Genomic DNA, 93,570 nt, shown 5'->3' with positions numbered 1-93,570 from the left:
ACCTCGACAACTGCGTGGGCTCTCGGAACACCCCGAGCATGCCCACCGATCACGCCGGCGCACCGGGCAACTCCAAGATCCCCGACAGAGTCAAGTTAGGACCACGACAAGTACCGCCGCCTTGTCTGGGCTCTCGGTGTGAAACCGGTGATCGCCAGGCGGGGTACGGAGCACGGCTCCGGACTGGGTGCCAGGCGCTGGGTTGTCGAGCGCGCCTTCGCCCACACACAGAATGCCTCTCCAGCCTCCTGGCCGGCACCCAGCTCCACGGGACCCAGATGCGCCGCGCCGTCTTCCACCACTGCAAGTTCGACTCGGTCAACCTGCGTGCGGCTCAGCTGGCGAACGTCACCTTCGTCGACTGCCTGCTGCGCGACGTCGACTTCGCAGGCGCGACCCTGACCGGCGTCTCATTCCCAGGAACGACGCTCGACGGAGTCGACCTCACCAAAGCCACCCTTACCCGAGTCGACCTGAGCGAGGCGACCGCACTGGGCATCACCTCCGGCGTGGCAGCTCTCAAGGGCGCCACCATCAGCACTCCCCAGCTGCTCGACCTCGCCCCGGCCCTGGCCCAGCACATCGGCCTCACTGTCAAGGACGCCTGACCCCACAGCCTCATGCCCCCGAGCCCGTTGTGCCGCTCATTTCGTTAGCCGTTCTTATGCCGGAGCGGCCCCGCACCAGCAGGGCGGCGCGCGCGACGGCCCGTACGCCTGGAGACGCGGAACCTGACCGCGCGGCACCGAACCCGTCAAGGGACCGCCGACGTGCTGAGCGACATCGCGGTTTCGGTCGTGGCGGGGGAGTGCCTGGCACTCGTCGGCCGTTCCGGCAGCGGCAAGACCACCCTCGGACGCGGCCTGGCCGGACTGCACTCCCTCTGCAGCGGTACGCTCCTGCTCGACGGGGGAGCCGCTGCGACGCAGCCTGCGTGCCCGCGGCCGTGCCGAACTGGCCGTAGTCCAGTACGTGTTGCAGGAGGTTGCCGACCGAAGGGAGACCCTCCGTGAGCACCGAACGGCGAGAGAACCCGAAGCAATCCTGCTGCAGTCAGCCTTCCCCGCCGCCAGCAGCGTCGATGAGGTGCAGCGACGGACCGGGATGACGGTCCGTGGCGCCCGGCTGGAAGCGTGCGAGCGCTCCCGTCGCAATGCGGCTGAGCCGGTGCCGCAGAGCCCTCGCCAGTAGCGGGCAGCCTCACCGGCGACTGCATCACCCGTGTCACGCGAAGTTCCTAGCGGACATGGTGATCTTGGTCGAGAAGCGTCTATCAGCAGCTTTGCCGTTTTGTGCAGCCCATCCCCGACAACGACCGGCCGCCACCATCAGTTTGGAAAGGGCTCTGCGTCTGCTGGTATGCGCGGTGGACCGGCGATCGCGCTGGCCCGTGCACGGCCCGGATCTTCCCTGTGAAGTGAGATATCGGAGGCAAGTGAACTCTGCAATCACCCGATTTCGGTAGCCGTTCGAGACCAGGGCAACGGTGCCTGACCGGTCGTTTGTGCAGGTCAGGCACCGTTCTCAACTTCTTAGAAGAAGCCGAGCTTCTTGGGGGAGTAACTTACTAATAAGTTCTTCGTGTACTGGTGGTACACGACCGGCACCACTCCTGACCTGCAGGAATGAGGGTGATTACTGCCGCCGGTGGGGCGCTGGTCCGTGACTGGCCCGGATCTTGGTCCGAACCCCGGCGGTGTGCGCCGCGATCAGAGCGGAGACCACACCGCCGATGCAGGCCACGCCCACGACGGCCACCAGGAACAGCAGTGCCTCGCTGGTGAGGTTCAGCGTGCCGCGCATGCGGTCGAGGGCGAGCGTGAGCAGTAAGGGGAGCAGCAGGGTGGCGACCGGTCCGGCGATGAGCCGGGAGGTGGGGAGGGTGCGTCTGCGGGAGGGCAGCAGCCGGCCGTGGCCCGCCCGCTCGTGCGTGACCATGTGGACGTCGATGTCCTCCGACAGCGCCACCACGGTCTCGCCGATGCCCCGGCCGGTGATGAATCGTTCCAGCCGACGGCGGCGGCTCGTACCGAGGACCAGTTGGGTGGCGTTCTCGGCCATGGCGAAGTCCACCAAGGCGGTGGGTACCTCGTCGCCGACGACCGAGTGGTAGCTGCCACCGAGATCCTCTACGAGGGCCCGCTGGACGGCCAAGGCCGCGTGCGAGACGCCTGCGGCCAGCCCGTCACTGCGCGTGACGTGCACGGCGAGCAGTTCACCGTCGGCGGAGCGGCCCGCGATGCGTGCCGCGCCCTGCCCGTCTATGCGCCGACGTGGAGGTAGGCAGCCCATAGGGAGGGGGTTGCTGGGTAGCGGTCGCGTGCCGCGCGGATGGTGTGGTGGAGGGCGATCGCGGCTTGATCGGGGTCGAGCGATCCGGGCGGGCCGGTAGTCAGATGGGTGTAGAAGGATTCGGCGATCTCGACGGCCAAGCGGTCGTCAATTGGCCACAGGGTACCGATGACATGGGGGAATCCAGCGAGTTGGAAGGCGCTGGTGAGGTGGACGGCTTCGTCCCGCAGGCCGGAGCTGCCCGGGTTTGCGGTGCTACAGGCGGAGAGATAGGCCAGCCGGGCGTGGTCGAGGTTGACCTGGGCGAGGGTGGAGACGGTGAGCGGCGCCGTGGCGTGGTCGTGCAGGAGCAGGCGGCTGTGGGAGGGGTCGTTGCGGTCGCTGGTGCCGTGGCAGGCGAAGTGAACGATGGCGCAATGGGGTAGGCGTTCTAGGACATTGGCTGCGGTCGGAATATCGGGATTCGCTAAGAGCGAGGCGCCGTTTGCGGCTGCGGCAGGTTCGGTGAGTTGGACTGGGTGGTGGAGGAGCGCGCGGATTCGGCGGGCCTCCTCGGCTGCATGCCTCAGGGGGCTGTGACCGGGGGTAGTCGGCATGGCGACGATCAGGGACTGAGCGGGGCTGTCTGGTGATTGCCGGCGTCCACGGGCGTGCCGAAGCGCACGGATGGTTGGGGTATAGGACGAGATAACCCTGTCCAGGGCTGTGCGGCGGTGCGGGCCATGTGCGGGGTCGGTGTGGAACCCCGCAGCGTGCAGGGGGAGCTGTCCGAGGAGGGCGCCTGGTGCCCACCACACCCGTGGCAAAGGACAATCGTTTTGGGCTGGAGGGATCGCCTCACCCAGAGTGGTCAGGGCGTCCAGGGCCGGCTCGACGGCCGCTTCCCAGAGCCATTCCAGGATCTGGCGCAGGCTCTGTTGTGCGCCGATGCGGTCTCCGTCAGGCGCCGTCGTCTCGGCAAGTGCCTGGTAGAAGGCGCTCACCTGATCTTGGACTGTTTGCCGGGCGAGTCCTGGTAGTGGGCAGGAACTGATGCCGTTGCGGGTGAGTAGGAGCGCATCACTGCGGAAGTTGCTGACGTTGAATGTCACCACGGGGCCGTCAGTAGCTTCGGTTAGAAGATCGGCAGGCGTGGGGGGCAGGCCGAACGTGGTGAAGCCGTTGCAGGTCCGGATGCATTCTAGGAGCTTCTCCAACTCCTCCGCCAGCCGATGGCGCTCGCGGCTCGTCGTCTCGGCCTGTCCGAAGTCGCCCGCTGTGCCCCCGACAGCACCGTCCTGGTCAAGGAGCACGCGGAGCTCGGAGAAACGTCTTGCCAAGTCCGGATGTTGGGCCTGCAGGTCAGTCAAGTCGCTTCGGGTCTGAAGTGCTTGGGACAGGATGACTGCGCGCCCTGCCTCGGACAGGCGCAGCGCCCGGACGGCCCGTTCTTCAGCGCTTCCGCTGGGGTCGGCCAAGGCCAGGGCGGGCGCCTCTGTGGAGAGGCCGGTGCTGTTGATGAGGACGTGCTGCTGGTCCGCCCGACGTAGCCTGCGCGGTGCCGCTTCCGGCATCATCAGCACCGCCCGCTCCAAGAACCTGGCCGCCCGGCCGGGATCCGAGGATGCGGCCCAGAGGCCGGCCGTACGGGCGGCATTGACGCGGCTCCGCGGCGGGGCTGCCTCCAGCGCAATCACCTGTTCTTGTACGGACAGCGCCTCCTCCCGATCGGCCAATGTCCCAGTGCGGTCGAACCGCTCCCACAGGGCGTAGGCAAGGTTGGACAGGCTGCTGGCCCGGCCGCTGGGGTCGTCGTGCTGTCTGGCTTGGACGCCAGCGCGGCCTGCCTCTACTGCGTCATCCAGATCCGCCATATGCCCGGTTCGGTCGAAACGCAGCTTGAGGGCGGCACCGAGGGCGGACAGGCGAATAGCGCGGGCCGGCTCATCGAGGGGGGTGGCTTGGACGACACCCCGGGCCATCTCTACTGCCTCATCGAAATCCTTGCGGTCCCCAGTGTGCTCAAGCCACTCCAGCAGAGTGACAATGAGATTGTGCTGGCAACTCTCGCGATTTAGGTGGCCGGGTGGGGCGGCTTGGACAGCAGCGCGGCCTGCCTCCACTGCGTCATCCAGATCCGTCAACTGCCCGGTCCGCTTGAACCGTGAGTGCAGAGCGTTACCGAGGTAGGACAGGCGAGGGGCGCGGCTGATGTGATCGAGAGGGGTGGCTTGGACGGAGGCCCGGGCCGCCTCCACCCCTTCATCCAGATCCTGGCGGTCCCCAGCACGCTCGAACCGGGCCCGAAGAATATCTCCGAGGCTGTACAGGCGCCTTGCCCGATCTGGGTGGTCGTGCGGAGTCGTTTGGACGGCGACCCGGCTCGCTTCCACTGCCTCGTCCAGATCGGCCAACTGGCCGATCCGCTCGAACCGCGTCCGCAGGGCGTGCCCGAGAGAGTACATGCAGACGGCGCGGCCAGAGTGCTCGAGAGGGATGGCTCGGGTAGTAGCTTGGCGCGCTTCCACAACTTCATTCAGGTTCTCCAGCGTCCCGGTGCGTTCAAACCGTGTCTGAAGGATGTCTCCCAGGTAGGCCAGGTTGAGGAAGCGGTCGGGGTGATCTAAGGGGGTGGCTTCGGCGGCACTGTGGCGGGCCTTCACCGCCTCATCCAGATCTTCGCGGTCCTCGGTGCGCTCAAACCGTGTGCTCAGAGCCCACCCGAGGCTCTTCAGGCGATCGACGCGGTCAGGGTGCTCGAGCGGAGTTGCTCGGACGCTGCCTCGGGCCACTTCCACCGCCTCGTCGAGGTCCTTCATCGACCCGGTTTGCTCGAAGCGTATCCGCAGAGCGATGCCAAGGGCGGTCCGGCAAACGGCGCGGTCGGCGTTCTCGAGGGGTACGGCTTTGAGCGCATTGCGGCGTGCTTCCACCAGCTCGTCCAAGTCCTCAGGCGTGCCGGTGCGTCCGAACCGGGTTTGCAGCACGTCGCCGAGGCGCGACTGGAAGAGGGCGCGATCGGAATGGCCGGGGGGAGTTATCCGGGTGCTGCTGCGAGCCGCCTCCACTGCCTCATCCAAATCCGCCAGCGTCCCCGTACGCTCATACCGCTCCCGCAGAGCCACGCCGAGGTTGTCCATGTACGGGGCGCGGTCGCGATGATCGAGGGGTGTGAATCGGATGGCACCGCGGGCCGCCTCCACCGCCTCGTCTGAATCCGTCAGCATCCCGGTACGTTCGAACCGCGCTTGCAGAGCGAGACCGAAGCCGGACAGGTAAGCGGATACGTCGGGGTCGCTGGGGGTGGCTTGGGTGGCGTCCCGCCATGCCTCCACCGCCTCGTCCAAATCATCCGGCGTCCCGTTGAGCTTGAACCGCGCGTGAAGGACATTTCCGAGGCGGGCCAGGTGGAGTGCGCGGTTGGGGTGATCGAGGGGGGTGGCTTGGGCGCCATCCCGAATTGCTTCTACCGCCTCGTCTAAGTCCTCGCGGACCCCGGTGCGGTCAAACCGCTCCCGCAGAACGTGGCCGAGTTGGGTCAGCCAAAGGACTCGGGCGGGGTGATCGAGGGGGGCGGCTCGGGCGGCATCCCGAATTGCTTCTACCGCCTCGTTCAAATCCTCGCGGACTCCAGTCCGATCAAACCTCTCACTCAGAACGAAATACAAGCTGGAGAGGTAAGTGGCACGGCCGGGGGCATCGGGGAGGTCGGCTTGGGTGACACGGCGGCGTACCTCCACCTCCTCATCCAAGTCCGCCAGCGTCCCCGTGTGCTTGTACTGACTTTCCAGGGCCATAGCTAGGCCGGTCAGGCAGGGAACGTAGTGGGAGTGGTCTTCGGGGATGCTGCCCGTGATGCGCCTCCACAACGCCACGCTAGGTGCTAGGAGAGTGGCGTCCACTGGTGTGCTCGCAGTGCGGTCGAGCCACTCCGTCGCAATGGGTACCGACCGCGCAGCGAGCGGGGCGAGCAGTTCCTGCGGCAGAGGATCCATCCCCGCGACGAAGCACCGCGTGAAGAACTGGAGTGTGGCGTCCCAGTCCTGTTGGGCTTCCTCCGGGGAGCGAGCTTTAGCGCGGTAGTAGTGCAGCCACCCCAAGACGTAAGCGGCTTCGAGACCATCCGCGTGGTCGGAAACGTACTCGGCAAGACGATACGCCTCGTCCAGCGCCGCCGGCTCCAATACTGGGGACCAGTCATCCGTGGCCATCACCAGATCCAGCCTCTTCCATACCACGGCCTGCAGTTCCTCGCGCTGCCCCATGCGCCCTCCCCGTAACTGCCGATCCGTCAACTACCAAATAGTGTCAGGTAGTTGCACGGAAAGGGGGAGTTCGGAGAGCATGAGTGCGCAGACCACGGCCACGGCCACGTGCAGTGACCTAGCCTCCGCGCACGGCCATAGGAAGCAGCGAACGGGGGTGCGGGATGCCTGATCAGTACGACAGCGGCAGAGACATGCAGTCGCGCGAAGACGTCGCCTACGTGTGCGACCAGCTGCACCGCATACGGTCCTCCCTGCAAGCGCACAGCCCCCAAGGCGCGACTCCGCTGGAGCGCTTTCTAGCTGCGCTGCGCGACGCGGAAGATCTCATGGCACCGCTGAACGCACTCCATGAGGCATTGCTGGCTGCAGGCGACGCTGCGGGCATCCACGGTGGCGCACGTGGGTTGAACCCTCTAGGGATCGACCCTGCCACGCCTGAGGAAGTGGTATTGCTGTGCCCGACGAGCCAGTGCTCGCGGTACAGCTGGCCCGACGGCCACGAAGCTCCCCACTGCCGGATCAGCGGTCGACCCCTACGCCGAGAAAGGCTGTAGTGGTGGGCGGCTTCCTCAACGCCCTCGGGCAGAAGCTTGCCGAGCGCTGGCTGACGCTGCTGGTCCTGCCTGGGGCGCTCTTCCTCACCACTGCCGTCACCGCCCGAACCCTCGGGCAGGCCCACGCCCTGGACTACCCACGTCTCATAGGCCAGATCACCCGCTGGGCGAAGACCCCCGCCGTATCCACCTTGGGTGGCCAAGTCGTGCTTCTCGGCGCGGTCCTCGCCGCCGCTGCGGCGGCCGGGCTGGTCGCGCAAGGCTTGGGAACACTGGTGCAGCGCACTGTACTGGCCGCCAGCTGGCGTACCTGGCCGGCCCCACTGCGGCAGTGGGCACGCATCCGCGTCACCCGCCGCCGCGCTCGCTGGACCGCCGCCCAGCACCGCTACCGACAGCAACTGGACGCCGACGCCCGCACCCTGGCCGTCCAGCGCCGTAGGGCCGATCCCGCTCAACGACGCGCCGCGCACCATGCGATGAATCGCATCGCCGCGGAGGAGCCGGACCGGCCCACGTGGAGTGGGGACCGCATCCACGCCGTTGCCGTCCGCCTCGAGCGCGACCATCACTTGGACCTGCCCGTTCTGTGGCCGCACCTGTGGCTCACCCTGCCCGACGCCACCCGCGCCGAGATCACAGCCGCCGAACAAGCCCTCACCCGCGCCACCACCCTCGCCGGCTGGGCCATCCTGTACGCGCCGCTGACCGCATGGTGGTGGCCAGCCGCCCCGCTTGCCGCCGCCCTCGCCCTGACCGCCCGGCACCGCATCCGAAGCGCCACCGACACTTACGCCCAGCTGGCAGAGGCCGCTACCCGTCTCCACACCACCGACCTGGCCGGACAGCTCGGCATCGACCACGCCGACTTCCTCGACGTCAGGCTCGGCGACACGATCACCCAACGGCTCCGCGCCCGCCCTTCTCTCCCGCCCGCCTCAGGCGACAACCCGCGCTGAAGCGAGGAATTTCGTAAACCACTGCTCTGCTTCACCTAATATCTATGGCCCTGCGGGGCAGCCTGGTCACTTTGAGGTCGGCACGGTCTCCTCACGTAGGCGCTCGATCTCGAGGTGTTGGGACGAGATGCGGGAGAACGCAAGCTGCTTGAACTCCTTGAGTTCGGCGAGTTCTGTCTCCCGCTGTTCCAGGGCTTTGAGGCGGCGGTCGAATTCCTCGGCCAGGTGTTGGTAGGGGCCGGGTCGTAGTGTGCTGTCGCGGTTTCCAGTCGTGCCTGGCCACGCTGCGGCGAACAGGCACGCCAGCACTGAACTCGGGCCGGATCACCTTCAGCGCGACGGGCCGCCCGCCAGGTGTGAACGACAGGTACACCTTGCCCATGCCGCCCGCACCCTGGATCGCCGCCAGCCGGTATCCGCCCACAACGGCAGGGTCGTCGTTCCTCAAGGGCTGGAAGGGCCTCAAAGCGGTACACCACTCATATCGGCTCATCCCCTGTTTAGAAGCCATCTCAATTGGCGACTTGGGTAGGCTGTCGGCTGTGGTGGGGATCGTTGAGCGGCTGGTGCCGGATGAGTTGTGGGTGCTGTTCCAGCGGGTGGTGCCGGAGGCGCCTTCGCGGCCGCAGGGTGGTGGCCGGCGTCGGTATGGTGACCGGGAAGTGCTCGCCGCGATCGTGTTCGTTGCCACGTCGGGCTGCACATGGCAGCAGCTGCCGACGGCGTCGTTCGGGCCGTCGGGGGCGACAGCCCACCGGCGCTTCACCGAGTGGACGAAAGCCAGGGTGTGGGCCAAGCTTCACCGCCTGGTCCTCGACGAGCTTGGCGCTCGCGGTGAGCTGGACTGGTCCCGCTGCGCGATCGACTCGGTGAACATGCGGGCTCTGAAAAGGGGGACCTGACGGGTCCGAATCCTGTTGACCGGGGCAAGTTCGGGTCGAAGATCCACTTGATCACGGAGCGGACCGGTCTGCCCCTGTCCGTCGGAATCTCTGGCGCGAAGCTGCACGACAGTCAGGCCCTCGAACCCCTCGTCCGCGGAATACCGCCCATCCGTTCACGCCGCGGACGCCGACGACGCAAGCCCGCCAAGCTCCACGCGGACAAAGGCTACGACTACGCCCACCTGCGACGATGGTTACGCGGACGTGGCATCAAGCACCGCATAGCCCGCAGGGGCATCGAGTCCTCGCAGCGACTGGGCCGCCACCGCTGGACCATCGAACGCACCATGGCCTGGCTCGCCGGCTGCCGCCGCCTCCACCGCCGCTACGAGCGCAAAGCCGAACACTTCCTTGCCTTCACCAGCATCGCCTGCACCCTCATCTGCTACCGAAGACTGACCAAATGAGATGACGTCTTAGCAGACTCGTCCGGTCACGGCTAGCAGGCCATGGCAAATGGCATGCGCACGACGTCACGGCAAGGCTGGCCGACAGTATCGAGGCTGGCCAGAGATCTGGCTCCGCGCGTCGCCCTCGCGCCGTCGCAACTTGCCCGCTTCCGGTCACTACCGGGCTAGGACTGACTCCAGGGCCTTCTTGATTTCGCGAATGGCCTCTCCAACACCGGGGATTGGGATCGCGCTGATCAGACTGTCGAAGAGGTTGTCGATGGTCTCGAGCAGCTTGCCCAGCAGCTTGCGGGCACGCTTCCAGAGAGCTCGGCGTTGTGGATCTGGATCTTCGGGCGGATCCGCAGCGTTGAAGTTCGGATCGTCATCGATGTCGCGCCCCGTGGGCGGACGAGCTTCACGAGCAAGTCGCAATGCACCCTCGGCGCGATCCTCGGACCAGTCAATGACATCAAGCTTCAACTGGAGGCTCGGCCCGCTCAGCCCCACACGGTCCAAGGCAGCCTCTAGTTGCTCAACAGGTTCGCCATCCTCGTAAACGCGCAGAGCGTCGCGCACTTGCTTGAAGGCGTCGCGCTCGCGGAGCTGCCTCAGCGCGGCCCGAAAGCCTCCTCGGAGCGATTCAGGGACGAGCGGGCCATCTTCCATGACGATCTGGCCCATGCGTTCCTCGAGGAGTTTCACGCAATGGACGAGGTTTTGCCGCTCTGCGACCGACACCTGGTCACCTCCGACCGAGCTAGATCAGTGACCCCTTGCCCACGTTATGGGTCGATACAGGTGCCTGCATCCCAGCGCGGGCGATGCGGGTCGAGTGCGCCGGAATCGGCGAGCAGCCAGGCATGGCACTTACCGGGCCCAGCGGTACAGCGCTCGAGGTGACGACAGCCCGCCCCGAGTCACCTCAGGCCGGGCAGTCCAGAGAACGTCACGCACATGTCTTCAACGTTCCATTGCAGGTCAGCGTCGATGCGAACATGTTCAAGTAGCGAAAAGCCGACGAGGCCCAGCACATCAAGAACCCCCAACTCCGCCACGGCCAAAGCGCTGCGCGCCGTGCCGGCCCGCGGCCGGATCGCGGTCACCGGCACCCCGGTGGAGAACAACATCACCGAGCTGTGGGCCATCCTCGACTTCCCTGTCAAGTCAGCGTGTTGAGATTGGGGCCTCGTGACTGACGGCCTCTGGAAGAGGTCACCGCGTCGTTCTGCCCGCCCGGGGAGGGTGAAGTGGTTGTCTTTCCTTTAATGCTCTGCTCGACCCATTAAAGGAAACCACGACGTGTCGCTGAGTGCTCCAGGACTCAGAAGTGCTTGGCTCACTGTGCAACGAATTCAGTCCCGTCAGTCCCTCGCCCAGCAGGTCGGAATGAATGGAGGGTTGTCTGCGTACACCCGAACGTACCCGGCCAGGAAAGGCGAAACGGACTCACCCTGGATTGGCTCCCCCGGTCCTTAGAACCTCCAACAGAACGATCAACGATGCGGTTGGACCGTTCTCGATATCAGGTTGGCCCTTCGGCGGGTGACGCGGCCGAAGCGGAGGGATGTAGGTGATGAGTTGTGGGCAGTGGTCGAGCCACTGCTGCCGAAGGTCGAGCGGCGCTTCGCGCTACCCAAATCGTCGCCATCCGCGCCCAAGTGGCACCAATGCGATGCGGGCCTATGGTGGTTTGTAGAGCATGTGTGATGTGCCGACGATGCATGCAATCCGGCTGACATCTACGGAGCAACTCCTGTCCAAGGAGGTGCCGTGAACGAGCCTGTCTTCCTCGTCCTCTTCATCGATGAGCCAACACCGTCCGAACAGGAGGGCCTCCGCCTCGGACGGTCGGTGCAGGGACCTGGGGACCATCTGCTGTGGACGTCCTATGCCCAACCTGGCGTTGTGGGGCGCTTCCTACTCGAGGAACTTGCCAGTGGACGGGTGCGAAGTGCTGCCTTCCTGCCAGAGATCCCGCCGGCGGATCTTCGTTGGCTTGCCACTGAGTGGTGGGGCCGGCTTGTCGCCGACCTCGACCTCATCGATCTCCTCATCAGTGTGACGGAGAATCAATGGACTCGCGAGTCTATTGACGAAGAGCGGCATATCGCTGTCCTGCGGCCTAAGCGGAAGCACCCGGAGGGTGGGGAGCGCGCGGCGAGGGTCCGCGAATTGGAGGGAACGGCAGCCGCTTACCGGCAGACGCTATTCAGTGCCGAACCTTCTGCGATGCGCGTGAGCCTGGGTGAAGTTAGACAGGACATCCGTGCCTGGTTCGGCAACCTCGCCGACCCTGATATCGGTGGCGCGATCGCCTTGCTCACCCTCTCGGGTGCGCATCACGGCTCCGATGAATTCGTGCTGAGAAACCCTGCCGCCCTGGGCCTGCTCTGTGAGTATCCGGATGATTCACTCGCCGCACACCGACGCGACGGCAGTCTCCAGGTTTCGGCTGTCGGCACCACCTTGCAGGCAGCCCTTCATCATGTGGCCACATTTCGTACCCCAGCCGATGCCTGGGAGAGCGAGTTGGCCGCGCTTCGGGCCACAGACGGCGCCGCAAAGTACATGGCCCTGCTTGAACTGACCGGGCTGCGCGATCCCGAAATCGTGATCGGTGAAGGACTTGTCCTCGAACAGACAGGGCTCACTGGGGCACAGACTCTGGCCGCTAGTCATTCCCGTTCTTTGAGGGTCGACATCGGTGACATCGTTCCAGTAGTCCTGCCAGCGTGGTGCTTGAATGCCTCACTAAGAGCACCGGGGGGTGAACCGGTCAGGCCCACACCGCTGCGCTTCGCGGCAGGTGATTCGCAGCGGAACGTGTGGGACATACAGTCAGAACTTCTTAAACGGAGTTGGATATGAGGGAGCAGCTCTTCATACCACAACGCTTTCAGGATGAGATCCGCCAGCATGTTGTGAAGTGCTCGGAGAGCCGCCTGGCGCAGTTGGTCGACGAAAGCATGGACGAAGACCGCAGGACTCCGCTCGTCATTAAGTACACCTCAGCCCGGTATGCCGGTAGCTATCGCACCGGAAGTGGGGGCCTTTACATCTCCGATACTCCAGGATTCACGTGGGGTGACGCCACATATGTCACCCCCCTGGCCTTCCCGATCTCATCAGCCATCTTCGGCCGAGTTGGCGTGGTGGCTCGGTTCTCTCCGGAGAAATGGCTGGTCTATGACGCCACCCAGCCGCTTCTGGAGGAGTTGTACATGAGGTGGACCGTACTTCAGCCTCGTAGTCGGCAGTTGCTGCTCACCTGCCACTCGCAACTGGCCAACCAGTTCATGCGGAACTTGTTCAGAACAGCCTTTCAGATCGACTGCGTGTTGTTCAAGCCCGACCAGCGCAACCGCTGGTACACGCGCCATGGTGACGTATGGATGGCCGTCTCGGACTGGGATTCAAACCATGAGCTTATACATGTCGGGCCCAGCGGTTCCTTCACGGACGCACGTATCGCGGTACTCGCGGAGGAGGAATTCGAACCAGTCCACTACGATCTGCGCCGCAATGCACTGATCGGCCCTCTGACCCCACTGGCGGCCAACCCTATTGCTGCAGCGAAGGTCCGTAAGGCTTACGCTGGCAACACTCTCGTACATCTGCACGCGTAAGGATTATCGCAAATGAAGGGCATCCTCGGCCTAAGCGCCAACTTCATCGATTGCATGACGAACCCCGTACACGGAAACGAAGTCAACCAGGCATACGCCTCACGATTCATCGAGCTCACTCAACGCGATGAAAGCCTGCCGGGGCAGCTTGCAGCAGTCAACCTCTCAGCGAGCGACACAGACCTACTTTCTATGCAGTCCTGGCTTTGGTATCTGAGGTGGCTGGCCACGCGAACAGCACCACCTCGGGACGAGTTCCTAACCGCCCTCTATGCGGATGCTGATGATTCCTTGGTCCGCCTCATCATTCTTGATTCAGTGATGACTCATCCATCGGTGGTGCGCTCCTACAGCGACTTCCAGGAGCGCCAGTTCATACCGCTGGACGAGCTTCCGCCGAGCTGGCCGCGGAACCTTCTTCTCAGTCTCGTCTCAGAAGCGCCGGCAGCACGAGACGACGTCGACGCCAGCCCGACTGAGCAGCTGCAAAAGACCGTGGAGATAGCATCCTCCCTGCTCCAGATAGCCAGTCCGCCCGCTATGGTGCTACTGCGTGGGCTGCTGAAATATCCGTGGCAAATGCGGGACGATGTCGTTCGGTTCGTCGATGGCGTACTGCAGTCTTCAGGCATGAGAGCTCCAGAAGTGGATCACTTGAGACACAGGCTGGGGCTGATATGAGCGAGTTCCTCGACGACGGGGGTAGTACAGACGGATGCGGCCAGCCGCGTGCGGCTCCCTCGCGCACCACCGCGTAGGAATCTATGTGCCCAGCCGCGCGTTCGAGCCGTGCAAGTCGCGGCCGATCAGGTCGGGGCGGGAGGCCGCCTGCGGGTCAGGGACGGTGGTGCGGTGGCCGCGTCGGCGGTGCCGGCCCGCGACGCCTGCCTCTCGCATGAGTCGGGCGATCCGGCGCCGGCCGCAGGCGTGGCCCTCACGCAGCAGGGCTGCGTGGATCCGCGGGGCGCCGTAGGTGCCGCGTGAACGCGTGTGGACCTCGTTGATCAGCGTGGTCAGTTCCTGATCACGTCGGGCCCGCGGGCGGGTGGCGGCCTGTCGGCGCTGGTAGAAGGCGGACCGGGAGACCTTCATCAGCTCACACGCCCGTTTGACGTTGTGACCTGCCTGCTTCTCCGCCTCGATGAACGGATGAACCGTCACCGGGTCACCCTCGCGAAGAAAGCCGTCTTAGATGCAACCGGTCAGAGCAACAGTGCAGGTTGAGGGCGGTACAAGTGGCAAGACTGGGTCGGCCGGGGATGTCGGATGAGATGAAGGCCGATCTGTGGCGGCGGTGGAGGTCCGGCGAGTCGATCAGCGTCATCTCGAGAGGCATAGGCAAGCCGCCTGGCTCGGTGTTCACCGTCCTCAAGCACCACGGAGGAATCGCTCCCCTGTCCCGCAAGGAGCGCGTCGGAAGTTTGACTCTGGGCGAGCGGGAGGAGATCTCCCGCGGTCTGTGCGCTGGCGACTCCTACCGGGCGATCGCCGCTCTCCTGGGGCGAGCCGTGTCCACGGTCAGCCGTGAGGTCAACAGCAACGGCGGACGCGACGTCTATCGGGCGATCCCCGCGCAGGAGCGTGCACTTGAGCGCCGCCGGCGTCCGAAAGAGTGCCTGCTGGCCCGCAGGCCGGCGCTGAGGCAGACGGTGCTGGCCCTACTGCGGGAGGAGTGGTCACCGGAACAGATAGTCGGGCATCTGCGTCTGCATCATGGTGACGACCCGGAGATGCGGGTCAGCCACGAGACGATCTACCGGTCGGTCTACACCACCCGGTGGAAAGTGGTGCCCCGCGAGCTCTGCAAACGCCTGCGGACCGGCCGTCCGATCCGGAAGAACAAACGACACACGGTGAAGGGTCAGTGGCGCTCACAGATCATCGATGCCCGACGATCGAGGACCGGCCCCTGGCCGCAGAGGACCGCAGCGAGTCCGGGCACCTGGAAGGCGATCTGGTGATCGGCTCGAACAACAGCCAGGTCGCGACACTCGTCGACCGCAAGACCCGGTTTCTCCACATCGTGCAGCTCGCCAGCCGCCACACCGCCGTGGTCGTTCCGGCTCTGGCCCGAAGCCTACGCACGCATGGATTCCCGCCTGCACGGCACGCTGACCTGGGATCGCGGCATGGAACTGGCAGCTCATAAACGCCTCTGCGCCGACACCGGCATCGACGTGTTCTTCGCGGCCCCACGAAGCCCCTGGCAACGAGGCACCAACGAGAACACCAACAAGCTGCTCCGCCAGTACCTGCCCAAGGGGACCAACCTGTCGACCTTCAGCCAGGACGACCTCGACGCGATCGCGACGAAGCTCAACGACCGTCCGCGCAAGTGCCTGGGATTCCGGACACCAGCCGAGAGCGTTGCCTTGACCGGTTGAATCTAAGGTGGCCCGCTTGAGGATCTCGATGTCCTCCCGCAGGCGGCGGTTCTCCCGCCGCAGCTCGGCAAGCTCGGAGCGTTCGTCGCGCTCCAGGTCCTTGGGCTGGTGGCTCTCGTCGGCCTGGGCCAGCCAGAGGCGGACAGCGGTCTCGGTCAGGTCGAAATCCCTGACGACCTCGGGCACCGACCGGTCTCCCCGCAGGCACAGCTCGACGATCTCGGCCTTGAAGTCCGGCGTGAACTGCCGCCGCGGCCGCGGCTTCTTCTTCTGCATGTTCTCCATCATGGACATCCCTCCCAGGGCACAACCCCAGATCTCGGATGTCCGCCAAACCGAAGCAACCTCAGCCCGGACCACCGATGGCGAGCGGGGCGTAGTTTGATGACTAGCTTTGTGCTCGAGATTGAGGACGACGCGGTCCCGGATCCATCTCCGGGCTACGGGCAGCGAAGACTGCCAATGTCTGCTGGTATGCGCGATGGACCGGCGATCGCGCTGGCCCGTGCATGGCCCGGATCATCTCTATGAAGCGGGATATCGCAGGCAATGAACTCTGGAATCACCCGACTTCGGTAGCTGTTCCGAGACCAGTGCATGATGCCTGACCGGTCTTTTTACGCAGGTCAGACACCGTGCTCAACCTTTTAGAAGAAGCCGAGCTTCTTGGGGGAATAGTTTACTAATAAGTTCTTCGTCTGCTGGTAGTGCTCCAGCATCATCTTGTGGGTCTCGCGGCCGATGCCCGACTGTTTGTATCCGCCGAAGGCGGCGTGTGCCGGGTAGGCGTGGTAGCAGTTCGTCCAGACGCGGCCCGCCTGGATCGCGCGGCCCGCGCGGTAGGCGGTGTTGATGTCGCGGGTCCAGACGCCCGCGCCCAGGCCGTACGCCGTGTCGTTCGCGATCCGTACGGCGTCGTCGAAGTCCTGGAAGGACGTCACCGACACCACCGGCCCGAAGATCTCCTCCTGGAAGATCCGCATACGGTTGTCGCCCTCGAAGATGGTCGGCTGGACGTAGAAGCCGCCCGCGAGATCGCCCTCCAGTTCCCGGCGCTCGCCGCCCGTCAGGATCTTCGCGCCCTCCCGCTGGCCGATCTCCACGTACGACAGGACCTTCCTCAGCTGCTCCTCCGACGCCTGCGCCCCGATCATCGTGTCCGTGTCCAGCGGGTGCCCCGGCACGATCAGTTCGGTGCGGGCCACGGCCGCGTCGAGGAAGTCCCCGTACCGGCCCCGCTCGATCAGCGCGCGCGACGGGCTCGTGCACACCTCGCCCTGGTTGAGGGCGAACATGGTGAAGCCCTCCAGGGCCTTGTCGCGCAGGTCGTCGTCCGTCGACCAGATGTCGTCGAAGAAGAGGTTCGGGCTCTTGCCGCCGAGTTCCAGGGTGACCGGCTTCAGGTGCTCGGCCGCGTACTGCATGATCAGCCGGCCGGTGGCGGTCTCCCCGGTGAAGGCGATCTTCGCCACCCGGGGACTGGACGCGAGCGGCTTGCCCGCCTCCTCCCCGAAGCCGTTGACGATGTTGACCACGCCCGGCGGCAGCAGGTCCGCCACCAGGCTCAGCCAGTAGTGCACCGACACCGGGGTCTGCTCGGCCGGCTTCAGCACCACCGTGTTCCCGGCCGCCAGCGCCGGGGCCAGCTTCCACACCGCCATCAGGATCGGGAAGTTCCACGGGATGATCTGCCCGACCACACCCAGCGGTTCGTGGAAGTGGTAGGCGACGGTGTCGTCGTCGAGCTGGCTCAGCGCGCCTTCCTGCGCGCGCAGCGCTCCCGCGAAGTACCGGAACTGGTCGACGGCCAGGGGCAGGTCGGCCGCCAGGGTCTCCCGCACCGGCTTGCCGTTCTCCCAGGTCTCCGCGACCGCGAGGGACTCCAGGTTCTGCTCCATCCGGTCCGCGATGCGCAGCAGGATCGACGACCGCTCGGTGACCGAGGTACGCCCCCACGCGGGCGCCGCCGCGTGGGCCGCGTCCAGCGCCCGCTCCACGTCCTCGGCCGTGCCCCGGGCGACCTCCGTGAAGACCTGGCCGTTGACGGGGGAGGGGTTCTCGAAGTACCGCCCGCGGGCGGGCGGAGCGTACTCGCCGCCGATGAAGTGGTCGTAGCGGGACGCGTACGACATGAGCGCCCCCTCGGTACCGGGCGCAGCGTAGCGGGCCATGGTGTCCTCCCCTTGCCGGGCGCCGGCCGCCGTCGGACAGCGCTCGGGTGGAGGCTAGGAGCGGGCAGGTTGCGGATACGTTGCACGCCGCCGTCCACCGGGGTCCGGGTCCGGGCGCACACCGAACTCCCGGTCCAGGGCCCGTACGCGGGCCAGCGCGGCCGGCCTGCGCTCCGGCGGCAGCGCGGCCGCCAGCGCCCGCCACGCCTCCGGGTCGTCCGCGCCCCACGGGCCGCACACCCAGTCGGTCAGCAGCCCGGCATCCGCCCGCGCGATCACGGCCGCCCGCGCCTGGTCCTCGATCCGGCGCCGCAGCCGGACGATGCCGGGCGCGGTGGAGGCCGGCAGCAGGGGGCCGGGGTAGTGGTGGAGAGCCGCGGACACCGCCCCGGCGGCCAACTGCCGCGTCAGGGCGGTGAAATCCGCGTCCAGCGGACCGGCCGTGCGATACGGGCGCGAAAGCGGCGCCGACGGCCCCAGCAGGGCGCGCAGCCGGGAGATCTCGGCGCGTAACGTCACCGGTGACACCGACTCGTCCTCGTACAGGGCGATCGCCAGCTCCTCGCCCGACAAGCCCTCGGGATGGTGCGCGAGCAGCGCCATGATCTCGCTGTGCCGCCGCCCCAGCCGGAGCGTGCGACCGGCGGTGACCAGCAGTGCCTCGTCCTGGCCGAGGGCGGCGAGCGTGTCCCGGGCGGCCGGCGGATCCGGTTCGAGCAGGGTCAGCTGGGCTTCCGCCGCCCGGGCCACCGCCTGCACGAAGCCGAGGGAGTGCGGGTGGGCCAGGCCGTCGCCCCCGGTGATGTCCACCGCGCCCAGCAGCCTGCCGGTCCGGGGATCCCGTACCGGGGCCGCCGCACAGGTCCACGGGTGCACCCGGCGGCTGAAGTGCTCGGCCCCGAAGACCTGCACGGGCTCGCCCGTCGCGACCGCCGTCCCGGGCGCGTTGGTCCCCATCGCCGACTCCGCCCAGCGCGTACCCGGGACGAAGCCGAGGCCCTCGGCCCTCCGCAGGGTGCCCGCTTCGCCCTCCACCCACAGCAGGCTGCCCCGCGCGTCGCACACCGCCAGCAGATGCGCCCCGTGCGCGGCGAACGCCCCGACGAGATCCCGGAACAGCGGCATCACCCGGGCCAGCGGGTGCTCCTCGCGGTACGAGCGCAGCTCCGCCTCCGCCAGCTCCACCCGGGGCGCGCACTCCGGGCTGAGCCGGGCCCGCGCGCACCGCCGCCAGGACCGTGCGATGACCGCCCGGACCGGCTCCTCGACCCGCCCGTCCCGGGTGAACGCGGCATGGGCCCGCCGTAGTTCGCGCGTGCGCGCGGCCGGATCGGCCCCGCCCGGCAGCGCCACCGAAGGATCGCCCATGTCACCCTCCCGTGGTGCCGCGGTACGGAGTTACGGAGCTGCGGAGCTGCGGAATGACGGAGCAACCGAGCCGCGGAGTGACGGAGCTGCGGAGTCACCGGGCTGCGGAGCGTCCCCATCGTCGTCCCGGTACCGGGTCCCGGCAAGCCGTACGTCGGCCAGGGCGCCGGCGGTATGCGGCCCGCGCGGGCCGAAACCTCATGGGGCGGGATCGGCCTCCAGCGCCGAACCGGGGTCCGGGGCGGACGGCCCCGACGGGATCCACCGGCCCGCCTCTCGGCGGTACGGCCACCAGCGCCCCTCCCGGCCCAGCCGGAGCTGGCGGCCGGTGCCCGCCTCCGTCCAGCGGGCGCGGACCCGGCGGAGCACGGGCGCCTCCCCGTCCGCCCACGCCGCGGCCAGGGCCGCACGGGCACGGGCCAGTGTGCTCCGGTCCGGCGTCCAGTCGTCCTCCAGCGCCGCGAGGCCCGGGGCCGCGCCGAAGCCCCAGGCCCGTACGGCCAGTTCCATGTCGGCCCGGCTGCGTCCGGTAGCCGCCGCCAGGCGGGAGCGGACCCGGAAGTCATGAGCCTCGGCCGTGAGTCGTACGGCGTCTTCGGCGTGCGTGAGCGGGGCCGCCGGGGCGCGATCGGCGTGTCCCGGAGCCAGCGCCTCCGCGAGCCGCCGGTGGGCCTCGGCCGCGGCCGCCCGGGCCAGGAACTCCACCGCGTCCACGTCGAGACGTGGTTCCGGTCCGGCCTCGGTGTCCAGCGTCGGCGGCCGGCCCGGCGCCTGTGGCAGCCCCGGCACCGGGGGCAGGGCAGGAAGGACGGCGCCCGCCGCGAAGACCTCCGCCGCCGGGACCCCCTCGTCGGTGGGCGTCCGCGGAGCATCACCTGCTGCTTCCGCCGTGCTCCTCCGCGCCAGCTCGTCCACCAGCTCGCGCTCGCCCCGGCCCCGCAGGAGCAGCAGCACGAAGGGGTCCTGGTCCAGCAGCCGGGCCACCTGGTAGCAGAGCGCGGCCGTGTGCGGGCAGTGGTCCCACTCGCCGCAGTCGCAGCGCGGATCGAGGTCCCCGATGCCGGGCAGCAGTTCCACCCCGGCCGCGGCCGCGTCCTCGGCGAGCTCCGGCGGCACCTCCCGGTCGAGCAGCGCGGCGATGTGCCCGGCCTCCGCGGCGGCCAGATCCAGCAGGCGGTCCCATTCCGCTTCCGAGAACTCCTGGACCAGCACGTCCGTCCGGTGCGCCGTCCCGTCCGGATCGCGCACCACTGCGGTGAGCCCGCCGGGGCGTACCGACACCGCGCCGACCGCGCCCGAGCGCGCGTACCGGCGCCCCTGCCTGACCTGCGTCCCGTCGAGCGCGCTGTCCTCCAGGGCGCGCAGCCAGGCATGGCCCCACCAGGTGTGGGCGAAGCCGCGGCCACGGGTGGGCGCCACGGCCGGGAAGGTCTTCTCGTACGGGTCCCGGGTGTTCATCGCTCACTCCCCGCGCGCGGTCGGGCGCAGTGCCACGAGTTCGGCCAGTTCGGCATCGGTCAGGTCGGTCAGTTCGGTCAGGGCGCCCTCGCCGCCCGCGAGGACGGCGTCGGCGAGCGCGCGTTTGCGGCCCAGGAGCTGTGCGATGCGGTCCTCGACGGTGCCCTCGGCGATGATTCGGTGGACCTGTACGGGCTGGGTCTGGCCGATGCGGTAGGCGCGGTCGGTGGCCTGTTCCTCGACGGCCGGGTTCCACCAGCGGTCGAAGTGGATGACGTGCCCGGCCCGGGTGAGGTTCAGCCCGGTGCCCGCCGCCTTCAGGGACAGCAGGAACACGGGGACCTCGCCCGCCTGGAAACGGTCGACGAGCTCCTCACGGCGCGGCACCGGCGTCCCGCCGTGCAGGAACTGCGAGGCGATCCCGCGGCCGGCCAGATGTTTCTCCAGGATCCTGGCCATCGCCACGTACTGGGTGAAGACGAGGACCGAGCCGCCCTCGGCCAGGACCGTGTCGAGGAGTTCGTCGAGCAGCTCCAGCTTTCCGGAGCGGGCACCGCCGCCACCACCGCCACCGCCACCGGCCTCCTTGGCGCCGCGTTCCGCCGGGCTGTGCTCCCGCAGGTAGTGGGCCGGGTGGTTGCAGATCTGCTTGAGGGAGGTCAGCAGCTTGACCACCAGACCGCGCCGCTCCATCCCGTCCGCCTCAGAGATCGCGGCGAGGGTCTCGCGTACGACCGCCTCGTAGAGCGAGGTCTGTTCGCGGCTGAGGGCGACGGTGTGGTCGGTCTCGGTCTTGGGCGGCAGCTCGGGCGCGATGCCGGGGTCGGACTTCTTGCGGCGCAGCAGGAACGGCCGCACGAGCGCGGACAGCCGGGCGGCGGCCTGCGGGTCGCGGCCGCTCTCGACGGGGTCGGCGTAGCGGGACCGGAAGGTGCCGAGGCGGCCGAGGATCCCGGGAGTGGTCCAGTCGAGGATGGCCCACAGCTCGGCGAGGTTGTTCTCGACCGGGGTGCCGGTCAGGGCCACGCGGGCCGGGGCCGGGATGGTACGCAGCGCCTTGGCGGTGGAGGAACGCGGGTTCTTGACATGTTGGGCCTCGTCGGCCACGACCATGCCCCAGCCGGCGGTGGCGAGTTCGGGCGCGTGCAGGCGCATGGTGCCGTAGGTGGTGAGGACGAATCCCCCTGCTTCCCCCGTGAGCCCGGTGAGCCCGGTGAGCCCGGTTTGCCCGGTGAGTCCGGCGAGGCTGCGGCCCGGGCCGTGGAAGCGGCGTACGGGGGTGCCGGGCGCGAACTTCTCGATCTCCCGCTGCCAGTTGCCCAGCAGCGAGGCCGGGCACACCACCAGGGTGGGTCCGGCGGTGGCGGGGTTCTCGGGCCGGTTGCGGTGCAAGTGCAGTGCGATGAGGGTGACGGTCTTGCCGAGGCCCATGTCGTCGGCGAGGCAGGCGCCGAGGCCGAGCGAGGTCATCCGGGCGAGCCAGCGCAGGCCGCGCAGCTGGTAGTCCCGCAGGGTGGCCCGCAGCTCCGGCGGCGCGCCGGGGGCGTCGGCCGCGGCGTCGGAGGCCTCCTGCGGGTCGGCGGCGAGGCGCGCGCGCAGCCCTTCCAGCGGACCGGTGGCCTCTACGCCGACCCGCTTGCCGTCGATCTCCGCCGACCCGGTGAGTACGGCGGCCAGCGCGTCCGCGGCCGAGATCTCACGGTCCTGGCGGGCGCGGGCCCGGCGGGCCTCGGCGGGATCGACCAGGACCCACTGGTCGCGCAGCCGGACCAGGGGGCGCTTCGCCTCGGCGAGGCAGTCGAGTTCGGCGCGGGTGAGATCGCCCTGGTCGCCGAGGGCGTGGCGCCAGCTGAAGGAGAGCAGGGCGCCGGGGGAGAGCAGACCGGAGGGGCGGGCGCTCGCGGTGGTGTCGTCGGGTGAGCCGAGGACGGCCCGGGCGTTCAGGTCCCGCCGGAGCCCGCGCGGCCAGTGCACCTGGACCCCGTCGGCGGCCAGGGCGGCGGCGGCTTCGCCGAGCAGCTCCGTGACCTCCTCGTCGGCGAGTTCGACCGCGTCCGGGACGGCCGCGCCCAGCAGCGGGGCGAGCGGGGGCCACAGCCGGGAGGCGCGGCGCAGGGCGCGGAGGGCGTCCATCCGGGCGCCGGGCGGGAAGGCGGCCGCAGCGGCGCCTGATCCGGCCCAGACGTCGGCGGCATCGGCGACGAGGGCGGCGTCGGCCAGGCTGTGCATCTGCAGGACGGCCCGGAAGGCGGGGGCGGTTTCGGGGTGCTGTTCCGCGGCCGGGCCGAGGACTCGGTCGAGTTCGATCCGCAGGGAGATCCGCACTCCGGCGTCATGGCCGGCGGCCACCTCGGCGGCCCATCCGCGCAGCTCGGGGTGGAGCTGCGGCGGGCGGTCGGCGTAGGCGGGGCCACCGGCGGCCGCGGGCGCGGCGGGGGAACGGGGGAGGGTGTCGGCGACGGCGTCGAGGAAGGCCCGCAGCAGCGGCTCCGGCGCGGGCAGCCGGGGCGGCCCGTCGGCGTTCAGCGGCACGCAGTGGGCGGCGGGCGGCATGGCGGCGGCCAGTTCCCGGACCTCGTCGAGGTCGGCGGCCTCCAGCGGCCCGATCCGCCAGGCGTCGTGGCCGGCGGGGCTCAGCCCGGGCAGGAGCTGTCCGCGCGCGGCGAAGCGCAGGGCGAGCAGTGCGGCGGCGCCCCAGAACGCCGTGGCGGAGCCGCCGGTCCCGTCGGTCCGGTCGGCGGTCCCGGCCCGGGCTGCGGCGGTGCCCGCCTCGGCCGCGGCGGACCGGGCACGGGTGAGCAGGGGCAGGGCTTCATCCACGGACAGGACGCGTGTGACCACGGTGGCCCGGCGCAGGTCGGGGGTGATGACCGTGAGCTCCTCCGAGCTGCCGGGACCGGGACGGCCGTCGGCACCGGCACCGGCACCGGCACCGGCACCGGCACCGGCACCAACACCGGCATGGGCGTCGGGCGTCTTGCCGTCGGTCCGCCAGAGGGCGATCCGGCCGCCGCGGGCCGGGTCGGCGGGAAGGAACACGGCGGAGTGGTGGTGGATGAGGCCGGAGATCTCGGAGAGCACGCATTCCTCAAACTTGACTACCGGGTGCGGGGTGGCCGAGGCTACCCCACCGAGGGCGCCCGACGATGTGGGCGTGGCCGTGACCCGGGTCACTTCGAAGACCGTTCGGGTGTCGGGGAACGTGTGGTCTCGACGGCACGTTGAGCGGGTAGTAGTTGGTCGACGGCAGAAGGAGGTGTCCGCAGATGTCCACGAGCGGAAAGATCGCGGTTGCCGGAGTCGTGGCAGCCATCGTGCTGTTCTGGACCGTGGGGTTCTGGGCGGGACTGCTGGTCCTGATCGGCGTGCCGGTCGCCGCCTACCTCCTGCTGGACTCCTCCCAGCGGCGTCGGCTGCGGGGTATGTCCAGGAAGCAGATCGGCCGCTGACCGCGGCCGCCGCGCGCGGTCGCCCGGCGGGGCGGCCGGGCCCCGGCTTCGGTGCGGAGCCCGGCAGGCATGGCCGCGGGGCGGCGCTCGGACACGTACCCCGCCCGGTGGCGGTGACGCCCGAAAGCCGTGGCCAGCCGGGGCAGGCGGGTCAGGCGGCGCCGCTCACGACGGCCAGGCCGAGGTCCGCTTCCAGCAGCATCTGGGACGCGTGGTCCACGAGGTGCCGGAGCACCGGCGAGTAGGTCTCGTCGCCACCCAGTTCGTCCAGGATCCGGTACCCCTCGGCGCGGAATGCGTCGATCTCCGCCCGGTACCGGTCGAGGGCGGCGGGCGTCCGCAGCAGTCCGTCGAGTTCCGCCCTGGCCTGCTGCGAGCGCCCGGCGGCGGCGCACAGGCCCAGGATGCGGTCCCGGGAATCGGGCGAGGCGTCCTCGATGACGGAGGCGAGGAGATAGGTGACCGTGCCGTTGAGCAGGTCCTCGTTGCGGCCGGACAGGATGTCTTCCTGGTCGTTGAATATTTGCCAAAGGATGCCGAAGACGTAGCCGAATTCACGCCACAGCTCCACCTTCTCGGCCGTTGTTCCCGAGAATATCGCGGCCATTGCCGTGATCATTCCGAAGGGCGCGCCGGACTTGCCGCGGTACGTCTCGACCACCGATTTCCGCGAGGCGCCGCAGATGTCCCCGCGCATGTCGTCGATCTGGCCGTCGACACCGATGATCCAGCCGTTCAGGATCTCGGTTATCAGCGCGCTGCGCGCCGACTCCGGAAGATCTTGCGCGAGGAGGATCTGGATGGGGAGCGAGTTCCCCGTGATGACGGATGCGAGCAGCGCTTCGTTCTCGGTGAGCTCGCCGGAGATGGAGGCGCCGTTGGCGTCCGCCAGGTCGTCGAGATAGCAGGCCGAGGTCCACCACAGCAGGTGGACGGCGGACAGCGGAATGGCCGGCCTCGGATTACCGGTCTCTATGGCGTGCGTGAGGAGCGGCAGCACCGAGAGAGGATGTCTCAGTTTGCGCTGCTCCAAGAGCTTGGCCACTGAGTTCCTGGTCGTGCTCGCCACCGGGCCGAGCCGCTCCAGCGCGGTGTCGATCTCCGCGTCGATGTCCTGCGAGACTTCCCGGTGCAGGTCCAGGTAGGACATGGAATTCAAGAATGGCCTCCGTCGTGGAATGGGCCGCAGGTGCGAGGTGCGCACCTTTGAGCCGCTTGACTGGCCGATTCGATCATTCCGGAGGAAGGGGATCCAGAGCGATTTTCGGCCCTCTTGGCCGGTTCTTTTCGATTCAGGAGAGGCCGGGTACCGACTAACCGCCCGGTATGGGTCGTGCATCAGAGCCGCTGCCGTCGCCGCCGCTATTCGCTATCGCTATCGCCGTCGCATCTGTCGCATCTGTCGCATCCGTCACGGCCGTCTCCCGCTCCGGCTCGTGTTCACGACGGGCGGACCGCGATGCGGTCCAGCGCCGTCAGTAGGTCCGGCAGGTCCGGCTGTTCCGAGTCCCCCTCGTGGGGGACCGTGAGCACCTCACCCGGTTCCTCGTCCAGCAGGACGAAGGCCGCCTCGCCGGTACGCGCCACGAGCGACCAGCCGGGCCCGTCCACCCGCAGCGTCCGGGCCCCCTCGCCGGCGAACGAGGACCGCACCCGGCCGGGCGGTGGCGGGGTCTTCGTGTACGCCATGGCCTCCTCCAGCGCCCGGGCGAGCCCGGGGTGCGCGGCGGCGGCCGCCCCGCCGTCCGTGGCCACGCGCTCCCGCCAGTCCGCCCACTCCCGCGCGATCTGGTCCGCGCCCATCCGCCGCTGCACCGGACCCCAGGCGTCCGCCGAGGGCGGGGCGAGCGGGACCCGCCCCGTACCGTCCGCTCCCTGCTCGGGATCGTGCGGCTCCGGGATTCCGGACGCGGCCACCGACAACTCCAGCGGCCAGCCCGCCAGCGAGACCACGATCGTCCGCTCGTCGGGGGACAGGTCGTACTCCATCCCGCAGTCCCAGGAGGCGATGGCCGTCGCGACGAGCGAGACGTCGTCCACGACGACCGTCCAGCGCGCGCCCTCCTCGTCCTGGCCGAGCACCAGCCCGTACCCCTCCCGGTTCGGCGCCACGCCCAGCAGGGAGCAGGCCTCGGGGAAGTCGTCGCCCAGGATGCCGGGGAACTGCGCCGGGGTCAGCAGCACAGCGGTCAGCACGTACAGCGAGCCGCCACCCTCGTCGTCGGACACCTGGCCTCCTGGTAGCTCTCTCGTCGGCGCACCTTAACCAGCGGGTAACCCGCCCGTCGAGAGCTTGCGGGACACGATTTCCAAGGCTGCTACCTGCACGTAGAGTTGGGAACCCGCCACAGAAAGGGACACCTGGTGCAGCGTTACGATCGGCTGAGGGAGATCCTCCGTCTCGATCCCGACAAGGATTTCCTCGCCATCTACCGGCTCACCGCCACCTACGAGTTCCCCTGGGACTTCACCCGCGCCCTGGAACTCGCCCTGTTCCGGACCTACGCCGTCCCGAGCATCGGTGGCCTGCTGGCCGAGACGGCCGAGTTCACCGACCGGACCCAGAAGCGCTACGACGACACCGCGCTGCTCCTGGACGCGGTCGTCGAGCACGGCTTCGAGAGCGACACCGCGCGCACCGCCATCCGCCGTGTCAACCAGATGCACCGCAGCTACGACATCTCGAACGAGGACATGCGGTACGTCCTGAGCACCTTCGTGGTGATTCCTGCGCGGTGGCTGGACGCCTACGGCTGGCGTCCGCTGACCCACCACGAGCGCCGGGCCTGCGCGAACTACTACGCCACCCTCGGCCGCCACCTGGGCATCACGGACATCCCGGGCTCCTACGAGGAGTTCGAAGCCACCCTCGACGCCTACGAGGAGGCCCACTTCGCGTGGGACGAAGGCGCCCGCAAGGTCGCCGACGCCACCCTCGACCTCATGGCCTCCTGGTACCCGGCGCCGGTCGCCCCCGCCGTGCGGCGCGCGAGTCTCGCCCTCCTGGACGAGTCGCTGCTGGGCGCCTTCCGGTACGAGCCCCCGCGCGCCCCGGTCCAGCGCCTCGTCCAGGGCGCCCTGTGGCTGCGCGGCCGCGCGGTACGGCTCCTGCCCCCGCGCCGAGCCCCGCACTACGCCCGCCAGAACCCGGAGATCAAGGGGTACCCGGACGGCTACGACGTGGGTGAGCTCGGCACGTTCCCCGTGCCCGGCTCGGGCGGCTGCCCCGTTCCCCATCCCCGCCGGCCCGCCGGAGCCGAGGCCCAGCCTCCGGCCTGATCCCGGGCACCTCCGCGGACCCCGGGCATGGGGCCGACGTACGGGTGTATTCAGGGGCGGCGTACGGCCAGCACCAGGAATCGGTCGTCGTCATCGGCGTACGAGGTCATGTCCCAGCCCGAACCGGTCAGCAGCGGGCCGAGGTTGTGCTCGGCCCGCATGTCCTCCGGGGTCAGCTCGCGCCCGTGCCGCGCGGCGAGGGCCGCTCGCCCGATCGGGTGGAAGAGTGCGAGCCCGCCACCGGGGCGGACCACGCGGGCGAGCTCGCGCAGGTTCGCCCCCGGGTCGGGCAGGTGCGCGATGAGCCCGGCGGCGAACACCGCATCGAGCACCTCGTCGCACAGCGGCAGCCGGGCCACGTCGGCGAGCAGCAGGGCGCCCTCGGCGTCCCGCCCCGCCCGCCGCGCGGCGGCCAGCATCTGCGGGGTGAGGTCCACGCCGAGCACGGTCCCGGCGGGTCCGACGGCGGCGCGCAGCGCGGTCATGGCCCGCCCGGTGCCGCAGCCCGCATCGAGCACGCGGTCCCCGGGGAGCAGTCCGAACTCGGCCACGGCGGTGGTGAACGCGGGCCCGTCCCCGGGAAACTTGCGGTCCCAGCCGGCCGCGCGCGCCCCGAAGAACTCCTGCACGTGTGTGTGGTCGTCGCTCATGTGCCCATGATCCCCCACCGGCTCCGGCTCGTGTCCCTGCGGACCGTGCGCAAGGTGGTGCGTGGTGTGATCGGAGATGAACGTAGCTCTGTCATATTCCAGCAGTTCCAGCGGCTTTCGAAATGCGCCCCCTGTTCGCGCCCTCACCCGGACTAGCGTCCCGTGGCCATGGGACACCTGGGACATCTGGACCACGCCGCGTATGGGTGGCTGACACCCGCGCTGTCATATGTGATGGCATCGATCGGCGCCGCCCTCGGGCTGCGCTGCACCGTCCGCGCGCTCGCCACGACCGGAGCCTCCCGTCGCAACTGGCTCCTCACCGCGGCCTCCGCCATCGGCACCGGCATCTGGACCATGCACTTCGTCGCGATGCTCGGCTTCGAGGTCACGGGCACCGAGATCCACTACGACGTGCCGCTCACGATCCTCAGCCTGCTCGTCGCCGTGCTGGTCGTCGGCGCCGGAGTCTTCGCCGTCGGCTACGGCAAGGAGCGCGGCCGGTCCCTCGTACTGGGCGGCCTGACCACCGGACTCGGCGTCGCCAGCATGCACTACCTGGGCATGGCGGCCCTGCGTCTGCACGGCGACGTCTCCTACGATCCGCTCACCGTCGGACTCTCCGTCGCCATCGCCGTGATCGCGGCGACCGCCGCCCTGTGGGCCGCGCTCAACATCAAGTCACCGGTGGCGGTCGCCGTCGCCTCGCTCGTCATGGGCGCCGCCGTCAGCAGCATGCACTACACGGGGATGATGGCCGTCGCCGTCAGCGTCAGCCCCTCGGACGCGGTCCTGCCCGGCGCCACGGCCATGCAGTTCATCTTCCCGCTCGCCGTCGGGCTGGGCTCCTACCTGTTCATCACCGCCGCCTTCGTCGCGCTGTCCCCGACGATCGACGAACGCGCCGCCTCCGCTTCGGCCCGGCACCTGGGGGAGCACACCGTGACCGTGCACTGATCGCGCGCACTGGCAGTCCGTGTACCGGGCCGATCCTGCCGCACCGCACCGCACCGCACCGCCGCGCACCGGCCATGGCCGCGGCCGCATCACCCGACCCGCCTCACCGCCTCACCCCCCACCTGCCACACCGCTTCACCCGCCCCACCGCACCCGTAGGCACCGCCCGGAACGAGGAGCCCATGCGAACACCCCGCAGGAAACCGGAAGCAGCGGCGCCGCGGCTGCCCGCGCCCCCGGCACGCGGCCGCCGGGCCCACGCCGGGCCGCCGGCCGAGGAACCGGCGGAGCTCCGGGACCAGCGGCCCCACCCGCCCGCCGCGCGCGCGAGCGGACCCCGGCCGCGGCTGCGGCTGCGCCCCGCCACCGTCCGGGCGAAGATCGTCTCGCTGCTGATGGTCCCGGTCGTCTCGCTCCTCGCCCTCTGGGCCTTCGCCACCGTCAACACCGCCCAGGACATGGCCCGGCTCAGCCGCGTCCACCAGGTCGACACCGAGATACGCACGCCCGTCGCCGCCGCCGTCACCGAGCTCCAGGCCGAACGGCGCGCCGCCGTCCGTCTGCTCGCCGACCCCGCCTCCGACCCGGGCGCCCTCGACCAGCAGGCCCGCCGGACCGACGCCGCCGTGCAGCGGCTGCGGCTCGGTGACCAGCACACCGTCGCCGACTCCGGCGACTACCGCTCCGACATCGTGGTCCGGCTGGAGGTGTTCGTAGCCGCCGCCGAAGACCTGGCCCCGTCGCGCAAGGACATCACCGACCGCCGGGCCACCCCCGAGGCCGCCTACACCATCTACACCCGCGTGGTCGACTCCGCCTTCGCCGTCGGCGGCGCCCTGACCGGCGGGGAGAAGGCCGAACTCGGCCCCGACGCCCGGGTCCTGCTCGAATTCTCCCGCGCCGCGGAACTGCTGTCCCGGGAGGACGCGCTGCTCGCCGCCCCCGGCCCGCGTACCGCCGAAACGCTTCGGCAGCTGACCGGCGCCGTCGAGTCCCGCCGCGCGCTCACCGACTCCGCCGCCCGTGACCTCCCCGCCGAACAGGAGGCCGTCTGGCAGTCCGCCGCCAAGAGCGCCGCCTACGCCGACCTCACCGGCGCCGAGGACCGGGCGCTGGCCGCGGGCACCTCCAAGGAGAGCCGCGGGGTGCCGGCTGGATGGGAGGCCGCCCACAACGCCATCGCCTCCTCGATGCGGGAGGTCGAGGCGGCCGCACACGCCGCGGCCGCCGACCGGGCCGACCCGTTCGCCGAAGGGGCGCTCACCCCGGCCGGGGCCGCCGTGCTGCTGGGCCTGGCCGCCGTCGCCGCCTCCCTCGTCATCTCGGTCCGGATCGGCCGGGCGCTGGTCGTCGAACTCGTCTCGCTGCGCAACACCGCCCTGGAGATCGCCCACCGCAAACTCCCGCAGGCGATGGAACGGCTGCGCGCCGGCCAGGAGATCGACGTCGCTGCCGAGACCCCGCCCGGGCCGCCGGCCGAGGACGAGATCACCCAGGTCGGCGAGGCGCTCCACACCGTCCACCGGGCCGCGCTCAGCGCCGCCGTCGAACGTGCGGAACTCGCCAGCGGGATCTCCGGGGTCTTCGTCAACCTCGCCCGCCGCAGCCAGGTCCTCGTACACAAGCAGCTCACGCTGCTCGACTCGATGGAGCGGCGCGCCGACGACCCGAACGAGCTCGGTGACCTCTTCCGCCTCGACCACCTGACCACCCGGATGCGCCGGCACGCGGAAAGCCTGATCATCCTGTCGGGCGCCACCCCGGGCCGGGCCTGGCGGATGCCGGTCCCCCTCACGAACGTCGTGCGGGCCGCCGTCTCCGAGATCGAGGACTACCCGCGGATCGAGGTCCGGCAGCTCGCGGAAGCCGCCGTGGTCGGGGGCGCCGTGGCCGACCTCACCCATCTGCTCGCCGAACTCATCGAGAACGCGGCCCAGTTCTCCCCGCCGCACACCAAGGTCCGGGTCAGCGGCGAGCCCGTCGGCACCGGCTACGTCTTGGAGGTCGAGGACCGCGGACTCGGTATGGGCCCCGACACCCTCGGCGACGCCAACCGCCGCATCGAGCAGTCCGAATCCCTCGACCTCTTCGACAGCGACCGGCTCGGCCTCTTCGTGGTCAGCCGCCTCTCGGCCCGCCACGGAGTGAAGGTGCACCTGCGCACGTCGCCCTACGGCGGTACCACCGCGGTGGTGCTCCTGCCCAACTCCATGCTCCAGGGCGCGATCACGGCCGGCGCCCCCGCCGGAGCGCCTGCCGTTGCCTCCGCCCACGGCTCGGCCCCGGGCTCAGCCATGGCCCCGGGCTCAGCCATGGCCCCGGAATCCGACCCGGCGCCCCGCACGGCGCCGCCGACTCCTGCGCCGGCCCGAGCACCGTCCCCGTCCTCCGCCCGGTCCTCCGCCGCCGCACCGAAGGCGGGGGCGAGGGCGGACCAGCCACCCGCCATGACCGTCGTACGGGAGGACGCACAGCCCCCGACTCCGGCTCCGGCTCCGGCCCCGACGAACCCCGTAGGCGAGGAGCCGCGCCCGGCCCCGGTGGCTTCGCTCCGGCCGCGCGGCCCCGGCGGCGCGGGCGCCCGTACCCAGACGGCCGCGGTGCCCCCGGCCTCGGTGACGGAACTGCCGCGCCGGGTGCGCCAGGCCAGTCTCGTCCCGCAGCTTCGGGAGGCCCCCGCCCCGAAGCCCCCGGCCGCATCCCGCCTTCCCGAGGAGCCGCCGGGCCGCAGCCCGGAGCAGGCCCGGGACCGGATGGCGGCCTACCGGGCCGGCTGGGCCCGCGGCGCCCAGGAGAACTCCCCTCACGCAGGCAGCGAAGGAGAAGTGTGATGATCGAACACCAAAGGATCGACCTCGACGGCGGCCGCAGGTCCGGCGAACTGGACTGGCTGCTCGACGACCTGGTGCTCCGGGTCCGCGAGGTCCGGCACGCCGTGGTCCTCTCCAACGACGGCCTGGCGGTCGGCGCCTCCAGCGCGCTCAGCCGGGAGGACGCCGAGCACCTGGCCGCGGTGGCCTCCGGCTTCCACAGCCTGGCCAAGGGCGCGGGCCGGCACTTCCACGCCGGGGGCGTGCGCCAGACAATGGTCGAGATGGACGAGGGCTTCCTCTTCGTCGCGGCCGCCGGCGACGGTTCCTGCCTGGCCGTGCTCAGTGCCGCCAGTGCCGACATCGGCCTGATCGCCTACGAGATGGCCCGGCTGGTGAAGCGGGTCGGCGAGCACCTCTACACCCCGCCCCGGTTCGCGGCGCGCCCGCCGGCCGCCGGCTGAGGGCGGCGGTCCGGCACATGAACGGCCAGTGGTACGACGCCGACGCGGGCCCGCTCGTCCGTCCGTACGCCATGACCGGCGGGCGTACGAAGCCGGGACCCCACGGCGTCCGCTTCGACCTGATCGCGCTGGTCGCGGTCGATCCGGCGGGTACGGACGAGGCGGCCGAGTCCCTGCTGGGCCCCGAACACCGGGCACTGCTCGGACTCTGCCGGTCCGAGACCCAGTCGGTGGCCGAACTCGCCGCCGACGCGGACCTGCCCGTGGGGGTGGTGCGGGTGCTCCTCGGGGACCTGCTGGAGGGCGGGCACGTCAAGGTCAGCCGGCCCGTACCGCCCGCACAACTGCCGGACGAGCGGATTCTGCGTGAAGTCATCGAGGGATTGAGAGCGCTTTGATGGGACAGCATGACGACCGATCTGCCGGACCGGCCCCGGGCGCGGATCCCGGTCCCGAGGAGGACCCCGAACTGGCCGCACTCGCACTGAAGATCCTGGTGGCGGGCGGGTTCGGGGTGGGCAAGACCACGCTGGTGGGCGCGGTCAGCGAGATCCGGCCGCTGCGGACGGAGGAACAGCTGAGCGAGGCGGGTGAACTGGTCGACGACACGGGCGGCGTGGACCACAAGACGACCACGACGGTGGCCATGGACTTCGGGCGGATCACCATCCGGTCCGGGCTGTCCCTGTACCTGTTCGGCACACCGGGGCAGGACCGGTTCTGGTTCCTGTGGGACGAGCTGTCGCAGGGCGCGCTGGGCGCGGTGGTACTCGCCGACACGCGGCGGCTGGAGGACTGCTTTCCGGCGGTGGACTACTTCGAGCACCGGCGCATCCCCTTCGTGGTGGCCGTCAACTGTTTCACGGACGCCCGGCGGTTCGGGGCGCACGACGTCTCGCGGGCCCTGGACCTGGAGCAGGGGACGCCGGTGGTGCTGTGTGACGCGCGGGACCGGGACTCGGGGAAGGAAGTGCTGATCAGGCTGGTCGAGTACGCCGGGCGGGTGCACACCGCCCGGCTGCTGGACTCGGTGGAGCCGCAGGCCGATTCCGTGTGAACCGGCCCGGTCGGCGCCATCGGGGGTCAGGGATCGGGGGTCAGGGGCCGGTCATTCGGCGATACCGGCGAGGGCGATCACCTTGTCGATCGGGACCCTGACGAGGAGTTCGGTCGGGACGGCATTGCGGCGTCCGAAGGATTCGGCCTGTGCCTCGCCCATGTATCGGGCGCCGATCCGGGTTGCCCAGGTGAGCAGTTCGTCGGCGCCGTCGCTGTACCCGCTGATCTCGGCACGGCCCTGGAGGACGACGAAGGAGAAGGGCGGCCGGTCGTCGTCCACGCAGAGCGCGACCCGGCCGTCGCGGGCGAGGTTGCGTCCCTTGACGGTGTCCTTTCCGGTGTTGAAAACGAAGGAATCGCCGTCGAGTACGAACCAAATGGGAGCGATGTGCGGACTTCCGTCCTCACGCACGGTGGAGAGCTTTCCGGTGCGCGTCGAGTGCGAGACGAACGCCCGCCATTCCTCTTGAGTCATCTTCTTCGCCATGAGGACATCTTCCTTGCCCGAAAGGGGCTGGTGGGGAAGGCTTGCGGCACAAGTACGCGGGGTGGGGCGCGGCCATGTGGCCGACGTCAACGGGGAGGGGCTGGGAATGGCACTGGACAAGCAACTGGACTGGCTGCTGGACGACCTGACGCGCAGGGTCCAGCAGGTGCGGCACGCGGTGGTGCTGTCCAACGACGGCCTGGTCACGGGGGCGAGCGCGGGGCTGGCGCGGGAGGACGCCGAACACCTGGCGGCTGTCGCGGCGGGTCTGCAGAGTCTTGCCAAGGGGTCCGGCCGCCACTTCCGGGCCGGTGAGGTGCGGCAGACGATGGTCGAGTACGACGAGGGAGCGCTCTTCGTCATGGCGGCGGGCGCGGGCAGCAGCCTGTGCGTGCTGAGCGCCGCAGAGTCCGACATCGGTCAGGTCGCGTACGAGATGACGCTGCTGGTCAACCGGGTGGGCGAGCACCTGGGCGTGGCGGAGCGGCGCATCACCGGCGGCTGAGCCGGGCCGATTCCGGCGCCGCTCGGGAAGTTGTCCACAGGCCTCGCGGGTGTCATTGCGTTGAGTTACGGTCTTCACACAGAGTAATCATTGCTCGTGGGGGAGGACCGTGATGACGCAGATGGGGACCGCACTTCGGGACGATGTGACCGGTGGCGATGTGACCGGTGGTGATGTGGCTGGCGGGGCTGTGGCCGGCGGCGCTGCGGACGTGTTGGTGGGCGGCGTGCAGGCCGCGGGGGAACTGGGGCTGAGCCGAAGCGAGTTCGCCAGGGCCGTCCAGCTGGGGATCGTGCGGGTCGGGCCGCGCACGCTGGCCGGGGCCGCGCGCTACGCACGGGCCGAGCTGGACCGGGTCAGGTCGGTGGCGGGCCCGCCGGACGCGCTGCGCCAGCGGGTCGAGACGGTGGCCGGGGCGCAGGCCGCGGCCGGGGTGGTGGGGGTCGGCCCGAGCCGGTTCACGCGGCTCGCGCGCTGCGGGCACGTGACCCCGGTCGGCTACCGGATCAACCGGTACCGGGCCGTGGTGTGGCTCTATCTGACCGCGGAGCTACGGAGCTTCGCCGTGCGGGAGCCGGGAATGCTGCGCGGGATCGCGCCCCCGGCGGACCGGGAGCTGATGGCGGCCAAGGCGGATCTGCGTCCGCGCAAGTGGCGCGGGCGGCATGTCGGGCTGCTGCTGAGACGAACCGCAGACCCGTGGGAGCGCGCCGCCGTACTGGCTTCCGTACTTCCCGAGGGTGAGCTGCTGGAGGCAGTGCCCGACCCGGCGGAGCGGATCGTCCTGGCCGCCCTCGGTCCGCCCCCGCCGTACGGGCACCCGCAGGTTCCGGCGGCGGCCGCGGTGGCGACGGGGCTGCTGACAGCCGGCCCGCCGGACGAGGTCCACTGGTACCGCACCAGCCTGGACTTCGCCCTGGCAGGGGCGCGGGGTCAGTCGAAGTCGACGGGGGAGAGGGGGCCGACGTAGACCCAGGCCCCGGCCTCGCGGGAGAAGCTGCTGTGCTCGTGCAGCGAGCCGGTGTGCCGGCCCTCGCGGTAGTGGGCGCGGAACTCCACCGAGCCCTCCGTCTCGAACATCCCGCCGCGCTCGGTGGCGAGGATCTCCAGCCGCTCCCAGCGCTGTTCGGGATCCAGGTCGAGGCGGTCCGGACGGGTGGCGGGGTGCCAGGAGCGCAGCAGGTAGGCGGTGTCGCCGACGGCGAAGGCGCTGAACCGGGAGCGCATCAGCCGCTCGGCGGTGGGTGCCGAGCGAGCACCGGAGTGGAAGGGACCGCAGCACTCCGGGTAGGCGGCGGGCAGCCCGCAGGGGCAGGGGACGGCAGGGGTGGGCATGGGTGTGCTCAGTTCTCCGGGGCGGGCTCGGACGGCTTGGCGGGGTACGGACGGAAGAGGCCCTCCTGGACCACGGAGACCAGCAGCCTGCCCTCCACGTCGTAGATGCGGCCCCGGGCCAGGCCCCGGCCACCGTGCGCGATGGGCGACTCCTGGTCGTACAGGAACCACTCGTCCGCCCGGAAGGGCCGGTGGAACCACATGGCGTGGTCCAGCGAGGCCATGTCGAAACCGCGCATGCCCCACAGGGGTTCCACCGGGATGCGCACGGCGTCGAGGAGGGTCATGTCACTTGCGTAGGTGAGGGCGCAGGTGTGGATGAGAGGGTCGTCGCCCAGCGGACCGACCGCGCGCATCCACACCGCGCTGCGGGGATCGGATCCCTTGAGCTCCTCGGGAGTCCAGCGGAGCCGGTTGACGTACCGGATGTCGAAGGGCTGGCGGCGGGCCATCCGCTCCAGCGCCTCCGGCAGCGCCCCCAGGTGCTCGCGGATCTCGTCCGCGACCTTGGGGAGCGTGTCCGGATGAGGGACGTGGTGAGGAGGCAGCTGGTGCTCGATGCCGCCCTCCTCCGGATGATGGAAGGAGGCGGTGAGATTGAAGATGGTCTTGCCCTGCTGGACCGCGGTGACCCGGCGCGTGGTGAAGGACCGCCCGTCGCGCACCCGTTCCACCTGGTACACGATCGGCACCCCGGGGATGCCGGGGCGCAGGAAGTACGCGTGCAGCGAGTGGACCGGACGGTCGCTCTCCACGGTGCGCCCCGCGGCCACCAGCGCCTGGCCGGCGACCTGCCCGCCGAAGACCCGCTGGAGGGACTCCTGCGGGCTGGCGCCGCGGAAGATGTTGACCTCGATCTGCTCCAGATCGAGCAGATCGACCAGTCTCTCGGCGGGGTTCGTCATCAGAGGATCTCCACGGTCGGGTCCGGCGGGTCCGGTGGGGCGGGCGGGTACGGCGGGATACGGCGGACGGTCAGAGCACTCCGAGCTCGCCGACCGAGGTGACCCGGATGACGGCCCGGCCCTCCTCGTCGGAGGCGGCCAGGTCGACCTCGGCGCTGATGCCCCAGCCATGGTCCCCGTTGGGGTCCGCGAAGGTCTGGCGGACGCGCCACAGGCCGTGCGCGGGGTCCTCCTCGATCTGCAGGAGCTTCGGGCCGCGGGCGTCGGGTCCGGTGCCCAGGTCGTCGTACTCGTCCCAGTACCCGTCCAGGGCCTCGCCCCAGGCATCCGCGTCCCAGCCGGACTCGGAGTCCAGCTCGCCCAGCACGTTGACGTGGTCGAGGGCGGCCAGCTCCACCCGGCGGAACATGGCGTTGCGGACCAGAACGCGGAAGGCGCGCGAGTTCGCGGTGACCGGCTTGACCTGGTCGGCCTTCTCCTGGGCCTGCTCCGCCGTCTCCACCTCCGGGTTCGCCAGCTGCTCCCACTCGTCCAGCAGGCTGGAGTCGACCTGGCGGACCAGCTCGCCGAGCCAGGCGATCAGGTCCTGGAGGTCCTCGGACTTGAGGTCGTCGGGGATGGTGTGGTCCAGCGCCTTGAAGGCGCTGGCCAGGTAGCGCAGCACGATGCCCTCGGTGCGGGCCAGCTCGTAGAAGGAGGTGAACTCGGTGAAGGTCATCGCGCGCTCGTACATGTCGCGGATGATCGACTTCGGGGAGACCGGGTGGTCGCGCACCCACGGGTGGCTCTTGGCATACACGTCGTAGGCGTGCGAGAGCAGCTCTTCGAGCGGCTTGGGATAGGTGACGTCCTGGAGCCGCTCCATCCGCTCCTCGTACTCGATCCCGTCGGCCTTCATCTGGCCCACCTGGATGCCGCGTTCCTTGTTCTGCTGGGCGGCGAGGATCTGCCGCGGGTCGTCCAGCGTGGACTCCACGACGGAGACCATGTCCAGCGCGTAGGAGGGGGACTCCGGGTCCAGCAGGTCGAAGGAGGCCAGGGCGAAGGTGGACAGCGGCTGGTTGAGCGCGAAGTCCTGCTGGAGGTCGACGGTGAGCCGGATGGTGCGGCCCTCCGCGTCCGGGGTGTCGAGCTTCTCGACCACACCGCCGTCCAGCAGCGAGCGGTAGATCGCGATGGCCCGGCGGATGTGCCGCAGCTGGGCCTTGCGGGGCTCGTGGTTGTCCTCCAGCAGGTGACGCATCGCCTGGAAGGCGTCGCCCGGCCGGGCGATGACCGACAGCAGCATGATGTTGGTGACCTTGAAGCGCGAGGTCAGCGCCTCCGGGTCGGCGGAGATCAGCTTCTCGAACGTGATGTCCGACCAGGCGACGAAGCCCTCGGGAGCCTTCTTGCGCACCACCTTGCGGCGCTTCTTCGGATCGTCGCCCGCCTTCGCGAGCGCCTTCTCGTTCTCGATGACGTGCTCGGGGGCCTGCGCGACGACATAGCCCGCGGTGTCGAAGCCGGCCCGGCCCGCGCGCCCCGCGATCTGGTGGAACTCCCGGGCGCGCAGGGTGCGGACACGGTTGCCGTCGTACTTGGTGAGCGCGGTGAACAGCACCGTGCGGATCGGGACGTTGACGCCGACGCCGAGGGTGTCCGTTCCGCAGATGACCTTCAGCAGACCGGCCTGCGCGAGCTTCTCCACGAGGCGGCGGTACTTGGGCAGCATGCCGGCGTGGTGCACACCGATGCCGTGCCGGACGTAGCGGGAGAGGTTCTGGCCGAACTTGGTGGTGAAGCGGAAGTTGCCGATGAGATCGGCGATCTTGTCCTTCTCCTCGCGCGTGCACATGTTGATGCTCATGAGCGACTGCGCCCGCTCGACCGCCTGGGCCTGGGTGAAGTGCACGATGTACACGGGAGCCTGCCGGGTCTCCAGCAGCTCGGTGATCGTGTCGGTGATCGGGGTGGTGACGTACTCGTACGAGAGCGGGACGGGCCGGGTCGCGGAACGGACCACCGAGGTGGGCCGGCCGGTGCGCCGGGTCAGGTCCTCCTCGAACCGCTTCATGTCGCCGAGCGTCGCCGACATCAGGATGAACTGTGCCTGCGGCAGCTCCAGCAGCGGGATCTGCCAGGCCCAGCCGCGGTCCGGCTCGGCATAGAAGTGGAACTCGTCCATCACGACCTGGCCGATGTCCGCGTGCTTGCCGTCGCGCAGGGCGATGGAGGCCAGCACCTCGGCGGTGCAGCAGATCACCGGGGCGTCCGCGTTCACGGAGGCGTCGCCGGTGAGCATGCCGACGTTCTCGGTGCCGAAGAGCTTGCACAGGTCGAAGAACTTCTCCGACACCAGCGCCTTGATGGGGGCGGTGTAGAAGGTCACCTTGTCCTGGGCCAGGGCGGTGAAGTGCGCGCCGGCCGCGACCAGGCTCTTGCCGGAGCCGGTCGGGGTGGACAGGATCACGTTCGCCCCGGAGACGACCTCGATCAGCGCCTCCTCCTGAGCCGGGTACAGGGTGATGCCCTGGTCCTCCGCCCACGAGGAGAAAGCCTCGAAGAGGGCATCGGGGTCGGCGTTCGGCGGGAGCTGATCAATGAGGGTCACACCCCCCATCTTGCCTGGCTTCCCCCCGGATCAGGGAACCGGCGGACGGAACGAAGATCGCCGACGGTACGCTGTGCCGTCGATGAGGCCCGAACGAAACAGTCGACCGGGCCCGACCACACACCAGCGGGGCGGGAAACGACCATGATGGGTCCGGCGCACTCACTGTCCGGGGCAGCGGCCTGGCTGGGGGTGGGTGCGGCCACCGCGGCCGCCGGACACCCCATGCCCTGGCCGGTCCTCGTCGTCGGCGCGCTGATCTGCGCCGGGGCGGCCCTCGCCCCCGACCTCGATCACAAGTCGGCGACGATCTCGCGCGCCTTCGGCCCGCTCTCCAAGGGCGTGTGCGAGGTGGTCGACAAGATCTCCTACGCCGTCTACAAGGGCACCCGCTCCAAGAAGGACGCCCGCCGCACCGGCGGCCACCGCACCCTGACGCACACCTGGCTCTGGGCCGTCCTCATCGGCGGCGGGGCCTCCCTGCTCGCCGTCACCGCCGACCGCTGGGGTGTGCTCGCCCTGCTCTTCGTGCACCTGGTGCTGGCGGTTGAAGGCCTGCTGTGGCGGGCCGCCCGGATGTCCAGCGACGTCCTGGTCTGGCTGCTCGGCGCGACCAGCGCGTGGATCCTGGCCGGGGTGCTCGACCAGCCCGGCAACGGCGCGAACTGGCTGTTCACCGGAGCGGGCCAGGAGTACCTCTGGCTCGGCCTGCCGATCGTCCTCGGGGCCCTGGTCCACGACATCGGCGACGCGCTCACCGTTTCCGGCTGCCCGGTGCTGTGGCCGCTGCCGATCGCCGGCAAGCGCTGGTACCCGATCGGTCCGCCGAAGGCGATGCGATTCCGGGCCGGCAGCTGGGTGGAGCTGAAGGTCCTCATGCCGGTCTTCATCCTGCTGGGCGGCTTCGGCGGCGCCTCGGCCCTCGGCTTCATCTGACACACGGCCCGGCCGCCGCCCCTTAGGGGGTGTCTTGTCGATCAGGCCGGATCCTGGAGACAGAGGGACCGGACGACGAAGGGCGGCGGGTGGGACCAGGTCCCACCCGCCGCCCTTCGTCCGGCTCCCGGACACGCGCTCCCCGATCAGCCGTGCCAGGACCGCCACAGGGCCGCGTACGCCCCGTCGGCCGCGACCAGCTCGTCGTGCGAGCCGAGTTCGCTGATCCGGCCGCCCTCGACCACCGCGATCACGTCCGCGTCGTGCGCGGTGTGCAGCCGGTGGGCGATGGCGATGACCGTACGGCCGTCCAGCACCCGGGCCAGCGAGCGCTCCAAGTGCCGTGCCGCGCGCGGGTCCAGCAGCGAGGTCGCCTCGTCCAGCACCAGGGTGTGCGGGTCGGCCAGCACCAGCCGGGCGAGCGCGATCTGCTGCGCCTGCGCCGGGGTCAGCGCCGTGCTGCCGGAACCGACCTCGGTGTCCAGGCCGGCCTCCATGGCCCGCGCCCAGCCGTCGGCGTCCACCGCCGCCAGCGCCGCCCACAACTCGGTGTCACCGGCGCCCGTCCGCGCGAGGAGGAGATTGTCCCGCAGCGTGCCCACGAACACGTGGTGCTCCTGGTTGACCAGGGCCACGTGCTCGCGCACCCGCTCCGCGGGCATCCGCGACAGCCGCGCCCCGCCGAGGGTGACCTCGCCGGTCCGGGGCGCGTAAATGCCCGCGAGCAGCCGTCCCAGGGTGGACTTGCCCGCCCCCGAGGGGCCGACCAGCGCCATCCGGGTGCCCGGCGGCACGGACATCGACACCTGGTGCAGGACGTCCACGCCCTCCCGGTATCCGAAGTGGACCTCCTGGGCCCGCACGTCCCTGCCCTCGGGCGCCACCTTCGCGTCCCCGGCGTCCGGTTCGATCTCCCGTACACCCACCAGGCGGCCGAGCGAGACCTGGGCGACCTGCAACTCGTCGTACCAGCGCAGGATCAGACCGATCGGATCGACCAGCATCTGCGCCAGGAGCGCGCCCGTGGTCAGCTGCCCGACCGACATCCAGCCCCGCATCACACAGAAGCCGCCGATCAGCAGCACCGAGCCGAGGATCGTCACGAAGGTGACATTGATGACGGGGAAGAGGACCGTCCGAAGGAAGAGCGTGTACCGCTCCCACGCGACCCACTGCGAGATCCGCCGCTCCGACAGCGCGATCCGCTCCGGCCCGAGGCGGTGCGCCTCGACCGTGCGGCCCGCGTCCACCGTCTCGGTGAGCACGGCCGAGACCGCCGCGTAGCCGGCCGCCTCCGAGCGGTACGCCGACGGCGCCCGCCGGAAGTACCAGCGGCAGCCGATCACCAGCACCGGCAGCGCCACCAGCGCGGCCAGCGCCAGCGGCGGCGCGGTCACGGCGAGCGCCCCGAACAGCAGCCCCGCCCACACCACACCGATGGCCAGCTGCGGCACGGCCTCGCGCATGGCGTTCGCGAGCCGGTCGATGTCGGTGGTGATCCGCGACAGCAGATCGCCGGTACCGGCCCGCTCCAGCACGCCCGGCGGCAGACCCACCGACCGCACCAGGAAGTCCTCGCGCAGATCGGCCAGCATCTCCTCGCCGAGCATCGCCCCGCGCAGCCGGACCAGCCGGGTGAAGAACGTCTGGACCGCCAGCGCCAGCGCGAACAGCAGCGCCACACGCCCCAGATGCAGCTCGCGCACCCCCGCAGAGAGGTCGTCCACGATCCGGCCCAGCAGGTACGGGCCGGCCATGGAGGCGATCACGGCGGCCGCGTTGACGCCCACCAGCGCCACGAAGGCCCGCCGGTGGCGCCGGAACAGGCCGCGCACATAGCCCCGTACGGTCGCCGACGTGCCCACGGGCAGGGTCGCGGCCGACTCGGGGGCCGCCGGATCGTACTCCGGCGGCGCCACGCCGATCATGCGGATTCCTCGATCTCTGTGAGTGCTTCTTCCAGCTCTGTCAGTTCCAGCCCGCCGAGCCGCTGCTCCTCGTCGGTCTCGCGGGTGACGACCGCCCGGTAGCGCGGCTCGCGCTGGAGCAGCTCGCGGTGGGTACCGACGGCCGCCACCGTGCCGCCGTCGATCAGCACGACCCGGTCCGCGCGGTCCAGCAGCAGTGGCGAGGACGCCAGTACCACGGTGGTCCGCCCGGCGCGCAGGGCCGCGATCCCGTCCGCGATCCGCGCCTCGGTGTGCGAGTCGACCGCGGAGGTCGGTTCGTCGAGCACGAGCACCTCCGGGTCGGTGGCCAGGGACCGCGCCAGGGCGAGCCGCTGGCGCTGGCCGCCCGACAGGGACCGGCCGCGCTCGGTGATCCGGGCGTCCATCGGGTCCTCGACCCCGTCCGGCGCTGACTGCAGCAGTGCGTCCAGGACGTCCGCGCACTGGGCCGCGCCCAGCGCCGCACCGGACTCGACCGCTCCCGAAGCCGGTACGTCGAACAGCTCCCGCAGGGTCCCGGAGAGCAGGACCGGATCCTTGTCCTGTACGAGGACCAGGGTGCGCGCGGTGTCCAGTTCGAGCTCGTCCAGCGCGACTCCGCCGAGGAGCACGGACGGCGCCCCGGCCGCGTCGGCCCCGGAACCGGCCCCCTCGTCGGCCCCCGCACCGGCCCCGGTGTCCGGCGCCGGATCCCCGTCCGTCGGATGACCGCCCAGACGTTCGGCGAGCCGCCCGGCCAGGTCCGGGTCCCCGCACACGACGGCGGTGAACCGCCCCGCGGGGGCCAGCAGCCCGGTCCGCGGGTCGTACAGGTCCCCGCCCGCGGCCGGTGCCTCCACCGGCTCGGTGCGCGGGGGACGCGCGGCGGCGGCGTCCGTCCGGGCCAGTGACAGCACCCGGGCGGCCCGCTGGGCGGAGGGACGCGAGAAGGAGTACGCCATGGCGATCTCCTGGAAGTGCCGCAGCGGGTAGAGCAGGGTCGCCACCGCGCTGAACGCGGCGACGAGCTCACCCACCGCGACGCGCCCGTCCGAGACGAGCGTGGCGCCGTACCAGACCACCGTGATCATCAGCGCGCCCGGGAGCACCACCTGGATCGCGGAGATCAGCGCCCACATCCGGGCGCTGCGCACGGCTGCCTTGCGGACTTCCTGCGAGGCCTCGCGGTAGCGGCCGAGGAACAGCTCCTCACCGCCGATGCCGCGCAGCACGCGCAGGCCCGCGACGGTGTCGGAGGCCAGCTCGGTGGCCTTGCCCGCCTTCTCCCGCTGGATGTCGGCGCGCTTGGTGGCGCGCGGCAGCAGCGGCAGCGAGGCCAGGGCGATCAGCGGCACGCCGATGGCCACGACCACGCCGAGTTCGGGGGAGTAGAACAGCAGCCCGATGCAGACGAGGACGACGGAGAAGACGGCCGCGAGGAAACGCGAGACCGCCTCGACGAACCATCCGATCTTCTCCACGTCGCCCGTGGATACCGAGACCACTTCACCTGCGGCGACCCGCCGGGTGAGGGCGGAGCCCAGCTCGGCCGTCTTGCGCGCCAGGAGCTGCTGCACCCGTGCCGCGGCGGTGATCCAGTTGGTGACGGCCGTGCGGTGGAGCATGGCGTCGCCGACCGAGATGGCGATCCCGATGACCAGGAGGAGCACGCCGACGAGCAGCAGTCCGTTCGGCTCACGGCCGACGACCGCGTCGACGCCGAAGCCGACGGCGTACGGCAGCGCGGCGACACCGGTGAAGTGCAGCATCCCCCAGCACAGGCTCTTGAGCTGTCCGCCGAGCTGACCGCGCCCCAGCCACAGCAGGAACCGGGGGCCGGAACGAGCGTCGGGTACCCCTGGATCCGGATACGGAAGATCGCTGATCTGCATGACGCCCCATGACTGGTCGAGTGGTTCAAACCGTGCAAGGTTCGCCTTCAGGACCGGCGCCGGGCAATCGATTTTACGTGGGACGCGCGCTGCGGCCAGCAGGTTTACGGCTGCGGGCGACGACGTGACGCCTGGTCACGGGGGTCGCACGCCCCGGCGCTCACGGGCGGGTGGCGTGCTCCAGTTCGAGCAGCGCCGAATAGTAGCTCCGCCCCGTCGCCCGGTCCATGCCCACCTCGCACATCCGGTTCGCCGACAGGTGCGCGTCGAAGGCCCGCGCGGTGACCTCCGCCGCCTCGCGCGCCGTCGCCGAGGCCGTCAGTTCCGGGTGCAGCATTCCCCGGTCGCCCGCGAAGGCGCAGCAGCCCGCGTCGTCGGGGACCACCACCTCCTCGGCGCACGCCTCGGCGACCGCCCGCAGTCGGTCCTCGTCGCCCAAGTGCCGCATCGAGCAGGTGGGGTGGAGCACGGCAGAGCCCACCCTGCGCCGGACCTCCAGACGCGGCAGCAGCTCCTCCGCGGCCCACACGATCGAGTCGAGGATCCGCAGCTCCGCGTGGAGGGCCCGGTTCTCCGGCGTCAGGTACGGGACCACCTCGCGCGCGATGCCCAGCGTGCAGGAGGAGGCGTCCACGACCAGCGGCAGCAGCCCGCCGGCCGTCCAGCCCCACGCCGCCTCGACGATCCGGTTGGCCATCACCCGGGTGCCGGCCTCGTAGCCCTTGGAGTGCCAGATCGTCGCGCAGCAGGTGCCGCCGACGTCGCCGGGGATCCAGACGGGCCGCCCGGCCCGCTCCGACACGGCCACCACGGCCTGGGGCAGGGAGGGACCGGGCCGGCCCTCCGGGCCGCCGAAGATCCGGTTGACGCAGGCCGGGTAGTACACGGCCGCGGCGCCCACCCGCCGGGTCGGCGGCAGCTTACGGGCGGCGGCGCCGGGGATCCGCGCCGGCCACTGCGGAACCAGGTCCGGGCGTACGGCCTTGCGCGCGGCCCCGGTGACCGCCCCCAGCAGCCGGTCGCAGGCCCCGGAGGGGATCAGGCCGGCGGCGGCCACCGCCAGCCGGGCGGCGGACTCGGCGGCCCCGAACCGCCGGGCGGCCAGCGCGGCGGCGGCCTCCTCGCGCGGGCCGTGCCGGCGGTGGCGGAAGTCCTTCATCAGCGCCCCGGTGTCGATGCCCACCGGGCAGGCGAGCTTGCAGGTGGAGTCGCCCGCGCAGGTGTCCACCGCGTCGTAGCCGTAGGCGGCGAGCAGGCCGTCCAGCACGGGGGAGCCGGGCTGCTGGCGCATCATCTCGCGCCGCAGCACGATCCGCTGGCGCGGAGTGGTCGTCAGGTCCCCGCTGGGGCAGGTCGGTTCGCAGAATCCGCACTCGATACAGGGGTCGGCCACAGCCTCCACCTGCGGAATGGTCTTCAGGCCGCGCAGATGGGCCCGCGGGTCGCGGTCGAGGAGGATGCGCGGGGCGAGCACCCCCTCCGGGTCGACGAGCCGCTTGGTGCGCCACATCAGGGCGGTGGCCACGGGGCCCCATTCCAGCTCCAGGAAGGGGGCCATGTTGCGGCCCGTGGAGTGCTCGGCCTTCAGGGAACCGTCGAACCGCTCCACGGTGAGCCGGCAGAAGGCCTCCATGAAGGCTCCGTACCGCTCGACGTCGGCGGGGTCGGCGGCGTCGAAGGCGAGCATGAAATGCAGGTTGCCGTGGGCCGCGTGACCGGCGACGGCCGCGTCGAAACCGTGCTCCGCCTGGAGCGCGAGGAGCGCCTGGCAGGCCTCGGCCAGCCGGGACGGCGGCACCGCGAAGTCCTCGGTGATCAAGGTGGTGCCCCGGGCGCGGGCTCCGCCGACGGCGGTGACGAAGGCCCTGCGGGCCTGCCAGTAGCCGCCCACGGTCTTCGGGTCGCTGGTGAAGGCATTCGTGATCGAAGCCGCCGGGGCGACCAGATCGAGGCCGTCGAGGATGCCGGCGGCACGCTGCGCGCAGGCGTCCCGGCCGGCCTTGTCCGGAGCCCGGAACTCCACGAGCAGGGCCGTGGTCTCCCGGGGCAGGTCCGCCCAGTCGGCGGGCACGCCCGCGACGCTGACGCAGGCGCGCAGGGTGTTGCCGTCCATCAGCTCGACGGCGACGGCGCCCGCCTCGTTGAAGAGCGGCACGGCCGCGGCCGCCTCGGGCAGCGAGCGGAAGAACAGCAGGGCGGAGCAGAGTTCGCGCTCCAGCGGGAGGGTGTCGAAGACGACCTCGGAGATGAAGCCGAGGGTGCCCTCCGAGCCGACCATGAGCCCCCGCAGGATCTCGACGGGGGTGGTGCCGTCCAGATAGGCGTCGAGGCGGTAGCCGGTGGTGTTCTTGATCTCGTACTTGGCGCGGATCCGGGCGACCAGCGCGGGATCGGCCTCGATCTCCCGCTTGATCTCCATCAGCCCGTGGCACAGGGCCGGTTCGGCACGTGAGAGCTCCTCGTCGGCCAGCGGGTCGGCGGTGTCCACGACGGTGCCGCCGGGCAGGACGAAGGTGAGGGAGGAGAGCGTCCGGTAGGAGTTGCGGGTGGTGCCCGCCGTCATGCCGGACGCGTTGTTGGCGACGACCCCGCCGAGGGTGCAGGCGACGGCGCTGGCCGGGTCGGGGCCGAGGATCCGGCCGTGCCGGGCGAGGGCCGCGTTGGCCCGGGCCACCGTGGTGCCGGGCCGGATCCGGGCCCGCCGGCCCTCCTCCAGCACCTCGATCCCGGCCCAGTGGCGGCGTACGTCGACCAGGATGTCCTCACCCTGGGCCTGGCCGTTGAGCGAGGTCCCGGCGGCGCGGAAGACGACCTCGCGCTGCCGGCCGTGCGCGTACGAGAGCACCGCCGAGACGTCGTCGATGTCCTCGGCGATCACCACGACCTGGGGCACGAAGCGGTAGGGGGAGGCGTCGGAGGCGTAGCGGACCAGGTCGGAGACCTTCCACAGCACCTTCTCGGGGCCGAGCAGCTCGGTCAGCTCGGTGCGCAGCGGCCCAGGCGTGCCGCCGGCCCGGTGCCCGGGGAGCCGGTCGGGGGCGGGGCCGCTGATGCTGCGGGGGCGCAGGGACCCCGGCTTCGGTTCCAGAAGCGGCATCTGCGACCCCTCGCGTCGTCGAGGCCACGGGTGGCCTAGTCAGCAGGTGCGCTCCGCCGGGGCGTCCGACAGGGCGTTCAGCAGACCGCCGAGCACTTCGCGCTGGTCGGCGGTCAACGGAGCCAGGATCTCCTCCGCCGCGTCGGTTCGCGCGTTGCGCAGGCGGCGCAGCGTGGCGCGGCCGGTGTCGGTGAGCTCGATCCGTATGACGCGGCGGTTCGCGGGGTCGGGCGCGCGCCGTACGCACTCGGCCGCCTCCAGGCCGTCCACGAGGGTGGTCACCGCGCGCGGCACGACTTCCAGGCGGGCGGCGAGATCCGCCATCCGGGGTGCCTGCTCGCCCTCGTAGTGCGAGACGAGGCGCAGCAAACGACTCTGGGCGGGAGTGATCCCGAGCGGCACCATGTGGCGCTTCTGGATCCGGTGCAGCCTGCGCGTCAGGCGCAGGAGCTGTTCGGCGAGGAGGCGATCGGTGTCAGAGGCCGAAGCGGAGGCCGAAGCAGAGGCGGTGTCGGAGGCGGAGCTCATGCGGGAACGATATCAGGATGCCGTTCATTGTGAGTATAGGTAACAATGACCTATGCTCCAATGGCCCCGACTTCGCCGAAGGGGACGCCGCGAAGACCCTGACCCTGACTCCTGACCCCCGAGAGGGTGCCCATGCCGCACGACGAACCGAAGTGGACCCCATCGAACGACCCCATCGACCCCGCCCGTCCCGCCCCGGCGGAGCAGCCGCGTGAGCTGCGACGCATCGTGGGACTGTTCCGGCCCTACCGCGGCCGGCTCGCCGTCGTCGGCCTGCTGGTCGGCGCCTCCTCGCTGGTCGGCGTCGCCTCGCCGTTCATGCTCCGGGAGATACTCGACGTCGCGATCCCGCAGGGCCGCACCGGGCTGCTCAGCCTGCTCGCGCTCGGCATGATCCTCACCGCCGTCGTCACCAGCGTCTTCGGCGTGCTCCAGACCCTGATCTCCACCACCGTCGGCCAGCGCGTCATGCACGACCTGCGCACCGCCGTCTACGCGCAGCTCCAGCGGATGCCGCTGGCCTTCTTCACCCGGACCCGCACCGGAGAGGTGCAGTCCCGCATCGCCAACGACATCGGCGGTATGCAGGCCACCGTCACCTCCACCGCGACCTCGCTCGTCTCGAACCTGACGGCCGTCATCGCCTCCGTGGTCGCCATGCTCGCGCTCGACTGGCGGCTCACCCTCGTCTCGCTCCTCCTGCTCCCCGTCTTCGTGTGGATCAGCCGGCGGGTCGGCCGGGAGCGCAAGAAGATCACCACGAAGCGGCAGAAGCAGATGGCCGCCATGGCCGCGACCGTCACCGAGTCGCTCTCGGTGAGCGGCATCCTGCTCGGCCGCACCATGGGCCGCTCCGAGTCCCTCACCTCGGCCTTCTCGGCAGAGTCCGAGAAGCTCGTCGGCCTGGAGGTGCGCTCCAGCATGGCCGGGCGCTGGCGGATGTCCACCATCGGCATCGTCATGGCCGCGATGCCCGCCCTCATCTACTGGGCGGCCGGCATAGCCCTCCAGACGGGCGCCCCCTCGCTCTCCGTCGGCACCCTCGTCGCCTTCGTCACGCTCCAGCAGGGCCTGTTCCGGCCCGCCGTGAGCCTGCTGTCGACCGGCGTGCAGATGCAGACCTCACTGGCGCTGTTCGCCCGCATCTTCGAGTACCTCGACCTGCCGGTGGACATCACCGAGCGCGTGGACGCCGTGCGGCTGGACCGGGCCAAGGGCGAGGTCACCCTGGAGGACGTGCACTTCACGTACGACACCAAGAACGGTCCGACCCTCTCGGGGATCGACATCACCGTTCCGGCCGGCGGCTCCCTGGCCGTCGTCGGCCCGACCGGCTCCGGCAAGAGCACGCTCAGCTACCTGGTGCCCCGGCTCTACGACGTCACCGGCGGACGGGTCGCCCTCGACGGGGTGGACGTGCGCGACCTCGACTTCGACTCGCTGGCCCGCTCGATCGGCGTGGTCTCCCAGGAGACCTACCTCTTCCACGCCTCGGTCGCCGACAACCTGCGCTTCGCCAAGCCGGACGCCACCGACGAGGAGATCGCCGAGGCGGCCCGCGCGGCTCAGATCCACGACCACATCGCCTCCCTGCCCGACGGGTACGACACCCTGGTCGGCGAGCGCGGCTACCGGTTCTCCGGAGGTGAGAAGCAGCGTCTGGCCATCGCCCGCACCATCCTGCGGGACCCGCCGGTGCTGATCCTCGACGAGGCCACCAGCGCCCTCGACACCCGCACCGAGCACGCCGTCCAGCGGGCCATCGACAACCTCTCCGCGGGCCGCACGACCATTACCATCGCGCACCGCCTCTCCACCGTCCGCGACGCCGACCAGATCGTCGTCCTGGACTCCGGGCGCATCGCCGAGCGCGGCACCCACGAGGAGCTGCTGAAGGCGGACGGCCGGTACGCGGCCCTGGTCCGCCGGGACCGGGACGCCGCGCCGGCGCCCGAACCGCCCGAGGGCGTCCAGCTGGCTCCGGTAAATGTGTGACCGTGCGACCGGCACACGGGTCGGGTGCCGGAAATACTACGAATCGCGGGTTAGCGTTCCCGCATGCGCCATGAGTACCGGCCGCCGCAGCGCCGTTCCCGGCTGACTCGCCGGGGCCGGCTGGCGCTCTTCCTCGGCACACTGTTCGCCCTCGGTGCGGCAGCCCTGATCCCGATACTGCGCGGTGGCGACGTGCCGGAGACGCCACGCCGGCTGCTCATCCCCGAGGGCTGGCGGGCCCCGCAGGTGTACGCCGCGGTCGACCGCGAGCTGAAGCTCCCGCCGGGCTCCACGAAGGCGGCGGTGGCCACCGCCGGGCTGGCTTTGCCCGCGGAGGCCAAGGGCAATCCGGAGGGCTACCTCTTCCCGGCGACGTACCCGGTGACCTCGATGTCCACCCCGGCCACCCTCCTCACGCACATGGTGCGGACGGCGAACCAGAAGCTCGCCACCCAGGCCGTCGCCGACGGCGGCAAGGCCCACGGGATGACCCCGTACCAGACGGCCACCCTGGCCAGCATCATCGAGGCGGAGGCCGAGGGCCGCTCCGACATGGGCAAGGTCGCACGGGTGGTGCACAACCGGCTGGCGAAGTCGATGCCGCTCCAGATGGACTCCACCATCGACTACGCGCTGAACCGCAGAACCGTGGACACCAAACTGGGCGACACCCGGATCGACAGTCCCTTCAACACCTACGCACGCCAGGGACTGCCACCCACGCCGATCGACAGCCCGGGACTGGAGGCGATGGCGGCCGCCGTCGCCCCGACGCCCGGCGACTGGCTGTTCTTCGTCACCGTCAAGCCGGGGGACACACGCTTCTCGGCGACGTACGAGGAACACAGGAAGCACGTCGCGGAGTTCAACCGGATCCGCGCGGGCGCCGGCTCCCGCACAGGTCAGGCCGGTCCCGCCGGGAAATGAAGCGCGCCGCCCCCGGCAGCGGTTCTACGATCGGCGGCCTGCCGAAAGTGTGGACCGAGGGGGCGAACCGTGAAATGGCCATGGAGAGCGACATCGTCTCGCTCCTGATCCACGACGCGGAGCGGGGCACCACGCGCATCCTCGTCCCGGAGGCCACCGAGAGCTGGACCGATCCCGTTCTGGCCGTGCGGGACGGGTCGGGCTGGGTGTACCCGACCCGTGAGGCGCGAGCGGCCGGTGGCACCCCGGACCGGATCATCCCCTTCGAGGAACCGGAGGCCCAGGCCGGCTGAGGGCCGCCGACGGGCTCAGGCCGCGGGGGCCGGGACGAGGACCGGGGCTCCGGCCCGTTCGCGGGTCAGGAGCCGGCGGATCTCGCGGACCGCGGCACCGCCCGCGCGGTTGGCGCCGATGGTCGACGCCGACGGGCCGTAGCCCACCAGGTGGACCCGCTCGTCACGGACGGCCCGGGTCCCCTCGACCCGGATGCCTCCGCCCGGCTCGCGCAGACGCAGCGGGGCGAGGTGGTCGACGGCCGCCCGGAATCCGGTGGCCCACAGGATGACGTCCGCGTCCACGTGGCTTCCGTCGGCCCAGACGGCGCCCGTGGGGGTGATCCGGTCGAAAACGGGCCGCCGGGCCAGCACGCCCGAGGCCAGACCGGCCCGGACGGCGTCGTTCAGCGGGAGCCCCGTCACGCTGACCACGCTCTGCGGCGGCAGTCCCCGGCGCACGCGCTCGTCCACCGAGGCCACCGCGGCCCGGCCCTCGGCCTCGCCGAAGCTCCCGTCGCGGAAGACCGGGGGCCGCCGGGTCACCCAGGTGGTCCCCGCCGCCACCTCGGCGATCTCCAGCAGGTGCTGCACCGCCGAGGTGCCGCCGCCGACGACGATCACCCGCGCCCCCGCGAACTCCTGCGGCCCCGGATAGTTCGCGGTGTGCAGCTGCCGGCCGCGGAAGGTCTCCTGGCCCGGGTAGCGCGGCCAGAACGGCCGGTCCCAGGTGCCGGTGGCGTTGACCAGGGCCCGGGCCGACCAGATGCCGGCCGAGGTCTCCACGCGCAGCCGCCCCGCGTCTCCCTCGCGTACGGCGGACACGTCCACGGGTCGGCGTACGCGCAGGTCGAAGCGGTCCTCGTAGGCGGCGAAGTACTCCCCGATGACCTGCGACGACGGCCGCAGCGGGTCGGCGCCCGTCAGCTCCATGCCGGGCAGGGCGTGCATGCCGTGGACCTTGCCGTAGGTGAGCGAGGGCCAGCGGAACTGCCAGGCGCCCCCGGGGCGGGGCGCATGGTCGAGGACCACGTGGTCGAGCCCCGCCCGCGTCAGGTGGTAGGCGCTGGACAGGCCGGCCTGCCCGGCGCCTATGACCACCACGTCCACGTCGGCCACCACGTCCACGTCGGCCACCACGTCCACGTCGGCCGGCACGTCCACCGGTACGTCCACGCCCCGCATCATGTCGTTCACGGTTCTGCCAACTTGCGGCGGGCGCCGGATCTTCCCGGGCTACGGCGCCAGCAGGCCGCGCGAGGCCAGCTCCGGGGTCACCCCCTCGCCGAACCAGTACGCCTCCTCCAGGTGCGGGTAGCCCGACAGGACGAAGTTCTCGATCCCGAGCGCGTGGTACTCCTCGATCCGGTCCGCCACGTCGCCGTGACTGCCGACCAGGGCCGTACCGGCGCCGCCGCGGACCAGCCCGACCCCCGCCCACAGGTTCGGCGAGATCTCCAGCCCGTCCCGGCGGCCGCTGTGCAGGGCCAGCATCCGCTACTGACCCACCGACTCGCTCGTGCCCAGCAGGGACTGCGCGCGGGCGATGTCCGCGTCCGACAGCTCCCCGAGCAGCCGGTCCGCCGCGCCCCAGGCCTCCTTCGCCGAGTCGCGCGAGATGGTGTGAAGCCGGATGCCGAACCGCACCGTCCGCCCCCGCTCCTCCGCCAGCGAGCGGATCCAGTCGATCTTCTCCTTCACCTGTTGCGGCGGCTCGCCCCAGGTCAGGTACACATCGGCGTGCTCGGCCGCGACCGGCCCGGCCGCCGCCGAGGACCCGCCGAAGAAGATCTCCGGCAGCGGGTCCGGCGGCAGCGCGGTGAGCCCGCCGTCGATCCGGTAGTGCTCGCCCTGGAAGTCGTACGGTTCCCCGCGCCAGGCGCCGCGTACGACCGACAGGAACTCGGCGGTGCGCTCGTATCGGCGGTCGTGGTCCAGGTGGTCGCCGAACCGCCGCTGCTCGGCCGAGTCGCCGCCCGTCACCACATTGAGCAGCAGCCGGCCGCGGGTGATCCGCTGGTAGGTCGCGGCCATCTGGGCGGCGAGCGTCGGCGAGATCACCCCGGGCCGGAAGGCCACCAGGAACTTCAGCCGCTCCGTGTGCTGCGAGAGCGCCACCGTCGTCAGCCAGGCGTCCTCGCACCAGGTGCCCGTCGGGGTCAGCACCGCCTCGAAGCCGAGGCGTTCGGCCGCCTTGGCGATCTGCGCGAGGTACTCGACGTCGGGCTCGCGCACTCCGGGCGCGGCCGTGTCGTGCGCGTAGGCGTGCCGGTCGACCAGGGTGCGGCCGTCGCCGCCGGTGGGCAGGAACCAGTGCAGGCGGACGGTCATCAGGAGTCCTTCCCGTACGTACGCGGGGCGGTGGTGGACGGCGGCAGGTCGCCGTTGAAACGGGGGTCGACGAAGTCCTTGAAGACGACCTTGCCCGGGATCAGCTTCAGCTCGGTGAAGGTGTCGGCGATCTTCTGCTCGGAGACCACGGCCGCGTCGTCGACGGCGACCGGCACCCGGGTGCCGTTGCTGCGCCGGACCGCGTCGAGGGCGACCTCGTACGGCAGCCCCGTCTCCTTCGCCCAGACCTTCGCCCACTCCTCCGGGTGCTTGAACACCCAGTCCTGGGCGCGCTGCAGCCGCTTCAGGTAGTCGCCGATCGCCTTGCTCCTGCCCGCGTCCTCCAGGGCGGCCGGCGCTGCGACCTGGAAGCCGAGCCCGTTGACGAGCCCCTCGCCGGAGGTCAGGACCCGGGCTCCGGTGCGCAGCACCTGGGAGGTGTACGGGTCCCACACCGCCCACGCGTCGACCGAGCCGCTGTTGAAGGCGGCCAGCGCGTCGGCGGGCTGGAGGAAGTTGACCGTCACATCGGTGGGCCCCAGGCCGGCCTGTTCCAGGCTCGCGATGAGCTGGAAGTGGGCCGAACTGCCCTGTGCCACGGCGATCTTCTTGCCGCGCAGGCCGCCGGCGGACTGGAGTGCGGACCCCTTCGGCACGAGGATCGCCTCGCCCGCCGAGGAGCCGTGCGTGGCGGCCACCACGGTGATCTTCGACTTGGCGGCCGCGGCGAACACGGGCGGGGTGTTGCCCACGCCGCCGATGTCCACGGCCTTGGCGTTGACGGCCTCCAGCAGCGGCGGACCGGAGGTGAAGGTGGACCACTTGATGGTGTAGTCGAGGTTCTCCAGCTCCCCGGCGGCCTTCAGCAGCGACTCGTAGCCGCCCTTCTGGTCCCCGACGCTGAGCGTGACCTTGGCACCGCTCCCGGCGCCACCCTCGGCGGTCGCTGCGCCGCTGTCGGCGGCGGAGCTGCCGCCGCAGGCGGTCAGGGCCAGGGACAGCGGGATCAGGGTGGCGAGCAGGGGCAGGGAATGGCGTCTCATGTCGTATCTCTTCGTTCTCTTGACGGGGTGAAAGGTCTTCAGAAGACGCCGAGTTCGGCGAGCAGCCGGGTGCGGAGCGCCGCGAATCCCGGGTCGCCGACCGTGCGCGGCCGCTCCAGCGGTACCCGGGTGTCGTGGGCGATCCGCCCCTCGCTCATCACCAGGATCCGGTCGGCCAGCAGCACCGCCTCGTCGACGTCGTGCGTCACCAGCAGCACCGCGCAGCCGCGCCGCTGCCACAGCCGGGCCACCAGCTCCTGGGCCTTGATCCGGGTCAGCGCGTCCAGGGCGCCGAACGGCTCGTCCAGCAGCAGCAGATCCGGTTCGCGCACCAGCGCCCGGGCCAGCGAGGCGCGCTGGGCCTCGCCGCCGGACAGCGTCTTGGGCCAGGCGTCCGTACGGTGCTCCAGTCCGACCTCGGCCAGTGCCCGCTCGGCGCGCTCACGCTCGGGCCGGCCCGGCAGCCCGAGCAGGACGTTGCGCCAGACCCGCTTCCAGGGCATCAGCCGCGGCGCCTGGAAGGCCACCGCCCGCCGCTCCGGTACGAGTACCTCGCCCTCGATCTCCCGGTCCAGGCCCGCCAGGATCCGCAGCAGGGTGGACTTGCCGCAGCCGCTGCGCCCGAGGAGGACGGTGAACTCCCCGGCGCGCAGGGTCAGATCGAGCCCGTCGATGACGGCCCGCCCGTCGAAGGACCGGGTCAGCCCGGTGACCTCGACGGCAGCGGCGGCGGTGGCTACTGCCCCGTGAACGTCGGTCGCCATTGCAGCAGCAGCCTTTCGAGAGTACGGACGACGAGGTCGGCGGTCAGGCCGAGGAAGGCGTAGACGACGAGGCAGACGACGATCACGTCGGTACGGAAGAACTCGCGCGCCTGGTTCATCAGGAAGCCGATCCCGGCGTCGGCGTTGATGGACTCCCCGAAGACCAGGGCCAGCCAGGCGGTCGCGAGCGAGTACCGCAGGCCGGTCATGAAGCCGGGGAGCGCGCCGGGCAGTACGACGTGCCGCACCAGACCCCACCGCCCGAGCCCCAGCGCCCCGCCCGCCTCGATCAGTTGCTCGTCCACCCCGCGGATCCCCGCGTACACGTTCAGGTACAGGTGGAAGGCGGTCCCGAGCGCGATCAGGGCGACCTTCGGCGCCTCGCCGATGCCCATCCAGATGATGAACAGCGGGATGAGACCCACCCAGGGCACCGTGCGGAGCATCTGCACGCTCGCGTCGATCAGGTCCTCGCCGAGCCGCGACAACCCGGACAGCAGCGCGAGCACCGTGCCCGCCGTACCGCCGATCACCAGCCCGGTCGCGACGCGCTGCAGGGACACGGCCATCGCCCCGGGCAGCGTCCCGTCCCCGATCAGATCCGCCCCGGCGGACGCGATGGTCGACGGCGGAGCGAGCGTGTCGGCCGGCAACCACCCCAGCGTGCTGGCCAGTTGCCACAGCGCGAGCAGCAGCAGCGGGCCCGCGGTCCGGCGGATCCAGCGGGGTACGGGACGACGCCGTGCGGAGGCCGCCACGACGGCCACGAGCTCGGGGGCGGCGGGCCGTGCGGATGTCGGCGCGGGCGACAGGTCCGGCGGGGCATGGCTGATGCTGGTGCTCATGGAGGCTCCACGAAAGGAGGGCGGCGAGGCGGGCGGCAGCGCGCACACCGACCGCCCTCGCACCGGCACGGCCGGACGGGGCCGGGCGGGGGAGGGGTTCAGAGGTGTGCGGGCACGCCGGAGAAGAGCGCGGAGCGCTCGTGACAGATCAGGAAAAGGGCGTCAGCAGCCGCGGCGACACGCGGCGGAGGCCACCCGCAGCAGGTCGATGTGACCGCGCGTGGTGAGCATGGCTGAACGCAACATGCGGCGAAACCTAGCCAGCCGGCCGGGGCGGGGTCAATGGCGTCTCGCCCACTGGACCTGCCGTCTCGAAAACATGGTTCAGCCCCTCCGGCGTTTGAGGAGCGGGGGCTGGGGCGGAGCCCCAGGGAACCCGGTGACTCAACGGGCCTTCGCCTCGTCCGTGCCGCTCCCCGTGTCGGTGCCGCTGCCGGTACGGCGCAGGGTCGCCAGGACCGGACCGGTCGGCTGCAGGGTGAGCCCCGGGAAGACCCCGGCCCGTTCGCTCCCGCTGTCCAGGTGGAACCGCTGTGCCAGCACGGCGAGTACGAGCGCGGCCTCCACCAGTGCGAACCGTGCTCCCAGGCAGGCCCGCGGGCCGCCGCCGAAGGGGAACCAGGCGTGTTCGGGCACCGGATGCGGGGCGTCCGCGTCCCACCGCTCGGGGCGGAAGGCCTCCGGGTCCGGGAACCACCGGGCGTCGCGGTGCATCGACCAGGGACTGGTCCATACCGAGGTCCCGGCCGGTACCGCGCGCCCGCCCAGCGTCGCCCCCTCCGTGGCCACCGCCGAGATCAGCCAGATCGGTGGATAGATGCGCAGGGCCTCCTTGACCACCTGCCGGGTCCAGGGCAGCCGTGGGTAGTCGTCGTAGGCCGGCAGCCGTCCGCCGAGCACCCGGTCCAGTTCCTCCGTCAGGCGGGCCCTCGCCTCCGGCGCCCCCGACAGGAGTTGCCAGGCCCAGGTCAGAGTGGTCGAGGTGGTCTCGTGGCCGCCGATGTAGAGGGTGATCGACTCGTCCCGCAGCTCCTTGCGGGAGAGCGGCCCCCCGGTTTCGTCGCGGGCCGCGAGCAGTCGGCTCAGCAGGTCGTCCCGTTCCGCGCCGGCGCTCGACGCCGCCTCGTGCTCCCGTATGACGTGCTCGATCTCCCGGTCGAGCACCGCCACGGCCTCCCGCATCCGGCGCCGGCCGGGAGTGCGGACCCAGGGCGGCAGGAACAGCGTCAGCCCGCGGAACTCCGCCCCCAGTTCCCGCTGGGCGGTGGCCATGGCCGCGCTGATGGGCGCCTCCCGGCCGGCGGCGTCGCTCCCGAACAGCGTGCGCACCGCGATCCGCTGGGTGAGCCCGGCCATCTCCCGGTGCACGTCGATCCGTTGGCCCGTCCGCCACTCGCCCGCCAGGGCGTCCGCGCACTCCACCATCGTGGCGGCGTACGAGCGCACCTGGCGCGGCCGGACGGCGGGCTGCACCAGCGCCCGCTTGCGGCGCCAGTCGTCCCCGGTGGCGACGACCACCCCGTTGCCCAGCAACTGGCGGAAGGCCCAGCCCAGTTCCGTCGGCCGGAAGGTGGACTCGACGGCCCCGAGCAGTTCGCCGGCGTGCTCGGGCCGGGAGACCAGGATGTTGCGCTGCGGGCCGAGCGCCCAGGGCACCCAGTCCCCGTAACCGTCGCGCAGGGACTCGAAGAAGGCCAGGGGATCGCGGGCGAAGGCGGGCAGATTGCCGAGCAGCGGCCATCGGCGCGGTCCGCCGCTCCGGCTGCCCGGGGTCAGGGTCGCGGTCACGCAGGCATGGTGACAGCCGCTCCCGCAGGCCGCCAGAGAGCGGACAGGTCTCCTCGGCCGGGCGGTCTCGTCAGCCGGGTCCGGGCCTGCGCCGTTGACGAATAGTCTGCGCGAAGATAATCTACGGATAGACGATCTAGCCAGGGAGACCACCCATGTGGGAGTACGAGCACAGCATCGAGACCGGCGCCACCCCCGAGGCGGTCTGGCGGCTCTGGGCGGACGTGGAGAACTGGGGCGCCTGGAACCCCGGTATCGAGAAGATCGAGATCAGCGGCCCGTTCGCGGCCGGTACGGAGATCACGATGACGCCGCCCGGGGACGACCCGATCCTCCTGCGCATCGCGGAAGCCGTCGAAGGCGAACGGTTCGTCGACGAGGCGCGCTTCGGTGACCTGCTGCTGCAAACCGTCCACCGGATCGACCCGATCGGCCAGGACCGGATCCGGGTGGTGTACCGGATGGAGATCACCGGCGGCGGCGCCGACGAGGTCGGTCCGCAGATCGGCCCGGGCATCACCGCCGACTGGCCCGACACGATGGCTTCGCTGGCCGAGCTGGCCCTTCGCTGATGCCCCTCAGCCCCGGGGAGAGTCCCGGATTCCTGCTGTGGCACGCCACCTTGCGGTGGCAGCGCGACATCGCCGCGGCCCTGGCCCCGCTCGACCTCACCCACGTGCAGTTCGTGCTGCTCGCCTGCACCTGGTGGCTCAACGGCCAGGGCGAGCACCCCAATCAGCTGGCCGTCGCCCGCCAGGCCGGTACCGACGTCAAGATGACCTCCCAGGTCCTGCGCACCCTGGAACACAAAGGGCTCGTCGAGCGTGAGGTCGACCCGGCCGACACCCGCGCCAAACGGCTGCGCGTCACCGACGCCGGCGCCGAACTGGCCCCACGGGCGATCGCCGCCGTCGAGCAGGCCGACGCGCAGTTCTTCCGGCCGGTGCCCATCGCCGACGCGGTGGCCCTGCTCGGCCGCCTGGCCCGTCCCGAAACCTGAGATCCGCCCGCCGGGCCCGTGCGACACCACCCGCGAGCGGATCCACCCACCCGGAGGAGCTACGCGGTCCGGCGTGCGGCCAGCCAGTCGTACGCCGCGTCCGCGCTGAACTCCGGATGGCCGCCCGGGAAGAGGAGCCCGGCGGAGGCGAAGGCCGGATCCCCTGCGATGTCCGGGGTGTAAGGGACCGCCACGCAGGCCATGCCCGCGGCGTGGGCGGCCCGCGCCCCGGGCGCCGCGTCCTCGACGACCACGCAGTCGGCGGGCTCGGCGCCCAGCCGGCGTGCCGCCTCCAGGAACACGTCCGGAGCGGGCTTGCCGTGCGCGACCTCCTCGGCGGAAACCACCGTCGTCAGCAGTGCGTCCAGCCCGGTGCCCGACAGCACCGCGTCGATCGCCTCCAGCGAGGAGCCGGAGGCCACCGCCATCGCCGCGCCCTCGGTGCGCAGCCGCTCGACCAGCTTCCGCATCTGCGGGAAGACCTCGGTCCGGGTGCGGGCCAGCTCCAGGTAGGCGGCGTTCTGCTCGGCGAGCAGCTGCTCGACCGGTGCCCGGATCCCGTACCGCTCCCGCAGGATCTCCAGGGTCTCCAGCGTGCCGATGCCGATGAAGCGGGAGTGCTGATCCCACGTGAAATCGGGGACCCCGTGCCGTTCCAGGGTGCGGCGCCCAGACTCGTAGTAGTTCGGCTCGCTGTCCACGAGGGTGCCGTCGAGATCGAATATGACGGTGATCATCCGTGGGGCCCGTCCTGCCGGTCGTGTCCTGTCTCGGTAATCCTGTCAGGTTTTGTTGGCATTTCTGCCCACGGATTCGACCAGCGGCAGCAGCCGGTGCGGCACCCGCTCGCGCAGCGCCACCTCCGTACGTGTGCGGACCACGCCCGGGAGCTGGATCAGCCGCTGGATCACGTCCTCCAGGTGCCCGTTGTCGCGGGCCGCCACACGGGTCAGCAGGTCCCCGCCGCCGGTGATCGAGAACGCCTCGATGATCTCGGGCACGGCGGCGAGCGCGTCACCCACGTCGTCCAGATGTCCCTGGGTGACCTCGATGTGCACGAAGGCCAGCACCGGATGGCCCAGTGCGGCGGGGGAGAGCACCGGCCCGGTTCCCGTGATCACGCCCGTGCGCTCCAGCCGGTCCAGCCGTGCCTGCAGGGTGCCGCGCGCCACGCCGAGGATCCGGGCGTACTCGCGGACACTGGTGCGCGGCTGCTCGATCAGCAGACGCAGGATTCTGGTGTCGAGCTCGTCCACTGCCACGCCACGACTGTACCAATGGCCCCGTTCACCCCGATCGTTCCCGGCCAGGGGCCTGGTCGGTGTGCAGCCCGGGCTGGCTCCGGTACAGGAGGCCCACGACCAGCACCGTCACGGCGGCCGGCAGCAGCAGCCAGCCCACGGTCCATCCGGCCCGCAGCAGCAGCGCCCCGAGGAACCCGCCGGCGAACATGGCCAGGACCGAAATGCCGCGCAGCCTCCAGCCGGCCGTCCCGAACCCGTACGCGTTCTCCCGTCCCATGGCCGAAGCACCCAGGAAGGCGGTCATGGACCGGGTGACCAGCGTCGTCGGTACGCCCGGCACGTTCGCCCGCATGATCGTGGTGTTGCGCAGCCCCATCGCCAGGGCCAGCACCGCCGTCGCCGCCAGATGCCGCGGGGCCGGGGATCCGTACTGCGGAGCCAGCCCCCAGCCGATCCCCGCGGCGGTCAGGATGAGCCCCGCCTCGGCGATGAGGCCGATGACGAACCAGCGCCTGCCGCGGATCTCGGTCACGGACTCCAGATGCGACCCGCAGACCACCCCGACGACGAACGCGGCCAGGGAGATCCCGGGAGCGAGCGTCTCCAGTCTCCCCGCCCCCGCCGCGCCGAAGGCCAGGAACAGCACGTTGCCCGTCTGCATCGCCGTGAAGGCCGGCCCGAGCGCCAGCAGGCTCGCCGCCTCCACGATCCCGGTCACCCCGGTCAGTACGACCATCAGCGCGGGCATGTGCGGCGGGAGCGGCGGCGAACCGGCCGTCCGCCCGGCCTCCCGGTCCTCGTCCATGACGCCCGACAGTGACACGCCCGCCCGGATGCTCCGGCGCCGACATGCCGGAGGCATAGGGTCCGAAGGATGAGTGACCTGTTGCTGGTGAGGCACGGCGAGACCGCCTGGAGCGCGAACGGGCGCCACACGGGACGCACCGACCTTCCGCTGACCGCGCGCGGGGTCGAGGAGGCCATCTCGCTGGCCCCCTACTTCCGGGACCGGCGGCCGGCCCTGGTCCTGACCAGCCCGCTGCGCCGGGCCGTCGCCACCGCCGAGCTCGCCGGGCTAACCGGCGGGCAGGCCGACCCCGACCTCTACGAATGGGACTACGGCGGCTACGAGGGAATCACCACCGCGGAGATCCGGAAGAGCACCCCGGACTGGTCCCTGTGGACCCACGGCGTTCCGCCCGGCGACGCCGAGCACCCCGGCGAGAGCGCCGCCCAGGTGGGCGCCCGCGCCGACCGGGCCCTGGCCCGCGTCGCCCCCGTGCTCCGCGCGGACGGCGGCAACGTGGTGCTCGTCGCCCACGGCCACTTCCTGCGCGTCCTCACCGCCCGCTACCTGCGACTGGAGCCCGAGCACGGCCGGCTGTTCCTGCTGCGCACGGGCACCGTCAGCGTGCTCTCCACGGAGCACGGCCTCCCGGTGATCGCGGGCTGGAACACCCGCCCCTGACCGGAGCTCCGGCCGAGGCCCCGACCGAGGTCCCGACCCCGGCCGCGACCGAGGCCGCCTCGCCTCGCGCGGCGATGCCGTCTGCGTGACCATTCGTACATGGGTCACGACTCGTACACGGACGACGGCAGTGCGGGCGCCGGACCGGAGGGCCTGGACGCGAGGCTCAAGGCCAACGCGATCGGATTCCTCGACGCGCTCGTCATCGGCCTGAACTCGACCTCGCCCGCCTACTCCCTGGCCGCCGTCCTCGGGCCGATCGTGGCGTTGGTCGGGATCTACGCACCGGGCGTGATGCTGGCCTCCTTCGTCCCGATGCTGCTCATCGCCGCCGCGTTCTACTACCTCAACAAGGTCGACCAGGACTGCGGGACGACCTTCTCGTGGGTCACCCGGGCCATGGGTCCCTGGGCGGGCTGGCTCGGCGGCTGGGCCATCGCCATGACCGGCGTCCTCGTCATCGGCTCGCTCGCGGACGTCGCCGTGCACTTCGGCCTGCTCGCCTTCGGACTCGACAGCTGGGCCGCCAACGCATGGATCCGGCAGACCCTCACCGTCGTGGTGATCCTGGTCATGACCGGGATCTGCGTCATCGGCACCGAACTCTCGGCCCACCTCCAGGACATCCTCATCCTCGCCCAGGTCTTCTTCCTGCTGGCCTTCGCCGTGGTCGCCTTCTACCGCGTCTACTCCGACACCAGCACCCTCGACTCGATCGAGCCGTCCCTCAGCTGGCTCAACCCCTTCGGCGCCGGCGGCGCCGCCCTCACCGGCGGGCTGCTGCTCGGCGTGTTCATGTACTGGGGCTGGGAGTCCGCGGTCAACCTCACCGAGGAGGTGGAGAACTCCGCCACCGCGCCCGGCCGGGCGGGCATCTGGTCGACCGTGATCCTCCTGGTCACCTACCTGTCCGTGGGCTTCGCGGTCGTCGCCTACGCGGGCACCGTCTACCTCGCCGAGAACGCGGCCGAGGAGGAGGCCATCTTCGCGGTCCTCGCCCACGAGGTCATGGGCGGCTGGGACTGGGTGGTGCTCCTCGCCGTCTGCACCTCGGCGCTCGCCTCCACCCAGACCACGATCATCCCCGCCTCCCGCACCGCCCTGTCCATGGCCCGCCGGCACGCGCTGCCGCACCGGCTCGCCCAGATCCACCCGAGGTTCCGCACCCCGGACGTGAGCACGTGGTGGGTGGCGGGCATCGCCATCGGCTGGTACCTCGTCGTCAACCAGATCAGCGAGAACGCGCTCCTGGACTCGCTCACCGCGCTCTCCCTGCTCATCGCCTTCTACTACGCTCTCACCGGCCTGGCCTGCGCCGTCTACTACCGCCGCCACCTCTTCGAGAACCTGCACAACTTCCTGTTGATCGGACTCGGCCCGGTGGTCGGCGCCGGCCTGCTGACCTGGCTGCTGGTGGAGTCGATCGGCGACATGTCCAACCCGGAGAACTCCGCCAGCGGCGTCTCCTGGTTCGGGCTCGGCCCGCCGCTGGTCATCGGCATCGGCATCGCGCTCGTGGGCGTGGCCTTCATGTGCTTCTGGCGGGTCCGGGACGGCAGGTTCTGGCAGGAGCGCCGCGGCGTCGTCGACCCGGAACTCGTCCACGCCGGGAAGCACCGGTCCACCTCCTAGGGAGCCCCCGATGTCCGTGGTCCTCGGATACGACGAATCACCCGGCGCGGAACGGGCCCTGGAGGTGGCGCTGGAGGTGGCCACGGCCTTCGGTGAGCCCCTCGTCCTCGTCTACGGCGCGGCCGCCCCGGGCGCCACCGGCGAGGAATCCCGTGCCCACCGCGAAGCCGTCCGCCAGGCGGGCCGCAGCGCGCTGGCGCACGCCGTCGAGGAGGCCGACGCGGCCGGGGTGCCCTCCACGGTCGAGGTGGCCGACGAGAAGCCCGCGCAGGCCCTGCTGGACGCCGCCGAGCGCCACCGGGCCCGTGTCATCATCGTCGGTAGCTGGGGCGACAGCCCGATGCGCGGCGCGCTGCTCGGCTCCACCCCGCACAAGCTCCTGCACCTGTCGCCGATCCCGGTGCTGTGCGTACCGACCGGGCCGGAGGGCGCCTGAACAGCCGTGGTGCGACTGGGGCGGACACCCTCCGGTCCCGGCGGCCCGCCCGTCAGGGCCCGGAGAGGGCGTTCTCGGGCTCGGCCTGCGCCGGGGCCCGGCCGCTCACCTCCTTCCCGGCGCGCAGCCGGGTCAGGGCCGGGCTGGTGATCGCCGTCGTCACCAGGGCCATCAGCACCAGCATGGTGAACAACTGCGGCCCGATGACGCCGAGTTCCAGACCGACATTGAGCACCACCAGCTCGGTCAGCCCCCGGCAGTTCATCAGGGCGCCGATCGACAGGGCCTCCCGCCACGGTCTTCCGCACGCGCGCGCCGCGCCCGTCGCGCCGCCCCACTTGCCGAGGAAGGCGACGAAGAGGATCGCGGCCGTCCAGAGCCACAGCCCGGGCGAGGCCGTCAGGCCCCCGATGTCCGTACGCAGCCCCGTGTGCACGAAGAACAGCGGCAGCAGCACGGGCACCGTGAACGCGCGCAGCCGGGCCGCCGAGGCCTCGATGCGCTGCCCGGTGCGCGGGGTGACCACCCCGAACAGGAACGCCCCGAACAGCGCGTGCACGCCGATCAGGTCGGTGGCCAGAGCGGACAGGCTCAGCCCGCTGAAGAGCGCCACCAGCACCGCCGCGTCGCCGGCCCGGTCGACGCGGGCCGACCAGCGGGCCAGCAGCGGCCGTACCGCGTACAGCATCACCAGCGTGAAGGCCACGGCGAGTCCGGCCGTGGTGGCCGCCTCGATCGGGGACCCGGCCGTGGAGAGGGCCACCACCAGGGCCAGCAGGCACCACGCGACGACGTCGTCCACGGCCGCGCAGGCCATGGCGAGGGCGCCGAGCGCAGTCCCGTACAGGCCCCGGTCGATGAGGATCCGGGCGAGGACCGGGAACGCGGTGATGGCCATGGCCACCGCCATGAACAGGGTGAACGGCATCCGCCCCACCCCCTCGGGGGCGAACCCGCCGTACATCGCGAGGGCGAGCAGTGCGCCCAGGGCCAGCGGCAGCAGCATGCCCGCCTGGCTCACCGCCACCGCGACCCGGGTGTGACCGCGCAGGCTCGTCAGGTCCAGCTCCAGCCCGACCAGGAACATGAAGGCGAGCAGCCCGAGCTGCCCGAGCACCGAGGTGTACGGCAGCACGGACGGCGGGAAGAGCGCGTGCTGGGCCTGCGGCCAGAGCCAGCCCAGCAGCGAGGGGCCCAGCAGGATGCCGGTGGCGATCTCGCCCACCACCGGGGGCTGGCCGAACCGGCGGCAGACGGCGGCCCCCACCTGACTGGCCAGGATCACCACCGGAACGGCGATCAGCAGGGCGGGCAGCGGGTCAGCGGACGACACGGGTACCTCCTTCGGGCGCGGCGGGCCGCAGGGCTGCGGGCAGGTCGCGGTGCGGGGCCGGCTGTGCGGCCGGCTGGGGAGCCGCGGTCGCCGCGGACCAGGGGGCGTAGCGGCGCAGCCCGTAGAGCAGCGGCTGCCGGTCGTCGCGCACGGTCACCCGCCGGACTTCGGCGAAGACGGCCGTGTGGTCCCCGAAGCCGACGGTTCTGACCACGGCGCAGTCCGCGACGGCGTGGGCGTCCGCCGTCAGGTGCGGTCCGCCGGCCCCCAGCGGCAGCCGCCACTCGACGCGGTCGAAGCGGTCGGGCGCCCCGGAGGCGAACAGGTCCGAGGTGCCGCGGGCCCGCTCGTGCAGCAGGTTGAGGGCGAAGTGCCCCTCGGTGAGCAGCACCGCGAGGGTCGGGCTCGCCGCCCGTATGCACACCACGAGCGTCGCCGGTTCGAGGGCGACGCTCGCGAGGGAGGTGCAGGTCAGGCCGTGCGGCACGGAATCGGAATCCAGGGTGGTGACGACGGACACCCCGGTGGGGAAGGCGGCCATGAAGGGACGGAGGTCCGCCGGCTGGACCCCGGCCGACTCGTCCGGGGCGGCGGGATGGGGCACGGAGCGGTGGGGCATGTCTGACTCCTGAGGTGGCTGAAGCAACTGCGGCCCGGCAGCCGGCGGGAGAGCCGTACTGCCGGGCCGTGGGAGCGGTGGGCCTTACGCGCCGTGCAGCTGGCGCAGGTAGTCGTAGGCGCTGGGCAGCGTCTCCAGCAGGTTCTGCTGCTGGCGCTTGACCGTGTCGAAGAGGGGTTCGGCGCTGGCCACCGAGTCCGGCCGGTGGGCCAGGGAGGGCAGCGGGGCGTCCGGCTCCAGGCCGAGGCCCGCGAAGATGCAGTAGTAGCTGCCGTTGGTCCAGAAGTTGCGGAACTCGGCCTCGAAGTTGCCGTAGTACGTCGACTCGTCGGTGATCGGCGAGTTGATGGGCAGGCCGGCCTTGTAGGCGGAGATCTTCTGCTGGATGTTGTCGGGGAGGGTCAGCTTCTTGTTGGCCTGCCAGAACGGCGTGTCGTTGCGCGGCGCGTAGAAGAAGTGCGCCTGGATGAAGTCGCGGGTGTCGTCGAACATCACCTCGATCTCGTGGTTGAAGCTGTTGATCAGACCGTCGTTGAAGGTCTTGTCCGGGAAGTGCTTGGCCAGCTGGTAGATCGCGGCGGTGATGAAGTAGATGCCCGTCGACTCCAGCGGCTCCAGGAAGCAGGAGGACAGGCCGATGCTGACGACATTCTTCACCCACGCCCGGCGGTTGCGGCCGACGCGGAAACGGATGTGGTTGAACTTCGTCACCTCGGGGTCCAGGCCCCACATGTCCGCGAACTCGCGGGTGGCGGTGTCCTGGTCGGTGAACTTGCTGGAGTACACGTAGCCGGTGCCGAAGCGCCCCAGCATGGGGATTTTCCAGGCCCAGCCGGACGACATGGCGATCGCCGAGGTGTACGGCTCCACACCGTTCGCCTCGTCGTCGTGCGGGACGGCCGTCGCCACCGCGCTGTCGCACAGCAGGTGGTCGCTCATGTCGATGAAGGGCTCCTCCAGCGCCTGGTTGATCAGCAGGCCGCGGAAGCCCGAGCAGTCCACGAACAGGTCGGCGTCCAGGGCCAGTCCGCCCTTGGTGTGCAGCGTGGTCACGTAGCCGCGCTCGTCCTGCTCGACCCGCACCATCTCGTCCTGTACGTGGTTCACGCCCTGCTTCTCGGTGCTGAACCGGCGCAGGAAGTCGGCCACCAGCTGGGCGTCGAAGTGCCAGGCGTACCGGGTGGCCGGCCGGCCGTCGAGCCAGCGCGGGGCCTTCATCGCGTCCATCACCGGGGGCTCGCGGAAGCAGGCGTAGTCGAACGGCTCGGTGGTGCGGCCCTCGTACTTGCGCTTGAACCAGTAGTGCGACAGCGGGGTCTGGTCGTAGTCGGGGAGCAGCCCGAACGGGTGGTAGAAGTGGTCCGGACCGCCGCCCGGCAGGTCGCGGGCCGTCGACTCGCCCTGCCCGTCGGTCCGCCAGTTGACGAAGCGCACGGCCATCTTGAAGCTCGCGTTGCACTCCCGCATCCACTCGTCCTCGGCGATGCCCAGGTAGTCGAAGAAGGAGCGCTGCAGGTTGGGCACGGTGGCCTCGCCGACACCGATGCGCGGGATCGTCGGCGCTTCGAGCACGGTGATGTCGACCGTTCCCTGCAGCGCCTTTCCGAGGTATGCGGCCGTCATCCAGCCGGCCGTGCCGCCGCCCAGGATGACGACCTTCTGAAGCCGGGTGTCGCTGCTGGTCATGAAACAGCCCTCATTTCGGATTCGGCGGTTCGGGTGGTCGTGCTCATCAGTGTCGAAAAACGCCCTATCACCGCTCTACACAGCTCGGATCCGGCCGTTGTAGGGCCTTTGTAGAACCCCCGGACACACTCCTCGCAGGCAGAGCGGCAGGCTGAAAACCACCGGGAGGACGCGATGACCACCGCAGCGAACGGGACGGCGGGGCCGGCGGTACGGGTCCGCTTCCTGGGCGACTTCGAGCTGACCGTCAACGGCGTCCCGGTCCAGCGCTGGCGGGCCGGCAAGGCCCGTGGCCTGTTCCAGTACCTCGTCGTCCACCGCGGCCAGATGCTCACCCGCGACCGGCTCTACGCCTCCCTGTGGCCCGGCGCCGACGCCGCCGCGGGCAGCTCCCTGAAGGTCGCCGCCCACGCACTGCGCCGGGTGCTCGACGCCCACCCCGACCGCCCCGGCGACTCCGGGATCCGGCTGGTCTACCGGGACTTCGGCTACGTCCTGCACATCACCGGGCTCTGGTCCGACCTCGACCGCTTCCAGGAACTGGTGCACACCGGCCTGCGCGCCGCCGCGGCCGGCGACGCCCCGCTCGCGCGCACCCGGCTGCGGGCGGCGATCGGTCTCTACGGCGGCGAGTTCCTGCGCGGCGAGAGCGCCGACTGGGTCGTCGAACAGCGCGAGTACCTCAGGGCGCTCGCACTGCGGGCCCTGGGAGTGCTGCGCGCCGACGCCGAGACCCGCGAGGACTTCGTGGAGCTGATCGAGGTCTGCAAGCGCACCCTGGAGATCGACCGCCATCACGAGGAGACCTACCGCGCGCTGATGGCCGCACACGGTCGGCGCGGTGAACTCGCCTGCGTCCGGCGCTGGTACGAGCTGTGCGCCCGCCGGATGCGCGACGAGCTGGCCGTGGCACCCGGCCACGAGACCCAGCGGCTGCTGGGCACCCTGATCCCGGCCGCGGCGCGCGCCCGGCCCGCCTCCGCCCCCGTCTCCGCCGTGACCGGAGCCCCGCCCGCCACCGTCCGCGCGCTGCGGCCGGCGGCCCGCCGGGCCGGGACTCCCGCCGGGACCCCCGCCTGGAGCCCGGACGCCCGTACGACCGCCCTGGCCCGCCCCGTGCGGCGGGCCAGGCCAGACAACCGGGCCGCGGCCGCCCTGGCCCGCGCGGCCGACCAGGCGACCGCGTGACACCGACCCAGCTGTTCAGCGAGCCCGTGATCCCGTGACCGAGTGAGGACCCCACCGTGACCGTGCTGACCGTGCCGACCGAGCCACAGGACTCCAGACCCGCCGGGGCCGAGACCGACGCGGCCCCCCTGCCGCCCCGTTACACCGACCAGTGGATCGGCGGCGCCTGGGTCGCCTCCGACGCCGACGGCCGCCTGGTCGTCACCGACCCCGCCACCGAGCGCGCCCTGGCCACCGTGCCCGCGGGCACCGCCCGGGACGCCGACCTCGCCGCGCGCGCCGCGGCGGGCGCCTTCCCGCGCTGGGCCGCCACCCCGGTGCGCGAGCGCACGACCCTGCTCCGCCGGGTCGTCGAGGCCATGGAGGTCCGCGCCGACCGCTTCGCCGAGACCATCACCGCCGAGGTCGGGGCGCCCGCCCGGATGGCCCGCCAGACCCATGTCGGGCTCTCCCTCGGCATGGCGGCGCACTGCGTCGAAACCGCCGCCTCCTACGCCTTCGAGGAGCGCGTCGGCCATTCGCTCGTCGTGCGCGAGGCCGCCGGAGTGGCCGCGTGCATCACCCCGTGGAACACCCCGCTGCTGCTCACCGTGCAGAAGATCCTCCCCGCGCTCGCGGCCGGCTGCACGGTCGTGCACAAGCCGAGCGAGATCACCCCGCTGCACGCCCGGCTGCTCGCCGAGGCGATCGCCGAGGCCGATCTGCCGCCCGGCGTCTTCAACATGGTCGTCGGCACCGGCGCCGCCGTCGGCACCGCGCTCGTCACCCACCCGCTGATCGACGTGGTCTCCCTGACCGGTTCCACCCGGGCCGGCCGCGAGGTCTCCGCGCTCGGCGCCGACACCGTCAAGCGCGTCCACCTCGAACTCGGCGGGAAGAACGCGAGCCTCGTCCTCGACGACGCCGACCTGGCCGCGTCCGTGGCCGCCACCGTCGACCAGATGCTCTTCAACACGGGCCAGACCTGCCTGCAGTGGAGCCGGCTGCTGGTACCGAGGGACCGCCAGGACGAGGCCGTACAGCTCGCCGGCGAGGCCATGGCCGGATACGTGACCGGCGACCCGCGCGACCCCGCGACCGATCTCGGCCCCCTGGTCTCCGCCGCCGCGCACGCCCGCGTCACCGGCCACATCCGCCGCGGCGTCGGCGAGGGCGCCGGCCGGCTGGTCCGCGGCGGCCCCGACCGGCCTGCCGGCCTGGACACCGGCTACTACGTCCAGCCGACGATCTTCGCCGACGTGGACCCGCTGAGCGCGATCGGCCAGGAGGAGATCTTCGGGCCGGTGCTCTCGGTCATCCCCTACGACGACGAGGACCAGGCGGTCCGGATCGTCAACGGGACCCGCTACGGGCTGCACGGCGCGGTCTGGTCCGGCGACGGCGCCCGCGCCGAACGGATCGCCCGGCGCTTCCGCTCCGGCCTGGTCGACGTGAACGGCGGCCAGTTCAACCCGGCCGCCCCGTTCGGCGGGTTCAAGCAGTCCGGGATCGGGCGCGAATGCGGCGCCGCCGGCCTGGAGGCCTTCCTGGAGACCAAGTCGATGCAGCTCCCGCAGGGCACGGGAGGCCAGGTGGTCGGCCCGCGCCTGCGGGCCACCGCGGCCGCCCGCCCGGCGGACACCGAGAGGAACGACGGATGACCGACCGGCACGCCGAGTCCGCCGGGGCCACCGCCCCGGGCGTACCGGCCGACGACGCACCGCCCCGGGCGGCACGGGCCGAACCGGGCTCCGCCGGACCGGGCTCCGCCGGAAGGGCCGACGGCGCGCTGCCGCCGCTGTTCGCCCGCCTGGAGCGGTGGACCCGCGAACAGCCGAACGAGACCGCCGTCAAGGCCTTCGACGGCACCCTCACCTACGCGGCGCTCACCGCCCGCACCGCCCGGTACGCCACCGCGCTCGCCGGGGCCGGAGTCGGCCCGGAGACCTCCGTCGGGCTGCTGCTCGGCCGGTCCCGGGAGAGCGTGCCCGCCCTGCTCGCCGTCTGGAGCCTCGGCGGGACCGCCGTCCCCCTGGATCCCGCGCACCCCGTCGAACGCCTCGGCCGCGTCCTGCGCGACGCCGGGGCCGCCGTCCTGGTCGCCCCCGAGGTACCCACCGGCCTGGAGCCCGGCGGGATCGCCCTGCTCGCCCCCGCCGACGTCCGCCGCAGCGCCCCCGGCGCGCTCGCCGTGTCCGTACCCGCCCCCGACAGCTGCGCGTACCTCGTCTACACCTCCGGAACCACCGGCCGCCCCAAGGGGGTCGAGGTCACCTACCGGGGCCTGGACACCTTCGTCGACGCCCTCGGCACCCTCGGCCTGCCCCCCGGCGGCCTCGGCCTCAACGCGGTCTCGCCCGCCTTCGACGGCTGGCTCTGGTGCACCCTGCTCTACCTGACGCACGGCCAGGGGGTCGCCCTCACCGACCTCTCCCTGGACGGCCTGCGCCAGGCCGCCGCCGAGGGCCGCGAGCCCCTGCCCGCCGGCCTGCGCACCGTCTCCCTCACCCCGTCGCTGCTCGCCGCCCACGGCGCCGGGATCGACACCGCCGAGGTGGTCGTGGTCGCCGGGGAGGCCTGCCCGGCCGCCCTGGCGGAGCGGTTCTCCCGCGGCCGCCGACTGCTCAACGTGTACGGGCCGACCGAGGTGACCATCGCCGCGACCTGGGCCGACAGCCGACGAGGGGACGACGTGACCACCATCGGACGACCGCTGCCCGGCTACCGCGCCTACGTCCTGGACGAGGAGCTCCGCCCGGTGCCCGCCGGCACCGAGGGCGAGCTCTACCTCGGCGGCCCCGCCGTCGCGCGCGGCTACCGGGGCCGCCCCGGACTCACCGCGAGCCGCTTCCTGCCCGACCCCTTCCAGGGCGGCGGCACCCGCATGTACCGCACCGGCGACGTGGTGATCCGCCGGGCCGGCGGCGAACTGGAGTACCGGGGCCGCCGCGACGACCAGGTGAAGATCCGCGGCCACCGCATCGAACTGGGCGAGGTGGAGCGGATCGCCGCCGAACTCCCCGAGGTCGTCGCCGCCGCCTGCTGCCCGCTCGCCTCGGGGCAGACCCTCGGCCTCGCCGTGGTCGCGGCCCCGGGCGCCGACCCGGCGGGCCTCGCCGACCTGGTCGTGGAACGCTGCCGCAAGCAGCTGCCCGCGGCCGCGGTGCCCAGCACCGTACGGGTGCTCGACCGGATCCCGACCCTCAGCACCGGAAAGGCCGACCGCGAGGCGCTGGCCACGGCCCTGACCGCGCCGGAACGGACGCCCGGTGCACCGGTGGTGACCCCGGGCGCCGGTCCGACCACGAGCGAGCGCATCGTGATGGCCGTCTGGGCCGACGTGCTCGCCACCGAGATCGCCGGCCCCGACGCGGACTTCTTCGAGCTGGGCGGCCACTCCCTGGCCGCCGCCCGCGCGGTGTCGGAACTGCGCCGCGTCACCGGACTGCGCGTCGGCCTCGGCGCGCTGCTGGCCGAGCCGACGGCCCGGCACTTCGCCGCCGAACTCGACCGGCTCTCCGCCGAGCGGGAGGCCTCCGCCGAGCGGGAGGCCTCCGCCGCCGGCCCGGCCGCCGACCCCGCCGAAGGGGCCTGAGCCATGGGCGCCTGGATCTCCACCTGGACGGACGACCCCGCCGACCAGGCCCTGCCCGTGCTGCTCTGCCTGCCCCCCGCCGGAGCCGGCTGCCAGCAGTTCCGCTCCTGGCAGCCCGAGCTGGCCGGCACCGCCCAGGTGTACGGAGTACAGCTGCCGGGCCGGGAGAACCGCTGGCGGGAGCCGATGCCGGACACCTTCGACGAGGCCGTCCTGGCCATCGCCGCGGAGCTGCGGGACATCGTCGCCACCGGCCGGCCGCTGATCGTCTTCGGCCACAGCTTCGGCGGCCTCCTCGGCTACGAGGTCTCCCGCCGCGTCGCCCCGCGGGCCCTGGTGGTCAGCGGCTGCCGGGCGCCCGGCCACTGGGACGGCGCCGGCCGCGGCATCGTCGACGACGGCGAGGATCTGGACAAGCTCTTCGACACGGCCGGCCTCGACCCCGAACTGCTCGACGAGGACACCCGCGCCCTGATGGTCGCCATGCTCCGAAAGGACGCCCAGCTGTCCCTGAGCTACGTCCACAAGCCGGGTGTCCGCCTCGGCACGCCCGTCCACGCCTGGGGGGCCGACGGCGACGAGACCGTCAGCTCCGCCGACCTGGACGGCTGGGCCGCGATCACCACCGCCGCCTTCACCCGGCACACCACCACGGGCGGCCACCACGCCGTACTGCGTCACCCGCGGCCCGTACTGGACCACCTGACCACCCTGCTGCGGGCCGAGGGCGCCGATGTGCCGGCCCCCGCACCCACCGCGACCGGCGCCTGAGCGCCCGACCGTCCCCACCCGCCCGAGCCCGGAGGACACCGTGCCCACCACCCACCAGGTCCTCGTGAACCACGAGGGGCAGTACGCGCTGTACCCCGCCACACGCGAGACCCCCGACGGCTGGATGCCGGCCGGGTTCGACGGCACCGAGGACGAATGCGCCGGCTTCGTGGACGCCCAATGGCCCGACACCCGCCCGCTCAGCCTGCGAGGAGCCTGAGATGGAGATCGACCTGCTCGACCCGGGCCCCTTCGGCCGCAACGACTTCTGGCCCGCCTTCACCTGGCTGCGCGCCCACTCGCCCGTCCACTGGCACCCCGAGCCCGGCAGCGACGACGGGGGCTTCTGGGCGCTGACCCGCCACCGCGACATCATGAAGGTGTACGCCGACAGCGACACCTTCAGCTCGGCCCGCGGGATGCGGCTGGGCAGCGACCCGGCGGCCGTCGCCGCCGTCGCCCAGCGCATGCTCATCGTCTCCGACGTCCCCCACCACACCCGGCTCAAGCGGGCCCTCCACCAGGCCTTCGGGCCGCAGCAGATGCCGCGCCTGGAGGCGATGGTCGAGAAGGTGGTCGGCGAGCTGGTGACCGAGGCCGCCGAACGCGACGAACTGGACTTCATCGACCTCGCCAAGCAACTGCCCAACCGGGTCGTGTGCGCCATGATGGGCATCCCGCGCGCCGACTGGGCCTGGATCGGGGCCCTGACCACCGACGCCTTCGACTCCCCGGACGACGAGGTACGCACCAACGCGCACTCGGAGATCTTCCTCTACTTCATCGAGCTGCTCGCCGAACGCCGGGTCCGCCCCGGCGACGACCTGGTCAGCCAGATCGCCCACGACACCCTCGTGGACGAGGGCGACGGCACCGAACGGCCGCTCAGCGACCACGAGATCGTGTTCAACCTCAACGGGGTCCTCTCCGGGGCCAACGAGACCACCCGCTACTCGGCGGCCGGCGCGGTCCACATGTTCGCCGAACACCCCGACCAGTGGCGGCTGCTGCGCGGCCTCGGCCAGGGCGGCATCGCCCCGGCCGTCGAGGAGATCCTGCGCTGGACCACCCCCGGGGTGCACGCCCTGCGCACCGCCGTCCGCGACACCGAGATCAACGGGATCCCGGTGGCCGAGGGCGCCCGGGTGACGCTGTGGAACGTCTCGGCCAACCGCGACGAGGACGTCTTCGCCGACCCGCACGCCTTCCGGGTCGACCGCCGTCCCAACCGGCACGTCGCCTTCGGGCACGGCCGCCACCTGTGCCTCGGTGCCCGGCTCGCCCGCTTCGAACTCGGCGCCCTGCTCACCGAGATGCTCGGCGTGCTGGACGGCTTCGAACTGGCCGGACCCGTCACCTTCAACTCCTCCAACTTCACCTGGGGGATAAACAGTCTCCCCGTGCGGCTGCTGCGCAGCCGAGCCTTCGCGAAGTAAGAAAGGGCCCGCACTGTGACCACCGCACTCGTCGACTTCAACCGTTCGGACGCCGCCTTCCCCGCCACGGGGTATCCGCAGCTCCTCGCCGAACAGGCCGCCCGCACCCCCCGGGCCACCGCCCTCGCGCAGGGCGGCCGCAGCTGGACCTACGCCGAACTGGAGGCCGCCACCAACCGGCTCGCGCACGCGCTGATCGCCCGCGGAGCCGCCGCCGGGACCCGGATCGGCCTCTGCTACCCCCGTAGCGCCGAGTACGTCATCGGCTCCCTCGCCATCCTCAAGACGGGCGCCGCGATCGTCGCCCTCGACCCGGTCAACCCCGACGACCGGCTCGCGGCGATGATCGCCGACGCCGCCCCGCTGCTCGTCCTCACCCCGGCAGGCAACGGCCGCCGGATACCGCAGGACGTGCCACAGGCCGAGGTCGCCACCGCCGGACAGGACCTCCCGGACACCGCGCCCGCCGTCGTGACCGGACCCGACACCGTCAGCCACCTCATCTACACCTCCGGCTCCACCGGCACCCCCAAGGCCGTCCTGGAGCGGCACGGTGCGCTCACCAACCTCGTGCACTGGACCACCCGCGCCTACGGGGTCCGGCCCGGCGACCGCGCCTCCTGGATGTCCACCCCCGGCTTCGCCGTCCAGATCATGGAGTGGCTCGCCTACCTGCCCGCCGGCGCGGCCATCCACATCCCCGAGGCCGGGCAGGCACAGACCCCCGAGCAGATCCGCGACTGGCTCGTCGGCGAGGGCATCACCCACACGATGCTGGTGGCCGCCCTGGCCGAGCCCGCGTGGGGCCTGGACTGGCCCGCGGACACCGCGCTGCGGATCCTGGTGACCACCGCCGAGCGCGTCCACAGCTGGCCGCCCGTCGACACCCCGTTCCGGGTCGTGATGACCTACGGCACCACCGAGACCACCAACGTCCTGTCCTGCCTCGACCTCGGAGCCGGCGTCGACTTCACCAGCCAGGCCACCTCCGACGAGGTCCGCGCCACCCGCCAGGTCCCGGTCGGCGTGCCCATCGCCAACCTCCGCGTCCACCTCCTGGACGAGGACGGCCGCCCGGTGCCCGAGGGCGAGGTCGGCCGCCTGCACGTCTCCGGCGCCGGGGTCGCGGCCGGATACCACGGCCGCCCCGAGCTCACCGCCGCGAAGTTCCACCCCAACTTCCTCCCTGACGACCCGCACCCGGTGCTCTACGACACCGGCGACCTCGCCCGCCGCCGCGAGGACGGCGCCGTCGAACTCCTCGGCCGCTCCGACTCCCAGGTGAAGATCCGCGGCTTCCGCGTGGAGCTCGGCGAGGTCGAGACGCACATCGCCCGCCTCGACGACATCGCCGAGGCCGTCGTCGTCACCCAGGAGCGCGGTCCCGGAGACAAGCGGCTCATCGCCTACGTGTCCCCGGCCGGCGCGGCCGAACCCGACTCCGCCGCCGTGCGCGCCGATGTCGCCCGCACCCTGCCCTACTACATGGTCCCCGCCACCGTGGTCGTGCTGCCCGCCCTCCCGCGCCTGCCCAACGGCAAGGTCGACCGGCGCAGCCTGCCCGAGCCCCCGGAGGGCCGCGACGCGGTCGGCGCCGGCTACGAGGCCCCCCGCAACGAGGTCGAGGACGGGCTCAGCCGGCTGTGGGCCGAGGCGTTCCGCACCGACGGCGTCGGCATCCACGACAACTTCTTCGAGCTGGGCGGGCATTCGCTGCTCGCCTTCCAGCTGATCGACGAGATCCGCCGCCGCTACAGCGTCGAGCTCAGCCTCTCCGACCTCTCCACCTGCCCCACCGTCGCCGAGCTCGCCACCCTCGTCACCACCGAACGCACGGGCGGCCGCGGCTCCTTCGGCGGGCTGCCGGCGATCGTCCCGGACCCCGCCGCGCGCTTCGAGCCCTTCCCGCTCACCGAGAGCCAGCAGGCCCTGTGGATCGGCCGCGGCGGGCTCGTGGAACTGGGGAACGTCGGCTGCCACGGCTACTTCGAGTGGGAGAGCGAGCAGCTCGACGTGGCCCGCTTCGAGGGCGCCTGGCGCCGGCTCGTCGAACGCCACGACGCACTGCGCACCCGCGTCCTGCCCGACGGCACCCAGCAGGTCTTCGAGGAGATCCCGGCGTACGAGATCCCCGTCACCGACTTCGGCGGGCTCGACGAGGAGTCCCGCCGGGCCGAGCTGGCCGCGCTGCGCGAGAGGCTCTCCCACCAGGTCCTCGACGCCGACGCCTGGCCGCTGTTCGACGTACGGATCAGCCTGCTCGGCGGCGGCCGGGCCCGGATCCACCTCTGCCTGGACTTCCTCGTAGCCGACGCCTGGAGCTACTTCCAGGTCCTCATCCCGGACCTGGTCACCTACTACGTGGAACCCGGCGCGGAACTCGCCCCGCTGGAGCTGACCTTCCGCGACTACGTCCTCGCCGTCGGGAACTCGCTGCGCGACAGCGAGCTCTACCGCCGCTCCGAGTGGTACTGGCGCGACCGCCTCGCCACCCTTCCGCCCGCCCCCGAACTGCCCGGGCGCCCGGCCGACGCCCCCGAGCTGCCGGTCCGCTTCGAGCGCCGCAGCCACGTCGTCGCCCCGGAGCGGTGGAGCCGGATCCAGGAGCGCGCGCACGCCCGCGAGGTGACCCCCTCCGGGATACTGGCCGCCGCCTACGCCGAGATCCTCGGCAGGGCCGCCGGACAGGCCCGGTTCACCATCAACTTCCCGCTGTTCAACCGCCTTCCGCTGCACCCGCAGGTCAACTCGCTGCTCGCGGACACCACGACCACCCTGCTGCTGGCCGTCGAGCAGACGGAGACCACCTTCGCCGGACGGGCCCAGGCCGTCCAGCGCCGGCTCTGGGCCGACCTGGAGCACCGCTACTTCAGCGGGGTGCAGGTGCTGCGCGAGCTGACCAAGCTGCGCGGCTCCCTCGCCCCGGCCATGCCGGTGGTGATGACCAGCCTGGCCGGCCACCCGCCGCAGTACGAGGAGACCGAGCTGGGCGCCCCGGTCTACGGCATCTCCCAGACCCCGCAGGTCTCCCTCGACTTCCAGGTCTTCGAGAAGCCCGACGGCCTCACCTTCAACTGGGACTTCCTGCCCGCCGTCTATCCGGACGGACTCGTCGACGCCATGTTCGAGGAGTTCACCTCCCTGCTGGACGCCCTCGCCGAGGACGAGATCTGGGAGCGCCACTCCCCGCCGCCCGGTGAGGACGGCACCGCCCCCGGCAAGGCCGAGGAGCGCGACACCGGCGACGCCTGGGAGCGGTACTGGGCCGGGATCCGGCGCACCGGACGCGGCGGCGACGTCATCTGGGACGCCGACAGCGGCGAGGAGTTCCAGTGGCTGCTGGACCAGGCGCAGCGCCACTTCCGCAGCGACCTGCCGGTCATCGACCTGGGCTGCGGCAACGGCCGGTACAGCCGCGAACTCGCCCCGCACCACCCTTCCGTCATCGGCGTCGACGTATCGGTCAGCGCCATCGACCACGCCAAGCGGGAGGCCGACGGCGTACCGAACGTCGACTACCTGGCGATCGACATGACCGACGCCGAGCAGGCCGCCGTCCTGGGGGAGGGGCCGTACAACATCTTCGTCCGCGGCGTCTTCCACGTCCTGGACAGCGAGGCCCGGGCCCGGCTCGCCGCCGTCGCCGGCCGGCTGCTGGGCGACGAAGGCACGCTGATCGTGCACGAGCCCGACTACTCCAGCAACTCCTTCGGCTACCTCGGCTTCGTCGGCGGCAAGCGCGGCCGCGCCGAGGACCTGGTCGGCCCGCTGGAGGCGGCCGGTGTCCGGCACTCGCACCGCTTCACCCGGCCCGAACTGGCCGAGGCGTTCGGCGCGGACGCGTGGGAGGTCGTCGAGGACGAGGCGATGGAACTGCACGCGATCGACCCCCGGTCGGACTCCGACGCGCTGCGGCTGCCCGGCTACTACGCGGTGCTGCGCCGCAAGCGCTGACGGCCGCACGCTCCGGTCCGGCTCTGTGCCGGGCGGCTCCTCGGCCGCCCGGCGCAGGGCCTCGGCGTCGTTCGGAGCTGCGGTGGTCCTCCCCGCGAGGAGAAGATGCGGCCACGGCCGCTCGGCTGAAAGACTGGACACGTGGAACGACGTACGACCGACCGGCTGCTCAGGGCGCGCGCACAGGCGATCGGGGGCGAGGTCCGGGAGGAATCGGTCGCCGCCGTCCTCGACCGGGTGCTCGCCGTGCAGGCGCAGGACCTTCCCGCGGCGGAGCTCGGGCTCCGGGTACGGGCCCGCGGGATGACCCAGGGCGCGGTCCGCCGGGCCACCGACACCGAACGCAGCGCCGTCCGCGGCTGGTTCATGCGCGGCACCCTCCAGCTGGTGCCGGCCGCCGACGCCCGCTGGCTGCTGGCCCTCTTCGGACCGGTCTACCTCGCGCTCGCCGCCCGGCGGCTGCGCGAACTGGGCCTCGACGAGTCCCTGTGCACGCGCTCGGAACGCCTCATCACCGAAGCGATCGACGGCGAGGGGCCGTTGACCCGCGCCCAGCTCACCGACCGGCTCACCACCCTCGGGGTGGAGCCGAAGGGGCAGTCCGCCTTCCACCTGATCCGCCGGGCCGCCCTGAACGGCCGCATCTGCCACGGACCGCAGCAGGGCGGCGAGGCCACCTTCGTCCTCCTCGACGACTGGCTGCCCGCCACCGGACCCCTGCACTTCACCGGAGCCGCCGCCGAACGCGAACTCGCGCGCCGCTACCGCGCGGCGTACGGCCCCTCCGACGCCCTGGACTTCGTCCACTGGTCGGGGCTCAAGGCCACCACGGGCAAGAACGCGTGGGCCGCCGTACGGGAGACCGGGCCCGAGCCGGTGCCCACCCCGGGCGAGCCCGACGTACGCCTGCTGCCGGCCTACGACAACTACCTCGTCGGCTACCGCAGCCGGGACCTGTCCGTGCCCGCCGCACACGAACGCCGGGTGTGGCCCGGCGGCGGGCAGATCCGCGCCACCGTGCTGGTCGACGGCCTGGCCGTAGGCACCTGGTCCGGAGGCCGCCGCGGGGCGCCGGTGACGGTCGAACCCTTCCCCGGGGCCGAGCCCCACACCCCCGCCGTGGCGGCCGGAATCGCCCGCGAGAGCGCCGACATCGCACGATTCTCCAGCTGAACTCATCGCATGTCTACAAGCGGTCTATAGTCCCGGAATCCATAACCGGCGTCTAACTCCCGGACCATAGCGTCAGTGCCGTCCGACAATTCCGTACCCAATCAGAAAAGGGCGTCGACATGGCACTCGGTCGGCATTCCGATTTCAATCGCCTGTGGTTCGGGCAGACTGTCAGCAACTTCGGCGACAAGATCTCCCTCCTGGCACTTCCGACCCTCGCGGTCGTGGTCCTGGACGGCGGGGCCCTGGAGGTCGGCGTGCTGGGCGCGCTGCGCTTCCTCCCCTTCCTGCTGCTCGCCCCGATCGCCGGGCTGGTGGCCGACCGGGTCTCGCGGCGCACGGTGATGATCGTCGCCGACCTGGGCCGGTTCCTGGCCCTCGGGACGATTCCGCTCGCATTCGCCCTCGACTCCGTCAGCATGGCGCATATCTACATCGTGGCCGCCGTCACCGGCTGCCTCACCACCTTCTTCGAGGTCTCGTACCAGTCCTGGCTGCCCCAGCTCATCGGTACCGAGAACCTCATCGAGGGCAATACCAAACTGCAGATCAGCCGGAGCGTCGCGGAAGCGGTCGGGGCCGGCGCCGGCGGCGCCCTCATCCAGCTGCTCGGCGCCGCACGTGCCGTCACCACCGACGCCTTCACCTTCCTCGTCTCGCTGATCGCCCTCCTCGTCATCCGCCACCGGGACACCCGCGAGCGGACCGAGGAGCGCAAGGCCTCCGCGAAGGCGGAGATGAAGGAGGGCATGAAGACCCTCTTCGGCAACCCGGTGCTGCGCGGCCTGTTCACCGCCAACGTCGTGGTCAACCTCGGTGCCGCGATGGGCGACGCCCTGCTGATCGTCTACGCGTACAAGGTCCTGGACCTGAGCCCCGGCCAGGTCGGCATCGCCTTCGCCGTCATGTCGGTCTTCGTCATCGTCGGCGCGGTGCTCTCCGAGGTGGTCTCCAAGAGCCTCTCGGTGGGCCGCCTCCTGGTCATCACCGCGGTCGTGCTCGGCGCCGGCTACATCCTGGTTCCGATGGGCGGCGCGATCGGCGGCTTCGTCGGACTGATCGTGGTCCAGGCCGTCATCGGCTTCGTCTCCCCGATGTTCGACATCCACGTCCTCAGCCTCGTCCAGGGTGTCACCCCGAACGAGCAGATGGGCCGCGTCAGCGGCACCGCCCTCTCCGCGGTCTACGGCGCCCTGTCGCTGGGCTACTTCGCGGGCGGCGCCCTCGGCGAAGGGGTCGGCCTCACCGCAGGCCTCGCGGTGGCCGGTGCCGTGACCATCGTCGGTGGCCTGACCCTGCTGGCCGGTCCGGTGGCCAAGATCAAGGAAATGCCGGGCGGCGACGCCGAGCAGCCCGCCGAGGCCGCCGAAGCCGGCGAGGCCTCCAAGATCACTGCCTGACCGGTCCAGACCATCGGGAGCGGGTGCCACGCGATCGGCATCCGCTCCCGCCGGGCTCCGCCCCGAATCCGCGCCACCGGACGGTACGCGGGTGCGGCGCCGTGGCTGACATTGCCGCAGCCGCAGCCGCAGCCGCAGCCGCAGCCGCAGCCGCGGCCAGCAGGTGTACCGGGGGCCTGCGCCCCCATCCGCAACCCGCACCCGCACCCGCGGAACCCACACGTCCGCGCCGCGTTCCTGCGGCGCGCCCTGCCGCACGCCCACTCCCGAAGACGCACGGAGGCTCAAGGTGAGCGAGTCCCTCGCCGAACGCATAGCCGCACTGCCGAAGTCCCGCCGGGCACTGTTCCAGGCCCTGACCGGCCGAGGAGGCGGGCGCGCCGCCGTACGTGAGGACCCTGAGCCGGCACCCCGCGACCCCGCCGAAGCGCCCGTGCTCTCCTTCGCGCAGCGCCGCCTCTGGTTCATCGACCAGCTGCAGCCCGGCAGCCCCGCCTACAACGTGCCGGTCGCCACCCGCATCCGCGGCCCGCTCGACGTCCCCGCCCTGCACACGGCGCTGCAGGACATCGTGGACCGCCACGAGGTGCTGCGGACCGTCTACACCTACCAGGAGGGCGCCACCGAGGCCGTCCCCCGCGTGGTGGACGGCTACCGGCTGCCCCTGCCGCTGACCGAACTGCCCGACGAGGAGGCTGCCCGGCCGTTCTACGACGCCGACGCGGGCGCCCCCTTCGACCTGGCCGGCGCCGTCCCGCTGCGGGCCCGGCTCGGCCGGATCGGCCCCGAGGACCACGTCCTCGTCCTCAACCTGCACCACATCGTCACCGACGGCTGGTCCATGCGGGTCCTCTACACCGAACTGGAGCGCGCCTACGCCGCCCGCACCGGGGCGCCCGCCGATGCGGCGGCCCCGCTCGCCCTCCAGTACGCCGACTTCGCCACCTGGCAGCGCCGCCGCGTCAGCGGGGACCGGCTGGAGAGCCTCACCTCCTTCTGGCGCGAGGAGCTGGGCGGCGCCACCCCCGTGGACCTGCCCACCGACCGGCCCAGACCGCCCGTCTTCGGCCACGCCGGCGCCTCCCGCTACATCGACCTCCCGCCCCGGCTCATCGCCCGGCTGCGGGAGTTCGGCAAGTCCGAGGGCGCCACCCTCTACATGACGATGCTGGCCGGCTTCGCCGCCACCCTGCGCCGCTGGACCGGCCAGGAGGACATCGTCGTCGGCACCTCGGTCTCCGGCCGCGACCACCCGGCCTTCGGCGATCTCATCGGCTTCTTCGTCAACACCCTGCCGCTGCGCATCAGAACCGGCGGCGACCCCGGCTTCGCCGAACTGGTCCGCGCCACCCGCCACACCACCCTCCAGGCGTACGCGCACCAGGAACTGCCCTTCGACCTGATCGTCGACGCCCTCGGACTGCCCCGCGACCCCAGCCGGCCGCCGCTCACCTCCGTGATGTTCCTCCTCGACGAGACCCCGGACACCGCGCCGGGCCTCGCGGGCGTCACCACCGAGCCCATCGACTTCTCCTCGCACGCCACCAAGTACGACCTCATGATCAGCGTCCACGACACCGGCACCGCCGTCCGCGCCCTCGTGGAGTACCCCACCGCCCTGTTCGACGCCGCGACCGTGGACCGGCTGCTCGGCCACTTCCTCACCACCCTCGAAGGGGCGCTCGACCGCCCCGACGCCCCGCTGTCCGCCCTGCCGCTGCTCACCGACGCCGAGCGCCGGGCCGCCCTGGACGACTGGAACGCCACCCGCGCCCCCTTCCCCCAGGACGCCTGCCTGCACGAGCTGTTCGAGCAGCACGCCGACCGGCGGCCCGACGCGCCCGCCGTGATCCTCGGCGGACTCGGCGGCTGGAACGTCACCTACCGGGAGCTGGAGGAGCGCGCCAACCGGCTCGCGCACCGGCTCGTCGAAGCCGGCGCGGGCCCCGACCGGACCGTGGCCCTGTGCCTGCGCCGCGGCCCGGGACTGGTCACCGCGATCCTCGCCGTCCTCAAGGCCGGCGGGGCCTACGTCCCCCTCGACCCGGACTACCCGGCCGAGCGCCTGGCCCTGCTGCTGCGGGACTCCGCGCCGCCCATCGTCGTCTCCGACGCGGAGCTGATCGGCCGGCTGCCCGTCCCCGCCGGCACCGCGCAGGTGCTCCTCGACACCGACCGGGCCGCGCTCGCCGAGCTGCCCGCGACCCGTCCGGCCGTCCCCGTCACCTCCCGGGACCTCGCCTACGTCATCTTCACCTCGGGCTCCACCGGTACCCCCAAGGGCATCGCCCTGGAACACCGGGGCGTCGTCAACAACATCCTCGACCTCAACCGCTCGTACGGCATCGGGCCCGGCGACTCGGTCCTCGCCCTGTCCTCGCCCAGCTTCGACATGAGCGTCTACGAGACCCTCGGCATCCTGGCCGCGGGCGGCACGCTCGTCCTGCCCGACCCGGCCGCCGCCAAGGACCCGGCGCACTGGGCCGACCTCGTCGAGCGGCACGGCGTCACCGTCTGGAACTCCGCCCCCGCCCTCCTCGGCCTCCTGGCCGACCAGCTCGAACACGCAGGCGGGCCCCGCCTGCCGAAGCTGCGCACCGCGTTCCTCGGCGGCGACTGGATCCCCGTCACCCAGCCCGACCGGATCCGCGCCTTCGCCCCCGGCCTGTCCTTCGTGGCGCTCGGCGGAGCGACCGAAGCCTCCATCCATTCGGTGGAGTTCCCCGTCGGCCGGGTCGATCCGCAGTGGACGAAGCTCCCGTACGGGCGGCCCATGGCCAACCAGCTCACCTACATCCTCGACCCGAAGGACCGTCTCGTCCCCGTCGGCGTCCCCGGCGAACTCCACCTCGGCGGCATCGGACTGGCCCGCGGCTACCTGAACCGGCCCGAGCTCACCGAGGAGAAGTTCGTCCGGGTCGAACTGGAGCCGGGCCGCACCGAACGCCTCTACCGGACCGGCGACCTGGCCCGCTACGGCGCAGACGGCACCATCGAACTCCTCGGCCGCACCGACTTCCGGATCAAGCTGAACGGGCTCCGCATCGAGCCCGGCGAGGTCGAGAGCGCGCTGCGCGAACGCCCCGGCGTCCGCGAGGCCGTCGTGGCCGCCCGCCGCACCGCCGGCTCCGACCGCCTCGTCGGCTACGTGGTGCCCGAGGAGGGCGCCGGCCTGGACACCGCCGCCCTGCGCACCGCCCTCGCCGCCGTCCTGCCCCCGCACTGCGTCCCCGCCGAACTGGTCCTGCTGGAACGGCTGCCGCTGAGCCCCAACGGCAAGGTCGACCGGGGCGCCCTGCCCGACCCGCGCCCCACCACCGCCCCGGACCGGCCCGCCGCCGCACCCGTGGACGGTGACCCCGTCGCCCTGCGGATCGCCGCCGTCTGGGCCGAGGTGCTCGGCGCGGCCGAAGTGGCGCCCGACGACGACTTCTTCGCCCTCGGCGGGGACTCCTTCGCCGCCGTGCGCGCGGTCCGCGCCGTCGCCACCGCCCTGCCGGACGGCGGAGCCGCCGCCCTGCGCGTCGTCGACCTCTTCAGCAACCCGACCCCGGCCGGCCTGGCCGCCCGCACCGCCGAACTCGGCGCAGCCGGAACGCAGGCGCACAGTCTGCTGCACCGGCTCACCCCCGAACGCCCCGCCGGCACCGCCTCGCTGACCCTCGTCTGCTTCCCGCACGGCGGCGGCGACGCCATCGCCTACCAGCCGCTCGCCGCCCAGCTCCCGCCGCACATCGAACTCCTGGCCGTCTCACCGCCCGGACACGACCCGCTGCGCCCCGGCCCGATGCTCCCGGTCCCCGAGTTCGCGGAACTCGCCGCCGAGGAGATCGCCCGCACCGTGCGGGGACCGTACGCCGTCTACGGCCACTGCGCCGGAGTCGTCACCGCCCTGGAGACCACCCGCGTACTGGAACGGCTGGGGCAGCGCCCGATCGCCCTGGACCTCGCCGCGGCCCTCCCCGAGGAGGACCCCGAGTACGCCCTGGAGATGGAGCGCGTCTCCGGCGACGACGACCTCGTCGCGTACCTGACCACCATGGACGGCTTCGACGGCGTCCTCGACGACAGCGACCTCACCGCGGTCCTGCGGATGGTCCGCCACGACATGACCGAGGCCGCCCGCTTCTTCGCCCGCACCCCAGGAGGCTACGACCGCCCCCTGGCCACCCCGCTCACCTGCATCATCGGCGACGCCGACGACGCCACCGAGGGCTACGAGGACGGCTACCGCGCCTGGGGCCGGTACGCGGCCGACGTACGCCTCGCCGTGATCCCCGGGGGCCGCCACTACTTCGCCAAGCACCTGCCCGACCGGCTCGCCGCTCTCCTCGCCGACCTGCACCGCAACGGAGGAACCCATGTCTGATCTCGCCGAACGGCTCGGCCGTCTGCCCCAGGGACAGCGCTCCCGGCTGCTGGGACGGATGCGCAACCAGATGACGGCCGGCGTGGGCCGCCGCATCGAGCTCAAGCGCACCGACCACGGGCCCCGGTCCCGCTCCTCCTTCCAGCAGGAGCAGATGTGGTTCGTCGACAGGCTCGGCGCCGGCAAAGCCCGCAACAACATAGCCCTGGCCATAGGCCTGGGCGGCCCCCTCGACCGGGCCGCCCTGCACGAGGCGCTCAACGCCGTCGTCGCCCGCCACCAGGTGCTGCACAGCAAACTCGTCGAGATCGACGGAGTCCCCTGGCAGGAACCCGTCCCCTCCTTCGTGCTCGGCGTCCAGAGCACCGACCTGTCGGGCAGCGAGGACGCGGACCGCGAACTCGCCGAACTCACCGCGAGCTGCGCCGCCGCCCCCTTCGACCTGGCCGCCGGCCCGCCCGTCCGCGCCCACCTCGTACGCCTCGCCGCGGAGCGCCACGTCCTGCTCTGGGTCGTCCACCACATCGCCTGGGACCCGGGCTCGACCCGGATCTTCACCGAGGAACTGACCTCCAGCTACGCGGCGGCCGCCGCGGGCAAGCGCCCCGAGGCCCCCCGGCTCGCCGTCGAGTACGCCGACTTCGCGGCCTGGCAGCGGGCCAAGCTGGAGAACGACGAGCACGGCCGGGCGCTCGCGGCCAAGTGGCGCCAGATCCTGGCCGGCGCCGTCGCCACCGAGGTCCTGCCCGACCACCCGCGCGGCCCCGAGACCCGCGGCGACGGCCGCGGTCTGAAACTGACCCTGGACCAGAAGCTGCTGGACCGCCTCACCGAGCTCGCCGACGCCAACAGCACCACCGTCTTCACCACCCTGCTCGCCGCCTTCAACGCGCTGCTGCGGCACTGGACCCGCACCGAGGACGTCGTCGTCGGCACGGCGAGCGCCTCCCGGCCGCACCCCGACCTGGAGCAGGTCATCGGCTGCTTCGTCCAGATGATCACCCTGCGGACCGAGGTCACCGACCAGCTCACCTTCCGCGAGCTGGTCACCCGCACCGCGTCCTCCGTCATGGACTCCTTCACCAACAGCGAGCTGCCCTTCGAGCAGGTGGTCGAGGCCGTCCGCCCGGTGCGCGACCCGCTGCGCCACCCGCTCTTCCAGATCGAGTTCACCTCGCTGGGCCGCTGGGGCACCCACCGGGCCCAGGCCGCAGACGTCGAGTTCACCATGGACCAACTCCACGACGGTGCCGCGAAGTTCGACATGAGCTTCCTGGTCGGCGAGAACGACGGCCTGGAACTCTCCCTCGAATACAACACCTCCCTCTACCGGCACGGCACGGCGAGCGCCCTGCTCGCCGCCTTCCGCCAGGTCCTGGAGCAGGTCGCCGACAACCCCGACCTCCAGGTGGGCGACATCAGCCTGGTCGAGGAGCCCGCCGCCTCCCGGCACGCCCGCGAGCTTTCCCGCGGCGGCCCCGTGGACGAGGCCGCCTGGACCACCACCCTGGACCGCGCGTTCCGCGAGCGGGCCACCATCCACCCCGACGCCGTCGCCGTCCGCCACGGCTCCACCCGGCTCGACTACGCCGCCCTCGACCGCTGGTCCGAGGCCATCGCCCACCGGCTGCGCGACCGCGGCGTCCGCCACGGCGACCCCGTCGCGGTGTGCGTGTCCCGCGGCCCGGCCGCCGTCGCCGGAGTCCTCGGCGTGCTCAAGGCGGGCGCCCACTACATCCCGGTCGACCCGGCCGCCCCGGCCGAGCGGACCCGTACGGTCCTCACCGACGCCAAGGTCCGGCACGCCCTCGTCGACGAAGCCGCGCAGCTGCCCGTACCGCTGGAGCTCGTGACCACCGGAACGGCGGCCCCCGTCCGGGAGGTACCCTCCCTCGCGCCGACCGCCACCCCCGGCGACCTGGCCTACGTGCTCTACACGTCGGGCAGCAGCGGAACCCCCAAGGGGGTCATGATCGAGCACCGCTCGGTCACCCACTTCTCCCGCACCATCGCCAAGGCCTACGAGATCCGGGCCGAGGACCGGGTCCTGCAGTTCGCCCCGCTCACCTTCGACGTCTCCGTCTTCGAGATCTTCACCACCCTGCTGGCGGGCGGCTCGCTCGTCATCGCCACCGACGACGAGCGCCGCGACCCGGCCCTGCTCCAGACCCGGATGCGCGAGGACGCGGCCACCGTCGCGGAACTCCCGCCCGCCCTCCTGCCGTTGCTCGACCAGGCCGGCCTGCCCGACCTGCGTCTGGTCTCGGTGGGCGGCGAGGCCTTCCCCGGCCGGCTGGTCGCCGAATGGACCGCGGGGGAGCGGAGGTTCGTCAACGGCTACGGCCCCACCGAGGCGACCGTCGCCGTCACGCTCATGGACTGCACCGGCAGCTACGACCGCAACCCGCCGATCGGCCGTCCCATGCCGGGCCACCAGGCGTTCGTCCTCGACGAGCGGCTGCGCCCGGTCCCGCCCGGCGTACCCGGTGAACTCTGCGTCTCCGGCCCCGGCGTCGCCCGCGGCTACCTGGGCCGCCCCGACCTCACCGCCGACCGCTTCGCCGACAACCCCTACGCGGACGGCCCCGAGACCGCCCGCCTCTACCGCACCGGCGACCTGGTCCGCTGGCTGCCCGGCGGCAACCTGGACTTCCTCGGCCGCACCGACCGCCAGCTCAAGGTGCGCGGCCACCGCATCGAGCCCGGCGAGGTCGAGGCCGTGCTCACCGGGCACCCCTCCGTACAGCAGGCCGTCGTGGTGGCCCAGCCCGCCGCGGGCGGCGAGCGCATGCTGGCCGCCTACGTCACCGTCGAACAGGTGGGCTCGTACGCCTCCGAGGTCGCCGACGCCGAGGGCCTGCGCGCCTACGCGGCCGGCCGGCTGCCCGGCTACATGGTGCCGGTCGTCGTCGTCCTGGAGGAGCTGCCCCTCACCCCGCACGGCAAGGTCGACACCGCCGCACTGCCCCAGCCCACCGAGCTGTCGGCCGAGGGCGGCACCGCGCCCCGCGACGCCATCGAGGAGCAGATCTGCCGGGACATCCTCACCCCGCTGCTCGAATGGCAGAACCCCGACGTGGAGGGCGACTTCTTCGCCCTCGGCGGCAGCTCCCTGCAGGCCACCATCGTGGTCTCCCGGGTCCGAGCCCTCTTCGGCATCGACATCGCCCTCGCCGACTTCTTCGGCCGCCCGACCGTCTCCGGACTGGCCGAACTGGTTCGCACCGCCAAGGCCGAGGCCGCCGGCGAACAGGACCGGCTGCTCGCGGTCTTCGAGCAGATCGAGAACATGAGCGACGACGAGGCCGCCGCCCTCCTCGGCTCCCTCCAGCAGCCGGACGGTTCCTGATGGCCGACCCGGCCGGGCTCGAAGGAGCGCTCGCCGCGCTCCCCGAGGCGAAGCGCGAACTCGCCCGGCTGATGCTGGCCGCCCGGCAGCCCGTACCCGCCCACCCGGCCCCGCGCTCCGGCGCGGGGCCGGTCCCGCCCACCGCCCTCCAGTCCCGGCTGTGGCGCCGCGAGCGCACCCACCCGGCCGTCGCCACCGGCTCGCACGCGCTCCGGCTGACCGGCCCGCTCGACCCGCGGCGGCTCGTGGACGCCCTCACCGGGGTGCTGCGCCGCCACGAGGCACTGCGCACCCGGCTCACCGTCTCCACCACCGGTCAGCCCCGGCTGCACGTGGACGAGGAACCGGTGCTGCGGCTCACCCGGGCCGACCTCTCCGGCTTCACCCCGCAGGCCGCCGCCGAACGCGTGGCCCTGCAGAGCACCGAGAGCGCCTCCACCGTCCTCGACCTGGAGAGCGGCCGCACCAGCGCCTTCCGGCTGCTGCGGCTCGCCCCCGACGAGCACGTCCTGATCCTCGCCTCCCACCTCGCGGTCTTCGACGGCTGGTCCTCCGGGATCTTCCTCGCGGACCTGGCCGCCGGCTACCGCGCGGGCCCGGCGGGGCTCGCCCCGCCCGAGCTCCAGTTCCCCGACTACGCCGACTGGCAGCACCGGTGGCTCGCCGGGCCCGACGGCTCCGCCGAACTTGCCCGCCGCCGTGCGGTGTTCGCCGCCGACCCGCCCGCACCCCGGGCGCCCGGCGGGTTCGAACGCGGCCATCTGCCCGTACGGCTCACCCGCGGGCCGGTCGACGCCGGGCTGGAGCTGGGCGCGGCCGAGGGAGCCACCCCGTTCATGACCCTGCTCGCCGCGCTGGCCGTCGTGCTGGCCCGCCGGGACGGCCGCACCTCCGTGGTGATCGGCACCCCCGCGGCCGGCCGCTTCGCCGGAGCCCTCGAAGGCGCCGTCGGGCAGTTCACCACCGTGGTACCGATCCGGCTCGACCTCGCGGGCGGCCCCGCCTTCCGGGAACTGCTGCACCGCACCCGGTCCGCGGTGGCCGAGGCCCTCGCCCACCAACGCCTGCCCGTGGACGTCCTGTTCGGTGACGGAACGCCTCCGCCGTACAACGTCCTGTTCGCCCTCCACAACTACCCGTCGGTCCCCCTGGACCTGCCGGGCATCGAGGTCGGCCAGCTGCCCGGGCCCCCCGCCCGGCACCTGGAGCTCTACAGCCCCGACCCGGCCGCCGCCCTCGCCTGCATCGGCCTCGTGGAACGGGACGGCGCGATCGGCGGCACCGCCGAGTACAACCGCCACGCGGCCACGCCCGAGGACGTGCGAGGGCTGCTCACCGGAATCGAGGACGTGCTGGACCGGGCCGTCGCCGCGCCCGCATCCCCGCTCACCACCTAGGGAGTTGCCCGTGCTCACCACCGAGTTCTACCGCGCGCCCGCGGACTGCGGGCTCGTACGGAGCGGAGCCGACGTGCCCCGCACCCCCATGCGGGCCCTGCGCGAGGACATCCACGACATCCTGGTCTCGGCCCCCGTGGCCGAGGCCCGGCGCACCCGCGACCCCCGGCCCATCCACCGGGCCCTGGGCGAGCGGGGCCTCCTCGCCCCCCAGTGGCCCGAGGAGTACGGCGGCCGCGGCATCAGCCAGGTCGCGGCCGCCGTGCTGGTCGAGGAACTGGCCATGCACGACGTCCCCGACCTGCTGCACACCCTCACCGTGCAGATCGTCGGATCCACCCTGCTCAATGTCGCGAGCCCGGCGATGAAGGCCCGCCACCTGCCCGGCTTCGCCGCCGGCACCGCCTTCGGCTGCGTGCTGTTCAGCGAACCCCAGGCCGGCTCCGACCTCAACATCCTCTCCACCCGCGCCGTTTCCGACGGCAAGGGCGGCTACAAGCTGTACGGCACCAAGGTCCACTCGCTCTTCGCCCGGCTCGCCGACTACGGGCTGTGCCTGGCCCGCGGCGAGGACGACGCCTTCAGCCTGTTCCTCGTCCCGCTGGCCCAGCCCGGGGTCACCATCCGGCAGATCCCCGGCATGGGTGACGACGCCTTCCACGAGGTCACCCTCGACGGCGTGGCCGTGACCGCCGACGACGTGGTCGGCGAGACGGGCCAGGGCTGGGCGATCGTCGTCAAGACGCTCGCCTTCGAGCGCACCGGACTCGACTACTACGTCAAGGCGCTGCGCTGGTACCGGGCCGCCGTGGAACGGCTGGAGGTCCACACCGACCGGCTGGAGGCCGGCCAGCACGACCAGATCGGCCTGGCCAAACTCAACGCCCGGCTGCTCGCGGCGGGCACGCTGGTCCGCCGCGTCCTCACCCGCCTCGACCGGGGCGAACTCAACGAGGACGAGGCCGCCGCCGCCAAGTGGTACACCACCGAACTCGCCGCCGAGGTGGCCTGGTGGGCCGCGGAACTCGACGGCGACCGCAGCATGACCCTCGACGACCCCGAGGTCGACGGGGTGGCACACCCACTCGATGCGGCGTTGCGCGAAGCCCCGGGGATGCGGATATCGGGCGGCACCGCCGAAATGATGCTGGAGACGCTGGCCCGGCTGCGTCTCGACTCAGGGGCGGAGGTACGGCCGTGACATCACAGGCGGTAGGCGGGAACGGTATGGGCCGTCAGGGCCCGGTGGCGGCGTCCGAGCGCTGGCGGGAGCGGGAGGACGAGGACTCGCTCTTCCGCCAGCTCCGGCTCACCGTGCGCCAGGCCCTGGAGGTCGACGGGGACACCCCGGCCGGCGCCTGGGAGGCGCTGACCCAGGTCGGCGCGTGGGAGTTCGCCCTGCCCATCGGCCACGACGGCCTCGACCTCGGCCAGGCGGTCATCGCCATGGTGTGCGAGGAGGCGGGCAACGCGATGCAGCCCGTCCCGCTGACCGACACCCTCCTCGCCCTGGACCTGATCTCCGGCCTCGGCCCGCTGGCCCCCGAAGCCGCCGAGAGCCTCCTGGACCAGGTACGCACCGGGGAACTGGAACTCGCCGTGCCGGGCCGGCTGCCCGATCCGCGCGGCACCGTACCGCCGGGCATCACCTGGAAGCCGGACCCGGACACCGGCGCCGTCGTCCTCACCGGAACCGGTGGCCCCTTCGCCGCCGGAGTCGGCCCGGGCGCCCTGCTGGTCCTGGCCGGCGGTCCCGACGGCCCGTGCGTGGCACTCGTACGCCTGCCCACCGAGGGCGTCCAGATCCGCCCGCTGCGCGACCACGGCGGGGGAGCCGTCGCCAGTGCCGTCTTCGACGAGGTACGGCTGCCTGCCGAGGCGGTGCTGCTGAGCGGCCTCGCCGCCGAACAGGCCCTCGCCCGCGTGGGGCTGCGCGCCGCCGTCCACCAGGCCTCGCTGCTGGCCGGGATCACGGCGGCCGCCCTGACCGCGGTCGTCTCCCGGATCCGCGGCCGGCAGCAGTTCGGCCAGGCCCTGGTCAAACACCAGGGCCCCCGGCTGCGCGTGGCAGGGCTGCTGGCCCGCCTCGACGCCGTCCGCTGGGCCGTGGGGGACGCGGCCCGGGACCTCGACGAGGACCGGCTCACCGCGGGGGAGGCCGCCGGACTGATCGCCCTCACGGCGGAGACCACCCTCGACGTGACCCGTGACGCGGTCCATCTGCACGGCGCCTCGGGCCTGGTCCGCGACGGCCTGGTGGCGGGCTGCTACCGGCGCGCGGCCTGGGAGGCCATGCGCTGCGGGCGCCCCGCCCACCTCTGGGACATCGCGGCACACACGCCCTGACCGGCGCCCACGAGGGAAGGGGCCCCCGCACCGCGGGAGCCCCTTCCTCGTTCGACCAGGACGCTCAGACCAGGACGCTCAGACCAGGTCGCGCCGCATGACCCAGCGGTGCCGCTTGTCGCTCTTGGCCTCGGTGCGCTGGACCCGGCGGAAGCCCGCCCGCTCGAACATGTCCATCGTCCCGACATAGGCGAGGGTCGGATTGACCCGGCCGCCCTCCGGATCCACCGGATACCCCTCGACGGCGGGCGCGCCGTGCGCGCGCGCGTGCTCGACGGCCCCCTCCAGCAGGCCCGAGGCGACCCCCTTGCCTCGGAAGTCCTTGCGCACGACGAAGCAGGTCACCGACCACACGGGCAGATCGTCCACCGGTGTGATCGTCTTCGAGGAGGTCAGCCGGTCGAGCTGCCGGCGCGGGGCCACGTTGCACCAGCCCGCCACCTCGCCGTCCAGGAACCCGAGGACCCCGGGCGGCGGATCGGCCTTCTCCATCAGGCCGCGCAGGTGCTCGCCCCGCTCGTCCGCCGTGAGCCGCCCGTAGTCGCCGGTGGACAGCCGCCACGCCATGCACCAGCACGTGTGCGCGCTCTTCTTCGGCTGGAGCACCTGGCGGATGTCGTCCCACAGATCCGCCGTGGCGGGCCGTACTTCTAAACTCATGCTGCTACTTCGCTCTCTTCCGCTTCTTACGAGCGTCCCGCGGCCGCGGTGTCCCGCGCCCCGGCGACGACATCGGTCATCACGGCGACCAGCACCCCGAGGGCCCGCCGGCACGCCTTGTGTCCTGCGTCCAGATGAGTGACCAGCCGGACCGTCTCCGGGCCGGGCGCGGTCACCAGTACTCCTTCCTGCGCGGCCCGTGCGACGACCTCGTCGGCGCCGGGAACCTCGATGAGGACGATGTTGGTCTCCGGCGGGCGCACGGTGAACCCCGCGTCCCGCACCCCCGCCGCCAGCAGCGCGGCGTTGGCGTGGTCCTCGGCGATCCGCTCCACCTGGTGGTCCAGGGCGTACAGTCCCGCAGCCGCCAGGATGCCCGACTGGCGCATGCCGCCGCCCAGACCGTGCCGCAACTTCCGGGCCCGCGGCAGCCTTTCGGCCGACAGCAGGAGCACCGACCCGACCGGCGCGCCCAGGCCCTTCGACAGGCACACGGACAGCGAGTCGGCCGTCCGCCCGTACTCGCGCGCCGAAGTGCCCGTCGCGGCCATCGCGTTCCAGATCCGGGCCCCGTCCATGTGGACCGCCAGACCCGCGCCGGACGTCAGTTCCCGAACGGCGCGCAGCGTCTCCAGCGGATGGACCGTACCGCCGGCCCGGGTGTGGGTCTGCTCCACCTCCACCGCACGGGTGCCGAGCGTGTACGGGTTCCCCCGCCGGACCACCCCGGCCAGCAGCTCCGCGGTGATCACCCCCCGCTCCGCCGACACCGTGCGCGTCTGGATCCCGCCGTAGCGGGCCGGGGAGGCCTCCTCGTGCGCCAGGACGTGCGCCTCGGCGTCGCACACCAGCTCCTCGCCGGGACCGACGAGGAGCTGGAGGGCGATCTGGTTGGCCATCACCCCGGACGGGGTGAACAGGGCCCCGGAGAAGCCGAAGAGCCCGGCGAGCCGGTCCTCCAGCGCGCGGACGGTCGGGTCCTCCCCGAACAGGTCGTCGCCGACCTCGGCCGCGGCCATCGCGGCCCGCATCCCGGGACCCGGCCGGGTCACCGTGTCGCTGCGCAGATCGACCGTGTCGAAACTCCCGATGGTCATGACGGTACGTCAACTCCTCGCTCGCGGGGCTGTGGGGTGAGTTCGCGGGCCGCCACCCAGTCCAGCAGCGGGCGCACCAGCTGCCAGGTCTCCCGCACCAGCTCCCCGGCGCGCGCCGTGTGGAGCCCGGCGTCCGGACCGTGGCGGCGCCCCGCGTCGATCTTGCGGTGGCGCAGCAGTCCCAGCCGCGGGTGGTCCGCCGGG

74 protein-coding genes and 6 pseudogenes (1 of these 80 only partly in view) are annotated in these 93,570 nt (G+C 71.8%); 43 read left to right on the top strand and 37 right to left on the bottom strand.

Going from position 1 to position 93,570, the window contains the following annotated elements; all coding sequences use genetic code 11:
• Positions 1–135: 135 nt before the first annotated feature.
• From ACZ4YL_RS23220 to ACZ4YL_RS23210, 3 genes and pseudogenes are all read left to right on the top strand, one after another.
• Positions 136–222, top strand: a pseudogene (locus ACZ4YL_RS23220) (IS5/IS1182 family transposase); the annotation flags it as partial.
• A complete protein-coding gene (locus ACZ4YL_RS23215) occupies positions 198–608 on the top strand; it encodes a pentapeptide repeat-containing protein (RefSeq protein ID WP_468118975.1) in 411 nt (136 codons plus the stop codon). The pseudogene ACZ4YL_RS23220 and the gene ACZ4YL_RS23215, both read left to right, overlap by 25 nt.
• A 162-nt stretch (positions 609–770) precedes the next feature.
• The gene (locus tag ACZ4YL_RS23210; RefSeq protein ID WP_468118946.1) at positions 771–1,013 is read left to right on the top strand and encodes an ATP-binding cassette domain-containing protein; all 243 of its coding nucleotides are present in this window, start codon (positions 771–773) and stop codon (positions 1,011–1,013) included.
• A gap of 673 nt (positions 1,014–1,686) precedes the next feature.
• Here ACZ4YL_RS23210 and ACZ4YL_RS23205 read toward each other — a convergent pair.
• Positions 1,687–2,250: pseudogene (locus ACZ4YL_RS23205) on the bottom strand (adenine nucleotide alpha hydrolase family protein); the annotation flags it as partial.
• An 11-nt stretch (positions 2,251–2,261) separates the two neighbouring features.
• On the bottom strand, positions 2,262–6,536 hold the full coding sequence (locus tag ACZ4YL_RS23200) for a CHAT domain-containing protein (RefSeq protein ID WP_468118945.1): 4,275 nt from the start codon (positions 6,534–6,536) through the stop codon (positions 2,262–2,264).
• 559 nt (positions 6,537–7,095) lie between these two features.
• On the opposite strand from ACZ4YL_RS23200, the gene ACZ4YL_RS23195 reads away from it, so the two are divergent.
• On the top strand, positions 7,096–8,052 hold the full coding sequence (locus ACZ4YL_RS23195) for a hypothetical protein (protein ID WP_468118944.1): 957 nt from the start codon (positions 7,096–7,098) through the stop codon (positions 8,050–8,052).
• A gap of 274 nt (positions 8,053–8,326) precedes the next feature.
• On the opposite strand, the pseudogene ACZ4YL_RS23190 reads toward ACZ4YL_RS23195, so the two are convergent.
• Positions 8,327–8,545 (bottom strand): annotated as a pseudogene (locus ACZ4YL_RS23190) (hypothetical protein); the annotation flags it as partial.
• 58 nt (positions 8,546–8,603) lie between these two features.
• On the opposite strand from ACZ4YL_RS23190, the gene ACZ4YL_RS23185 reads away from it, so the two are divergent.
• A protein-coding gene (locus ACZ4YL_RS23185; RefSeq protein WP_468118974.1) for an IS5 family transposase occupies positions 8,604–9,403 on the top strand; the annotation gives its coding sequence in 2 pieces (ribosomal slippage) (positions 8,604–8,939 and positions 8,942–9,403; 798 coding nt in all).
• A gap of 159 nt (positions 9,404–9,562) precedes the next feature.
• On the opposite strand, the gene ACZ4YL_RS23180 is transcribed toward ACZ4YL_RS23185, so the two are convergent.
• Positions 9,563–10,126, bottom strand: a complete 564-nt coding sequence (locus tag ACZ4YL_RS23180) for a hypothetical protein (protein ID WP_468118942.1) — start codon at positions 10,124–10,126, stop codon at positions 9,563–9,565.
• A 275-nt stretch (positions 10,127–10,401) separates the two neighbouring features.
• On the opposite strand from ACZ4YL_RS23180, the pseudogene ACZ4YL_RS23175 reads away from it, so the two are divergent.
• The 4 genes and pseudogenes from ACZ4YL_RS23175 to ACZ4YL_RS23160 all read left to right on the top strand — a co-directional run.
• Positions 10,402–10,543: pseudogene (locus ACZ4YL_RS23175) on the top strand (SNF2-related protein); the annotation flags it as partial.
• A 615-nt stretch (positions 10,544–11,158) separates the two neighbouring features.
• Positions 11,159–12,256, top strand: coding sequence for a hypothetical protein (locus tag ACZ4YL_RS23170; protein ID WP_468118940.1), 1,098 nt, complete (start codon positions 11,159–11,161; stop codon positions 12,254–12,256).
• Positions 12,253–13,014, top strand: a complete 762-nt coding sequence (locus ACZ4YL_RS23165; protein ID WP_468118938.1) for a hypothetical protein — start codon at positions 12,253–12,255, stop codon at positions 13,012–13,014. Before ACZ4YL_RS23170 ends, ACZ4YL_RS23165 begins: the two co-directional genes overlap by 4 nt.
• Positions 13,015–13,026: 12 nt before the next feature.
• A complete protein-coding gene (locus ACZ4YL_RS23160; protein WP_468118936.1) occupies positions 13,027–13,695 on the top strand; it encodes a hypothetical protein in 669 nt (222 codons plus the stop codon).
• An 81-nt stretch (positions 13,696–13,776) separates the two neighbouring features.
• Here the strand turns inward: ACZ4YL_RS23160 and ACZ4YL_RS23155 are convergent, their stop codons facing one another.
• On the bottom strand, positions 13,777–14,175 hold the full coding sequence (locus ACZ4YL_RS23155; protein WP_468118935.1) for an IS3 family transposase: 399 nt from the start codon (positions 14,173–14,175) through the stop codon (positions 13,777–13,779).
• 110 nt (positions 14,176–14,285) lie between these two features.
• Between ACZ4YL_RS23155 and ACZ4YL_RS23150 the strand changes: the two genes are divergently transcribed.
• On the top strand, positions 14,286–14,975 hold the full coding sequence (locus ACZ4YL_RS23150; RefSeq protein WP_468118934.1) for a transposase: 690 nt from the start codon (positions 14,286–14,288) through the stop codon (positions 14,973–14,975).
• 126 nt (positions 14,976–15,101) lie between these two features.
• The gene (locus ACZ4YL_RS23145) at positions 15,102–15,398 is read left to right on the top strand and encodes an IS30 family transposase (RefSeq protein ID WP_468118933.1); all 297 of its coding nucleotides are present in this window, start codon (positions 15,102–15,104) and stop codon (positions 15,396–15,398) included.
• 45 nt (positions 15,399–15,443) lie between these two features.
• On the opposite strand, the pseudogene ACZ4YL_RS23140 reads toward ACZ4YL_RS23145, so the two are convergent.
• From ACZ4YL_RS23140 to ACZ4YL_RS23120, 5 genes and pseudogenes are all read right to left on the bottom strand, one after another.
• Positions 15,444–15,674 (bottom strand): annotated as a pseudogene (locus ACZ4YL_RS23140) (transposase); the annotation flags it as partial.
• Positions 15,675–16,045: 371 nt separating this feature from the next.
• On the bottom strand, positions 16,046–17,569 hold the full coding sequence (gene exaC / locus ACZ4YL_RS23135) for an acetaldehyde dehydrogenase ExaC (RefSeq protein WP_468118932.1): 1,524 nt from the start codon (positions 17,567–17,569) through the stop codon (positions 16,046–16,048).
• Between the two features lie 54 nt (positions 17,570–17,623).
• Entirely contained in the window at positions 17,624–18,937 is a 1,314-nt protein-coding gene (locus tag ACZ4YL_RS23130; protein WP_468118930.1) for a GAF domain-containing protein, read from the bottom strand.
• 198 nt (positions 18,938–19,135) lie between these two features.
• On the bottom strand, positions 19,136–20,395 hold the full coding sequence (locus ACZ4YL_RS23125) for an SWF or SNF family helicase (protein ID WP_468118928.1): 1,260 nt from the start codon (positions 20,393–20,395) through the stop codon (positions 19,136–19,138).
• Positions 20,396–20,398: 3 nt separating this feature from the next.
• Positions 20,399–23,476, bottom strand: a complete 3,078-nt coding sequence (locus tag ACZ4YL_RS23120; protein WP_468118927.1) for a DEAD/DEAH box helicase — start codon at positions 23,474–23,476, stop codon at positions 20,399–20,401.
• Positions 23,477–23,661: 185 nt separating this feature from the next.
• On the opposite strand from ACZ4YL_RS23120, the gene ACZ4YL_RS23115 reads away from it, so the two are divergent.
• Positions 23,662–23,844, top strand: coding sequence for a hypothetical protein (locus ACZ4YL_RS23115; RefSeq protein WP_030014871.1), 183 nt, complete (start codon positions 23,662–23,664; stop codon positions 23,842–23,844).
• 151 nt (positions 23,845–23,995) lie between these two features.
• On the opposite strand, the gene ACZ4YL_RS23110 is transcribed toward ACZ4YL_RS23115, so the two are convergent.
• Both ACZ4YL_RS23110 and ACZ4YL_RS23105 read right to left on the bottom strand, forming a co-directional pair.
• The gene (locus ACZ4YL_RS23110; protein WP_468118973.1) at positions 23,996–24,994 is read right to left on the bottom strand and encodes a polyprenyl synthetase family protein; all 999 of its coding nucleotides are present in this window, start codon (positions 24,992–24,994) and stop codon (positions 23,996–23,998) included.
• 290 nt (positions 24,995–25,284) lie between these two features.
• Positions 25,285–26,073 (bottom strand): hypothetical protein, encoded by a 789-nt coding sequence (locus tag ACZ4YL_RS23105; protein WP_468118925.1) that lies wholly within the window; start codon positions 26,071–26,073, stop codon positions 25,285–25,287.
• A 132-nt stretch (positions 26,074–26,205) separates the two neighbouring features.
• Between ACZ4YL_RS23105 and ACZ4YL_RS23100 the strand changes: the two genes are divergently transcribed.
• On the top strand, positions 26,206–27,123 hold the full coding sequence (locus ACZ4YL_RS23100) for an oxygenase MpaB family protein (protein ID WP_468118971.1): 918 nt from the start codon (positions 26,206–26,208) through the stop codon (positions 27,121–27,123).
• 50 nt (positions 27,124–27,173) lie between these two features.
• Here the strand turns inward: ACZ4YL_RS23100 and ACZ4YL_RS23095 are convergent, their stop codons facing one another.
• Complete coding sequence (locus tag ACZ4YL_RS23095; RefSeq protein WP_468118923.1) at positions 27,174–27,773, bottom strand: class I SAM-dependent methyltransferase; 600 nt, start codon at positions 27,771–27,773, stop codon at positions 27,174–27,176.
• Between the two features lie 177 nt (positions 27,774–27,950).
• On the opposite strand from ACZ4YL_RS23095, the gene ACZ4YL_RS23090 reads away from it, so the two are divergent.
• From ACZ4YL_RS23090 to ACZ4YL_RS23070, 5 genes are all read left to right on the top strand, one after another.
• Complete coding sequence (locus tag ACZ4YL_RS23090; RefSeq protein ID WP_468118969.1) at positions 27,951–28,730, top strand: MHYT domain-containing protein; 780 nt, start codon at positions 27,951–27,953, stop codon at positions 28,728–28,730.
• 182 nt (positions 28,731–28,912) lie between these two features.
• Positions 28,913–31,561: a sensor histidine kinase gene (locus ACZ4YL_RS23085; protein ID WP_468118922.1), complete on the top strand. Its 2,649-nt coding sequence runs from the start codon at positions 28,913–28,915 to the stop codon at positions 31,559–31,561.
• Positions 31,561–32,004 carry a roadblock/LC7 domain-containing protein gene (locus ACZ4YL_RS23080; RefSeq protein ID WP_161289274.1) on the top strand — a complete coding sequence of 148 codons (444 nt, stop codon included), beginning with the start codon at positions 31,561–31,563 and terminating at the stop codon, positions 32,002–32,004. The genes ACZ4YL_RS23085 and ACZ4YL_RS23080 overlap by 1 nt, the downstream gene beginning before the upstream one ends.
• Positions 32,005–32,021: 17 nt before the next feature.
• Positions 32,022–32,402, top strand: a complete 381-nt coding sequence (locus ACZ4YL_RS23075; protein WP_351156820.1) for a DUF742 domain-containing protein — start codon at positions 32,022–32,024, stop codon at positions 32,400–32,402.
• Positions 32,399–33,061, top strand: coding sequence for a GTP-binding protein (locus tag ACZ4YL_RS23070; RefSeq protein WP_468118920.1), 663 nt, complete (start codon positions 32,399–32,401; stop codon positions 33,059–33,061). Before ACZ4YL_RS23075 ends, ACZ4YL_RS23070 begins: the two co-directional genes overlap by 4 nt.
• A gap of 51 nt (positions 33,062–33,112) precedes the next feature.
• On the opposite strand, the gene ACZ4YL_RS23065 is transcribed toward ACZ4YL_RS23070, so the two are convergent.
• Positions 33,113–33,550, bottom strand: coding sequence for a PPOX class F420-dependent oxidoreductase (locus ACZ4YL_RS23065; RefSeq protein ID WP_468118918.1), 438 nt, complete (start codon positions 33,548–33,550; stop codon positions 33,113–33,115).
• Between the two features lie 106 nt (positions 33,551–33,656).
• Between ACZ4YL_RS23065 and ACZ4YL_RS23060 the strand changes: the two genes are divergently transcribed.
• The gene (locus ACZ4YL_RS23060) at positions 33,657–34,055 is read left to right on the top strand and encodes a roadblock/LC7 domain-containing protein (RefSeq protein WP_189734290.1); all 399 of its coding nucleotides are present in this window, start codon (positions 33,657–33,659) and stop codon (positions 34,053–34,055) included.
• 112 nt (positions 34,056–34,167) lie between these two features.
• Positions 34,168–35,025: a DUF6397 family protein gene (locus ACZ4YL_RS23055; protein WP_468118917.1), complete on the top strand. Its 858-nt coding sequence runs from the start codon at positions 34,168–34,170 to the stop codon at positions 35,023–35,025.
• Here ACZ4YL_RS23055 and ACZ4YL_RS23050 read toward each other — a convergent pair.
• From ACZ4YL_RS23050 to ACZ4YL_RS23040, 3 genes are all read right to left on the bottom strand, one after another.
• Positions 34,989–35,390 carry a YchJ family protein gene (locus ACZ4YL_RS23050; RefSeq protein ID WP_468118915.1) on the bottom strand — a complete coding sequence of 134 codons (402 nt, stop codon included), beginning with the start codon at positions 35,388–35,390 and terminating at the stop codon, positions 34,989–34,991. The genes ACZ4YL_RS23055 and ACZ4YL_RS23050 overlap by 37 nt on opposite strands.
• Positions 35,391–35,398: 8 nt before the next feature.
• Complete coding sequence (locus ACZ4YL_RS23045) at positions 35,399–36,295, bottom strand: acyl-CoA thioesterase (RefSeq protein ID WP_150256098.1); 897 nt, start codon at positions 36,293–36,295, stop codon at positions 35,399–35,401.
• A gap of 70 nt (positions 36,296–36,365) precedes the next feature.
• Complete coding sequence (locus tag ACZ4YL_RS23040; protein WP_468118913.1) at positions 36,366–38,888, bottom strand: DEAD/DEAH box helicase; 2,523 nt, start codon at positions 38,886–38,888, stop codon at positions 36,366–36,368.
• 144 nt (positions 38,889–39,032) lie between these two features.
• On the opposite strand from ACZ4YL_RS23040, the gene ACZ4YL_RS23035 reads away from it, so the two are divergent.
• Positions 39,033–39,824 (top strand): metal-dependent hydrolase, encoded by a 792-nt coding sequence (locus ACZ4YL_RS23035; protein WP_030009149.1) that lies wholly within the window; start codon positions 39,033–39,035, stop codon positions 39,822–39,824.
• Positions 39,825–39,970: 146 nt separating this feature from the next.
• On the opposite strand, the gene ACZ4YL_RS23030 is transcribed toward ACZ4YL_RS23035, so the two are convergent.
• From ACZ4YL_RS23030 to ACZ4YL_RS23015, 4 genes are all read right to left on the bottom strand, one after another.
• On the bottom strand, positions 39,971–41,752 hold the full coding sequence (locus tag ACZ4YL_RS23030) for an ABC transporter ATP-binding protein (RefSeq protein WP_468118911.1): 1,782 nt from the start codon (positions 41,750–41,752) through the stop codon (positions 39,971–39,973).
• Positions 41,749–43,644 carry an ABC transporter ATP-binding protein gene (locus ACZ4YL_RS23025; RefSeq protein ID WP_468118909.1) on the bottom strand — a complete coding sequence of 632 codons (1,896 nt, stop codon included), beginning with the start codon at positions 43,642–43,644 and terminating at the stop codon, positions 41,749–41,751. The genes ACZ4YL_RS23030 and ACZ4YL_RS23025 overlap by 4 nt, the downstream gene beginning before the upstream one ends.
• Before the next feature lie 160 nt (positions 43,645–43,804).
• Positions 43,805–46,741 carry an FAD-binding and (Fe-S)-binding domain-containing protein gene (locus ACZ4YL_RS23020; RefSeq protein ID WP_468118907.1) on the bottom strand — a complete coding sequence of 979 codons (2,937 nt, stop codon included), beginning with the start codon at positions 46,739–46,741 and terminating at the stop codon, positions 43,805–43,807.
• A gap of 39 nt (positions 46,742–46,780) precedes the next feature.
• Positions 46,781–47,269, bottom strand: a complete 489-nt coding sequence (locus tag ACZ4YL_RS23015) for a MarR family winged helix-turn-helix transcriptional regulator (RefSeq protein WP_382548351.1) — start codon at positions 47,267–47,269, stop codon at positions 46,781–46,783.
• Between the two features lie 132 nt (positions 47,270–47,401).
• Here ACZ4YL_RS23015 and ACZ4YL_RS23010 point away from each other — a divergent pair, with 132 nt between their 5' ends.
• From ACZ4YL_RS23010 to ACZ4YL_RS23000, 3 genes are all read left to right on the top strand, one after another.
• Entirely contained in the window at positions 47,402–49,264 is a 1,863-nt protein-coding gene (locus tag ACZ4YL_RS23010) for an ABC transporter ATP-binding protein (RefSeq protein ID WP_468118905.1), read from the top strand.
• Positions 49,265–49,327: 63 nt separating this feature from the next.
• The gene (gene mltG / locus ACZ4YL_RS23005; RefSeq protein WP_468118903.1) at positions 49,328–50,191 is read left to right on the top strand and encodes an endolytic transglycosylase MltG; all 864 of its coding nucleotides are present in this window, start codon (positions 49,328–49,330) and stop codon (positions 50,189–50,191) included.
• A gap of 74 nt (positions 50,192–50,265) precedes the next feature.
• Complete coding sequence (locus ACZ4YL_RS23000; protein WP_468118901.1) at positions 50,266–50,484, top strand: hypothetical protein; 219 nt, start codon at positions 50,266–50,268, stop codon at positions 50,482–50,484.
• A 15-nt stretch (positions 50,485–50,499) separates the two neighbouring features.
• Here ACZ4YL_RS23000 and ACZ4YL_RS22995 read toward each other — a convergent pair whose 3' ends face one another.
• From ACZ4YL_RS22995 to ACZ4YL_RS22965, 7 genes and pseudogenes are all read right to left on the bottom strand, one after another.
• On the bottom strand, positions 50,500–51,573 hold the full coding sequence (locus ACZ4YL_RS22995) for an FAD-dependent oxidoreductase (protein WP_468118968.1): 1,074 nt from the start codon (positions 51,571–51,573) through the stop codon (positions 50,500–50,502).
• A gap of 126 nt (positions 51,574–51,699) precedes the next feature.
• Positions 51,700–52,794: pseudogene (locus ACZ4YL_RS22990) on the bottom strand (LLM class flavin-dependent oxidoreductase).
• A complete protein-coding gene (locus ACZ4YL_RS22985) occupies positions 52,794–53,837 on the bottom strand; it encodes an ABC transporter substrate-binding protein (protein ID WP_468118899.1) in 1,044 nt (347 codons plus the stop codon). The pseudogene ACZ4YL_RS22990 and the gene ACZ4YL_RS22985 overlap by 1 nt, the downstream one beginning before the upstream one ends.
• 38 nt (positions 53,838–53,875) lie before the next feature.
• Positions 53,876–54,601, bottom strand: a complete 726-nt coding sequence (locus ACZ4YL_RS22980; RefSeq protein ID WP_468118898.1) for an ABC transporter ATP-binding protein — start codon at positions 54,599–54,601, stop codon at positions 53,876–53,878.
• A complete protein-coding gene (locus tag ACZ4YL_RS22975; RefSeq protein ID WP_468118897.1) occupies positions 54,574–55,446 on the bottom strand; it encodes an ABC transporter permease in 873 nt (290 codons plus the stop codon). Before ACZ4YL_RS22975 ends, ACZ4YL_RS22980 begins: the two co-directional genes overlap by 28 nt.
• Positions 55,447–55,608: 162 nt before the next feature.
• Positions 55,609–55,677: a putative leader peptide gene (locus ACZ4YL_RS22970; protein ID WP_351286961.1), complete on the bottom strand. Its 69-nt coding sequence runs from the start codon at positions 55,675–55,677 to the stop codon at positions 55,609–55,611.
• 153 nt (positions 55,678–55,830) lie between these two features.
• On the bottom strand, positions 55,831–57,234 hold the full coding sequence (locus tag ACZ4YL_RS22965) for a cytochrome P450 (protein WP_468118895.1): 1,404 nt from the start codon (positions 57,232–57,234) through the stop codon (positions 55,831–55,833).
• Positions 57,235–57,389: 155 nt separating this feature from the next.
• Here ACZ4YL_RS22965 and ACZ4YL_RS22960 point away from each other — a divergent pair, with 155 nt between their 5' ends.
• Together ACZ4YL_RS22960 and ACZ4YL_RS22955 are read left to right on the top strand one after the other, a co-directional pair.
• On the top strand, positions 57,390–57,806 hold the full coding sequence (locus ACZ4YL_RS22960) for an SRPBCC family protein (RefSeq protein ID WP_468118894.1): 417 nt from the start codon (positions 57,390–57,392) through the stop codon (positions 57,804–57,806).
• The gene (locus ACZ4YL_RS22955) at positions 57,806–58,234 is read left to right on the top strand and encodes a MarR family winged helix-turn-helix transcriptional regulator (protein ID WP_468118892.1); all 429 of its coding nucleotides are present in this window, start codon (positions 57,806–57,808) and stop codon (positions 58,232–58,234) included. The genes ACZ4YL_RS22960 and ACZ4YL_RS22955 overlap by 1 nt, the downstream gene beginning before the upstream one ends.
• A 59-nt stretch (positions 58,235–58,293) precedes the next feature.
• Here ACZ4YL_RS22955 and ACZ4YL_RS22950 read toward each other — a convergent pair whose 3' ends face one another.
• Genes ACZ4YL_RS22950 through ACZ4YL_RS22940 form a run of 3 tightly spaced genes read right to left on the bottom strand, consistent with a single transcriptional unit; the run spans position 58,294 to position 60,301 of the window.
• Entirely contained in the window at positions 58,294–58,971 is a 678-nt protein-coding gene (locus ACZ4YL_RS22950) for an HAD family hydrolase (RefSeq protein WP_468118891.1), read from the bottom strand.
• 45 nt (positions 58,972–59,016) lie between these two features.
• Positions 59,017–59,496, bottom strand: coding sequence for an Lrp/AsnC family transcriptional regulator (locus tag ACZ4YL_RS22945; protein WP_266599738.1), 480 nt, complete (start codon positions 59,494–59,496; stop codon positions 59,017–59,019).
• Positions 59,497–59,521: 25 nt separating this feature from the next.
• Positions 59,522–60,301, bottom strand: coding sequence for a YoaK family protein (locus ACZ4YL_RS22940; RefSeq protein ID WP_468118889.1), 780 nt, complete (start codon positions 60,299–60,301; stop codon positions 59,522–59,524).
• A 51-nt stretch (positions 60,302–60,352) separates the two neighbouring features.
• On the opposite strand from ACZ4YL_RS22940, the gene ACZ4YL_RS22935 reads away from it, so the two are divergent.
• The 3 genes from ACZ4YL_RS22935 (at position 60,353) to ACZ4YL_RS22925 (ending at position 63,014) form a co-directional block, all read left to right on the top strand.
• Positions 60,353–60,946 (top strand): histidine phosphatase family protein, encoded by a 594-nt coding sequence (locus ACZ4YL_RS22935; protein ID WP_468118887.1) that lies wholly within the window; start codon positions 60,353–60,355, stop codon positions 60,944–60,946.
• Positions 60,947–61,045: 99 nt separating this feature from the next.
• Entirely contained in the window at positions 61,046–62,578 is a 1,533-nt protein-coding gene (locus ACZ4YL_RS22930; RefSeq protein ID WP_468118885.1) for an APC family permease, read from the top strand.
• Positions 62,579–62,588: 10 nt separating this feature from the next.
• Positions 62,589–63,014 carry a universal stress protein gene (locus ACZ4YL_RS22925; RefSeq protein WP_301372903.1) on the top strand — a complete coding sequence of 142 codons (426 nt, stop codon included), beginning with the start codon at positions 62,589–62,591 and terminating at the stop codon, positions 63,012–63,014.
• A gap of 52 nt (positions 63,015–63,066) precedes the next feature.
• Here ACZ4YL_RS22925 and ACZ4YL_RS22920 read toward each other — a convergent pair whose 3' ends face one another.
• The 3 genes from ACZ4YL_RS22920 to ACZ4YL_RS22910 form a co-directional block, all read right to left on the bottom strand.
• Complete coding sequence (locus tag ACZ4YL_RS22920; protein ID WP_468118883.1) at positions 63,067–64,347, bottom strand: cation:proton antiporter domain-containing protein; 1,281 nt, start codon at positions 64,345–64,347, stop codon at positions 63,067–63,069.
• Positions 64,334–64,966 (bottom strand): flavin reductase family protein, encoded by a 633-nt coding sequence (locus ACZ4YL_RS22915; RefSeq protein ID WP_468118882.1) that lies wholly within the window; start codon positions 64,964–64,966, stop codon positions 64,334–64,336. Before ACZ4YL_RS22915 ends, ACZ4YL_RS22920 begins: the two co-directional genes overlap by 14 nt.
• A gap of 84 nt (positions 64,967–65,050) precedes the next feature.
• The gene (locus ACZ4YL_RS22910; RefSeq protein ID WP_468118881.1) at positions 65,051–66,652 is read right to left on the bottom strand and encodes a tryptophan halogenase family protein; all 1,602 of its coding nucleotides are present in this window, start codon (positions 66,650–66,652) and stop codon (positions 65,051–65,053) included.
• Positions 66,653–66,826: 174 nt separating this feature from the next.
• On the opposite strand from ACZ4YL_RS22910, the gene ACZ4YL_RS22905 reads away from it, so the two are divergent.
• The 14 genes from ACZ4YL_RS22905 (at position 66,827) to ACZ4YL_RS22840 (ending at position 91,609) form a co-directional block, all read left to right on the top strand.
• Positions 66,827–67,840, top strand: coding sequence for an AfsR/SARP family transcriptional regulator (locus tag ACZ4YL_RS22905; RefSeq protein ID WP_468118879.1), 1,014 nt, complete (start codon positions 66,827–66,829; stop codon positions 67,838–67,840).
• A gap of 128 nt (positions 67,841–67,968) precedes the next feature.
• Positions 67,969–69,480 (top strand): aldehyde dehydrogenase family protein, encoded by a 1,512-nt coding sequence (locus ACZ4YL_RS22900; RefSeq protein WP_468118966.1) that lies wholly within the window; start codon positions 67,969–67,971, stop codon positions 69,478–69,480.
• On the top strand, positions 69,477–71,414 hold the full coding sequence (locus ACZ4YL_RS22895) for a non-ribosomal peptide synthetase (RefSeq protein WP_468118878.1): 1,938 nt from the start codon (positions 69,477–69,479) through the stop codon (positions 71,412–71,414). The genes ACZ4YL_RS22900 and ACZ4YL_RS22895 overlap by 4 nt, the downstream gene beginning before the upstream one ends.
• Before the next feature lie 3 nt (positions 71,415–71,417).
• Positions 71,418–72,185: a thioesterase II family protein gene (locus ACZ4YL_RS22890; protein WP_468118876.1), complete on the top strand. Its 768-nt coding sequence runs from the start codon at positions 71,418–71,420 to the stop codon at positions 72,183–72,185.
• On the top strand, positions 72,148–72,405 hold the full coding sequence (locus ACZ4YL_RS22885; protein WP_468118874.1) for an MbtH family protein: 258 nt from the start codon (positions 72,148–72,150) through the stop codon (positions 72,403–72,405). The genes ACZ4YL_RS22890 and ACZ4YL_RS22885 overlap by 38 nt, the downstream gene beginning before the upstream one ends.
• Position 72,406: 1 nt before the next feature.
• Complete coding sequence (locus tag ACZ4YL_RS22880) at positions 72,407–73,621, top strand: cytochrome P450 (protein ID WP_468118872.1); 1,215 nt, start codon at positions 72,407–72,409, stop codon at positions 73,619–73,621.
• A 15-nt stretch (positions 73,622–73,636) separates the two neighbouring features.
• The gene (locus tag ACZ4YL_RS22875; protein WP_468118870.1) at positions 73,637–77,575 is read left to right on the top strand and encodes an amino acid adenylation domain-containing protein; all 3,939 of its coding nucleotides are present in this window, start codon (positions 73,637–73,639) and stop codon (positions 77,573–77,575) included.
• Positions 77,576–77,716: 141 nt separating this feature from the next.
• A complete protein-coding gene (locus tag ACZ4YL_RS22870; RefSeq protein ID WP_468118869.1) occupies positions 77,717–78,748 on the top strand; it encodes a winged helix DNA-binding domain-containing protein in 1,032 nt (343 codons plus the stop codon).
• A 119-nt stretch (positions 78,749–78,867) separates the two neighbouring features.
• Entirely contained in the window at positions 78,868–80,148 is a 1,281-nt protein-coding gene (locus tag ACZ4YL_RS22865; protein WP_468118867.1) for an MFS transporter, read from the top strand.
• A gap of 289 nt (positions 80,149–80,437) precedes the next feature.
• Positions 80,438–84,517 (top strand): non-ribosomal peptide synthetase, encoded by a 4,080-nt coding sequence (locus ACZ4YL_RS22860; protein ID WP_468118865.1) that lies wholly within the window; start codon positions 80,438–80,440, stop codon positions 84,515–84,517.
• Positions 84,510–87,866 carry a non-ribosomal peptide synthetase gene (locus tag ACZ4YL_RS22855; RefSeq protein WP_468118863.1) on the top strand — a complete coding sequence of 1,119 codons (3,357 nt, stop codon included), beginning with the start codon at positions 84,510–84,512 and terminating at the stop codon, positions 87,864–87,866. The genes ACZ4YL_RS22860 and ACZ4YL_RS22855 overlap by 8 nt, the downstream gene beginning before the upstream one ends.
• Positions 87,866–89,263 (top strand): condensation domain-containing protein, encoded by a 1,398-nt coding sequence (locus tag ACZ4YL_RS22850; protein ID WP_468118861.1) that lies wholly within the window; start codon positions 87,866–87,868, stop codon positions 89,261–89,263. The genes ACZ4YL_RS22855 and ACZ4YL_RS22850 overlap by 1 nt, the downstream gene beginning before the upstream one ends.
• A gap of 10 nt (positions 89,264–89,273) precedes the next feature.
• Positions 89,274–90,464, top strand: coding sequence for an acyl-CoA dehydrogenase family protein (locus ACZ4YL_RS22845; RefSeq protein WP_266388124.1), 1,191 nt, complete (start codon positions 89,274–89,276; stop codon positions 90,462–90,464).
• A gap of 26 nt (positions 90,465–90,490) precedes the next feature.
• Positions 90,491–91,609: an acyl-CoA dehydrogenase family protein gene (locus ACZ4YL_RS22840; protein ID WP_468118859.1), complete on the top strand. Its 1,119-nt coding sequence runs from the start codon at positions 90,491–90,493 to the stop codon at positions 91,607–91,609.
• Positions 91,610–91,687: 78 nt separating this feature from the next.
• Here the strand turns inward: ACZ4YL_RS22840 and ACZ4YL_RS22835 are convergent, their stop codons facing one another.
• The 3 genes in view from ACZ4YL_RS22835 to ACZ4YL_RS22825 are tightly spaced (at most 26 nt apart) and all read right to left on the bottom strand, a layout consistent with a single transcriptional unit that may run on beyond the window.
• Positions 91,688–92,269: a GNAT family N-acetyltransferase gene (locus ACZ4YL_RS22835; protein WP_468118858.1), complete on the bottom strand. Its 582-nt coding sequence runs from the start codon at positions 92,267–92,269 to the stop codon at positions 91,688–91,690.
• Between the two features lie 26 nt (positions 92,270–92,295).
• Positions 92,296–93,366: a threonine aldolase family protein gene (locus tag ACZ4YL_RS22830; protein WP_468118856.1), complete on the bottom strand. Its 1,071-nt coding sequence runs from the start codon at positions 93,364–93,366 to the stop codon at positions 92,296–92,298.
• A protein-coding gene (locus ACZ4YL_RS22825; RefSeq protein ID WP_468118854.1) for a DUF2461 domain-containing protein crosses the window boundary here: on the bottom strand, positions 93,363–93,570 show its 3' portion. The gene runs 482 nt beyond the window's last position; 208 of the gene's 690 nt are visible here — the last part of the coding sequence; its start codon lies beyond the right edge, outside the window — the gene reads right to left on this strand; it ends in the stop codon at positions 93,363–93,365. Before ACZ4YL_RS22825 ends, ACZ4YL_RS22830 begins: the two co-directional genes overlap by 4 nt.

It is taken from the genome of Streptomyces sp. NPDC030021 (assembly GCF_055574035.1).
This window is presented reverse-complemented; position numbering and strand designations above follow the sequence as displayed.

Coding starts and splice junctions, on each gene's coding strand:
- ACZ4YL_RS22930 (WP_468118885.1), top strand. CDS start 61,046: ATGGGTCACGACTCGTACACGGACGACGGCAGTGCGGGCGCCGGACCG.
- ACZ4YL_RS22985 (WP_468118899.1), bottom strand. CDS start 53,837: ATGAGACGCCATTCCCTGCCCCTGCTCGCCACCCTGATCCCGCTGTCC.
- ACZ4YL_RS22895 (WP_468118878.1), top strand. CDS start 69,477: ATGACCGACCGGCACGCCGAGTCCGCCGGGGCCACCGCCCCGGGCGTA.
- ACZ4YL_RS23085 (WP_468118922.1), top strand. CDS start 28,913: ATGCGAACACCCCGCAGGAAACCGGAAGCAGCGGCGCCGCGGCTGCCC.
- ACZ4YL_RS23115 (WP_030014871.1), top strand. CDS start 23,662: ATGTCCACGAGCGGAAAGATCGCGGTTGCCGGAGTCGTGGCAGCCATC.
- ACZ4YL_RS23035 (WP_030009149.1), top strand. CDS start 39,033: ATGATGGGTCCGGCGCACTCACTGTCCGGGGCAGCGGCCTGGCTGGGG.
- ACZ4YL_RS23010 (WP_468118905.1), top strand. CDS start 47,402: ATGCCGCACGACGAACCGAAGTGGACCCCATCGAACGACCCCATCGAC.
- ACZ4YL_RS23130 (WP_468118930.1), bottom strand. CDS start 18,937: ATGGGCGATCCTTCGGTGGCGCTGCCGGGCGGGGCCGATCCGGCCGCG.
- ACZ4YL_RS23015 (WP_382548351.1), bottom strand. CDS start 47,269: ATGAGCTCCGCCTCCGACACCGCCTCTGCTTCGGCCTCCGCTTCGGCC.
- ACZ4YL_RS23065 (WP_468118918.1), bottom strand. CDS start 33,550: ATGGCGAAGAAGATGACTCAAGAGGAATGGCGGGCGTTCGTCTCGCAC.
- ACZ4YL_RS22835 (WP_468118858.1), bottom strand. CDS start 92,269: ATGAGTTTAGAAGTACGGCCCGCCACGGCGGATCTGTGGGACGACATC.
- ACZ4YL_RS23045 (WP_150256098.1), bottom strand. CDS start 36,295: ATGACGAACCCCGCCGAGAGACTGGTCGATCTGCTCGATCTGGAGCAG.
- ACZ4YL_RS23000 (WP_468118901.1), top strand. CDS start 50,266: ATGGCCATGGAGAGCGACATCGTCTCGCTCCTGATCCACGACGCGGAG.
- ACZ4YL_RS22960 (WP_468118894.1), top strand. CDS start 57,390: ATGTGGGAGTACGAGCACAGCATCGAGACCGGCGCCACCCCCGAGGCG.
- ACZ4YL_RS23145 (WP_468118933.1), top strand. CDS start 15,102: ATGGATTCCCGCCTGCACGGCACGCTGACCTGGGATCGCGGCATGGAA.
- ACZ4YL_RS23125 (WP_468118928.1), bottom strand. CDS start 20,395: ATGAACACCCGGGACCCGTACGAGAAGACCTTCCCGGCCGTGGCGCCC.
- ACZ4YL_RS22880 (WP_468118872.1), top strand. CDS start 72,407: ATGGAGATCGACCTGCTCGACCCGGGCCCCTTCGGCCGCAACGACTTC.
- ACZ4YL_RS22885 (WP_468118874.1), top strand. CDS start 72,148: ATGTGCCGGCCCCCGCACCCACCGCGACCGGCGCCTGAGCGCCCGACC.
- ACZ4YL_RS22830 (WP_468118856.1), bottom strand. CDS start 93,366: ATGACCATCGGGAGTTTCGACACGGTCGATCTGCGCAGCGACACGGTG.
- ACZ4YL_RS22925 (WP_301372903.1), top strand. CDS start 62,589: ATGTCCGTGGTCCTCGGATACGACGAATCACCCGGCGCGGAACGGGCC.
- ACZ4YL_RS23030 (WP_468118911.1), bottom strand. CDS start 41,752: ATGATCGGCGTGGCGCCGCCGGAGTACGATCCGGCGGCCCCCGAGTCG.
- ACZ4YL_RS22950 (WP_468118891.1), bottom strand. CDS start 58,971: ATGATCACCGTCATATTCGATCTCGACGGCACCCTCGTGGACAGCGAG.
- ACZ4YL_RS23165 (WP_468118938.1), top strand. CDS start 12,253: ATGAGGGAGCAGCTCTTCATACCACAACGCTTTCAGGATGAGATCCGC.
- ACZ4YL_RS22840 (WP_468118859.1), top strand. CDS start 90,491: ATGGGCCGTCAGGGCCCGGTGGCGGCGTCCGAGCGCTGGCGGGAGCGG.
- ACZ4YL_RS22890 (WP_468118876.1), top strand. CDS start 71,418: ATGGGCGCCTGGATCTCCACCTGGACGGACGACCCCGCCGACCAGGCC.
- ACZ4YL_RS23055 (WP_468118917.1), top strand. CDS start 34,168: ATGACGCAGATGGGGACCGCACTTCGGGACGATGTGACCGGTGGCGAT.
- ACZ4YL_RS23025 (WP_468118909.1), bottom strand. CDS start 43,644: ATGCAGATCAGCGATCTTCCGTATCCGGATCCAGGGGTACCCGACGCT.
- ACZ4YL_RS22865 (WP_468118867.1), top strand. CDS start 78,868: ATGGCACTCGGTCGGCATTCCGATTTCAATCGCCTGTGGTTCGGGCAG.
- ACZ4YL_RS23150 (WP_468118934.1), top strand. CDS start 14,286: ATGAAGGCCGATCTGTGGCGGCGGTGGAGGTCCGGCGAGTCGATCAGC.
- ACZ4YL_RS22980 (WP_468118898.1), bottom strand. CDS start 54,601: ATGGCGACCGACGTTCACGGGGCAGTAGCCACCGCCGCCGCTGCCGTC.
- ACZ4YL_RS23095 (WP_468118923.1), bottom strand. CDS start 27,773: ATGAGCGACGACCACACACACGTGCAGGAGTTCTTCGGGGCGCGCGCG.
- ACZ4YL_RS23160 (WP_468118936.1), top strand. CDS start 13,027: ATGAAGGGCATCCTCGGCCTAAGCGCCAACTTCATCGATTGCATGACG.
- ACZ4YL_RS22975 (WP_468118897.1), bottom strand. CDS start 55,446: ATGAGCACCAGCATCAGCCATGCCCCGCCGGACCTGTCGCCCGCGCCG.
- ACZ4YL_RS23020 (WP_468118907.1), bottom strand. CDS start 46,741: ATGCCGCTTCTGGAACCGAAGCCGGGGTCCCTGCGCCCCCGCAGCATC.
- ACZ4YL_RS22850 (WP_468118861.1), top strand. CDS start 87,866: ATGGCCGACCCGGCCGGGCTCGAAGGAGCGCTCGCCGCGCTCCCCGAG.
- ACZ4YL_RS22910 (WP_468118881.1), bottom strand. CDS start 66,652: ATGACCAGCAGCGACACCCGGCTTCAGAAGGTCGTCATCCTGGGCGGC.
- ACZ4YL_RS22915 (WP_468118882.1), bottom strand. CDS start 64,966: ATGCCCCACCGCTCCGTGCCCCATCCCGCCGCCCCGGACGAGTCGGCC.
- ACZ4YL_RS23060 (WP_189734290.1), top strand. CDS start 33,657: ATGGCACTGGACAAGCAACTGGACTGGCTGCTGGACGACCTGACGCGC.
- ACZ4YL_RS22905 (WP_468118879.1), top strand. CDS start 66,827: ATGACCACCGCAGCGAACGGGACGGCGGGGCCGGCGGTACGGGTCCGC.
- ACZ4YL_RS22855 (WP_468118863.1), top strand. CDS start 84,510: ATGTCTGATCTCGCCGAACGGCTCGGCCGTCTGCCCCAGGGACAGCGC.
- ACZ4YL_RS23075 (WP_351156820.1), top strand. CDS start 32,022: ATGAACGGCCAGTGGTACGACGCCGACGCGGGCCCGCTCGTCCGTCCG.
- mltG (WP_468118903.1), top strand. CDS start 49,328: ATGCGCCATGAGTACCGGCCGCCGCAGCGCCGTTCCCGGCTGACTCGC.
- ACZ4YL_RS23050 (WP_468118915.1), bottom strand. CDS start 35,390: ATGCCCACCCCTGCCGTCCCCTGCCCCTGCGGGCTGCCCGCCGCCTAC.
- exaC (WP_468118932.1), bottom strand. CDS start 17,569: ATGGCCCGCTACGCTGCGCCCGGTACCGAGGGGGCGCTCATGTCGTAC.
- ACZ4YL_RS22935 (WP_468118887.1), top strand. CDS start 60,353: ATGAGTGACCTGTTGCTGGTGAGGCACGGCGAGACCGCCTGGAGCGCG.
- ACZ4YL_RS22955 (WP_468118892.1), top strand. CDS start 57,806: ATGCCCCTCAGCCCCGGGGAGAGTCCCGGATTCCTGCTGTGGCACGCC.
- ACZ4YL_RS23110 (WP_468118973.1), bottom strand. CDS start 24,994: ATGTCCTACCTGGACCTGCACCGGGAAGTCTCGCAGGACATCGACGCG.
- ACZ4YL_RS23080 (WP_161289274.1), top strand. CDS start 31,561: ATGATCGAACACCAAAGGATCGACCTCGACGGCGGCCGCAGGTCCGGC.
- ACZ4YL_RS23200 (WP_468118945.1), bottom strand. CDS start 6,536: ATGGGGCAGCGCGAGGAACTGCAGGCCGTGGTATGGAAGAGGCTGGAT.